A 112,309-nucleotide genomic window follows, 5' to 3' on the forward strand; every position below is an offset into this window, starting at 1 on the left:
GCTCGTGGGTGGCGCGCATGCGCACGCCGGAACCGCGCGTGGTGGCGATTCGCTCGCTGTGGACACATTCGCCCGATGAAGTGCGCGAGTATTTCGACGTGCGTGAAGATGGCTCGTTCAAGCTCGACGCGCTGATGGTGCAGGCGCACTAAAAGCGCATCGAGCGTGCCGCCGCTCCACAAACGACAAAGCCGGACGCGAACTGCTTCGCCCCCGGCTTTGTCATTGCCGCCGCTACGAGCGACCTCGAACGGGCGCCGCCTGCCTCAACGCAGGCTCAACCCGTATTACGCAACCCCGCCGCAATCCCGTTGATGCACAAATGAATCCCGCGCCGCACGCGCGCGTTGGTATCGCCCGCGCGGTGACGCTTGAGCAGTTCCACTTGCAAGTGATTCAACGGATCGAGATACGGAAAGCGATTCTTGATTGAACGCGCGAGCAGCGGATTCTCCGCGAGCCGCTCGCTCTTGCCGGTGATCTCCGACAACGCGTTCGACGTGCGCTCCCATTCCGCGACGATCCGCTCGAACACATGTTTGCGCAGCTTCTTGTCCGACACGAGTTGCGCATAGCGCGACGCGACCGCGAGGTCGGTTTTCGCCAGCACCATGTCCATGTTCGAGAGCAGCGTCGAGAAGAACGGCCACGTCTTATACATTTTCTTCAGCAGCGCGAGGCGGCGCGTGCGTTCGGCATCGCTCGGCGCGCTGTCCAGGTGCGCGGCCACCGCGCTGCCGAAGCCGTACCAGCCGGTCAGCAGCAAACGGCATTGGCCCCACGAGAAGCCCCACGGAATCGCGCGCAGGTCCTCGATCTTGCGTTGCTTCGGGTCTTGCAGCTTGCGCGACGCCGGACGGCTGCCGATGTTGAGTTCGGCGATCTCCGAGATCGGCGTCGACTCGAAGAAATACTCCTTGAAGCCAGGCGTTTCGTAGACCAGCGCGCGATAGGAGGCCATCGCCGCGTCGGACAATTGCTGCATGGTCTCCTCGAACACCGGCAGTTGCGCCGGCGCGTTGCCATGCGGCAGCAACGACGCTTCGAGCGTCGCGGCCACCACGATTTCCAGATTGCGCCGGCCGATTTCCGGATTGCCGAACTTGCTGGCGATCACTTCGCCTTGCTCGGTCAAGCGGATCTGCCCGTCGACGGTGCCCGGCGGCTGCGACAGAATCGCCTGATAGGTCGGACCGCCGCCGCGGCCGACGGTGCCGCCGCGTCCATGGAACAGGCGCAGCGTGATGCCGCGCTCGTTGAAGAGCGACACCAGCGCGAGTTCGGCGCGATACAGCTCCCAGTTCGACGTGAGGAAGCCGCCGTCCTTGTTGCTGTCCGAATAGCCGAGCATGACTTCCTGCTCGTTGCCCTGATGTTCGATCAGCGCATCGACGCCCGGCAGCGCGATCAGATCGCGCATGATGTGCGGCGCGTTGCGCAAGTCGGGGATCGTCTCGAACAGCGGAATCACCATCAGGCCCGCTTTCGCCGGAGCGTGCGCGTCGCCCAGACGCCCGCGCAGCAGGCCGGTTTCCTTTTGCAGCAGCATCACTTCGACCAGATCGCTGACGGTCTCCGTGTGCGAAATGATGTAGTTGCGCACCGCGCGCGCGCCGAATTTCTCGCGCGTGATGCGGGCTTCTTCCAGCACGCCGAGTTCGCTCTTCACGAGGTCGGAATACTCGGCATACGGCAGACGCAGCGGACGCGGCTGGGCCAGTTCGGCGAGCAGCACCTTGAGCTTGTCGTCCTCGGAAAGCGCCGCGTAGTTGCTCTCGACGCCGGCACGCTTGAACAGTTCGGCGATCACCGCTTCGTGAATGTCCGAGCTTTGACGCAGGTCGATGCTCGCCAGATGGAAGCCGAACACTTCGGCGGCGCGCGCGAGCGGCGACAGGCGCGGGGCCGCGAGCGGCGCGCCGTGATGCTCGGCGAGCGAATCGATCAGCACGTGCAGATCGCGCACGAATTCGGCGGAGTCGCCATACGGCTTGGCGCGCACCGGCGCCGCGCCGCGGCCCGCGCTGCGCAGCGGCACGCTGCCTTCGCCGAGGCGCACGCGCGCGCTCGCCGCGAGCCGCGTGTACATGCCGATCAGCGCGCGCCGATACGGCTCGTCCGTGCGATGCGGCGACTGGTCGGGCGAGGCGGCCGCGAGTTCCTTCAGCGCGTCGCTGGCGCCGGCCAGCAGGTTCGACACCGACAACTCCGCGCCCAGCTTGTGCACCTGCTCCAGATAGTGCTCGAAGATCACCGCGGCCTGGCGGTCGATGGCGTGTTCGAGCGTTTCGGCGGTGACGTTGGGATTGCCGTCGCGGTCGCCGCCGATCCAGCTACCCATCTGGAAGAACGGCGGCAGGCGCGCGGCGAGGCCGTGCTCGGTGAGCGCGTCTTCGATATCGGCGTAGAGCGCGGGGATTTCCTCGAGGAAGGTCGCGCGGTAATACGACAGCGCGTTTTCGATTTCATCGGCGACGGTCAGGCGCGAGTCGCGCAGCATGCGCGTTTGCCAGAGCGACGTGACGCGCGCGCGCAGCATCGCTTCGTTGTGCGCGCGCTCGCGGTCGGTCAACGGCTGATCGCGTTCCGCGAGCAGACGCGCGACGTCGTGCTGCGCGTCGAGAATGCTCTTGCGCTGCACTTCGGTGGGGTGCGCGGTCAGCACGGGCATGATCAGCGCTTCGTTGAAGAACTGCTGCAATACCGGCGTCGCGGCGGCGCCCGCCTCGACGAGCCGTTCCAGCGCGTGAGCGATGGTGCCCGGTTGCGAGGTGGAGCCGGCGAGTTCGTGAATCCGGTGACGGCGATTGCGGTGGCGGTCCTCGGCGATGTTCGCGAGGTGCGAGAAGTAGCTGAATGCGCGCACCACGCTGACCGTCTGCTCGGGGCTGAGCGAACGCAGCTTCTTGTCGAGCGTCTGCGCGGCGGCGCTGTCGTCCTCGCGGCGAAAGCGCACGGCGTTCTGGCGGATCGTTTCGACCACGTCGAACACCGCGTCGCCTTCCTGCTCGCGCAGCACGTCGCCGAGCAGGCGCCCGAGGTAACGGATGTCCTGGAACAGCGGGTGGTCTTTGTCGTCGCGCGTGCGGCCGTTGTTTTTCGGCGCGGGCGAGATCGTCTCGGTCGACACGGCTTCCAGCATGGGTGCTTTGTCGGCACCGTTGGCCACCGCTTTGACCTTCGGGGCTTTCGTCGTGGCCGGTTTCAGTGCGTGGGCGGCGTTCGCGGCTTGCGTCGCCTTGGCGGTCCTGGCCGTCTTCACCGCTTTCTGTGCTTTTTCCGTCTTGACGGGCACCGAGGTTTTGGCGGCCTTCGGCGTTTTAGCGGCATTGGCGGCCAGCGTGGTGTGGCGGGCGCGTTTGGCCGGTATCGACTGAGCGGCGGAAGTGGAAGAAGCGGCGGTGGCCGTGGCGGCGTCGGCCGCGCAAGCGTTGGGCGATGCAGTGTTGCGGCGGGCAGGGCGCGCCGATCCGGAAGACGTCACGATGGGTTTCCTCAGGGAAGCCAGGGTCTGTTGAGTGATGAACTGCTACTGCGGAACTGCACTATGAACTGCAACGTGAACAGCAATCTGAACTGCGCGACACGGTATGCGCCGATGGCGATACGCGGAGAGGGTGGCCGCGCGTTGCGCGACATGCGGCGCGCCTCGTTGCTTTCATGAGGCTTGCACTTGCGCGATCGGCACGTTGCGCCGCGTTGCATCATCCCGCATGCCGAGCTCCGGTGCGCGAACGACCGTGCGTGATCAGGCGGGAATGGGGCAGGCGCGCGCCGCGTGAGGCCCGTCTCCTCCATCGATACCGCGCCAGCACGGCGCCCCGCCGCGCCCCATGACATAAGGCTGGAAACAGGGGCAGAGGCCGGGGCGGACCCCAGGGCGCGTGCTAACATTGTTTGTTATTACACCCCGTCATTCGATCAGCAAGCTAATGAACACCGAGACGTTTTCCACGCCACCCCACACGCTTGTGATTGCGTCGCGAGAGAGCCGCCTGGCCATGTGGCAAGCGGAGCATGTGCGATGTGCGCTGCACAAATTATATCCATCTTGTGACGTAAAAATCCTCGGAATGACGACGCGCGGCGATCAAATTCTCGATCGCACCTTGTCGAAGGTGGGCGGCAAGGGCCTCTTCGTGAAGGAGCTGGAAGCCGCTCTCGCCGACGGCCGCGCCGACCTCGCCGTGCACTCGCTCAAGGACGTGCCGATGGAATTGCCCGCGGGCTTTGCGCTGTCCACCATCATGGAACGCGAGGACCCGCGCGACGCGCTCGTCTCCAACGATTACGGCTCGCTTGCCGCGCTGCCGGCCGGCGCGGTGGTCGGCACCTCCAGCCTGCGCCGCGAGGCGATGCTGCGCATCCGTTATCCGCACCTCGTGGTGCGGCCGCTGCGCGGCAATCTGGATACGCGTCTGTCGAAACTCGATCGCGGCGACTATGCGGCGATCATTCTGGCCGCGGCCGGTTTGAAGCGTTTGGGTCTCGAGGCGCGCATCCGCGCGCTGCTCGATCCCGAGGACAGCTTGCCCGCCGCCGGTCAGGGCGCGCTCGGCATCGAGATCCGCGCCGATCGCGCCGACCTCGCGGCCTGGCTCGCGCCGCTGCATCACGAACATACGGCGCTGGCCGTCGAAGCGGAGCGCATGGTGTCGCGCGTGCTCGGCGGCAGTTGCGAGGTGCCGCTCGCGGCCTATGCCATGTGGCACGACGGCGCGCTGCATCTGCGCGGCATCGTCGCCACGCCCGACGGGCAACGCGTGTTGAGCGCGCAGGCCTCGGCGCCCGCGCCCAACGTCGAACGCGCGATCGCGCTCGGCCAGCAAGTGGCGAGCGCGCTCGAACAGCAAGGCGCGATGGAGATCGTCCGCGCGCTGAGCACGGCGAGCGGTCCCGCGTCGGCCTCCGGTTCGACAGACAGCGCGGTGACCGGCGAGTGATGACCGCCGACACTTTCGGCAACACTTCGTCATCCGCCGCGCGCGCGGCGTTCACGGTCGTGATTACGCGGCCGGCCGGTCAGTCGAGCGAACTCGCCGCGCGGCTCGCGGCGGCCGGCATCGTCACGCTGGATTTCCCGCTGATCGACATCGCGCCCGTTGCCGACGAAGCGCCGTTGCGCGCCGCGCTGGCTTCACTCGAACGCTATGCGCTGGTGGTGTTCGTCTCGCCGAACGCCATCGATCACGCCTTTGCCAAAAGCGGCACGATCTGGCCGCATGCGCTGCCGATCGGCGTGGTCGGGCCGGGCAGCGTGCAGGCGCTGGTGCGCCACGGCGTCGCCGCGCCGGCGTACAACGTGATCAGCCCGGCCTCCGGCGCCGATGACGACAACGGGCGCTTCGATTCCGAGGGCCTGTTCGCGGCGATCGATGCCGCGCTCGGCGCGGCGAATCTCGAAGGCAAGCGCGTGCTGATCGTGCGCGGCGACGGCGGCCGAGAGTGGCTGGCCGAGCGTCTGCGTGAAGCGGGCGCCGAAGTCGAAACGGTCGCCGCGTATCGGCGACTCGTGCCGGAACCGTCGATCGGCGCATGGGCGCGCGTACACGAACTGCTCGCCGGCGCGCCGCATGCGTGGCTGCTGACCAGTTCGGAAGGCGTGCGCAATCTGCACGAACTCGCGCAGGAACATCTCACCGCCGACGAACTCGCGCAGCTCAAACACGCCGCGCTCGTCACGCCGCATCCCCGTATCGCGCAGACCGCGCGGGCATTGGGTTTTGATAGCATTACGGTGTCCGGCGCGGGCGACGAGCGCATCGCTCGCGCCTTGCTTGCAGCCGCATCGGCCGCCGCACCCGCAGCCGCACCTTCCGCAGTTAAACCGGTACCGTCCAACCCGGCTCACTCACCGGCTAAATCACGCATGACAGAAACGAACGCATCCACGAACGCTTCACCCCAGCCCGCCGCGAGCAGCGGGTTGCCGCCGAATCAACCCTTCACGCCCTATGAAGCGCAAAAGCGCCGCAGCGCGAGCGGACCGCTGCTGTGGTTTGTCGTCATGATCATTGCTTGCGCCGCGGGCGTGGGCGGCTATGCGCTCAACCGCAAGGTGGAGCGCGCCGAGCAGCAACTCGCGCAGCGCCAGCAAGCCAACGACACGCAGACCAACGAACTGCGCATCAAGACCGAACAGGCGCTCGCCACGGTTCATCAAGCGGACGCGCACGTCGCGCAGCTCGAAGGCAAGCTCGCCGATACGCAAGCCGCGCACCAGGCGTTGCAACAGCAATACGCCGATCTCGCGCGCAATCGCGACGACTGGACGCTCGCCGAAGTCGGCCAGATGCTCTCGGCCGCGAGCCAGCAGTTGCAGCTCACCGGCAACACGCAACTCGCGCTGTTCGCGCTGCAAAGCGCCGACACGCGACTCGCCGCGTCGGACAACGCGCAAGTGGTGGCGGTGCGCAAGGCGATCGCGCAAGACATCGACAAGCTGAAGGCGGCGCCCTCCACCGACTTGACCGGCCTCGCCATCAAGCTCGACAACGCGATCGACCAGGTCGACAGCTTGCCGCTTTCCGGCGAGGCGCCGATCGCCCGCGCCACGCCGAAGGCCGCCACGTGGACCGACACCGCCAAGGTGGCCGCGGCCACCGGCGAGCCGCGCTGGAAGGTGTGGTGGCGCGAAGTCTCCAGCGGCATCGGCCAGCAGTTGACGAGCCTCGTACAAGTGCGCCGCATCGACAACGCCGACGCGATGCTGGTCGCGCCCGATCAAGGCTACTTCGTGCGCGAGAATCTGAAGATGCGCTTGCTGTCCGCGCGCCTCGCGCTGCTCTCGCGCAACCAGACCACGCTGAAGTCCGACCTGCACGCGGCGGATGCCGCACTCACGCGCTACTTCGACAATTCGTCGAAGAACACGCAGACCGTGGCCGACCTGCTCAAACAGGTGGATGCCGGCTCGGCCGCGGTTGAACTGCCGAATCTGAACACGAGTTTGCAAGCCGTCAATCAATACCGGAGCCGAGGTTAATCATGGCGATCCGGGGACTTCTATGGCTCGCGTTGCTGTTCGCCGTCGCGGTGGTGCTGGCGGTGGTCGGTCGCTTCGACACGGGGCAGGTGCTGCTGATCTATCCGCCGTACCGCGTCGACATCTCGCTGAATCTGTTCGTGGTCGGGCTGGTGGTGCTGTTCATCCTGCTCTACGCGCTGCTGCGCATTGTCCGCAATATCTGGCGCATGCCGCAGCGGGTGGCCGCCTACCGTGCGCGCTCGCGGGTCGCAAAGGCGCACGCCGCGCTGCGTGACGCGATCGGCAATCTGTACGCCGGGCGTTTCTCGCGTGCCGAGAAGGCCGCGAAGGATGCGCTCGCGAACGGCGACAACAAGGGCGCGGCCGGCTTGATCGCGGCCACCGCGGCGCATCGCATGCATGAATATGCGCGGCGCGACGAATGGCTCGCGCAGATCGAGGAAGCCGACTGGCAGGACGCGCGCCTGATGGCTACCGCCGACATGCGCGCCGACGGCCGCGACGCGGACGGCGCGCTCACCGCGCTCACTGAAATGCAGTCGCAGGGCGCGCGGCGGATTCACGCGCAGCAGATCATGCTGCGCGCGCAACAGCAGTTGAAGAACTGGGGCGAGGTGCTCAAGCTCGTCAAGACGCTGGAAAAACGCGAGGCAATTCATCCGGCGGTGGCGGTGCGTTTGCGTCAACTGGCGGCGGAGAATTTGTTGCGCGACCGGCGTCATAACGCCGATGCGCTGCTGGAGTTGTGGCATTCGCTCACGCCTACCGAGCGTCATTCGCCGCGTCTCGCCGATCTCGCCGCTGAACTGCTGGTGGCGCTGAATCGTCCGCAGGAGGCGCGCAAGATCGTCGAGGAGGCGCTCGCGCAGAACTGGGACGCGCGCTTGCTGCGCCGTTATCCCGACACGGCCGGAGGCGATGCGTTGCCGTTGATCCAGAAGGCCGAGGCATGGCAGAAGGATCGCCCGGAAGATGCGGACTTGCTGTTCGCGTTGGGCCGCTTGTGTCTGCATCAGCAACTGTGGGGCAAGGCGCAATCGTTCCTCGAGCGCGCGCTGAAACTCGCCGATAACGAGACGTTGAAGATTCGTTCGCATCGCGCGTTGGCGCGCTTGCATGAACAACTCGGCGATGCGGACAAGGCGAGCCAGCATTATCGCGAGAGTGCGTTGGCGATGAATATCGTTTGACGGTTGCGTTGCGCGATGGATGTCATCTTGAATGGCCGGCGTTGCCGGCCATTGTTTTTTTCGGTCTTTTTTTACGGCAGCCGGTTACTGCACGGTGGCGGTGGCTAACGTGACGGCGGTTTTCGCGGATGGGTTTTTGCGCTGGGAAGCGGTTGCGCTTGCTTTTGCGTTGGCCTCGGTGACAGGTGCTTTTCCTCTCTGCGATGCCTCGGCCAGCAACTTCGCTGCATGATGTGCCGTGATGCGCCTATGCGGGACGCCCTTCGCGTCTAGAGCAATGACCTGGAACAGCTCACGGTCGCATTCGAGTTCCTGTTGATACTGCTCCGCCGTGTCTACGAGCAATTCGATGAGCGTTCTTTGTCGCTGTCTTTCGTCGCGCGTGATCGCGGGATTTTTCACTATCGAAGCCGCGAGCGTGATCAACGTGTCCAGTTGACCGACCTGTCGGTCGCATAGCTCGAACGCGGAAAGGGCAAGCTTTTCGTACTGAAGTGCGTCGACAGGCGGACGCGAAGCCGGTTGATTTTTGACGGACCTGGTCATGGTGCGATCTCCCTGTTGCTTCTTTGGATCGCCCGGACACTTGCCTTTTTGGCGGAAGGGGTGAGCGGGCACGTTAGCGGGGTTAGCAGACCGGGATTTCACCAAAACCGGCGAGCCTTGCGGCTCCCCCACCACGGCCCGCCCATTGAAAACAGGCGTGCGGAGGTAGACGCACGACCCGCCAAGGCGGGTGTGCGGGTGAAATCACAGGCTGCTAAACCTGGTCGCTGGGTGTTTCCCGGCGACCAGGTAATTATAAGGGAGGCGACCTTGGTTGCATTCAACCTGGTGGGCTAAATGTCTCGGGTTGGCTGAAGGGATAAGGGCGGGTAGGGCGCGAGGTGGGTGTGCGGGATTCTGGTGGTGTCGGATGCGGTTTAGGTGGTGGTTTGGTTGGCTGTTTTTGAACGATGCGGGGGACTGGGTCGACCCGTAAGCGACGACTGCCGTGACACCCCGGATGTCCGCTTTTCCATACGAACCGGACGGCAGTGGCATCTATCTTGGCAAATCGATGAGCACACACGAGTCGGACAATTCGCCTCCAGTACGCAACGAATGCCGGTCCGTCGTGCGCTACCCGCGCAGCCTCATGCGAACTGCTACGCCGCAGCGATTTCCTCAATAATCCGGAATATCACTTGGAAGTTAGCAAAATCTTCCTGCTGCCCATTCAAGCAAAGCCAATCGCACACATTGCGTTTTTCATCCTTGTTCACCGACGTGACCGCAGATTGGACGACTTCTTCGCCCCTAATTCTGCTTAAAGTCTGCGGACGTACGTCTATGAAGCGGGGATTCGCCGCTTCAAGTTTTTCGATAGTGGCAGGAGGAAATAGGTTCTCAATTCCTATTTTTACCGGATTTTCTTGGATCGTCGGCATAACCCGCCTGAAAATCTTACTGTTGTCCGCGTTTTGCTTACTTATATCGCAATCGTACATCAAGATAACCTTCCCGGGAAGAACCGTGGAAATATGATTGTTATAACTTTTCCATATTTTATCTAGGTTTCCAAAGCCGTCCCCATCTCTCACCTCAACACGAGCCAGAACATCCTCTTTACCAAGAAAATGTGCCGCACGGTTCAGATATCGAACATCATAATCACCTTCAACAAACACGATTGGCTTAGATAACCTGATCAGCTCCTCGCCTATTTGCTCTCTGTATCTCTCAGTTCTCTTAAATTCATCATGCGCAGAAACAAACTCCGAAAAATCGGATGAAACAATTTGATTGCCCTTGGGCATATCAATGATTTTGAAGCCATTTTCACCAAGAGCCCTCTCCATCCCCATAAGGAAAAGAGGGGAGTGAGTGGTGACAATAAACTGAACCCCCGGAAAAGAAGCAATTAATTCAGGAAGCACGTCGATTTGATGGCCGCTATGAAGGTGTGCATCAATCTCATCAATTACCACAATACCTTTCACATCTGCGAGCTCGTTAAAGCTTGCGTCTGACAAATCAAAATCCCGCAAAATTGATAAGAAAAGATTCAACAGCTGAACCTCTCCAGTCGACAGCTGGAAGAGATTGGGAATCCACGCCGCCTCATCCTTGATAATTGAAATTTGGCGCTGCTTTCTGTTGCCGATCCCAAAGCGAATATTACCCTCTTCCCGCAAGACAACCTTAAGAAGCCGCAAAATCGCCTCGTAGATCGCATTGCTTTGCCCCCTATAGCCCCCAAATATTCTCAACATTTGAGGCGGCTGGTTCTCGCTGGCTGGCAACATCAGGGTCGGCATTTGCAATTCGTACATTTGTCGATCAAAAAGCACGTCCAATAGCCAATCTCTGTTTTCCCGTAACGGAGAGGTGCAAATTATGTTTCTATTAGAATAGCCAGAAATCCTCTTTATATCTGTATACTTCGCTCGAGAAGTCAGATTTCCGACATTCAACCAACCCGGGTCCTCAAATCGATTCACCGGAAAATACAGATTACATTGTTGCTTCACCATTTTTTCGACGTCGTTTCTATAGTTCGCGAAATTAGACGAAAAATGCGACGCCTCGTTTTCTGGAATCTGAGGCCAACTCTGGCGTGCCGGAGTGTAAGCCAAGTTCTGCTCGAAATCGCTCCGGCTTTGCAGTAACTGCCACTCGGTGACGCTGACGGATGCGGAGAAGTTAACTTGGGAAAATGAATAATAACTTCCACTTTTTACGTACAACGGGCTTCTGTATTTATATACCTTCCCTCTCTCCACTTCTACATCCTCAAAAATTTCCTGTTTCGCTGCGATCATGCAATTAACGATATGGGAAAGCAAAATACTTTTTCCAGAACCATTCTCTCCGACGATTATTATCGGCTTCGGATTTTCATGCCCTTCGTGTAGCGTCAGGTTTATATAATCGATTGGACCGTTGTTTTCGAGCTCAATATTTTTCAGGTACATTCAAACCTCTTTTTTTGATGAAGCAAGGTAGTCAAGCTTTGCATGTTTGACCTGCTACGAGTTCAGCTACGTGTGGCGCCGCCAACTTATGCCCATGTTTTTGCGCAGCTTGTTTGGAGGGAATTTATGGAATTTTTCTGGAACGTGCAAGCAGTTCGCCCGGGACCGGCACTAACTCGTTCTCGGATGCCATTCGCGCTGGACTAGAGTTTGGTTTTTGCAGGGTACGCGACCCGGTTCACGTGAATGTCTTATTTCGAGGGCGTAGCAGACGACGCAACTTCGCGAACGAACCGTCCCTTCCCGCCGAACCGAGACAAATCGCGGCAGTCTCCGATCAACCGACCGTAATCAAATGTCGCGCTTGAGTCGGCCGATCAACCGAACGACCTCTGAAGGACTGTCGAAGTGACGACCAAGCCCCAGTCCCCAGAAACAACCACTACCAACTACGCATCAGCGCATCAGTCAGTTGCATCGCCGACTAGCCCCAACTATCTTCGCCATCCGATCGGTCTCCGCAGCCTGGCAGGCGGCAATTTCCACAGGCACGATGGAACCGCCTCCGTTTTCCGCCTCGGCGGCCTTCTTGCAACTCGCATCGCGTCGTTTCTTCCACCCGGCGATCTTCTTATCCAGACGCGCTTTGCAGCCTGGCGATTTCGCGGATTTCTCGTCAACAACGTCTTGCAGTTTCTGTTCAGCGACCACCTTGTCGCGCCATGCACAAAAGTTCAGGCTCGTCTGGTTTGCGTCACAGTTCGCCAGCATGCCTTGCACCTCGCTCGCCGGCAGACCGCTCTGCCGCGAGATAACGTCAGCGGGATCAGGTGGTGTGCCAGCAAATGCAGAAGAGCACGCGAGCGCGAGAGCCACGAAAGCGACTCTCATCGCGCCCCCTGAGCGAATGGCGCAGCCTCTTCGCGGCGGCGGTTGACAAGCCCATTTACGCGGCGCGGCGGCAGGCGGCGTCCCTGTGTATCGCGCGGATGCACATAGACGCAGAGCGCCATGTTGCTTGCAACCAGCCTATCGTTGCCACTATTGGCGGCAACAAACGTGTCACGCGATCCGGCTTCCCCTGAGTTATAGACAAAGCTCACCAATGCGTCGAACTGCGCCTGCGTGAGTTCGCGGTCTCGCACATTGCGGCGAACGATCTGCTCCGTGAGTCGGACCTTAGTGGCAAGTTGCGCATTGACCTGCGCGACTGACACCGGACGTTGGAGTTCTTCCGGCGTGCAGAAACCAAGGTGAGCAAGTGTGCCGACTCCATAGGTGCAGTTGTTCGCCACATCGTTGTAGTAGCTCATCACGGCACCTTCCCGACGGCGCAAATCCGCCCAGCCGGCAGGGCTGAGACCCAATGATTCATTCGGCATCGTTTCCTCGCGGAGACCAAGTCGACAAGACTCTATCATTCGTCAGCGGAGAAAGGGATTGCTGACTATGACTTGTCACTACTAGTGCAGATTATCGGGGCCGCAGTATCGGAGTTTCACGCTGAGGGGCCATAGCGTATGGCTAGTGTTCGCTCCTGCCGGGTCACTGTTCTTTACGATCGGCATATGCCTACCCCATCGACCGCGCTGACGCGCTTTCCCCTTCAACGACACAACGACCCATGCCGGAAAATAGCCGCCCACATCCATCCCAGCCGACTGACTCAGGTATGCTGGCGCCTTCGGGACAGCTTCCGTTCAAGGGGAGAATATGCGGCGCGTCGTATTCAATCAGAAAGGTGGCGTAGGCAAATCGACCATCGTCTGCAACCTTGCGGCCATCAGCGCCAGCGAAGGTCTGCGCACTCTGGTTATCGACCTGGATGCCCAGGCGAATTCAACTCAATACCTGCTCGGCCCGCAGGCCAGCGAGGCCCATCCCACCGTCGCTGGCTTCTTTGAAACCGCGCTAACGTTCAGCTTCCGGCCCGTAGAAGTAACGTCATTCATTCATCCGACGCCGTTTGAGAATCTGGACATCATGCCCGCTCATCCTGACCTGGACGCGTTGCACGGCAAACTGGAATCCCGCTACAAGATCTACAAGTTGCGTGACGCGCTCAACGAGCTCGACATGTATGACGCGGTTTATATCGACACGCCGCCAGCGTTGAACTTCTACACCCGCTCCGCGCTGATCGCCGTCGAGCGGTGTCTGATCCCGTTCGACTGTGATGACTTTTCCCGTCGCGCGCTTTACACGTTGCTGGAAAACGTGAAGGAGATCCAGCAGGATCACAACGTCGCACTGGAGGTGGAGGGGATTGTCATCAACCAGTTTCAGCCTCGTGCGAGCCTGCCTCAAAAGCTGGTCGACGAACTCGTCAGTGAAGGCTTGCCGGTGCTGGCTTCGCGGCTGTCTTCGTCCGTGAAGATCCGCGAATCGCATCAGCAGGCGACCCCCGTCATTCACCTCGATCCTGGACACAAACTTTCGCAGGAGTATCGGGCCTTGCATCGTGAATTGGCCGGATAGCGGGAATCGGCAGACGGCCGGGTTCGGCCGAGATGGAACGAATATCCAAACGTTGGTTTTGCTCAAATATCGGGCATGCCGAAGTCGGATTAGGGGCGCAGTTTCGGCCCCTAACCGACCGTAGTTGAGCAAAGTTGGTGAACCGCCGCTTTGTCCGTCGCCGAGCCGCTGTGCCCGACCCCCAAGGGACCGTCAGTCTTCCCGATAGCAGCCGCTCGCTGACGAATATCTCGTCTTTGATGCGACGCAGCGCATCTTCGATTCGACCTCAATAATGGCTTTGCCGGCTGGACCTTTCCAAAGTCCGCGGTGATCGCCGGGACCTGTCGAGGGTTCCGCATACCGCTTCCTGGCAATTACAAGCCATCAATTTAGATAGGCTCTTTTTGTTGATTGCGTACGGTAGTCTCCGCTATTGACGGGGCTGCAACTTCGTTCATCGCGTCACAGCAACCGCGCGGCGGGCTATTTTCAAAGCAATAAGTCAACGTCCGCGCGCATTCCAAATCAGGAGACGGACATGGATTCGAGCACTATTTCTTTCAAGGCAAGTAACGGGTTATTTGTTGGCAGGGAGGAGCCCACGAACCTGATACTGGCCACAAAGCCAGGCGTGGATTCTTTTGGCAAATTCACGGTGCAAGTCGTAGCGCCGGGTAAGATCACCTTGCTTGCGGATAATGGGCTTTATCTCTCGAGGATCAGCGGCCTATTTCCACATTCAAGCAACGACTGCATTCTGGCCACGAAAAAGACCGTCGATGAGTTTTGCGTGTTCTCATATCAGTACGCGCCCGCCTCTCCCTCTTTAGTGCTGCAGGCGGATAACGGACTCTATGTCTCCGTTGGATCAAATCAGGACGTTGATAACGCTCTCATTCCGGGAAAGAAGGACATCGACCCATCTTGCTACTTCCAGTTGATTGGATCGATTCCCAGCTCCAACGTCCGGGACGGTACCTTCAAACTTCCGCCGAATACGAGGTTTGGCGTGACCGGGCTTGTGAACTCGGCCACACCTCAGGAAATCGCCGTCTTCATCGGCGACAATCCGAAGCCCTACACCCTGACCGGCAAGCCGGGGACTCAGGATGGTCAGATGGGCACCGTGATCCTCGAATCCGACAGTACCGGCGTTGTTCGCCTTACCGTGACGGCAAATGGCAAGCAGTCGAAGGTGATGTCGCGTCAAGTCGACCTGAATCAGACAATCTACTTCGGGCTCCTCGGATCGGAGGATGGCACCGATAACGACTACAACGACTGTCTCGCGATTCTCAACTGGCCTCTTGGCTAGACGCCAGTCCGGTTGCTGGGGGAGATCTCCTTCATCCAGCCGGGGTGAACTTGTCAGAAGGCGCATAAGGTCAAGCAGGAGTGACGTGCCCAGCGCGTGAAGTTGCCGGGTAGAAGTACCCAATGTTAACTTCGGAGTGGAAAAATGACGCAACAGTCAGAGAATGGTCAAAAGCAACAAGAAACGCCTGCTGCGATCGGCAGTCAGGCCGCAGGAGTATTCGGCGGTGTTTCACTGATGTCCCAGCCAGAAGAATTGGCAAGCGGCTGGCCTAGCACGATGCAGGACTTTGGTACTCGTGACTGGATGCACTATGACTGGACCTTGTCGGAGGCTGAGTACAATTGCCGCGTGCTGTACTGGACCGGTCATGATTCGGGTAGTCCGCTCTGTACGATCCCGGTCCTTACAGGCAAGTGGCTCATCATTAACAAGTCCAATATGGACATCCGGTGCCGCAATGCAACACAGAAGAGCGGTACGTACCTGGTTGTAAAGGCAGGTACCATCGTCGATGCCTACGCGATCAACACGAATGATGAAACCGCTCAATCGATGTTCGCTGTTCCGGGCGGCGCGAATCCGGATCAGACCACCAAGCCTTATGTGCTGCCCCATGCTTCCGCAACGGTGCTTGGTGGCATCAAGGTAGGTCAAGGCCTGGAGATCTCAGCCGACGGTACGTTGTCGGTCGACCTTTCGGCTCTCCAGGCGCTGCTGTCCCCCAAAACGAACGTAGGGCCTGGGCCTGTTTCGACACCTCAGCCTCATACCCAAGTCGGGGATGGCACGTTCAAGCTTCCGCCGGGCACGAGGTTTAGCGTAACGGCGCTGGCCGAATCCACCTCCGAACAGACGGTTGAAATATATGTCGGCCAATCCGAAAAGCCGCGTCCGCTGTCAGGTCCGGGAGCGGACGGTATTCGCAGCATAGGAACGACGATCCTTGATGCAGACAGTACGGGGATAGTCCGCATCACTGTGTCGGCAAACGGCAAACCGTCGAAAATAGTATCGAGCCAGGTCGATATCCAGCCTTCTGGCGGCAAAACAATTTCCTTCGGGTTTGTTGGGTCGGACGATGGCACTCGTAACGACAACGACTACAACGCCGCTATCGTCTTTCTTAGCTGGCCGGTCCAACAGACCTAGCGATTATGCTGGTCGGCGCGACATGTATGGTTTGATTGACGCGCTAAGTCGTGGTTGATGTATCGGGTAAGGCGAGTGCGGTCACGCCGCACTCGCACGTTGCATGGCGCCGGCCTCGCGGAAACAGGATTGCACTGTGTCAGTCACGACTGCACCTGACGGTCGTTGATGCCGGAGGAGCGGTGGCCATGAGTCGCTTGGGCCGAAGCCGCGGACGATCTGTCAGAACTCGATTGGCGCGGTCGTGTCGGCAACCATTACATAAGTTAGTCCCGCATTAAAATTCGGCGGCTCCGCGAGAGCAAGCTGGGAAACACATCAGAAACAGCGCAAGCATAAACAGCCGACGCATATCAATGCTCCAGAGAGATTTTGAGCAAGAAGCTTCTCCTCGACACTTCTTTTCAAAAAGACCTCCAGAAGTTGGAATAATGCCGAACCATCGGATTACCGAACGAGAATCACGATATTCTTCCGATCCGGCGGAATCAGCTCAAGCGCATCCATCTTCTCGCGCCGCACCGTCGAACGTTTGGTTTGGCAATTAAAACAATCAATCTTCAACTAGGGGTAAAACAATCATGCTATTGGGTCGAATCGCTATCTATGGTCTCGCCGTGTCCATTCTCGCCGGATGCGCGGCAGGCCGGACAACTGTCGAGGTCTCCGCGCCTCAAGGCAAAAATCCTGCAACGGGGAAATACGTACGCATTGATTCCGTACAGGACAAACGCACGTTCACCGTCGCCCCTCCCAGCGCCGACATGGCGTCACTGGATCCGGCTGAAGATTCTAGCGATGCGTCGAAAGCTCGCGCGATCGGTCGGAAGAGAAACAGTTATGGCAAGGCGCTCGGCGACGTGGTGCTTCCCGAAGGCAAGACGGTCTCCGGCCTCGTTGAAAGCGCATTGGCTACCGGCTTTCAGGAGGCCGGCTACATCGTCGTGAAGCAGGACGACCCCAACTTTGCCGCCGCCACTCCGGTGACGGCGCAAATCATCGATTTCTGGGCATGGTTCCAGCCCGGCTTCTGGTCCATCTCAACCAACCAGAAGTCGGAACTGCAGTTGTCAGGCGATGTCGGCGCGCTTCATGGTGAGCAGACCGTCAAGACGCGCGTTAGCGAATCCAAGCAAGTCGTGGTTGCCAGCGACTGGCAGGAGATCGTGGAAAAAGGCCTGTCGGCGATTACGCTGCGGACCAAGGATCTGTTAAGCGGGAAGTAGGTCCATCGAGGAGCGAGCCGCCTCGCTCCTCATGAAGACGGCAAGCGCGTCTAGCTCGCTGGTCCAGAACCGCAACCGGTATCTGGACCAGCGAAGCGCCAGCAAAAACCGCCGCCGCCACTCACTTATTAACCATCTTCGCCGGCACACTAATCGCCAGCAACCCGCCAAGCACGAGAAACCCGGCCAGCATATACATCCCCGAATCGTTCGCCGAGGTTGCCTGCTTGAGCCACCCCACCGCATACGGACTGAGAAAGCCCGCCAGATTCCCAATCGAATTAATCATCGCAATCCCGGCCGCCGCGCCCGTACCCGCAAGAATCGCGGTCGGCAAACTCCAGAACAGCGGCAACGTGGTGAGAATCCCCATCGTGGCGAGCGTGAGCGAAGCCATCGCCAATACCGTGTTGTGCGTCCACACAACAGAAAGAATCAACCCGATCGCGCCCGCGAACGCCGGCAACGCGATATGCCAGCGCCGCTCGCGGTGGCGGTCCGCGCTACGCGACACGAGCACCATCGCCACCACGGCCGCCGCGAACGGAATCGCGGACAACAAGCCGATCGCGAACGCGTCGGTCACGCCGGTCGTCTTGATGATGGTCGGCAACCAGAAGCTCACGCCGTAAAGACCCATCACGAACGAGAAGTACGTGAGGCTCAGCATCAGCACGCGCCCGCTCGTGAGCACCTGGCGGATCGGCATGTCGTGCTTGGTGGCTTCCTCCGCGGACACATGGCGCTCGAGCAACTCCTTCTCTTCGGCGGTAAGCCACTTGGCCTTCGCGATGCGGTCGTCCAGGATGAAGAACACCAGAATGCCGACCAGCACCGACGGAATGCCTTCGAGCAGAAACAGCCACTGCCAGCCGTGCCAGCCGTTCGCGCCGTTGAAGCTCTTCATGATGTAGCCCGAGATCGGACCGCCGATCACGCCCGACAGCGCGATCGCCGTCATGAACCAGGTGGTCATGCGGCCGCGCCGGTGCGACGGATACCAGTAGGTGAGGTACAGGATGATGCCGGGGAAGAAGCCCGCTTCGGCGATGCCGAGCAGGAAGCGCATGACGTAGAACATGGTGGGCGTGGTGACGAACATCGTCAGCATCGAGATCACGCCCCACGACACCATGATCCGCGCGATCCACACGCGCGCGCCCACTTTGTGCAGGATCACGTTGCTCGGAATTTCGAAGATGAAATAGCCGAGGAAGAAAATCCCCGCGCCGAAGCCATATACGGCGTCGCTCAGACCGAGGTCCGCGCTCATTTGCAGCTTGGCGAAACCGACGTTGACGCGGTCCAGATACGCGACCACGTAGCAGAGCATCAAGAACGGCGTCAGCCGCCAGCCGACTTTGCGGTAGGTGGCCTCTTCGAAGCTGGAAGGCGGCGCACCCGCGCCGGGATGGTGAAGCGGATCTGCGGGACTGGCCATGATGTCTCCTCTTTTCTTGTGGAAATGAAGTGCCGCTGTCGCCCGATTCTATCCGCGCGGAATGGCTTGCATGACGAATAGATACCGGGGGAAAACACTGACATTGCAAGCGGGCCGCGCGTGCGACGGCCCGCGGCGGCAAGCTGGACGCCGCCTACAAGTCACCTGCGCGTCACTTGCGCGCCACCTACGCGTCACCTACACGCAGCGCCCGCCGTCGACTTCGAGACACACGCCCGTGATGAACTCCGCTTCGTCCGAAGCCAGATACAGCGCGGCGTTGGCGATATCTTGCGGCGTGGAGAACCGCCCGAGCGGAATGCCCGCGAGAAAGCGCTGGCGATTTTCCGGCGTGTCCTCGACGCCCATGAATTCGGAGAGCAGCGCCGTTTCGCCGATCACCGGGTTCACGCAGTTCACGCGAATGCGGTCAGGGCCCAGTTCGACGGCAAGCGATTTGCTCGCGATGATCACCGCGCCCTTGCTGCCGTTGTACCAGACGAGGCCCGGCCGCGGCCGCACGCCGGCCGTCGACGCGATGTTGATGAAACAGCCGCCGCCTTGCTCGCGAAAGTACGGCACGAATTCCTGCACGCTCCAGTAGAGGCTTTTGACGTTCACCGCATACACGCGGTCGAACTCGGCTTCGGTCACTTCCATCACCGGCTTGTTGCGATGCGTCGTGCCCGCATTGTTGACGACGATCTGCACGCTGCCGAAGTCTTCGAGCGCGGCTTCGCGCAGCTTGCGCCAGTCGTCCTGTTGCGCGACGTTGCCCGGCACTGCGATCGCCTTGCCGCCCGCCAGCGCGATTTCGCTCGCCACGCGTTCGGCGGCCGCGCCGTTCAGATCGTTGACCACGACGTTCGCGCCTTCGCGCGCGTAGGTCTTCGCGATGCCTTCGCCGAAACCCGATCCGCCACCTGTGACGATGGCTGTTTTACCTGTCAACCGCATGATGTCTCCGCTGTTTGTTGTGAATGGTGATGCGTTTGCGATGAACCCAGTGCCTAATCAACCCCGCCTAGCCGTGACGAATGGCGATGGTTTTCAGCACCGTGAAGCCATACAGCGCTTCGAAACCTTTTTCGCGCCCGTGGCCCGAATGCTTGACGCCGCCGAACGGCAACTCGACGCCGCCGCCCGCGCCATAGTTGTTGATGAACACCTGGCCTGAGCGCAAGCGCCGCGCGAGACGCATCTGCCGCGCGCCGTCGCGTGTCCAGATGCCGGCCACGAGGCCGAACTGCGTGCCGTTGGCGAGCGCGAGCGCTTCGTCCTCGTCGCTGAACGACATCGCGGCGAGCACCGGGCCGAACACTTCGTCGCGCGCGAGTCGGTGGCCGGCGGGCACGTCGCGCAGCAGCGTGGGCGCCTGATAGAAGCCGCTTTGCGGCGCTTCGGGGATCACTTCGCCGTGCGCCGCCATCGGAATGCCGTCGTGCTGCGCATCGGAGAGAAAGTCCCACACGCGCCGTTGCTGTTTCGCGTTGATGAGCGGCCCGCAGTCGAGATCGGCATGCGAAGGACCGACGCGCAACGCGTGAAACGCGTCGCTCAGACGGTCGAGCAAGGGTTCGTAAATGGCCCGGTCGATCAGCACGCGACTGCCCGCCGAGCAGGTTTGCCCGGCGTTCTGCACGATCGCCGCGACGAGCACGGGGAGCGCCGCGTCGAGATCCGCGTCGGCGAACACGATTTGCGGCGACTTGCCGCCCAGTTCCAGCGTGACGGGCACGTGGTTTTCGGCGGCCATTTGCGTGACCAGCTTGCCGGTTTCGGGCGAGCCGGTGAACGAGATGTGATCGATGCCCGGATGGGATGCCAAAGCCGCTCCCGCCTCGTGCCCATAACCTGTGACGACGTTCAGCGCGCCGGCCGGCAACCCTGCCTCGGCCGCCAGTTCGGCGACACGCAGAACGGACAGACACGCGTCCTCGGCCGGCTTGACGACGCACGCGTTGCCGGCGGCGAGCGCCGCGCCCACGCTGCGGCCGAAAATCTGCATCGGATAGTTCCACGGCACGATGTGGCCGGTCACGCCGTGCGGCTCGCGGATCGTCAGCACCGTGTAGCCGGCCTGATAAGGCAGCGTTTCGCCGTGCAGCTTGTCCGCCGCGCCCGCGTAGAACTCGAAGTAGCGCACGAGCGCGGCCGCATCGGCGCGCGCCTGTTTGAGCGGCTTGCCGGTGTCGCGGGCTTCGAGTTGCGCAAGTTCCTCCTGGCGGGCGGCGACCAGCATCGAGAGCCGGTAGAGCACGCGGCCGCGTTCGGCGGCGCTCGCCTCGCCCCATGCGCCTTCGAACGTGCGGCGGGCGGCCTGCACCGCCTGGTCGATATCCGCGGCGGTGCCGCGCGCGAGCTGGGTGAACGGCTGGCCGTCCGAGGGATCGAGCACGGCGATCGTCTCGCCGCCTGATCCCGCGGACCATTCGCCGCCGATGAAGTGTCGGGCTTCTTCCATGCATGCTCCTTGAGATCGCGCAGCCGGCACTGACGAGGGGCCGGATACGCAGTGTTCACAAACGAGAGGCACAATCGAGAGACGCGGGACGATTATCGCGCCGATCCGGCGACGGGTGCCACCGGCCGATTGGCTATAATGGCGCATTCCGCACTGTCCGGCCGCGGGGCCGCGGCTCCAGGCGAGCTTCTCACGATGCATGCCGCCCGGGCTCACGCACCGCACGCCGTGTTCCGAATTCCATCCTGATCAGAGAGCGCCCATGAGCTTCAATCACGTCCCCGCAGGCAAAGACCTTCCGCAAGATTTCAACGTCATCATCGAAATCCCGGCGCAGAGCGACCCGGTGAAGTACGAAGCCGACAAGGACCTGGGCCTGCTCGTCGTCGACCGCTTTATCAGCACGGGCATGCGCTATCCGGCCAACTACGGCTTCATTCCGCAAACCCTGTCGGGCGACGGCGACCCGGTCGACGTGCTGGTGATCACGCCGTTCCCGCTGCTGGCGGGCTCCGTGGTGCGCGCACGCGCGCTCGGCATGCTGCAAATGACCGACGAATCGGGCGTGGACGCGAAGCTGATCGCCGTGCCGCACGACAAGGTCTGCCCGATGACCGCGAGCCTCAAGTCGATCGACGACGTGCCCGCGTACCTGAAAGATCAGATCAAGCATTTCTTCGAGCAATACAAGGCGCTGGAGAAGGGCAAGTGGGTGAAGGTCGAGGGCTGGGCGGACGTCGAAGCCGCGCATAAGGAAATCAGCGAAGGCGTGGCGAACTACAAGAAGTAAGCTGCGTCGCCACGCTGCTGGCATGACGAAAACCGCGCGGGCCCGAAAGGGCCGCGCGGTTTTTTAATGGGCTTGCCAGGCATGCGCGTGCCGCCCGCCTGGCCTTGCGCGACGCACATAGACGTATTGCATCGCCCGCATGAACCGAAGCCATTTTTATAGTTAGGTGTAAACCCTTATGATCTGTCGCCTGTCGCAGCTTCGTTAATCGCGCGGCATCACTCCGCGCAGACGCCGCGCCAATGCGTGTTTTAGGAGCCCACTGTCCGGATGCTGAATCGCAAGTCCACCGCATCGTCGCCACGCTGGTCGAGCCGGCTGTATGCCATCGTCACCGCGATCTACCGCAAGCGTCCGGTATGGATGGTGTCGTTTTCCGCGAGCGAGGCCAATCTGTCGGAAGGGTTGAGAGCGGCTTGCGCGTCCACGGCGATGCTGGCCGTCGGCAATGTGCTGCACGATCCGACCTTCGCGTGGGCCGCGATCGGCGCCTTCTGGACCTGTCTCGCCGACGCGGCCGGCTCGAATCGCGCGCGTTTCGCGTCGATGATGGGCTTCGCGCTTCTCTCCACCGTATGCGGCGGCCTGACGGCCTTTGCTTCCGGCGCCGGGGCGATATGGGCGGCGCTCGCGGTGCTGATCTTCACGAGCCTCGGCGGATTCGGCCGCATCTGGGGCGCCGCCACCTCGCAGGTGACGATCCTCGCCGCGACCGCTTGCGTCGTGATGGTCGACAGGCCGATGCGCGACGTGCGCGAAGGCCTGGCGTTTCTCGGCGTCTATCTGATCGGCTGCCTGTTCGCGGTCGTGCTCAGCCTCACCATCTGGCGGATTCATCCATTCGCCATGAGCCGGGCGTCGTTGCGCGCTGTTTATCTGCGACTGGCCGACATCGCCCTGGACAGCGCCCGTCTGCTCGAACAGCGCGCGGCGCCCGGCGAGTGGGCCACGCATGCCGCGAAATTTCGCGCCGATGCCCGCGCCGCGCTCGAGCGCGCCCGCAAGGCGGTGGCGAACGTGCCCGCGTCGAGAACGGGCGGGCGCGAAACCTACGACACGCTTCTCAGCTTGCTCACCGAAGGCGAGGCGCTGTTCGCCTATCTGATCGCCGTTTCGGGCGCGAGCGAAAAAGTCCCCGGCGACGCCCGGCGCGCGCAACGCGCGGCGCGATTGCTCACGGGCATGGGTAACGTGCTGCGCAGAATCGGCGCCGACGCGAATGAAGGGCAGTGGCAGCGTCTCGCCGATATGCAACAACGCTTGCGGCGCCTCGCGCGGCGTCTCGAAAGCGCGCTGATCGAGCCGGTGAAGCTGAAGTCCGACTTCGAATTGGTCGATTTCGCGCCGGCGTGCGCGCCGCCCGAACGCTGGACCGACAGCGCCATCAGACTGCTGACGCGCATCGGGTCGACGCTCAAGGCCAATCTCACGACCGAGTCCGTCGGCTTGCGCCATGCGGCGCGCGTCGGCGTGACGACGACGACGGGCTTTCTCGTCATCCGCGCGCTGGGGTTGCCGTTCGGTTACTGGGCCACGATGGCGACGCTGCTGATACTGCAACCGTCGATTGCAGCGACCTGGCCGCGCAGTATCGAGCGCGCGGCGGGGAGCATCGTCGGCGGCGTGCTGGCGGCCGGCATCGGCTATGCGATTCATTCGCCGCTCGGCATTTCGCTCGCGGTCTTTCCGCTGGTGGTCGCGACGATGGCGCTGCGCCCCGTCAGCTACAGCCTCTTCGTGCTGTTTCTCACGCCGACCTTCGTGCTCGTCGCCGACTTCGCGACGCCGGGCGCGAGCGAGCTTGCCTTCGCGCTCACGCGGCTCGGCAACAACGTGCTCGGCTGCGTGCTGGCGCTCGTCGCAACCTTCTATCTGTGGCCGACGCGTGAAAAGGCCGACTACCGCGCTTATCTGAGCGGGGCGGTGCGAGCCAACGTCGAGTATCTGAGCGCGGCGCTGGAGTCGCCGCGCCGCAGCGACAAGGACATGGAGCGCTTGCGCAGAGCCGCGGGACTCGGCAGCAATAACGCGGAGGAAGCGATCGGCCGCGTTCGCCTCGAAAAACTCGAGGACTCGATGATCGACACCGTGACGCTGACGGTGCTGAGTCTGTTGCGAAGAATGGCGGGCACCGCGACGCAGTTGCGCCTGAGTACGATGCGGCGCGACAGGCACGATGAACTCGGCATGTGGATCGCCGCCGTGAGCGCCGACATCGACGCCGCGTTGGAGCGGACGCTACGGCCGATCCGCCACGAGCTTCCGGCGCGGGACAAGTTGACGTCGCTCGAGGCCGATGCGGTGGGTGAACTCGCGCTGATGCAGCGGCTGTTGACTGAGCGGATGCGTGAGGCGAGAGGGTAGCGAGCCGTCGCGAGCGGGATGCGGGGCGATCTGATGCGTGATTCGCGCGGAGCACGAAGCGCGGGCACGCATCCCGCAGCCAAGGCAAAGCGCCGTCACGAAGCGCCGGTTTCCTGTTCCGTTTCGTCATCGGCGAGCGGCTCCGGCTCGGGCAACGGCAACGCCGATTCCAGCGTGCGCAGCCCCGCGGCCAGCGCACGCTTTTCAACAGCGGACAAACGCTTGACCCAATACTCGGCGCGCGAAGCGCTCGAGCGGTCCGCCAATTCGAACGACGCCAGCACGCGCACCGGCTTGCGCGAGCGTGTATATCGCGCGCCTACGCCGCTCATGTGTTTATCGAAACGTGCCTCCACGTCGACGGCGATACCGGTATAAACGCTGCCGTCCGAGCATTCGAGCAGATAGAGAAACCACGGCATAAAAGCGCTTCAGCCTTTGAACGGATTGTGTTCGCGCAGCTCGTCCACATACGCGTGGATGCTGTTCTTTTCGTTGGCGAGAAAGTGGCCGACCGCATCCGCGAAGGCCGGATGCGCGAGCCAGTGCGCCGAGCGCGTCACCGTGGGCAGAAAGCCGCGCGCCATCTTGTGCTCGCCCTGGGCGCCGCCCTCGAATGCGCCGAGTTTTTCCTCGATGCAGAATTCGAGCGGTTGGTAGTACGCCGTTTCGAAGTGCAGGCACGGCACGTGTTCCAGCGCGCCCCAGTAGCGGCCGTACAGCGTGCCGCCGGTTTGCGCATCGCGCTGGTAGACCACGAGCGAACTGGCGATCGGCCTGCCTTCGTATTCGGCGATCACGAGCAGCAGGTTCTCCGGCATCGACGCGCCGATCATGCGAAAGAAATCCAGATTCAGATACGGACTCGAAAAGTGCTCGCGATAGGTTTGCCGATAGCACTTGCTGAAGAAGCGCCAGTCGGCGTCCTGGATGTCCTCGCCGCGAATCCGGCGCATCGTCACGCCGGCCTCGTGGACTTTGCGGCGCTCGGCGCGAATGTTCTTGCGCTTCTTCTGTTCGAGCGTCGAGAGGAAATCGTCGAAGTCGCGATAGCCGTCGTTCAGCCAGTGGAACTGCACGCCCTCGCGCTGCATCATGCCCATCTCGGTGAGCGCGTTCGCTTCCGTTTCGGTGGGAAACAGCACGTGCAGCGACGAGACGTCGCTTTGCTCGGCGAACGCCATCAAGGTCGCCGCCAGATGCCGCAACGCGTGCGTATCGGCGGCGAGCAGACGGTTGCCCTGCACCGGCGTGAAGGGCACCGCGCACAGCAGCTTCGGGTAATAGGGCAGGCCGTTGCGCTTGTAGGCGTCGGCCCAGGCCCAGTCGAACACGTACTCGCCGTACGAGTGTCCTTTCAGATAGACGGGCGCGGCCGCCGCGAGCTTGCCCGTGCGCGGATCGGTGAGCGTGACGAATTGCGGCGCCCAGCCGGTATCGGCGACCGCGCATTGGGCCGCATGCAAGGCGCTCAAGAACTCATGCCGCAGAAACGGCGTGGGCTGCTGCTGCCGCGCGAGGAGGGCATTCCATTCCGCGGCGTCCACCTCGGAGGGCGACGCCAGAATGCCCGTGCGATAATCAAAGCGTTCCTGATTCAATCTGTGTGACTGTTCCCAATGAGCGACGCGGCGCTTCAGGCGGCGCGTCGTTCGTTTATTCGATTTGTCCGTTCCGTCGAGCCGCAAGGCCGCGGTACTCGCAAGCCGCTCGTGGCTTGCCTGCCGATCCTGCCATGAAGACCCGAATCGCTCTTGCTCAAATCAATGTCACCGTCGGCGACTTCGCCGGCAACGTCGCGAAGATCGTCGCCGCCGCGCGTGTCGCGCACGAAGGCGGCGCGAAGCTGCTGATCGCACCTGAACTCGCGCTGTCCGGTTACCCGCCCGAAGATCTGCTGCTGCGCCCCGCGTTCTATACCGCGAGCGCGGCGGCGTTGGCCGACCTCGCCACGCAACTCAAACCGTTCGCCGGCTTGCATGTGATCGTCGGCCATCCGCTGCGCGAGGTGGCGCACGCCGGGTCGCACAGCGCGGGGCACGGTCATGGTAATGCAAACGCGCCGATCGAGCGCGGCGTGCCGCCGGTCGACACGTTCAACGCGGCCTCGCTGATCGTCGGCGGGGAAGTGGCGGGCACCTATCGCAAGCAGGATTTGCCCAATACCGAAGTGTTCGACGAGAAGCGCTACTTCGCGTCCGACCCGCAGCCCTTCGTGTTCGAACTGGACGGCGTGAAGTACGGCGTGGTGATCTGCGAGGACGCGTGGCATGCGTCGGCCGCGCAAATGGCGAAGGCGGCGGGCGCGCAAGTGCTGCTGATTCCCAACGGCTCGCCGTACCACCTGAACAAGGAAGCGGTGCGCTTCGACATTCTGCGCGGGCGGATTCGCGAAACCGGTTTGCCGATGGTCTACGTCAACATGGTCGGCGCGCAGGACGAACTGGTGTTCGACGGCGGCTCGTTCGTGCTCGACGACAAGGGCGAACTGGTCGCGAAGATGGCGCAGTTCGAGGAAACCACCGCGATCGTCGAGTTCGAAGGCGGCAAGCCGCTGCCGGCCGCGATCGCGCCCGAGCTGTCGCTCGAAGCGCAGGTGTACGCCGCGCTCGTGATGGGCGTGCGCGACTACATCGAGAAGAACGGCTTTCCGGGCGCGCTGATCGGCCTGTCGGGCGGCGTGGATTCGGCGCTGGTGCTGGCGGTCGCATGCGACGCGCTCGGCGCGGAGCGGGTGCGCGCGGTGATGATGCCGTCGCGCTACACCGCGGACATCTCGACCACCGACGCCGCCGACATGGCGCGCCGCGTCGGCGTGCGTTACGACGAGATCGCGATCGCGCCGATGTTCGACGCGTTCCGCAACGCGCTGGCGGATGAATTCGCGGGCCGCGCCGAAGACGCCACCGAAGAAAATATCCAGGCCCGCATTCGCGGCACCTTGCTGATGGCGCTGTCGAACAAGTTCGGCTCGATCGTGCTGACCACCGGCAACAAGAGCGAGATGGCGGTGGGCTATTGCACGCTGTACGGCGACATGGCCGGCGGCTTTGCGGTGATCAAGGACATCGCCAAGACGCTCGTCTACAGGTTGTGCCACTACCGCAACCAGGCCACCGGGTTCGGCAAGCAGAACGTGATTCCCGAGCGGATTTTGACGCGCGCGCCCTCGGCGGAACTGCGCGAGAATCAGACCGACCAGGACAGTCTGCCGCCGTACGAAGTACTCGACGCGATCATGCGCATGTACATGGAAGAGGATCGTTCCCTCGCCGAAATCATCGCCGCGGGCTATGCGGTCGACGACGTGAAGCGCGTCACGCGCCTCATCAAGATCAACGAGTACAAGCGCCGTCAGGCGCCGATCGGCATTCGCGTCACGCATCGCGCGTTCGGCCGCGACTGGCGCTATCCGATCACGTCGCGCTACACCGAGCCCGTGGAGTGAGCTTCGGGCAGAACGGCTGCCCATTACCGAAAGAGACTGAAGCGAGCCGGATTGCCGCAACGCATCCGGCGCGGCGTAGAATAAAAATCACCCAATTTCCTTTCACTCTTCCAGACACGAGACGAGGTTCGCCATGAAGCGCATCACCGCAGTCATCAAACCGTTCAAACTCGACGAAGTGCGCGAGGCGCTCGCTGAAGTCGGCCTGACGGGGCTGACCGTTACCGAAGTCAAGGGCTTCGGCCGGCAGAAAGGCCACACCGAGCTCTATCGTGGTGCAGAGTATGTCGTCGACTTTCTGCCGAAAGTGAAGATCGAAGTGGTGGTGGCCGACAGCCAATGCGACCAGGTAATCGACGCGATCATCGGCGCGGCACGCACCGGCAAGATCGGCGACGGCAAGATTTTCGTCGCGGAAGTGGAGCGTGTGATCCGCATTCGCACCGGCGAGGAAAACGAAGCGGCGGTTTGAGCGGGCCGGCTTCGCACCGAGGCGGTGCATCGCGGGCAGTTGCGGCAGTCGCCATACCGCTCTCCAGAATAAAAAACGGTGCGATACCCTTGCGGACATCGCACCGATACGCGCCTCTCGCAGCAGCGTGAAAAAGATTCTCTCGAAGAACTTCTGACTCGCCCCGAAGGAACTCCCCTCGGGGCACACCGTTCGCTTAGAACGAGTGTTGAATACCTGCGTAGACGCCGGTTTGGTTATGACCTTGCAGCGGGTTGTCCGTGCTGCTTGCCAGACCTGCGTTGTTCGCATTCAGGCCATAGTTGGCCGATTTGCTGTTTCGCACCTGTGCAACCTGCATATCCAGCAGCGTGCGCTTCGACAGGTTGTACGTGCCGCCAACCGTGTAGATCGTCGCATTGCCCGCGCCGTTGTTGCCGTTCACGTGGTAGACCGCTGCGATCAGCGCGGCAGCCGGCGTTGCTTGCCACGTCACGCCGCCCCACTCGTGGTCGAGCGTGGTCGGCTGACCCGGCAGAACGCCCCGGGCACCCGCCGAGCGGATAGCCTGGTAAGCGGCCTGGATCTTGAACTGGCCGAGGAACACGTTCACGAGCGCCGAGTATTCACGCGATGCCGAGAACACGCCGCCGCCTGCGTTGGCCGTATTGATGGTGTCGAGGTTCGCGCCGTACAGGTTGCCGTTAGCCGGATTGCGGATTTCGTCATACAGACCGCGAATCTGGAACAACGAGTTCGTGTACGTGATCTGCGCGCCGGCTTCGCGACCTTGAGCAGTCGTGCCGTTGCCGTTCCAGCTCGTTGCGTTCGACAGCGCGTATTGACCGTAGAAGTCAAAGCCCGCGATCTTCGGCGACTGGTACGCGAAGTTGTTGCTCGATTGCGGCCAGTTGCGGCCACGCACCAGCGATGCCGACGACCAGTTCGATTGACCGAACGGGTCGAAGTCCCACACGCCGTTCGAGATGAAGAGCATGCGGCCCATCGTGAACGTACCGAACTGGTCGTTCGCCAAGCCGATGGTTGCCCAACGATTGAAGAGACCGCCGCCGCCAGGGCCCGAACCCGTCATCGTGTTGAAGGAGCCTTCCAACTGGAAGAGGACCTTGTTGCCGCCACCGATGTCTTCAACACCCTTCAAGCCCCACAGGCTGGTACCCCAGTCGCCGCTTTCCGCGCGCCAACGGTTCGTGCTGCCAGTTGCCTGGCCGGCTGCGCCAGTGCCTTGCGGAACGCCCGACATGTACTCCAGGCCAGCGTCAAGACGTCCGTACAGCGTGACGCTGCTTTGGGCGTGCGCAACAACACCGGCTGTCATCAGCGCAGCGGCGAGCAAAGCTTTCTTCATCTTCTCCTCCATACCCTGTCAAAAAGTGAAACCCAGTACTGCGAGTGGTGTTCGGACGCCAGCAGCGCCGAACAGAAATCGGTACCAGGGAGATTAGCGGGTGGATTGGGTCTCCTGCCGTGACGTGTAGCCTTGGGGCTATCTGGTCGTCATGCCGATCCCTCGCCGACCGGTTCTCCTCTGTGCTTTGAAGTGAAACTACTTTTACTGGACTTTGTTTTGCTACTTTGGTTACTAATTTATCAAAAATACACTTCTGTGGGAGAAGAAATTAGTACCTCCATTGTTCGATGTCTCCAAATTGCAATAGGAATGTGCGCAATAAAGGGTTCGGGGGCTCACAAAAACACCGAAAACCCTTATGCGACAAGGGAAGCACGGTTCGGCGGGAGCAACCTTAAGGATTGCCACTATTGACGCTGCAAACGTGGCGGGGTAGGCGGGGAGTTGTAGCTGGGGAGCGGCTCGAAGGCCGTTTTCGCGGCGAAAAACGCCTGAATGCAAAGGTGAGCGAAACAAAAAAGGCGCTCGTAAGCGCCTTGTAATACTACATTCACTACAACCCAAATACCGGGTTGCGCGTGAGCCGCGCAGCGTTCATTTGAGGCTGCCGGAGAGGAACTGTTTGAGGCGTTCGCTCTTCGTATTCTTGAAGACCTCGTCGGGATGGCCTTCTTCTTCCACGCGGCCTTGATGCAGGAACATCACGTGATTCGACACGTTGCGCGCGAACGCCATTTCGTGCGTGACGACGATCATCGTGCGGCCTTCCTCGGCGAGCGTCTGCATGACCTTGAGCACTTCGCCGACCAGTTCGGGATCGAGCGCGGAAGTGGGCTCGTCGAACAGCATGACGTCCGGATGCATGGCGAGCGCGCGCGCGATCGCCACGCGCTGCTGCTGGCCGCCCGACAGATGCGATGGATACTGCTTCTCGAGACGCGGCGCGAGGCCCACTTTCTCCAGGTATTCACGCGCGCGCTCTTCGGCGTCTTTCCGCTTCATGCCCAGCACGTTGACCGGCGCCTCGATGATGTTCTCGAGCACGTTCATGTGCGACCACAGGTTGAAGTGCTGAAACACCATCGACAGCCTGGTGCGCACGCGCTGCAACTGCTTCGGGTCGGACACGCGCAACGCGCCGTTTTTCGCGATCTGCGTACGCACTTCCTCACCGTCGACGAAAATGCGCCCCGAGTTCGGCTGCTCGAGAAAGTTGATGCAGCGAAGCATCGTGCTCTTGCCCGAGCCGGACGAGCCGATCACGCTGATCACGTCGCCGGCGTTGGCCTTCAGCGACACGCCCTTGAGGACTTCGTTGTCGCCGTACTGTTTGTGAAGCTCGTCGACGAAGAGCTTTTGCTTCCTGGTGTTCATCGGAGTCCTTGGCGGGCTTCTTTGCTTGGGAGCGGGTCACGCCCCGGGTTACTTGCCTTGCGGCCGCAGGTAGGCGAGCCAGCGGCGCTCGGCGCGGCGGAACAGCCACACGAGCGCGAAGGAAATCAGCAGATAGAGAACGGCGGCGAGGCCGAACGCATTGAACGACTGGTACGTCGCGGAGTTCACGTCGCGGGCGATCTTGAGGATGTCCGGCACGGTCGCGGTGAAGGCGACCGTGGTGGCATGCAGCATCAGGATCACTTCGTTGCTGTAGTAGGGCAGCGCGCGGCGCAGCGCCGACGGCAGAATCACGCGCCGGTACAGCGTGAACGACGACATGCCATACGCGCGCGCCGCTTCGATTTCGCCGTACGGCGTGGCCTTGATCGCGCCCGCGAAAATTTCCGTGGTGTACGCGCAGGTGTTCAGCGTGAACGCGAGCAGCGTGCAATTCATGCCGTCGCGGAAGAACGCGTTGGTCAGCTCGTGATTGCGAATGATCTCGAGGCTGTACAAGCCGGTGTAGCAGAGCAGCAACTGCACGTAGAGCGGCGTGCCGCGAAAGATATACGTGTAGAGCCACACGAGGCCGGCAAGCCACTTCTTCTTCGACACGCGCGCCACCGCCAGCGGAATCGACAGGCAGAAGCCGAGTCCGATCGACACCACCAGCAGCCACAGCGTGATCGCGAGGCCGGTGAAGCGATAGCCGTCGGTATAGAGATAGTTGCGCCAGTATTCCTGCATGATCTCGATCATAGATCCGCCTTTCGCACGCCGGTCGAGTAACGCTTTTCGAGGTACATCAGCACGAAGTTGGACACTGTGGTGATGACGAGATAGATCGCCCCCGCGAACAGGGTGAAGAAGAAGAACCGCAGCGTGCCCTTGCCGGCGTCCTGCGAGGCCTTGACGACATCGGCGAGACCGATGATCGACACCAGCGCCGTGGCCTTCACCATCACCTGCCAGTTATTGCCGATGCCGGGCAGCGCGAAGCGCATCATCTGCGGGAACATCACGCGCGAGAACACCTGCCAGCCGGTCATGCCGTAGGCCGCGCCCGCCTCGAGCTGGCCGCGCGGCACCGCGAGAAACGCGCCGCGGAAGGTCTCGGTGAAGTACGCGCCGTAAATGAAGCCGAGCACCGCGACGCCGGCCACGAACGGATCGATGTCGATCTGCTCCCAGCCGAGCAGATCGGTCAGGTTATTCAGCCAGATCTGGATGCTGTAGAACAGCAGCAGCATCAGCACCAGATCGGGCACGCCGCGCACGAGCGTCGTATAGACCGTGCCGGCGCCGTATGACAAGCGGTTCTTCGACAGTTTCGCCGCCGCGCCGAGCAGGCCCAGCACGAAAGCGAACGCCAACGACAACACCGCCAGTTTGACGGTTTGCCAGGTGCCGTTGAGAAGCAGCGGGCCGTAGCCTTGAAGGAACATATGGGGGTCCTTGACGATGCGTTGCGACGCACCGGCGAAAGACGCGGCCGGCTCTGCGCCGCGTTTGCCGCGAGCTAGGGCTCGCCGTGACCTGCGGCGCACAGCGCACCGCTGTGCAAATCATGACTGCATGGCCGTTGCCGGCCGTGCGCGCTTTTCGACTCTCGTTTTGAAACTGGTCCTGAAGCTATGTCGACTGTATTCCGCAGCCGGCGGGAAGCCCCTGCGGCTCGCCGCCCGCCGCCTTCGATTCGAACGGCGGATAGCTGGCGTCCACCCCGATGCGCACGGTTTTCCATTCTGTTGCCACGGCGCTCCCGGCCGTGACGGCAAGCGCCACGCGCAGTGCGAGCTTCTTCATGTTCCTCCTGGATCAAACTGATCGTCGTGATGCGCCGATCCCGGCGACCCGCCGGCTCGTGGCTGGCCGTCGCTATTCTAGGCGGTCAAAATTGTCGCGCCGCGCTGGGGAAATCCGGCCTCCATTGCGCCGGCGTCCTTTTGACGTCACGAGGGCGTGGCCCGAAGACCGCTGCGATCCCCGGCGCGGCCGGGATGCCGGCGCCGCCCGCTTACGTCTTCCGCGTGCCCCCACGGCTTGAAAAGCGCGGTATTTTACCCGAACAGACACGCGACGCCAGTCCGCAGCGCGACAGCGGCAACCAGGCCGGCGCGGGCGTTGTGCGAGCGCGACGCCGTTTCGGTTTCGCAGACCGTGGTCCGCCGTGGCGGCCGGACATCGGAACGAGGTTCTGTCGCCCGCCGGTCCTCAGCCGGCCGTGGCGGAGGCCGCGGCAACGGGACCGCAAGCGCCACGCGCCGCGTCGGCGCCCGATTGCGCGGATTTATGGAACGCTCCAGTGCGCCCACGCCGATTGTTTAGCGGCGGCCGTGCCCATACATTCCGTGCATCGCTATTGACTCATCGGAGTACACCATGATCGAGATTCGCCGTTCCGCCGAACGCGGCCATGCCAACCACGGCTGGCTCGACTCGTATCACAGCTTCTCGTTTGCCGACTATGCCGATCCGCGGAACGTGCATTTCGGCCCGCTGCGGGTCATCAATGAAGACCGCGTCGCGGGCGGCCAGGGTTTCGGCGCGCACGGGCATCGCGACATGGAGATCGTCACCTATGTGCTCGACGGCGCGCTTGCTCACCGTGACAGCATGGGCAACGGCTCGACCATCCGTTACGGCGACGTGCAGCGCATGAGCGCCGGCACGGGCGTCATGCATAGCGAATTCAACGCGTCGCCGGACGAGCCGGTGCACCTGCTGCAGATCTGGGTGATCCCGCAACGCGCGGGCGACCCGCCCGGCTACGAGGAAAAACATTTCGACGCCGCCGACAAGCGCGGCCGTCTGCGTGTGATCGCTTCGCCCGACGGCCGCGACGGCTCCGTGACGATTCATGCGGATGCGTCGATCCACGCGGCGTTGATCGACGGCGCGGAAGAGGCCCGCTTCGCGTTGCCGCAGGGTCGCCAGGCCTATGTGCATGTGGCGCGCGGCGCGCTGACCGTGAACGGCGAAGCGCTTCAGGCCGGCGACGCGGCCAAGCTGACCGGCGTCGACACCGTGACGCTGGAGAAGGGCGAGGACGCCGAAGTACTGCTGTTCGATCTCGGCCCGCTTGACGGCTAAACGCCCAACGGGGCGCGCGGGCAAGGATCGACGCGGATCGCTCGCGAGGCATTCATCGACGGAATGGCCGGACGCGCAGCCGCGAGGCCAAACAGAAACGCCACGGAATACCTCCGTGGCGTTTCTGCATTCGCGAGACGGCCGCGCGGGCCGCCGGTCTTCCCGCCCAGTGCGCTTACTGGCTGGCGGCCGGCGCCGACGCCGCGCCCTTGCGATGCTCCCAGCGCTCGCGCATCTTCTCGTGACGCGCTTCCATCTTCGCGAAGCGCTGCTTCAGCGCCGTGCTGACGGTGGTCTTCTGCTGGTCGTTCAGGCCGTTATAGAACTTGAGCCAGGTATCCGTGGTTTGCTGGCGCAGTTGCGCGTCTTTCTGCTCGATCTGCTGGTGCGCGGCGGCCATCGCGTTCAGATCCAGGATCGGCTGTTGCTGCGCGGCCTTGAACTGGCTCTTGATCTGCTCGTGATCGGCGCGCATCGCCTCGTGGTTCTGCTTCATGGTGTCGAGCGCGGCTTGCCACTGCCGCTCCTGATCGGCGTTCAGCTTCAACTGATCGTGCAGTTGCGTGAGTTCCTTCATGAAGTGGCCATGCCAGCCGCCGGGGCCGCCGCGGGCCTCGTGAGCAGGTTGCGCGGCATAGGCGGCGCCGGCGCCGATGGCGAGCGCGGTGGCGGCAACGGCGAGAACGCGCGAGATCTTTTTGGTGGACATATGAGGCTCCTTGTAATGGAATAGCCGACGATGCAACCGGTAAAGTAGGCGGCCTGCATTCGGTAAGACACAGCGTAGAGAACTGCGCCTCGGGCTGTGTTACGCGGCTCGACGCCGCTATTACGGGCCATTACGTGCGGCTTTCACGGTAACACCCGGTAACCCTTGCGGGCCTTATCGAAACAGAAACCCTTCCTGCTGCGCGTTAAACTTCATTCCATGGCTACTCAAATACTTGTTGTCGACGACGACGTCGAATTGCGCGACCTGCTGCGCGACTATCTGGCCCGTCAGGGCATCGAGGTTTCGGTGCTGCATGACGCCGCCTCGCTCGAGCGCAGGCTCGAACGCGAGCGTCCCGACCTGATCGTGCTCGACCTGATGATGCCGGGCGTCGACGGGCTGACCGCGCTGCGCAAGCTGCGCGCCTCGGGCGACGACATTCCCGTGATCATGCTCACCGCGCGTGCGGACGACGTCGACCGTATCGTCGGGCTCGAACTCGGCGCCGACGACTACCTCGGCAAGCCGTTCAACCCGCGCGAGTTGCTGGCGCGCGTGCAGGCGGTGCTGCGGCGGCGCCGCACGCTGCCGTCGTCGGCGGCGCCGGAGCAGCGCGAGCCGTTCAGCTTCGGCCGCTTCACGCTGGATTTCCAGTCGCGCACGCTGCATATGGAAAACAAGCCGCTCACGCTGTCGGGCAGCGAATTCGCGCTGCTGAAAATTTTCGTCAATCACCCCATGCGCACGCTCACCCGCGAGCGCCTGCTCGAACTGCTGCACGGTCCGGAATACGACGGCACCGACCGCGGTATCGACGTGCAGGTGTGGCGTCTGCGCCGCATCCTCGAAACCGATCCGTCCACGCCGCGCTTCATTCAGACGGTGCGCGGCCGCGGCTACGTGTTCGTCCCCGACGGCGACCAGCATGCGCCGGCCCATTGATTCGCTGTTCGGGCGGCTGGCGCTGCTAGTCGTCGCGGTGCTGCTGCTGTCGCATTTCGCCTGGTACGCGTTGATGCGTCTGGAGCGTAGCCAGTCGCAAACGCGCTATGCCGTCGAGGAAGCCGTTTTTCTCGTCGACGCGGTGCGCCAGCACGTCGCCCGTTCGCCGGATCAGCCCTTGCCGTCGCGCGTCAAGCTGGTCGATCCGGCAAGCCCCGACGTGCCCGCGGATAACCCGGATCTGCCGCCGTCGCCCAGCCGTTTTCTCGATGACGTCCGCGATCGCATGCCCTCCGGCACCCAGGTGCGGATCGACCGGCCGGGCCACCCGCCTACGCTGTGGGTGCGCGCCCCCACGGACCGCAGCTGGATCGTCGTGCCGCTGCAGCCATTGCGTCCGCCGCGCTCGATCGACCGCATGGTGCTGTGGCTCGCCATCATTTTCTCGTTCGCCGTAATGGCGGCGCTGTTCGCCGCATGGGCGTTGCAGCAGCCGTTGCGCTCGCTCGCCCAGGCGGTGGCGCGCTTCGGTCGCGGCTTGCCGGTGCCGCCGGTGCCCGAGCGCGGTCCGCGCGAATTGCGTCAGCTCACGCATGGCTTCAACCAGATGGTGCGTGAAGTGGAGCGAACCGAGAACGACCGCGCGGTGATGCTCGCGGGCGTCGCGCACGACCTGAAAACGCCGCTGGCGCGTTTGCGCCTGCGCGCCGAAATGATGGACGAGCCGAAGATGCGCGATGGCGTGGTGCGCGACGTCGATTCGATGACGCACATCGTCGAGCAGTTCCTGGTGTTCGCGCACGACGGCGCCGATCGCAGCGAAGCGGTCGAAGTGGACGCGCAATGCGAGCGGGTCGTGCGCAGTTATCGCGCGGTGGCCGCGGGTGCGCCCACCGTGCAGACCGAACTGCACGCGGGGCCGGGATTCGTGCTGCCCGCCGCCACGCTCGACCGCATCCTCTCGAACCTGCTGGATAACGCGCACGCCTACGGCGCGCCGCCGATCGTCGTCGCCACGGCGCGTACGCCGCAAGGCTTCACGCTGTCGGTGAGCGACAACGGCGGCGGCATCGCCGCGCAAGATGTCATCAATGCCAGCCGGCCGTTCGTGCGGCTCGATCCGGCGCGCGGCGGCAACGGCCATAGCGGCCTCGGCCTTGCCATCGTCGAGCGGCTGGTGCGGCGTGCGGGCGGGGAGTGGGAAATCGGCAACCACGGCGGGCGTGGCTTGCGGGTGTCGATGAGCTTTCCGTTTCAGGCGGTGCCGCGTGCCGCGGCCGCCTCGGAAAGCGCCTGGTAGATTCGGCGCGGCGCCTGCTCCGCTGTGGCGGTATCGCAGGCGCGTTTGCGCTGCGTGCGCGTTAGTCGGAGAACAGCGTGTTCAGCGCGGTCGCCGCTTCGCTGTCCACCGTATTCCACGTCACCGTTTCGGCTTCGAAGATGTAGTGCGTGGTGTATTTGCCCAGCCTCGCGAGTATCTCTTCCTGAATCAGTTCCGGCGCGACATCCAGTTTCAGATACCACGTCGTGGATGACAGGCGCGTCTGGAACGCGCCGTATTCGGCCAGCAGATGGTCGAACGCGTCAGCATCCTGATCGCGACAGACAATGACCAGATTTCCCTTCATGCAAATCTCCCGTTAAAGCGGTAGCGGCAACCTCGATATTCAGGTCGATGATACCTGCTTCGCCACGGGACCCCGAGGCCGGGACTTGCGTTGCATCAGCGAACGCGCTCGATCGGACGCCGGCTCGGCAAGACGGCTTTACCAGACGCTGGCCACCGTGCGCGCGGGCGGCGCGGTGTCGTCGGGCGGGAGCGCTTCGGTGCGGTCGCGGCCGCCTGTTTTCGCCGCGTACAGCGCCGTGTCGGCGCGGCTCATGATCCGCTCGGGCAGATCGTCGGGCGAGAGTTCCGTGATGCCGATGCTCACGCTCAAGCCCACGGAGGGCGGCAGCTTGGGTGACGGCACCGCTTTCAGACGCAGGCGCAGTCGCTCGACCACCTCGCGCCCGCCGGCCAGATCCGTGGCCGGCAGCAGCAAGCCGAACTCCTCGCCGCCGAGCCGGCCGATCGCATCGGCGCCGCGCAGTTCGGTGCGGCACGTCTCGACGAAATGCTCGAGCGCGCGGTCGCCGGCGGCATGGCCGAAGCGGTCGTTGATCTGCTTGAAGTGGTCGAGGTCGGCGATCGCCATGCACAGTGGCTCGTTGTTCGCACGCGCGCGTTCGATCTCGTGGCGCAGCAGATCGAGGAAATAGCGCCGCGACAGCGCGCCCGTCAGCGCGTCGTGACGCGCCTCGGCCGAGAGCAAGGTATTGGCCGATTGCAGTTGCTCGGCCAGATCGCGCGTCGCGCGGTGGTGGCGCCGCTCGCGCACATACGAGACCGTGATCACCCACGCGAGCGCAACCGTGCCGGCCAGCGTCAGGAACACCAGCAGATGGTCGCGCTTATGATTGCGCAGCAGTTCGGGCCACGCCGCGAGCGGGTCGACCAGATGCGCGGACAGCCCCGAGTTCAGTCCGCCGCGAGCCTGATAGAGCGACGGCGTGGGCTGCTCGGTCATGCCGAACAGTTGCCCGGCGACGGCCGTGGGCACCCAGGGCGCCTGCTCGCGCACCTGGGCATCGACCTTGATGCGCATGTCCGGAAAGGTTTCGCGGCGATAGATGAGCCTGCGCTCTGACACGCTCATCTGCGTGACGCGCGAATTCGGCAGCGCGTGGCCTTCGAGTTCGCTGTTGTGGGCCATGATGATGACACCGTTCTCGTCGGCGACGAAGGTCCCGGCATGCGCGACCCAGTGGCGCAGCCGCGCGATCCCGACCTTCGCCGACACCACGCCGACCAGCACGCCGTCCGCGTACACCGGCGCGGCAATGAAGATGCCCGGCTCGCCGCTCGTGCGGCCGACGCCGTAGGCTTCCGAAAACGCGCCGACCAGCGCGCTCGTCAAATAGCTGCGCGAGCGCATGTCGACGCCGACGAACGAACGCTCCGCCGCTGACGCGTTATTGATCGAGTCGCTCGATGCGACGCAAATGCCGTTGGCGTTGACGAGCCAGATCTGGTCGAGTCCGGAGAAGCCTTGCGCGTCGTGCAGGAAGCCGCTCACGGCGGTGATCCGCGCGTCTTTCAACAACGCGGCGCGGCGGGCGGGTTCCGTCGCTTCGCCGTTCGCGGCATAATTCTGCGATTGCACCAGCGCGTGCTGGATCAGGTCCATTTCGGCCATGGTCGCGGGAATGGCCCGAGACATCGCGAGGTCGCTGGCGATCACCTCGGCCATGTTGTCGACGATCGAGGTGGACATTTGCCGCTGCGCGCGCAAGGCCGCGCCCAGCTCTTGCTGTACCATCCGGTCCGCGACCATGCCGGCCACGAACCAGCAAACCAGTATGACCAGCGCGAAACTGATCGGCCCGGTTGCCTGGCGCAAGGTTGTCCTGTTCATCGACCCTCTGATCCGTCTGGCTGTGGCATGCAACTAGCTCATTCGTGGCAGCGCGCCCGCGCCGTTTCGCTGCTGTTGAAGCGGTTGGCGATAGGCCGCCGCCGTGGTCCGGGATAAACCGCGATGTGGCGCCTCGCCTCCTGATTTTAACCGTCGTGGGGACAGACGCCACCCTTATTCCGGGAATGCGAAGTGCGCGCGGCGCACCGATCAGGTTCTTAACGGCCAGGCCACCGGTTTCTGAATGGCTATGCGGGTTTTCCAGATCGCTTCGGCCGCCGCGCCTTGGCTCTTATCGGACATGTTGGTGTTCGCACCGTGAGCAACGGCTCGCGGCAAGGCATGGGCGGCGTTAGTGAAAGGACCGGCGGCGGAGCGCTGCTGTTATTCGCCGCGATTTGCCATGAAAGGTTGTGCCTGAAACATAGGATGGTGTAGTGTCGTGCCGTCCAAAAGAAGGAAAGCTCGCCAGCCCACGGGCGGCGCCTGCGGCGACGGGAGTCCGGGTTGATGGTTACGGTCCTGGGCGACTCGTCCACGGACACGTCCGTCACCGGTCCACGTGTCACCCACGCTAACGATTTACCGCGCACACGCGTTTTGCCATGCCTGATTTCCGCTTTCCGGACCGATCTTCAGACCGCCGCGGCGAAGCCGCGGCCGCCTTCCCGCGTTCGAACGCCTGCATGAACGGGGAGCGCGCCTGATGGATTTCAACTTCAACCTGAAGCGCACCGCCAATGCGTCGGCATGGCGGGTGTTGCCCAATCGCTGGGACTTCGTCGCCTTTCCGTTGATCATCTGCATCATCGCGATGGCGGCGATCGGCTTTCACGAGACGCTTGCGCCGATGTCGACGCTCAAGACCCAGGCGATCTCGCTCGACCCCTCGAACCTGCCTGAATACGCGATGCGCACCACTCTGCGCATGCTGGCGGCCATGGTCGCCTCGCTGATCTTCACGCTGGCCTATGGCACGCTGGCCGCCAAGAGCCGCCGCGCGGGTCTCGTGCTGGTGCCGATTCTCGACATCCTGCAGTCGGTGCCGGTGCTCGGCTACATCTCGTTTACGGTCACGTTCTTTCTCGCGCTGTTTCCGGGCCGCGTGCTCGGCGCCGAACTCGCGGCGATCTTCGCGATCTTCACGAGCCAGGCGTGGAACATGACGTTCAGCTTCTATCAGTCGCTGCGCACCGTGCCGCGCGATCTCGACGAAGTCTCGCGCGGCTTTCACCTGACCTCGTGGCAGCGCTTCTGGAAGCTGGAAGTGCCGTTCTCGATGCCCGGCCTCATCTGGAACATGATGATGTCGATGTCGGGCGGCTGGTTCTTCGTGGTCGCCTCCGAGGCGATCACGGTCGGCAACCGTTCGATCACGTTGCCGGGGATCGGCGCCTATCTGGCGCAGGCGATCGTCGAGCAGAACCTGCACGCGATCGGCTGGGTGATCCTCGCGATGACGGTCGTGATTCTCGCCTACGACCAGTTGCTGTTCCGTCCGCTCGTCGCATGGGCCGACAAGTTCCGCATGGAAACCACCAGTTCGGGCGACGCGCCGGAATCGTGGCTGCTCGACCTGATTCGCCGCACGCGTCTGATTCACCGCCTGCTCGTGCCGCTCGGCTGGATGTTCGCGAAGGCCGCGCGCGTGCCGTTCCGCTTGCCGGCGATCCAGGGGCGGCGCTTTCAGATGCCGCGGATCCAGAAGCGCTCGCGCGTTGGCGACATCGCGTGGGCGGCGCTGGTGCTGGCCGGCACCGTGTACGTGGTGTATCGGGTGTTCATCTACGTGCGCACCGGCGTCTCGCTCGACGAAGTCGGCCATGTGCTCGTGCTGGGTCTCATCACGCTGTTGCGCGTGGTGTTGCTGATCGCGCTGGCGTCGGTGGTGTGGGTGCCGGTGGGTGTGCTGATCGGGCTGCGTCCGGCGCTTGCCGAGAAGATCCAGCCGCTCGCGCAGTTTCTGGCCGCGTTTCCAGCCAACCTGCTGTTCCCGGTGTTCGTCATCGCGATCGTGCGCTTCCATCTGAACCCGGATATCTGGCTGTCGCCGCTGATCGTGCTCGGCACCCAGTGGTATATCCTGTTCAACGTGATTGCCGGCGCGACCTCGTATCCGAACGACTATCGCGAGGCGGCCAAGAACTTCCACATTCGCGGCTGGCAATGGTGGCGCCAGGCCATTCTGCCGGGCATTTTCCCGTACTACGTGACGGGCGCGATCACGGCCTCGGGCGGTGCGTGGAACGCGAGCATCGTCGCCGAATTCGTTCAGTGGGGCGACACCCGGGTGATGGCGCACGGACTCGGCGCCTACATTGCGCGGTCCACCGAGGCGGGCGACTACCCGAAGATCATCGTGGGCATCGCCGTGATGTCCCTGTTCGTGACTCTGTTCAACCGCCTGCTGTGGCGTCCGATGTACGCCTATGCCGAAGCCAAGCTCCGGCTCGATTGAGTAATAAGGCAAAACGCGATGCAAAATCCTAAAGCTGCTATCACCGCCGCGCCGATCCAGACGCCGCCGAAGCCGCCGCGCCTCGGCGAAGAGATCCTGCGCGTCAAGGACGTGTGCCGCGGGTTCAACAAGTCGCAGGGCGAACTGCTCGTCCTCGACGACGCGAACCTGTCGCTGCGCGAAGGCGAGATCGTCGGTTTGCTGGGCCGCTCGGGCTCGGGCAAGTCGACGCTGTTGCGCATCATCGCCGGTCTGATCGAACCGACCGACGGTGAAGTGACATATATGGGCAAGCCGCTCGACGGTCCCGCGAAAGGCGTCGCAATGGTGTTTCAGACCTTCGCGCTGTTCCCGTGGCTGACCGTGCTGCAGAACGTCGAAGCCGGTCTCGAGGCGCAGGGCGTGGCCGCGCGCGAGCGCCGCGAACGCGCGCTTGCCGCGATCGACCTGATCGGTCTCGACGGCTTCGAGAATGCTTATCCGCGCGAGTTGTCGGGCGGCATGCGTCAGCGCGTCGGTTTCGCGCGCGCGCTGGTGGTCGATCCCACGCTGCTGCTGATGGACGAGCCGTTCTCCGCGCTCGACGTGCTCACGGCCGAAACGCTGCGCACCGACTTGCTCGATCTGTGGACGCAAGGCCGCATGCCGATCAAGGCGGTGCTGATCGTCACGCACAACATCGAGGAAGCGGTGTTCATGTGCGATCGGATTCTCGTGCTGTCGTCCAATCCGGGCCGCGTGATCGCCGAGATCAAGGTGCCGTTCAAGCATCCGCGCAACCGGCTGGATCCGGCGTTCCGGCGGCTCGTCGACGAGATCTACGCGAAGATGACCGCGCGTCAGACCGACGAAAAGACCAAGAAGGGGTTGGAGCTGCACAGTTGGCTGCCGCACGTGTCGACCAACCTGATGGCCGGTCTGATCGAGACGCTCGCCGCCGCGCCGTATCATGGCCGCGCCGACATGCCGGAGATCGCGCGCTCGCTGCATCTGGAAGTGGACGATCTGTTCCCGGTGGCCGAAGTGCTGCAACACCTGGGCTTCGCGGACGTGCGCGAGGGCGATATTTTCCTGACGCCGCCGGCGCGTGTGTTCGCCGAGTTCGGCACCCAGGAACGCAAGATGATGTTCGCCGAGCATCTGCTGCGGCACGTGCCGCTCGCCGCGCGGATCAAGAAGGTGCTGAACGAGCGGCCGGGGCATCGCGCGCCGCGCGTGCGCTTCGAGCAGGAGCTGGAGGATTTCCTGTCGGACAGCGCCGCGGAAGAGACGCTCGACGCGGTCATCAACTGGGGCCGTTATGGCGAGATCTTCTCGTACAACGACCAGACGGAAATCTTCAGCCTGGAAGACGTGGAGTCTTAAGGGCGTTCCGGCCGATTGATGCGTTTCAAGTAAAAACGGCAGGGTCTCCCTGCCGTTTTTTCATTGCCGCCCGAGTTTTGCCGCGCGCTTATTGCAGCGCACCCCAGCGCGCGACCGCCGGTTCCGCGGACGCCCACTTCCAGCCTTTGTCCTGCCGGCAGGCGCTCGCGGTGTACCAGTCTTCATGTGCGTTCGGGCCGTCGCCGTCCTGCACCGAGAACACGAACTCCTTGCACAGCGCGAGGGCCGAGCCGAACGCGCGCGTCACGCGCACCTGGCCGTGGCCGTTCTCGATCGGCAGCGCATGCTTGACCGCCCACGGCCGCGTCTCGCCGACCGGCATCGCGCCCGCCAATGCGGCGATCATATTCTGCTGGTCGGTGTGCATGGTGCGCATGTAGCGGCCGATCGCTTCGTCGGTCGCGGCCTGCACGGCAATGCCGACGCCAATGCCCACCGCCGGATTCGATGTGATGAGACCGGACGCGACGCCGGCCGCCGCGCCGCTCGCCGCGCCGACCGACGAACAGCCGCTCGTCAACAGGCTCGCCCCGGCACAGACCGCGCCGGCCAGCAGAAGCCGCAGCCGGTTGCCGGAAAGCGAAGCCGTGCGGAAGAGCGGACGCTGGCGCCGATCCGCCAGCGAACGCAGATGCAAGCGCGCCGTCATTGCAGCGCGCCCCAGCGTTCGGTGGCGGGTTCAGCCGATGCCCATTTCCAGTTGTCGCCGTCGCGGCAGATCGACGCGACGTAGAACGCGCTGCTTGCCGGCACATTCTTGGTGGCGGTTTGATCGACCGAGAAAACGATTTCCTTGCAGTCGAGTGCGCCCGTGCTGATCGCGCGGCTGACCGTGACGCGGCCATGTTCGTCGTCCTCGATCGGCATCGAGTGAGTGACGCTCCACGGTGCGACCGCGCCGACCTCGAGCGGCCCGGCGATTCTTGCGATGCCGTCCTGCGTGTTCTTGTGAACCACGCGCTCGGAGTACTGGACGCCGGCGCGGGCCGCGGCCACCGCGCCGAGACCGATGCCGGTGGCGACGGCCGCATTGCTGGTGACCTTCGCCGCGAGCGCGGCGCCCGCGATACCGGCGCTTGTGGTGGCGCCTTCGGAATAGAGCGAACTACAGCCGCTCAGCGCCGACGTCACCGCCACTGCCAACGCAACGAGCGCTGTTGTATTGATGCGTCCGCGCCTCGTCGTTTGTTTCACGCCCGCCGCCCACACGATACTTTTTTGCATGTCCCTGTCCGTGCTCCTGCAAGTGTCGCGCGCTCATACTCGAAACCGATGTGTGAACGAGCGGCACGCCTTTCCATCGTTGCAATATGCGCTGCCGCATTTTGCAGGATGCCATTTGTAATTGGCAGAGGGAAAGTGCAAGGAATTGCAAAAGATGATGCGAGGCAAATTGGTTTCTGCTTGCGCTGACCGCCGATTTGATTGGCGATGCGAAGGGATCGATAAGAGATTGCGTGACGCGCTGAACGCGCTCGTTGCACCTTCCGTTGCATCTAGCGTGTGAACTTCCGGCACCGGCCAACCAAAGGCGCGCTCACGCGATTGAATCACGTGAGCGTTGCAGCCGAGGCTTACGGCTCGATTTCTTCTTCAGGGCCGTCTTCGCCGCCGTAAGCGCTCAGGCGGTTGTACAGCGTCTTCAGACTCACGCCGAGCGCCTTGGCCGCGCGCCGCTTGTCGCCGCCGCAATATTTGAGCGTGCCGAGAATGATCTGCTTTTGCGCGTCGGCGAGCGGCGTGCCGATCCACACGCTCATCGCGTCGCCCTGGGTCACGGGCTTCTTCACACGCGACGCGAGGTGCGGGTGCGGCAGCTCGACCGTCTTCTCCGCGAGAATGAACGCGCGATAAACCGCGTTCTTCAACTCGCGCACGTTGCCCGGCCACGACCAGGTGCGCAGCGTTTCGATCGAGCGCTTGCTGAAGCTCTTGTTCGCACCCTCCTGGTGGTTCAACTGCGCGAGGAAATGCTGCGCGAGCAGTTCGCGATCGTTTTCGCGCTCGCGCAACGGCGGCGCGCGCAAGGGAAACACCGCGAGTCGATACATGAGATCTTCACGCAGGCCGTTTTCCTTGACGGCCACCGCGGGGTCGCGATTGGTGGCGGCGATCACGCGTACGTCGCCGCTGATCAACTGGTTGCCGCCGACCCGATAGAAGGTGCCCGTCTCGAGCGCGCGCAACAGCTTGACTTGGCGCACCGGCGCCATTTCCGTGACTTCGTCGAGAAACAGCGTGCCGCCGTTCGCGTGTTCGAAGTAGCCGATGCGGCCTTGAACCGCGCCCGTGAAGCTGCCTTTCTCGTGGCCGAACAGTTCGGCTTCGATCAGTTCGTCGGGGATCGCGCCGCAGTTCACGGCGACGAACGGTGCGTTCTTGCGGCCGCTTTGATCGTGAATCGTGCGGGCGATCAATTCCTTACCCGTGCCGGATTCGCCAATGATGAGAGCGGTCGCGTCGGTGCCGGCAACGCGCTCGATCTGCTCGTACAGATCGAGCATCACCGGCGACGAGCCGTAGAGCAGCCCATACGATTTCAGTCCCGGGACGTCCGCGACGCGTTGCTTCGCGTTTGCCGAAGCGCCGCCGCCGGCGGAGACGCTGGGCGAGTCCACATCGATTGACGTCATAAACGGGGAGTCCTGTGCCAGGGGGTTCGTTGTTGCGGCGCGCAGGCCTGGGAACGAGATGGGCCGAAGCCGTCTCTCACAAAGGTCGATTTAACCACTTGCAGGCCGCCTACGGCAATCCGTGTAACGACGAGCCGCGACATTCGTGCGAAGTCGGTCGAAACTGCCTGAAGCGCGGCCGCGCCGCGAGCGCGCGATGGTTTTACCGGGCACGCGCCTTGCGCAATGCAGCCGATAGGCATGTGTTTCCCGCGCGATGACCTGTCGCGGCTTGGTGTGCGACGAATGCGCGTCGTCATCGGCGATGACGGACCCGGAACCACCCGCAACCGCTGAACTCAGACGAGGAGTGAATGATGACTGACACCACGCAACAGCTTGCGCTCGGCGGGCAGAAGATTGTCGAGGACCTGCGAGTGCTGCTGAAGGATTCGGAGGAAATGCTGCGGCTTGCGGCCAACGTGCCGGGCGAGGGCGTCGGCGTGTTGCGCGACAAGCTGGGCACGCATGTGGAGACGCTGCAATCCGCGCTCGGCGATGCGCAACAAGGCGCGCAGCGGCGCTATCGGGTTGCCGCGGTCAACACGAAACAGTATGTGCGGCACAACCCGTGGCGCGCGGTCGGTATTGCCGCGGGCGTCGGCTTCCTGCTCGGCGTGCTGAGCGCGCGCTAACGCCCGGTTCGGCACGTATCCGCTTCACGACGACAAAGGAGTTCGCGATGACACGACCCAAAATCGGCATCTTCGGCGCGTTGATGGCGCTCGGCGGCTTTCTCGCGGTCCGCTACGTGCAGCGTAGCCGCGCCGCGCAGATTCCGGCGGCGCGTGAACTGAGCCGCTGGGAGGGCGAGGGCGGCGCGGTGGCGGAAACGCCTGCCACGCCCGCCGGTGGCACGGCGGCGGCCACGCATGGCGGCAACGGCTCGGCGCATCCGAACGGCAACGGCGGTGCGTGGCCGTTTCCACATGGCTGACCACGCCTTCACGCAGTGCTCGGCCGGCGTGCCGAGCGTCGAGCGCGCTCGGGCACGCACTGCCGGTTTGTCTCGATAAAGCCGTATAATAGGCAAATAAACAACAATGACCCATCGCGCATGCGAATTTATCTGGTCATTGTTGCGTTATTGAACTAAGTCGAAGGTTCTGCGTTTTTGCGAAACGCTGGCGTCCGGTGCTGGCGCAGCGTCGCGAGGCAACGGACCGCGACCCGTTTTTCCGGCATGCGCGTTAGCATGTTTCTTCACTCACGCTTTCAGGCTCTCGAGACGCGATGCCACATGTACTGATTGTCGATGACGATGCCGGTACCCGCGAGGCGCTTTCCGCCATCATCGGGGAAGACGGCTTGACCACCGCCACCGCGGGCGATCTGCGCGAAGCGCGCATTCAACTGGTCCGGCAAATGCCGGACGTCGTCTTTACCGACCTGAAGCTGCCCGACGGCAGCGGGGTCGATCTGTTCGAAGATCTGGATCCGCGCTCGGGCGTGGAAGTGATCGTGATCACTGGGCATGCCACGGTGGAGTCGGCGGTGAGCGCGCTGAAAATGGGCGCCACCGATTACCTCGTGAAGCCCATCAACATGCAGCGCGTGAAGGCGATTCTGTCGCGCCTGCCGCGCGCGGGCGACCTCAAGGCGGAAATCGGCACGTTGCGCGGCGAGTTGCGGCGCATGGGCCGCTTCGGCTTGATGCTCGGCAACTCGCCGGCCATGCAGGAGGTGTACGACCAGATCGGCCGCGTTGCGCCGACGGCGGCCTCCGTGATGCTGGTGGGCGAATCGGGCACCGGCAAGGAAGTCGCCGCACAGACGCTGCACGAACTGAGCTTGCGCCGCAAGCATGCGTTTCTGGCGGTGAATTGCGGCGCGATTTCGCCGAACCTGATCGAATCGGAGATGTTCGGTCATGAGCGCGGCTCGTTTACCGGCGCTGACCGTCAGCACAAGGGCTATTTCGAGCGCGCGAACGGCGGCACGCTGTTCCTCGACGAAATCACCGAGATGCCGATCGAGTTGCAGGTGAAGTTGCTGCGCGTGCTCGAAACCGGCATGTTCATGCGGGTCGGCACGACGAAGGAAATCGAAACCGACGTGCGCCTCATCGCGGCCACGAATCGCGATCCCGAGCAGGCGGTGCTCGAAGGCAAACTGCGGCTCGACTTGTACCACCGTCTGAACGTGTTTCCGATCAGCCTGCCGCCGCTGCGCGAGCGTGGCAAGGACGTGGAACTGTTGGCGCAGGCGTTCCTCGACGAACTGAACGAGCGCCACGGCACGAAGAAGCATTTCCCGGCGGCGGTGAAGGAAATGCTGCTGTCGTACCCGTGGCCGGGCAATGTGCGCGAACTGAAGAACTACGTGCAGCGCGCGCACATCATGTCGGGGACCGACTCCGATAGCACGGCGACCGTGCCGTTGCAGATCACGTTGTCGAAGCCTACCGCCGGCACGGCGATCACGATACCGTTTGGCACGTCGCTCGCCGAGGCGGATCGTCAACTGATTCTCGCGACGCTCGAGCAATGCGGTGGCGTGAAGACGCGTGCCGCGGAGATTCTCGGGATCAGTCTGAAGACGCTGTATAACCGGCTTGTCGAGTATGGGAATGATGCGCGGGAGGAAGGGGATTCGGCGGATGAGTCGCGGGCTTTGGGTGGGGCGGATGTTTGAAGGTTTTTGCCTGCTCGGCGGCTTGGGTTGTGGTTTTGTTGTTTTTGGCCTTTCCTTGATTTGTTAGTGGTCTATTGGGGTTGCCCCTGTGCGGGGCGGCACCTACTTTCTTTGCCGCCGCAAAGAAAGTAGGCAAAGAAAGCGGCTCAAACCGCCAGCTTTGAAGCGGGTCTCCTGGCTTGGAGGGGATCGTGGTGCATCTGGAATCAGTGTTCTCGCGCACTCCGCGCTCGTGACAAGGCAGTCATTCTTCCGGCGGCGCTGCGCGCGCCGTCGCGGTACTTCATCGAACCGCGGTAGCTTCGGTGTTTGCGGTACTTCATCGAACCGCGGTAGCTTCGGTGTTTGCGGTACTTCATCGAACCGCGGGTAGGTTCGGGCGTTTGCGGTACTTCATCGAAGCGCGGGTAGGTTCGGGCGTTTGCGGTACTTCATCAAACCGCAGGCAGTTTCTGCGTTCACACTACTTTCCAAACCGTTCGCGCTGCTCGCGCCAGCCGTCGTTTCGCCGAACGCCGTTGAGTTGCTGCGCGCGTCGGTGCGCCGTCCCATCGTTAGCTCGCTCCGTCCAGCGCCGCGCTGAGAACGCCGCCCGGTTGCGGCGTCTCGCCGAGGCGAAGCCGATGGCCCCCAACACGCGCAATGAAACCGCTGGTTTCCGTGCGCGCCGCTTCCGGCGAGCGCGCAGCGCGAGGCGGGAAGTATGACTGCCTTGTCACGAACGCCGAATGCGCGAGAACACGGATTCCAGATGCACCACGGCCCCCTCCAAGCCAGAAGACCCGCTTGAAAGCTGGCGGTGTGAGCCGCTTTCTTTGCCTACTTTCTTTGCGGCGGCAAAGAAAGTAGGTGCCGCCCCGCACAGCAATGCTCTCAACTTAAGCCTCAAAGAGCTTGTAAACGAGGCATTGCCCCTGTAAACTTCATCGCATAACTCACTGATAAATCAACGATATGAACTCAAATACCAGCGTCCTCGCGGCTTCTGGCTGAGTTCTCCGATTTCCTGCTCGATCCGGCGCTCGCGGATCGCGTGCGTCGTTCTCCCACTGCCTTTACCCGCAATCGCACACTGACCTTGCCGCGCATGGCCGCGCTGATGATGTCCGGCATGTGCGCCAGTGTGCAGGCCGAACTTGACGCGCTATTCGGCGCACTGGGAAGCAGCGGCGGGCGCACCCGCGCTGTCAGCGCACAGGCCTTCAGCAAGGCGCGACGGGGAGTGTCTGCCGAACTGTTCGAACTGGCCCGCGCCCGCCTGATCTCGCTGGCCCAACCCCATATCGATTCGATGCGCTGGCACGGCCTGAGGCTGGTCGCCGCTGACGGTAGCCGCCTGCGTGTGGGCACGCGTCGCGGCCATGAACTGCGCGCCGATCACTACGCGTTTGCGCTGTTCCTGCCGGGTTCCGAACTGACCCTGCACGCTGCACTTCATCCCGCCGACGGCGGCGAGCGGCAGATGCTGTTCGAAGCCCTCGATGTACTGCAACCGCATACCGACCTGCTGCTGCTCGATCGCGGCTATATCGGCAACGCGATGGTGGCGGCGCTCGCACAGCGCGAAATCCCGTTCTGCATGCGCGTCGATGCGCGTAACTGGAAATGCGTCAGCGCCTTTACCCGCAGCGGTAAAGCCGAGCATGTGGTGACACTGGAAGCGCCCAGCGAACCGGATGCCCGCGCCTATGAACTGGCGCGTACGCCCACGACTGTGCGCCTGATCCGCGACGTCACGCCGGGCGGTCGCGTGCGTGTGCTGATGACCTCGCTGCTCGATGGCGGGCGTTATCCGGCGGCATCGTTCGGCGCGCTCTATCACCAGCGCTGGCGGGTCGAGGAAGCATTCAAACGACTCAAGCACCGGCTGCGGCTGGAAGCCGTCACAGGCCTCGATTACCTGGCGTTACAGCAGGACTTCGGCGCAAAAATCCTCGCCGACAACCTGTGCACACTGCTCAGCGATCTCGATGCGCCGCACGACGACAGACATGCCAGCCGTCCTAACCGGGTGTATGCACTGGGCGCACTCAAGCCCATCCTCGGCGCGTGTCTTCTGCGCATCCAGCGCTGTCTGGACGGCCTCGCCGGTGTGCTGGAAATGATCCACCAGACCCGATGCCGGATACAGCCCTCACGCTCCTATCCAAGACCACCCAGAAAAGCCAAGCCCCACTTCCATCTCGCGTACAAACTCGCTTGATGCAGCGGGGCTTAAGTTGAGAGCATTGCCCCGCACAGGGGCAACCCCAATAGACCACTAACAAATCAAGGAAAGGCCAACAAAACCACCACCGCCGAGCAGGCAAAAAAACCGGGCGCAACCAAAACCCAACCGGCACACCCCTTGCTCCCCTCGAATACAGACCACAAAAAGACGAGGAAACCGACATGCCACACCACGCCGCCGCGTCCGCGCTCCCCCTGCATGCGCACCGCCCCGAGCCGATCGAACCGCCATCGCCGCCCAACACGCCGGGCGAGCCGGACATCATTCCGAATCCGACTCCCGAACCAGCCGAACCGGTGCCGCCGCCGATAGGCGATCCACCGCCGCAGCCCACCCAGGCGCCACAAGCCTGTCAGCGTCGGCCGCGAGGCATGCAACTCTGACACGCCCGGCGCGCCGTGCCCCATACTGGCGAGGCGAATTTATGTACTTGTTACAAAGCCGACGCATCTTTTACCGGCAATCCGGCGCCATGAAGCCCTAGACTTCAATTGATGCCGCTCATCGCGGCGGGCTTCCCTGGAGGCAGCGATCATGAGACACCCAGCACTGCGACGTTCCGCGCGCCACGCAAAGCGCGATTCCCGGCCCGACGCGGCCAAAAGCGGTCCGCCGACGTCGCCCGATCCCGCCGCGCAGAACCGCGTCGCGCCCGACGCCCCCCCGGACGGCGAGCACAATCAGGGCGGCGTGCGCCCCGAAGGGCTCGAATACCAGCGCGATCTCGGCTCCGAGCAGGACGCCTGACTTCGCGCCCCCGCAGGCGAAAACCGTCCTAACGTCGATCGTATAAGCAGAAAAAATTTCTTCGCGACGCGAACAAGTCGCGCGTTCCTGCTCGTCCGTCACATTTGCATACATTTTTATTTCGATTCCTTGCGAAAACGGCACGCGGCTTGCGTGCACGTTGCGGCACATATCCGTATGCAACGAAACAACTGAACTAGGTGGAGCGCCAATGAGCAGACTGATCGTGGTATCGAATCGTGTCGCGCCGACGCAGGAAGGCCGTCCCGCAGCGGGAGGTCTTGCGATCGGCGTGCTGGACGCGTTGAAGGAAACCGGCGGCGTCTGGTTCGGCTGGAGCGGCGAGACGGTGAGCGAGCCGTCCCCTCCGGTGATCGAAAAGCAGGGCAACGTGACCTACGCGACGGTGGGCCTCACCAAGCGCGACTACGACCAGTACTACCGCGGTTTTTCGAACGCGACGCTGTGGCCGACGTTCCACTATCGCAATGACCTGTCGCGCTATGACCGCCAGGAGTACGCGGGTTATCAGCGCGTCAACGCGACGCTCGCGAGGCAACTGAAGGAACTGCTCAGGCCCGACGACATCATCTGGGTCCACGACTATCACCTGCTGCCGTTCGCGCGCTGCCTGCGCGATCTCGGCGTGAAGAACCCGATCGGCTTCTTCCTGCATATTCCGTTTCCGGTGCCCGAGGTGCTGCGCACGATTCCGCCGCACGACGAACTCGTCAAGGCGATGTGCAGTTACGACGTGGTCGGCTTCCAGACCGAGGCGGATCGCCAGTCGTTCGTCGACTTCATCGAGCGCGGCCTGCACGGCACCTCGAGCGAGGACGGCATGGTGCACGCGTACAACCGCTTTCTCAAGGTCGCCGCGTACCCGATCGGCATCTATCCGGACGCGATCGCCAAGGCCGCCGAGCAGTTCACCGACCGCAAGCCGGTGCGCAGCCTGCGCGACGGCATGCGCGGGCGCAAGCTGATCATGAGCGTCGACCGTCTCGACTATTCGAAGGGCCTGGTGGAGCGCTTCCAGGCGTTCGAACGGCTGCTGCTGAATGCGCCGGGCTGGCACGGCCGCGTGTCGCTGGTGCAGATCGCGCCGCCGACGCGCTCGGACGTGCAGACCTATCAGCGGATTCGTCAAACGCTGGAGGGCGAAGCGGGCCGCATCAATGGCCGCTTCGCGCAACTCGACTGGACGCCGATTCAGTACCTGAACCGCAAGTACGAACGCAATCTGCTGATGGCGCTGTTCCGTCAATCGCAGGTCGGCTATGTGACGCCGCTGCGCGACGGCATGAATCTGGTGGCGAAGGAATACGTCGCGTCGCAGGACCCGGCCGATCCGGGCGTGCTGGTGCTGTCGCAATTCGCCGGCGCCGCCGAGCAACTGCCGGGCGCGCTGGTCGTCAATCCGTTCGATCTGTCGCAGATGGCCGAGGCGCTGGAGCGTGCGTTGTCGATGCCGCTCGCCGAGCGTCAGGCGCGTCACGCGGACATGATGGCGCCGATGCGCGAGAACAACCTGTCCGTCTGGCGCGATACGTTCCTCGCCGATCTGCGCAACGTCGCGACGGCATCCTCGGTGACGGCCAAAGCGGTAAAGCTCGCTGACGTGACGGCTTCGTCGTAGCTGGATCAGCGGCTGCGCGGGTATCGCCGGGAATGCGCATGCTGGTCACGTCTGAACCGCGATGTAGGGAAACGCGAAGAGAAAAGAAGGGCGCGGATCGCCGTATGCGATGCGCGCCCTTTTCGTGTCCGCGTGATTCGTGCCTATCGCGGATGCACGACGAGCGGATGTACGACGAAGTCAGGCGGCTTGCGGCTTGGCTCGCTGCGTGATCCGCATCATGCTGACCACCGCGGCGAGCGCCGAAAAGCCCGCGGCCACGTACAGCGCGACGGTTGGCCCGTGGTGAGGCGCGACGCCGAAGATCAGCGCGACCAGCGCCGCTCCGAGCGTCTGCCCGGTCAGCCGCGCGGTGCCGAGCATGCCGCTCGCGCCGCCGCTGCGCTCGCGCGGCGCGGACGCGAGGATGGTGCGGTTGTTCGGCGACTGGAAGATGCCGAAGCCCACGCCGCACAGCGCCATGCGCCACGCGATCTGCATGGGCTCGGGATGCGCGCCCAGCGTGGCGAGCAGCAACAGCCCGGCTGTCAGCGTGGCGAGCCCGACGCCGCCCAGCCAGCCTGACGACACCTTGTCCGCCAGCACGCCGGCAATCGGCGCCGCGACGATGATCACCGCCGGCCATGGCGTCATCAGCAAGCCGGTTTCCACTTGCGACAGACCCAGCGTGTCCTGCAACAAAAACGGCAGCGACACGAAGGCGAGCATCTGCGCGCAGAACGAACAAACCGAGGTGCCGATCGACAGCGCGAACACCGGAATCCTCAGCAAGTCGATCGGCAGCAGGGGCGCCGCCTGAGTCAACTGACGGCGCACGAAGAAGTAACCGATCACCACGGCCGCGAGCACTTCGAGCACCACATAGCCGCGCCGTTCGCCGTGGCCGAGGCCGTCGAGCGCGAAAATCAGCAAGCCGAACACGAACGCGTTCATCACCGCGCTCAGGTAGTCGTAGGGCGACTCATGGCCGGGATTCAACGGCAAAGCCTTGAAGCCGCCGACGATCGCCGCGATGCCGATCGGCACGTTGATCGCGAACAGCCACGGCCACGCAGCGACGGCGAGCACGCCGGAGGCGACCGTCGGCCCGACCGCCGACGACACCGCCACCACCATCGCGTTGATCGCGATGCCGCGCCCGAGCTGCGTGCGCGGATAGATCATGCGCACGAGCGCGGTGTTCACGCTCATGATGCCCGCCGCGCCGAAGCCCTGAACCACGCGAGCGAGCGCGAGCATCGGCAGCGAGGTGGACAACGCGCAACCGAGCGACGCGATCGTAAACAGCATCAGCCCGCCCAGATAGATGCGCCGATAGCCGATGCGGTCGCCGAGCGAGGCGAGCGGCAGCAGCGAAATGGTGATGGCGAGCTGGTAAGCGTTGACGATCCAGATCGAGCCGGCTGCGCTCGCGCGCAGATTTCGCGCGATGGTGGGCAGCGCGACGTTGGCGATCGCGCTGTCGAGCACAGCGAGCGTGAGGGCGAGCGCGATGACGAGCATCGCCCAGTAGCGTTGCGGGATCGGCAAGCCCGATTCGGCGCTGTCCGCGTGCGTGGCCTCGGGAAGCGTGTCGGCGGCCTCGGCCGGTGTGGGATCGTTCTGGCGCGATGGTCGTGCGTGCATCGATTATTGGATTTGTAGTGGAGCGGCTCGGCTGCGGCACGTCGAGCCGCCCGCGTTGCTTGCCGCATTCGGAAGCTCGACCGCGGCAGCGGCGATGCCGGTGCCCGCTGCCGCGCACCGGCGTCGCGTGTTCCGCGTTACTTGAGTTCGTACAGGCCGGTGTGGGTGGCGGAGTCGATTTCGTTCAGGTGCGTCATGAAGCGCGCGACCGCGTTGGTGGTCTCCGCATTGACCGGCAGATGCGGCACCTTCAGCGCATGCAGCCGGAAAATGTAGCGATGCGTTCTGTCGCCTCGCGGCGGCGCGGCTCCGCCGAAGCCGACCGTGCCGTAGTCGTTGCGCAATTGCAGCGCGCCTTGAGGAAGCAGCGAACCGTCGGCCTTGCCGGCATTGCGCGGCAGCGAGCGCGCGTCGGCCGGAATGTTGACCACGATCCAATGCCAGAAGCCGCTGCCCGTGGGCGCGTCGGGATCGTGAACGGTGAGTGCGAAGCTTTGGGTATCGGCCGGCGGCGCGTCCCACTGCAGGGCGGGCGAGATGTTCTCGCCGTCCCCGCCGAACGACTTGTCGTGGTATTCCTGGGCTTTCGACATGAAGCCGTTGGTGGGGAAATCGTCGGACCAGAGACGGAAATCAGCCATTGTGTGCCTCCCTTCCTGGTTGGTTCTGGGATGCTCGGGGCGCGAGATTTTGCTGCCGGCTCATTGACATGGCGGCGCGCGAAAGCGCCTTGCGTTAGCCAATTGAGTGTAGCACCAGCGGCCTCGGCATTCGCGTGAGCACGGCATGCCGCAGTTGGCTTTCAGCCTCGCTCCTCGAAGCCCGGCGCGTCGCTTTTCAGCCACTCGACAAGCCGTCGCAATACACCTTCGATATCACGATTGGCGCCACGCAAAGCGCATTCCCACACGACGGCGACGCGCCAGCCGTTCGCCAGCAACGCTTCACGCACCTTGTCGTCGTTGCTGCGATTGCGGCCGATTTTCTCGCGCCAGAACTCGGGCCGCGTTTGCGGCCACTTGAACAGATGGCAGTCGTGGCCGTGCCAGAAACAGCCGTGCACCAGCACGACGGCGCGGTAGCGCGGCAGCACGATGTCGGGGCGTCCGGGCAGATCGCGCGCGTCGAGGCGAAAGCGAAAGCCTTGCCGATGCAGCAGGCTGCGGATCAGGATTTCCGGCTTGGTGTTGCGGCCGCGAATGCCGGACATCATCCGGCTGCGCGTCGCGCTATCGACGATATCGACCATGGTCAGGGTTGTGGCGACGCACCGGCGCGCGCATTGGAGGTTTCACGCATGGAGCGATAGAGCCTGCCGCGAGCCATCGTGCGTCGTCCCGGCGAGCAGCGCCTGCACGTGCGGCAGCATGATGCGCGCCACTTCGTGCATCACGGGCATGACGACGCTGTTGCCGAATTGCCGATACGCCTGGGTGTCGCTGACCGGAATCCTGAAGGTATCGGGAAAGCCCATCAGCCGCGCGCACTCGCGCGGCGTGAGGCGGCGCGGGCGCAGCGCCTCGCCTTGATAAACGAGGATTTCCGAGCCGTCCTTGTGATAGCGCGCCGACAGCGTGCGCGTGACGCTGTCCGGATAGGCCATGCCGAAGCCGAAACCGTTGCCCGCCGCGCGGTGCTTGTCCGCGTAGTTTTGCAGGTAGGTCCAGAGGTTCGGTGTGAGCGTGTACTTGGGCTGCACGCGTTGGCCGGCGTGATCGAAGAAGCGGTCGTGATCCCACGGCAGCACCGGCTCGCCGCCGTCGGTGCGGTGCAGGATCGAACCGAGGCGCGGGCCGGTTGTTGGCAGCTTGAGATCGTCCCAGCAAAAGCCGGTCTTGCCGCGAAAGCCGACGATGATGATGCGCTCGCGGTGCTGCGGCGTGAAATGCCGGCCGTCGACCACGCGGTAATGCACTTCGTAGCCGAGTTCGTCGCGCAAGGTTTGCAGGATCACGTCGAAGGTGCGGCCCTTGTCGTGCGAGAGCAGATTCTTCACGTTCTCCAGCAGGAACGCGGCGGGGCGCTTGGCCGCGATGATTCGCGCGACGTCGAAAAAGAGCGTGCCTTGCGTCGTGCATTCAAAACCGTGCGGCCGGCCCAGGGCGTTTTTCTTGCTGACCCCGGCGATCGAAAACGGTTGGCAGGGGAAGCCGCCGAGCAGCACGTCGTGGCTCGGTACGTCCTCGGCGGGGAACGACACGATATCGCCGATCAGCGCGTGCGCGTCGCCGGCGGGGTAGTTCTCGCGGTACGTCCTGGTGGAAAAATCGTTCCATTCGCTGGTGAAGACGCACTCGCCGCCATGCGCCTCGAACCCCATGCGAATGCCGCCGATGCCGGCGAACAGGTCGATGAAGCGGAATCTGGCGTCGCCGGCCGTACCGTTCGGGCCACTCCTGCGCGCGCCGGTGCGCAGCAGGTCGCGCAACGCCGGCTCCAGCATGGCCGGACAAGGCGTTTCGCCTTTTTCCCAGCGACGCACCGTCTTGATGTCCTTGCCGACGTGCGCGGCGATTTCGCGTTGAGTGAAGCGGGCGCGCGCCTGCCTGAGCAGTTCGAGCGGTGCGGCGAGGGTCACGGGTGTCCTTGCTGGGAATTTTTGCGGACATTATGACCTAAGGTCGTCCCATTTTTCTCGGTTTCGGGCTGGATGGGCAGGAAATTTCGAACGCTACCGGGCGGAGATCGGCTAAACGTCTTTGTCACATTGGGTCGTGTACGCTTGCGGCGTGACGCGAAGTCCCCGCGTTGCGACGTGTTGAGGCCGCGGCGTCGTTCGCGGCCATTTTTTTAAGCGGAGGCGGGGGCGTGACCTGCGTTGTTGGGTTGGGCTGCGCACGGCTGCCGCGCGTCAGGCGAACTGGCCGGCGTCGGTCGAGTAGGGCGGGGGAAACAATGCGGCGGCCGCGGGGGCCAGCCTGTCCCATGCGGGCGGCGGACCGCTTTCGAACTGATCGAGTTGGAGCAGGAGGCTGTCAACCGCGCACAGTTGCGCGTGGGACAAGCTGCCGGTGTCGAGCAACTGGAACAGACGCTGGCGCCAGTAGGCGGCGGGGAAGATCGGTCCGCCCAGGTCGCCATGCAGGGCCGGCCGCATGATTCGCGTGATGTGCGCGATGTCCCGATCGGCCAGCGCGGCCTGCGATGACCCCGAAAGCGTGATGAGTGTGCGGTTCATGGCTCCTCCTTGACGGGTTTACGGCCGGCCGCTGCGGGACTTTAGCGGTTTTTTTGTGCGGGCCTTTCGCTGAAGGAATCGACGCGAACGCAGGCTGGTACGCCCGTTGCTGAAAATGGCTACTGGCGTAGTGTCGCGCCGACATGCGGATAGGGAGCCGAACATGAACAAGGATCAAGTGAAGGGTGCGGGCCAGCAGGTCAAGGGCAAGGTGAACGAAGCCGTGGGCAAGGCCACGGACAATCCCGGCAAGGAACTGAAGGGCGGTATGCAGCAAGGCGCCGGCAAGGTCCAGAAGGCGTACGGCGATGCAAAGGAAGACGCCAAGGACGACGCAAAACGCAATAGGCCGTAATTCACGTTGGCATGCAGCTCGACGGGAAGGCGCTTCGGCGCCTTTCTTTTTTCGAGGCCGGGCCTTGGGGGCGGGACTTCGGCGGCGCGGTCGATCTCGCCTGGGAGTAACCCGGTGTCCGCGCCGCGGACGTTTCGCGCGCCGCGCGTCGCCTTTAGACTTGGCGCATCCAACAATAAGCAGGAGACGCCCATGACACCCGAAAAAATACTCTCGATGTTCGAGCGGCAGTACCTGGAGGGCAAGGTGCCCGTCGACCTCGAACCCGTTTGCGCGAGCTTTGCGACCTGGCTTGCTTCGGCCTGGGATCAGTTCGACGGCGAGCAGAAGATGCTGATGCTGACCATCGGCGCGGCATTGTGGCGCGAAGGATATAACCTGCGCGCCGGTACGGCGACGAAAGACTTGTGGTGACGGCTGGCGTCGGTGGGTTTGGTGAGGGAACCGGCTGCGGAGCGAACTTCGAAGTCCCACGTTCGCTGATGCGCGTTTGCGCACGCGTTGCGCGGAGTCGGTTTATATTTGGCGCTCGCGCGTTCGGGGCCTTGATTCCGGTCGGTCGACCGATGGTCCCGAGTCCAATTACCCGTCGCCACTCTCGCACAAAGGTTACGTCAGCACATGAGCGATCTATCCGCCTTCCCGATCACGAAGAAATGGCCTGCCGCGCATCCCGAGCGGATTCAGCTCTATTCGCTGCCCACGCCCAACGGCGTGAAGGTGTCGATCATGCTCGAGGAGACCGGTCTGCCGTATGAGCCCCACCTCGTGCGCTTCGACACCAACGATCAGATGACGCCGGAATTTCTGTCGGTCAATCCGAACAACAAGATTCCCGCGATCATCGATCCGCACGGTCCTGACGATAAGCCGCTGCCGCTGTTCGAATCCGGCGCGATTCTGCTGTATCTCGCGGACAAGTCGGGCCAGTTGATTCCGCGCGACGCCGCCGGCCGTTATGAAGCGATTCAGTGGGTGATGTTCCAGATGGGCGGCATTGGCCCGATGTTCGGCCAGCTCGGTTTTTTCCATAAGTTCGCCGGCAAGGAGTACGAGGACAAACGTCCGCGCGATCGCTATGTCGCCGAGTCGAGGCGCCTGCTCGGCGTGCTGGACCAGCGGCTCGAAGGACGTGAGTGGCTTCTCGGCGACACCTATTCGATTGCCGATATCGCGACGTTTCCTTGGGTGCGCAATCTGATCGGTTTCTATGAGGCGGGTGAACTCGTCGGCATCCAGGATTTTGCGAACGTGAGGCGCGTGCTGGCCGCGTTCGTCGCCCGTCCGGCGGTGGTGAGGGGATTGGAGATTCCGAAGCGGCAGTGATGCATTTCTAGGGAATCTGGGTTGTGTTGGGCAATTGTGGGTAGAAAAAAGCCCCGTGGCGCAAGGCTTACGGGGCTTTCTTATGCAAACTTGGGAAGTGCTGGGAAGCTACTTGGTCCCCCTGACAGGGACATCCGGCCTACCCATCAGACTCCGGTAGAATCCACCGAAGTTTTTCAAACCCTTGCCCGGCAAGGCTTTGAGGCTGACTCGAAGATACGGATTCGATTCCTAACTCCTCCAGAATCCTCCAGCTTTCCTGTATCCTTTACGCCAAATTTACGCCAATTTTGGAAGGGATATGGCCTCATACCGGAAACGCGGCTCGACCTGGCGCGCGGAAGTCGCCAAGGGCGATATACGCGAATCGGGCACGTTCGATACCAAAGCCGAAGCCGTCGCCTGGGCGACGAAGCTCGAGGCGGAGATCGACGCCGGACGCCGTCGATCATACTCCAAGGTGCAGAAAACCCTGGCCGACACGATGGACGAATATCTCGACAAGGTGTCACCCGGCATGGGCAAACACGACTGGAACGTGACGCGCATCGCCTTTTTCAAGGAGCCGGAACAGATGGGAGGCTTCGTTGGCGATCTGGTGCGCAACATCAAGCCTGAGCAGATCACCCGCTGGCGTGATAAACGACTGAAAGTGGTCAAGTCGTCGACGGTCAACCGGGATCTCAACCTGTTATCGGCCATATTCGAGGCCGCCCATAAAGACTGGAAGTGGATCCATTCGAACCCGGTGCACGAGGTCAAGCGGCCAAAGGATCCGCCGTCGCGCAGGCGCCGTGTGCCCGATGAAGATGCGCGGCTCATGACGACGGCGCTCGGGCTGACGGACGACGGGCCCGTCAAGACGACCCAGCAGTACACCGCGCTTGCTTTCCTGATCGCGATCGAAACTGCGATGCGCCAGGGCGAGATCGTCGGTACGATGCGATCGAATCTGCATCTGTCGCAACGCTATGTGCACATTCCAAAATCGAAAAACGGCGATGCGCGCGACGTCCCGCTCTCTTCAAAAGCGATGGCGCTCTTCGAAAGACTGCCCGAGATCGAGGGCGAGCCGCGATGCTTCCCGATTGCGCAGGCGAGCGTCGACGCGCTCTGGCGGAAGGTTCGAACGAAGGTGGCGAAAGAGAAACCGCATATTGCGGATCTGAATTTTCACGACTCGCGGCACGAGGCGACGACGCGACTGTCGAGGAAGCTGAACGTGCTGGCGCTGGCCAGGATGATCGGCCACCGCGACATTCAATCGTTGATGATTTATTACGACGAGACGGCCGCTGAGTTGGCGGCCCGTCTTGATTGAGGTGGGTTGCGTGTGAAAAGTGCAAATAATGTGTGGCTGTGCGACTTCTGCGGCAAGAACCAGTACTCGGTCGAAATGATCGTGGCCGGGCGCGACGACGCTGCGATCTGCGACGAGTGTATTGACCTGTCCAAAGAGATCGTCGATGAACGACGACTGGAAAACAAGCCCTCGTCCGTCGTTGAGGCCGCCAGGGGTTGGGCTCGCAAGCTGGGTCAGAGGCGTTAGGTAACCAAAACTCTCCCGTCAATGCACTTGCTTTCGCCGCCGCCCCGGTCGGGGCGTGGGCAGTACTCCTTTGTTCATCCGTGCCCACTCGAGTACGTCGCTGGCGAACCAGCGGCGCTGCGCCTGCTTGCTGTCGACGGGGCGCAAGGCGGCGGGAAATCCCTGACGCGTGACGACGCGCAACTCGACCGTTTGTTTTGACAGGCCAAGCCATTCACCGATCTGTTCGGTACTCCAGAGAGTTTCCTCGAGCTTGCGCGGTTTTTCCAGAGCGGCGACGAGGCGCGTCAGCGCGGGCAGTAGTTCCTTCAGTTCAGTCATGTCCATAGTTCACCCCTTGCGGCGGGAATCAAAGAGTAGCGCCCGCTTTTTGCGACGCTATGTAGTCGATCACGATTTATTCACAGGCAGTGGCCGCACATGACCGGTTTTGAGGTTGACGAACGCGCCGCACCAGGTGAGCTGTCTGTGCCGGAAAAACTCCCACAGAATTCCTAGCGCTGGCGTGACGATCGCCTGATTGATAAAAAGCTCCTGACGCTCGAGCGCCTCGGCAAGTCCGCAGCTCGGCGTGTCGTCTTCGGGTACCGATGTGTCGATCAGTTCCGGCAGCACGTCATACGGCCAGCGCAGCGGGACGCCTCCGGCGTGCGGCGCGGACGGGCTGGCACCGAAAATGACCTGGCCGTCGCTGGTGCGATTGCCGAGATCCATCACATAGGCTGCGGTGCTTCGAAGCGTCCTGGCCAGCTTCGCGCGGGCCGCCGCACTGTCGACACAGACAATCGCGATGCTCGCGCCGACGTGCACCAGTTCGCTGGCGCCTGCATGTATCGGCCGCGCATGCCAGTCGAGGCCAAAGAACGCATTCAGACGATGGACCAGCACGACGCTTTTGTGCTGGCCGATGTCGGCGGGGCTGAACAACTGCCGGCCGATGTTTGCCTCGCTCACCGTGTCGCCGTCGAACGCCGTGACCTGCAGACCGGGATGCCCGAGCGCAGTGAGTGCGTGGTTCAGCCGTGCAAGGCCCGTTAGCATCTGCGAGCCATTGCCGCCGCAACCGATGAGGGCCACATTCACGCACTTTTCGAGGAAGTGCGCGGGCGTAATATGCGTCATGGCACCCTCCGCAGCACGGGTTCTTTCCTCCACCATAGCGGGCCAGAGTCACGGCCGATCAGCGCTGCACATTCAGCGATTGCGCGGCGCTGCGCGCGACGCCGTTCAGCGCAATCCAGATCGGGCAGCCTGTCGACGTTGATATCTTCGTGCGCAAAAACCAGCAGCGCACCCACGCCCGCTGACGCTGCGACATACCCATCGTGATGAGTGACGTTGACGCGTGCCGCGGCTGCCAGTTTCGCTGAGTCAGAATCGCGCCTGAGCGGATCGAACGGGCTCCACTGAGCAGAGGGATCATGGCGCGGGCGCACGTGGACGACCGCGTGATATCGGCGCGACTCCCAGTTCGCGGCGCGCGCCGCGTAGTGAATGATGTCCAGGTTGTTCATGCTGGCTCCGGAACTTTGAAAATCGCGTCGGCCGGAACCTTGAGTGGCACGAACATGCCGAGTACGCAGAGCCGGAAGGCGACGCTCGGCGTAGCGCCTTCGCCGAGTCCGCCGAGCACCGCCGAGATTTTCACCTCGCCGGCGTCGTCGGCGTTGTCCTGGTCGCTGAAGAAGGCCGCCCCGTCACCGTGGCTATGGATATCGATCGCGAGGCTCTCATGTGCGGCGAGTTGCGGTCGTTCGAATGTGATCGACCCGGGCGTAGCTTTTGAGACATGCAACGCCTTGTAGGCCAGTTCCTTCTTCTGCTGATCCCACACGACCCATGCTGCGTGTTCATTCGGCAGCGCTGCTCGCGCCTCCTCGGCGAATGCCTGCAGGAACGGGAGCGCAACGCCGAGTCGGCCAAAGGCGAGTTCGATCTTCGGCTCGATGTCGCCGTACGGCGGGCGCGGGCCGGTATCGTTGTGCTTCGCGAGTTGTTGGATGACGTGCAGCCAGGGGCGGCGCACTTCGATGAATACGCCTTGCGCCGTCATGAGAAAGCGGTGGCCGACATCGGCGAGCGGCGCGAACTTTGCGTGTTTCGGCACGGCGACGGTCGGAGCGCTGTCGAACAGCGCGGCATCGAGCGGGAGGTTTTCGTCGTCTTCGGCCGCAGCGATCGCACGTGGTTTGACGCGGGCCAGTTCGTCAGTGACGCCTTGCGAGAATTGCTCAAGCGCAGCGGCGATGGTTTTGAGGCCCTCCTGGGTGGCGTTCTGGAATGAGGCGAGCAGTTTATCCATGATTCAATCCTTGTCGGTCAGGTTATTGATGACGTCTGCGAGCGTGCGTTTGGTGTCGATTAACTGGTGGAGGGGGAATTCGGCGCCCTCGAGCAGATCGAGCCAGAGTCGCACGGCGCCGCCGCGTCTGCGGATCAGGCGAGGGGTGTTCGCGTGCGTGAAACGGCTGCGAAAGAACGCGTCTTCATACGGCTTGATGCTGTCGCTGCTGATCGTCTTCGGCGTGTCGGCGTTGCCAACGCAGATACGCCCGTCGTCCCACACGTTGAAGTAGGGCGCCTGATACAACCTGGAACCCGCGCCCGGGCGTTCGTTGTGGCGAAGCGCAAATACGGACCAGCTGCGCCTGTTGACGATGAACAGCAGCGGGGGGTGATTGCACTCGCCAGAGCGATCGGCGAGCTTGCTGGTCGTTTTGAACCAGACCCTGCGCGTGCCGGCGGGAAGCCACCATGCGAGCGTGTTAGGAGCCAGATAGACCACGCGGTCGTGCACGAAACCCCGATAGCTGGTACGTCTGGCCGCCAGTTCGACGAAATCGGCGAGGCCCTCGAGCGTCATCGGCGTGCCGGGCAGTAGTACGGGACGATCATCCACAACGCGCGCTGTGTGCTGTGTCGCATAGATGTCGCCGGCCTTTGATCTGTAAAAGAGCAGCGCGGCGTCCAGTTCAAGGTCGATGTTTCCGCGGTGATGGATCACAACGTCGTTCATGCGAACACCCTTACAAGAGTGCGTTGTTGTTCAAACTCCCTCGAGCCGAGCAGGTCGAGTACGCGCTCGGCCGCGCCGGCAAGCATTGCTGTCGCGCGCATCTGTTGCAGCCAGGTCGAAATGGAGTTATCGGAAAGGCGCAGGCCGGTGATGGCGGCGGCCTCGATGCAATCGCCCTGGGCGCATTCGTGACCGAAGTCGTCAATGACTCGTCCGATCGAGTCGTCTTCTGTCCATCGCAGGATCAGCGTGAAGTCGACGAGTTCGCCGCCGGCATCGGGTGACGAAAGATCGGCGAACGGCCCGCACCAGCGCAGCACCTGCCACAGCTCGTCCATTGCGTTCAGGACGGCTTGCGCAAAAGCATCCGGCCTCGCAGCACGTGAAAGCTGCGCGCGAGACAGGGCGCGGTTCGGGTGCCGTACCCATTTCGGCATGCGCCCATAGATCTGGCTGTGGGTTACGAAGTCGGTCTCCGAGAGAAGCTCTTTCTTCGAGGCGACGCCGTAATACATCAAGGCGTTCTTGATGGCCGCACTTTCGTCGCAGATCCCTTGCCAGTAGGTGAATTCGGCGATGCTTATTGCCGTGCGCGTGGTGCACACCAGCGGAAGCAGGTCGAGGGCGTCGTAGAGCGCTGCCAGTACCGTCTGGCCGAACCCGGCGCGCAACCCTTCGAGGTGTTCGACGGCCGGCCCTACGCAAACCTGAGCGCAACTGAACGGGCCGTGACGCGTGCCGAGCCGTGCCCATACCAGATCAGGATTGGCGTCGCGGGAGCTTGGACAATAATCGCCACCGTGCAGGCGGAATTGGTCCTGCTCAATGTGCAGGTGCCAGTCGAATCGCGTAAGGTCTCCGGTGATTTCGCGCCATCTGCGTGTCAGCGCTTTCGCGCAAAGTGCAATTTCCGACGACGGCCGGCGCGAGACGTCGGCCTCGGAGATCACGCCGTTATCGAGGAGTGACAACGCGAACGGCCGGGCGAACGCATCGCCTGTCTGAATGACGTAGCGCGGCGGAATCCCGTCGAGTGACGGCAGGGCGATGGATGAAAAGCTCATGGCAGCACCGGCATCTGTTCGCGTGGCAACTGAAGGCGCGGGCCCGTGCTGCGTCTGCTCGCTATTTCGAGCAGCGCGCAGGCAAGCTGGCCACCTAACGCCACGCCCGGTAAGGCGGGGGTGTCCGGACCACACAGCGTGCCGCGCTGCAATTCCCGGCGCAATTGATCGAGTGTCATGGCGATCAGGCGACGTAGCGGTTGAATAGCGCCCCGATAAACACGACTTCCTCGTCGAGCAGCGGGCATGCGTGGGCGGTTGCGAAACGGTCCGTTTCGTTCAGGTACGCGCGCACGGAGTGCGAAACGCGGTCGGAACGCAGAATCTCGTCGATCTGCAGGCGGACATCGGGTTCGGCAGTTCCCGATCCCTTGGTGCCGACTGCACGACGGAACGTGAAGACGTTCCTGTTGCCGACGACATCCGGCCCCTCGATCTCGGCGTTGACGATCTCCGGATAGGTGTTCGCGTAAAAATCACGAACCTGCTGGAGCGTGAATGTCGGGGAGGGATCGGTCAGTTTCGCGCCGTTGTACCTGAACTCGCGCGCAAGTGCCTGGGTCTTCATGGGCGTGCTCCTCAGAAAATGTCGACGCCGTCTGCGTTGGGTGCTGCTGCCACCGCCACTGCATCGGCGGGAGCGGGCGGCGTGTCGCCGGCGGCGGCTGCTTCGCTGTCGAGGCCGGGAATCGCGGTCTGCCGCGGGTCGACGGGCAGCGCCTCCTGCTCGACCCTGTCAGTGGCCACCGGCGGCTGGTTCGAATCGGCTGCATCGCCCGATCCGCTTCGTACCTTGCGTCCCGGCTTGCCCTTCGTTGCGGCGGGTGCCGGCGCGGACTTGCCCGTTCCGTTGGCCTCGCTCGCTGCGCGTGCCTGGTCGAGTACCGATTGCGTACTCGGCTCGTAGATCGCGACAGCCTCTGCGAAATCGCGATCGAGTTCGTCGGGAGTGGCGAGGATCGACAGCGGATAGAGTGTCTTTTCGCCTTTGACGTCATCCTTGGCGCGCGGCGTGACGTTCACGCGCAACTGGTCGCCTTCGGCCGTAATCAGCAGGGTGAGCGTCGTTTTCTGGGCAAGCGGGTACAGCGATGCAAATAGGGACATTTGCCTATCTCCGGAGAGGTTAAGAGTCAGTGCTGCTGTGAGCGCCACTCGACGAACGGGCGGCGCAAAAGGTTGTGGAAGCGTTCTGCCGCAGCCTTGTCGGTCGCTAGCGCCCGGCGACTGTCGATTCCGCAAACGGTGCGGATGATTTCTGCCGCTTCTTCGGCCGTTAGCTGTTCGACCTGTGACGCGGACGACAGCCACTCGCGAAACCTTGGATCGCGCGGCAGCATGCCGGCGAGTTGCGATATGTTTGGCATGGTTGGTCATCAGGCCGCGAGGCCGTCGTAGTTGCGATCGGCGAAGTCTGTGTCGCCGGGGAAGCGGCCGGTGCCATCGCTGCGATACCAGCAGAAAAGAGAGCCCCGGCGATGCGGAAACCAGTAGCCTTCGCAATCGCACCGCGTCTTCGTTGTATCGCGCCGGTTCATCCAGCGGTCGAGCCGGTAGGTGCGCCGGCCACAAACGGAGCAGCGCGGCAAACGGGCGAACTGGTCGGGGTGTCTGCGCAGGCAGCGACGAGTCGCGCAGTGGCAACAACGGACGTGATATCGGATCATGGTCAGTCGTCGAAATCGCCGCTGGCGCGACGCTTCACGTCGCCTCGTTCACGAAGGCGACGCTGTTCGCGGAGCTCGCGGGCGCGCGCCGACGATTCGAGCGTCTGCCGGACCTCGGGTTTCTGGATGGCCGTGTCGAAATTGCCCACCATGTGCAGCAGCTGCCATTCGACGCGAAGCAGGTGCCGGGGAAGGTGGCTCTTGTCCATGACCATCGCCTCAGATTTGCCGGGGCGCCGCAGCGCGAACGACCGGAGCACCGTCGTCCTCGGAATCGACCGCGGCGAGGGCGAACGTTACGAGTGCGGCGATTAACCAGATCTGCCAGAGCGGAAGCGGTTTTTTCATCGCGTGTCCCGCTGTCCGAACGCCAGAGAGATGCCTGCGGCGAGCACGGCGCCGGCGAACGAGCGAGTACGCTGATAGCAGTCCCGCAGGGAGTTCTCGTATTGTTCAGTTCGGCGTGGCCGCTGAATGAAGGCCGCCAGCTCGCCGTTCGTGAGGCGCTGGCCAATTGCGGGGCTGTGGCTGCTCATTGCTCAGCCCTGAACGCGAATGACGTCAATCACGCGCGCGCAGCCCGTCAGACGCATAGCGAGATGCGCCGCGTAGATTGCGTGGGTGGCTTTGAGTTGGATGAAGGGCGTGAGCGGACTCGGCTCATCGCCCTTCATAAGGTAGTAGCAGCGGTACGACGACATGTGACTCTCCAACAAACTAGGTTGGTTGGAGAATAACAAACAAAATTGGTTACATCAACAAATTTACTTTGTTGTGACGGTCGACGCCTGCTTTCCTACCGCCCGTAATTACGTGGCCGGGCCTGCCCCAGATCGATAAACGAGCTTTCCAACGATCCTGAGCAGGCCCATCTCGGTCGCGGGGATAAATCGATCCGGGAATGCCGGATTGTAGGAATGCAGGCGTACGCCGCCGCCGGATTCTTTGAAGACCTGCTTCACGAGGGCCTCGTCTTCAAAATGGACCGCGTAGATTCCCCCATCTGACACCCGCGTCTTCGCTTCGTCGATCATGAACACGTCGCGATGAAACAGGAAGGGCTCCATGCTGTCGCCGCGGACGACCAGTAACTTGCAGTCTTGTGGCTTTGAGCCGATTGAGCGGAAGAACGACATATTGAACGGTAAAGCCTTCTTTTCCCGTACTTCCCACTGAATGGCCCCGTTGCCCGCCGAAAAATGATACTCATACTTGTCAATCCACACTCTTTCGGAATCCTCGGGTAGGTCTTCGGGCGTCTCCCATACGAGTACGCCTCCTTTTTGTTCTTGACGTTCGGCTGACTCGCCGCCGTCTGCCTGCACTTCGCCGAATGTGAGCCGCGCCGACGTCACGCCTAGCACTCGGGCGATTGCGTCAAGTTCCCGAGGCCGCAGTGATTTCCCCGTTTCGATATTGTTGATGTACTGCTGGCTGATTGGCTTTTGCGAAAGCTTGGTCGCTTCTTGCGCCAGGTCGGCTTGGGAGAGTCCAAGTGCTTCGCGAGCGCGGCGGAGGTTGTGGGCGAGGTTCATGCGCTGAGAATACAAATAAATTTTGTGCCCCACAAACACACTTAATTTGTTGAATCAACAAACAAGCTTTGTTATGCTGGGCGCCTCTGAACGAGCGGGTAACAAAGTGCGAAGTCTTGGACTGGTCCGGGCAATTGGTCTTGCGGGTACGCAGGCTGCGCTGGCAAGCGCGCTACAACGAGTTGCGCCCAACGTGAAACAACAGCACGTCAGCTATTGGCTCGCCCATGGCGTCCCGCTTCGCCGCGCGCAGCAAATCGTCCAGGTACTGCCCGCGGCGGGACCGGTAGCCGACTTTTATATAGACGTCGGTGACGCCGTTGGTTGCGACTCCCTGTGCGGACCGGCTGGCTGAACCAGTCGTGCCATGAAAGTCGCAAATGCCAATTCGGATCGCCGCGACTGGATATGGGCGTAGATCACCTCTTTGGTTTTTCGAGCGAGGAACGAGCGCCTCGCCGTGCCGGGCCTTTTCCCTTGCTTGTTCATTTGCTTCACCGTTTGTTGTTGATGGACGCATCGTATGAAAACAGTGCGTGCGTAAACAGCATGAAAAACAGTTATCCACAAGGGGTTAGCGTGACCTGCCGATACAGCGATACAACATGGACCGATGTGCTCTACACCTCAGTGCTGAAAACGCCGGGAAAGGTTGAGGATGCCGCGCGCTTTCTTACCGACCGTCGCGGCATCCGCATTACTGGCGAATCGCTTCGTCTGAAACTGCGCGAAGTGGAGGGCGCCCGGATCTCGGGCGAAATGTTCGAGCTGCTCGTCGAATGGATGCTTGAGAAAAACCAGCCGCACGCGCTCGATGCCGTGCACGCGTTCAATGCGCGCTTCGGCCTGGTGGCAGCGCTGAATCAGCGGCCTGATCCGGAGGAGGGTATTACTGCGCTTGTCACCGCTGCGCTCGGCGTGAGCGACAAAACCGGCCGCCTCGCGGAGGAGGTTCGGCGCGCCGCATCCGATGGCGTAATCGATCCTCGCGAAGTTGAGGCGATCGAACGGATCGGGCGCGACGGTCAGCGTCAGATCGAGCAGACGATCACGACCGCACGCGCTGCGGCCAGCATCAATCGACAGTAAGTCGCGTTTCGCTCACCGGGGGAATACATGGGTGCACATGACCCATTGGAAGCGCACGCGCCTATCGCATCGACTGAGTCCGAGCAGGCTGTGCTGGGCGCACTCATGCTCGATAACAGCGCGTACGATCGGATCGGCCAGCTGCTGGCTGAAGACGATTTCACGGTATCCGATCATCGGCTGATTTTCCGGGCGATCACGCAGTTGATCCTCGGGCAGAAGCAGGCCGATGCCATTACGGTGTTTGAGCGTCTGCAGGCGACCGGGGCTCGGATCAAACAGCCGCTGCAGTACCTCAATGAGATCGTCCAGTCGACGCCGGGCGCGGCCAACGTGGCGCGATACGCGGAGATCGTTCGAAACCGGTCAATGCTGCGCGGCTGTCGTCGCGCGGCGATGCAGGTGATCGATATGTGTCACAACACCGCCGGACGCGAGGTATCGGAGATCGTCGATCACGCGCAGTCCGCGTTTCTGCGGCTCTCCGACACCGATCGCCGCAAGGACGACGAGTTCAAGCCGCTGGTGCCGGCGCTAACACGAGTCATTGAAAGGATCGACGAGCTTTTCCACAGGGAAAACAAGGGTGGCGTGACCGGCACGCCGACGGGCTTTGTCGATCTCGACAGCCGGCTCGACGGCATGCACGAAGGCGAGCTCATCATCGTGGGCGGCCGGCCCTCAATGGGTAAAACGTCCTTCGCCATGAACATCGGCGAATACGTGGCGATGCAGCTCGGTCTCCCCGTTGCGGTCGTATCGATGGAAATGCCCGCCGAGCAGCTTGCGATGCGCATGCTCGCGTCGACGGCCCGCGTCAATCAGCACCGCCTGCGCACCGGCACGCTCGAGGACGACGACTGGCCGCGCATCACGCACGGTGTGCAACTGATGGCAGACGCGCAGATCCACGTGCTCGAGGGCGCCTCGCTGACGCCTTCAACGCTCAAGGGCCGGCTGCGCAGGCTGCACCGCGAGTGCGGCCGGCTTGGCGTTGTAGTCGTCGACTATCTGCAACTGATGTCGGGCGATGGCGGCAATTCGGACATGCGCGCGGCCGAGGTGAGCGAGATATCACGCTCGCTCAAGCAGATCGCAACGGAACTGCGTGTGCCTGTCGTCGCGCTGTCGCAGCTGAATCGCGGCCTTGAGCAACGCCCAAACAAACGTCCTGTCATGTCCGATCTGCGCGAGTCCGGCGCAATCGAACAGGACGCCGACGTCATCCTGTTTATCTATCGCGACGAAGTCTACAACCCTGACAGCGCCGATCGCGGCACTGCGGAGATCATCATCGCGAAGCAGCGCAACGGGCCGATCGGCACCGTGCGACTCGCATTCCAGAACGCAATAACCCGGTTCGAAAACTTTGCCGACCCGGGTTCAGGATATTGATCTATGACCACCGTGTCCCCTTTCTTCACCTGGCGCCGTGCGATGACGGGCAGTGAACTGCCGTCGACCACCAAGTTGGTGCTGTTCGTGATCGCCGAGTACACCAATGCGATGGACGACACCTGCTGGCCGTCTGTCGAAACGATCGCCGAGAAGGCGAGCCTCTCGGAGCGTTGCGTCAGCAATCACCTCGACGTCGCGGAGCGCAATGGATGGCTGACGCGCTGGAAGTCGCGCAGGCCGGCGCGTCGCTGGGCGCATGCGCACTATCGACTGTCGATCCCGGAGGACGTCGCGCGCCGTCAGCGTGATGCCATCGATTTCGATCTCGCGGACGATGCTGCGATGTTGGCCAATCCGGAACCACGTTCAGGTAACCCTGTGGAGTTGGACGAACGTGGTTCCGAAGTTGCGCAGGAATCGGGCAATCAGGAACGATATTCCGGTAACCCTGCGGAACTGGCCGAACGTGGTTCCGAAGCGCCGGGCGCAGAGCCCTTGCCGGCGGCCAATCCGGAAAGTTACCGGAACCACGTTCCTACTAATAAACCAGTAAACAGAAATACAAGTAAACCCTCTCTATCTCAACCCTTAGCGGTTAACGAAGGTAAGGGCGTTCAGAGAGAAAAACCGGACGAAGGTGCGATGTCGCTCGCGCGCTGGATGCTCGAGCGCATCCGGGCACGTCTGCATGACTTTGCATTGCCCGACCTTGTCGAGTGGGCGCGAGAAGTCGAGGCGATGCAGGCAGTAGACGGTCGTGACATGCAGGACATCGCGCGGCTGTTTGCGTGGGCGGACCGTGACAGGTTCTGGGCGAAGGTCATCACATCGCCTGCGCGTTTGCGAAAGAACTGGGAGGAGTTGCGCCGTCGTCGCAATGACGCGCTGACGGCCAAGGCCGCCAATGCGGCGTCGCAACCCGCGAGTGCGGCTGACGATCGGGTCTGTGCTCACGTCGGGAACGGCTGCCGCTGCACGCATGCCGCCACGACCATCATCGGCGCCGGCTCAACGCGGCGCGGCTATTGCCGGCAGCACATCGGCCTTTACGAAGATTGACCTGGGGAAAAAGACGCATGAATCTCGAAGAACGTTTGATCAACTGGGCGCGTGCTCAGAGTTGCGGTGGTGGGGATGGTGGGCGTGATTCGCTCGTCGCGAGCATCTACTTTCCGGGCGTGTCCGGGCGCAGCGTCAGTTCGACGCTTGATCTTGCGGATGCAAACCGCGTTGAGGTGGCGATGCGCACGCTCATGCCACTGGACCGCAGACTGTTGCAGATGCACTACGTGTGGCATAAGCCGCCGTTCGTCATCTGCCGGCGGCTTGGTCTGAAGGTACGGCCGGCGACAGTGTTCGACTTAGCGCTCGCACATGCACGCCGATCTCTCGGCGAAAAGCTTCTCGAGCCGAAACGCGAGTTCGTGTCGATGCAGTCGATTATCGATCGGTTGCAGTCCGAACCTCTTGCGGAAACGAAATAGGTCGTCTAAACTCCGCTCCACAATCTGATCCGGTTTCTACCGAGTGCGCGCGGCCTTTGCCGGGCTGCACTACGTCGATAGAAAGCGACTTCAGTAGGTAGCAGGTCAAGCAAGCCCTGAGCGCGCAAGCGTCAGGGCTTTTTTGCGTTTGACCGTTGGTTTCTAACGACTCGCGTGCCATTGCCCGTGCCGGCCCGATCTTGCGGATGCTGCGCAAAAAATGCGCAGGGGACCCTATAGGCCTCAGGCACACGGGGGCTCGCACCCGCGTTTTTTCTCTACTGGTGATTCCCCAGGGGGGGTCATATTCATGCCAACCCAACAGCAGATCGCCGACCACCTGGACCTCGACCAGTCGGCAGTTTCGCGCCTCGTCGACAAGCTCGGCATCGACTACCGGCAGGCATCGATCGACGAGATCCGCGTCGAGTACATCCGGCATCTTCGTGGTATCGCGTCTGGTCGGGTCGGCGACGGCGGATACGACCTTGCCACCGAGCGCGCGATGACCGAGCGTGTGGAGCGCGAGATCAAGATCCTTACGCTCGCGGAGAAGAAGGGGCAGCTCGTCAATGCCGAGCAGCTGGAACGCGCCTATGGCCAGATGGTCGGCGCGTTCCAGTCGGACCTGCTGTCGCTGCCGGACAAGATCGCGCAGGAGATGCGCACGCTCTATGGGGTCGACGTCGATGTCGAGTTGTTGAATGAACACATCAATGGATGTCTCGAGCAGCTGGCTGGATACGACCCCGACCGTGCGCGCAGTGATCCGGCGCCTGGCGAAGCTGCTGACGCCGGCCGAGAAGATCGGGACGACGGACTGGGCGAGGCGCTATCGCCGTTTGAGCGCGAAGGCGGCAGCGAGCCCGGGTAAGTACAACCCGGACATCACGCCGTGGGTGCACGGTATGCACGCCGCGCTCGACGATCCGCGCGTGCAGAAGGTCGTATGCATGAAGTCCGCACAGGTGGCGTGGACGGACGGTGTTCTGCTGAACTACGTCGGGCGACGTATCGACATCGATCCGTGCCCGATGATCATCATGTTCGCCAAGGAGAAGTCGGCGAAGAAATTCAACCTCGAAAAATTCGAGCCGATGGTCGAGGTGACGCCGCGCCTGTCCGCGAAACTGCCGGTGCATGCGGGCCGTGACAAGAACAACCTGTGGGATCACAAGACGTTCGCCCGGGGCTTTCTCAAATTCATCACGTCGAACGCACCGGACGATGTGAAGTCGACGCCGGCGCCAGTGGTTGCAGTGGAAGAGCCGGATGACGCGAACCAGAACGTTCGCGAGCAGGGCGATTCGATCACGCTGCTCGAGGAGCGCAACAAGAGCTACTCCGACAGCCGCCGCAAGGTGATCTTTGGCGGCACGCCGACGATCGACGGGTTCTCGCGGATCGCACAGGCCTATGAGTCGTCGGACCAGCGTCGGTATCTGGTGCCGTGTCCCGATTGTGGCGAAGAGCACGAACTAGCCTGGGACAACGTCACGTGGACCGAGAATGCCGAAGCGCCGCACGAGGTGTTCGGGCTGGCCACGCCCGAGTCCGCGCGTTACGCGTGCCCGTTCTGCGGCAGTCTGTGGGACGACACAGCGCGCTTTCGCGCCGTGCGGCGCGGGCAGTGGGTTGCAACCGCCGCATTTCACGGCGTCGCCGGCTTCCGTCTGAACGAACTCGTGTCGCCGTTTCCCGGCTCGCGACTCGCGGAGCTCGTCAAGAAGCGGCTCGTCGCGGAAAAAGCACTGCGCGCGGGCGACGATACGAAGATGCGATCGTTCGTCAACAACACCGAGGGCCGCCCCTACAAGTACGAGAGCGATATTCCCGAGATCGATCTGCTCGCGGAGCGTGCGCTCGACTATGACGTCTTCACCGTGCCGGCCGGCGCACTGGTGCTCACCGCCGGCATCGACGTGCAGCATGACCGGATCGCGATCGTGCTGCGCGCGTGGGGCCGTGGCGAAGAAAGCTGGCTGGTGCTGTGGGACGAAATCTACGGCAACGTGCTCGAGCAGGGCACCGATCCGATGGTCGGCGGCGTCTGGGGCGCACTGACCGATCTGCTCACGCAGGGCTACCGGCATGCGAACGGCTGGGTGCTGCGCGCAAAGGCCGCGTCGATCGACTCGTCGGACGGCTCGACGTCAGATGCGGTCTACCGCTATGTGCGTGTCGCGCAGAAGCGTGGCATCAACATCATGGCGATCAAGGGCGCGAAGCAGATCGATGCGGAGATATTCAGCGTGCCGAAGGCGCCGGTCGACTCGGTGCGCAACAACAGCAAGGCCGCGAAGTACGGGCTGCGGCCGTACATGGTCGGTGTGAGCAAGGCCAAGGATCTGATCCTCGACAACCGGCTGAAACTCGAAGGCGACGGCCCGGGCCGCATGCACTGGTACAAGGGCGTGCGCGGCGACTATCTGCAGCAGCTCACCGCGGAAGTGAAGGTGCCGGGGCGAATCGGCAGCAAACGCATCTGGCAGAAGAAGGCCGGTGCGCGTAACGAGGCGCTCGACTGCGAGGTCTACGCCCTGCACGCGGCGCGCAGCGTCAAGATCCACCTCATGACCGAAGCGCACTGGATGCTCGAACAGCATCGCCTGTCGCAGGCTTCTCTCTTCGATACGGTGCCGGTCGCTACCGGCCTGCCGGGCGTCGCGGACATCGAGCCGCCGCCGGATCCACCGGTGCCGATCGCCGCGCCCAGCAACACACCCGAAACCCCGCCTCCAAGCGGGGTTTCGCGCATTCAGGGCCGGCGAACCGCGCGGTCAACGTATCTGAAGCGCCGATAGAAGCACATCACAGGAGCACGGTATGGCTTACACAGCGGCGGATCTCGCCCGCGTCCAGTCCGCGATTGCGAAGGGCGAGCTCGAGGTCCAGTACGCGGACCGCAAGGTCCGTTACCGGTCGATCGCGGAACTGCGTGAAGCGCAGACCGAGATCGTGCGCGCGCTCGATCGGGCGAATCCGCGCTCGCGCGTGTTCCGTCTTCGGCACGACGGCAAGGGGGTGCGATGAAGCCTTCCTATCCGTCACTCGCAAAGCGCGGTTTCGTGATGCCGACCCGTCTGAAAGCGGCGGCCTATGAAGCCGCCAGCTCCGCTGGCGCACGCGCCCGGTCGTGGCAGACGTCAGGCGCCGGACCGAATGCGGCGGCAGTGCAGAACCTGCCGCTCATCCGCAGCCGCGCGCGCGATGCGATCCGCAATGACCCGTGGGCGAAGACGGCGATCGCGCGGCTGGTGTCGAACACGATCGGCACGGGTATCCAGCCGCATCCGCAACATCCTGACCCGGCTGTCCGGCGACAGCAGAAGCAGCTGTGGGACGACTGGGTCGGCGAGTCCGACGCGGACGGCCTGCTCGATTTTTACGGACAGCAGACGCTCGCCGCGCGGGCGTTCTTCGGCGACGGCGAGGTGCTGGTGCGCCGGCGCATGCGCCACCCCGATGACGGGCTGCCGGTGCCGCTGCAGCTTCAGGTGCTCGAGGGTGACCTGCTGCCGGTCGAAAAGAATGAACTGCGGCCGGATGGCGGCGAGATCATCAACGGCGTCGAATACGACGGTGATGACCGACGGGTTGCCTATCACCTGCTGCGTCGTCACCCGGGCGAATACAGCCGGATGACGGGTGGGGGTCTCATGACCGTGCCGGTTTCCGCGGACGACGTGGCGCACGTGTTCCAGCCGTTGCGCGCCGGGCAGGTGCGCGGCGTGCCCGAACTGTCGACGGTGCTGCTGCGGTTGCACTCGCTCGACAACTTCGACGACGCGGTGCTGTTCCGGCAGGAGATCAGCAACCTGTTCGCGGGCTTTCTCGTCAAGCCGAACGCGGAGCCGGGCCTCGTGGGTGATCCGGTGACGGGCGAGGGGCTGGTTTTCGACTCGGACGGCTTCTCGCCGGTGGTGTCACTGGAACCCGGAACGGTGCAGGAACTGGCGCCCGGCGAGGACATGCGCTTTGCCACGCCACCCGGTGCCGGAGCCGATTACAGCCCGTTCATGCGGCAGCAGCTGATGGCCGCCGCTGCGTCGGTGGGCATGCCGTACGAGATTCTCACCGGCGACCTGCGTGAAGTGGGCGACCGCGTGCTGCGGGTGCTGCTCAACGAATTCCGGCGCTCGATCGAGCAGCTGCAGTGGAACATCTTCATTCACCAGTATTGCCGCCGCGCATGGGCGTGGTGGGTTGACGCGTGCGCACTGTCGGGCGCCATGCCGATGCCGGACTTCCATCGTACGCGCCGTGAATACCTGCGCGTGCGCTGGGTGCCGCAGGGCTGGCCGTATATCCACCCGGTGCAGGACGTCAATGCGCAGAAGCTCGCGATCCGCTCGGGGCTGACGAGCCGCTCGGCATCGATCCTCAAACAGGGCGAAGACCCCGAACAGGTCGATGGAGAAAACGCGGCAGACAACGCGCGGGCCGATGCGCTTGGCCTGCGTTACGACACCGATCCCCGCTCGCGCGACATCGCGGGTGATGGGGTGCCCGATACGCACATTCAAAGGCAGGAACCGTAGATGAAAAACCGCAAGTGGTGGGACATCCGGGCGATGACGAACGCGCAGGGCGCGGCCGTCGCCGAGATCCGGATCTATGACGAGATCGGATTCTGGGGCACTGATGCGAAGACCTTCATCGCGCAGCTCGACACCGCGGCGGCCAGTGCGACAGAGGTAATCGTCGCCGTGAATTCGCCGGGTGGCGATGTGTTCGACGCCTTCGCGATTTACAACGCGCTGCGAAGGTACGCCGGCAAGGTCACTGCGCGCGTCGATGGCGTGGCCGCGTCCGCCGCCGGACTGGTGGTGATGGCGGGCGATCAGGTCGTGATGCCTGAAAACGCGATGCTGATGATTCACAACCCGTGGACGATCGCGCTCGGTTCGGCGGCGGATCTTCGCAGCACGGCCGACATGATGGACAAGGCGCGCGACGGGATTCTCGCGGCGTACCGGCGCAAGAGCGGCCAGACGGACGAGGAGCTGACCGCGATGATGGATGCGGAGACGTGGCTCACGGCGCTCGAAGCGCAGTCGCTTGGCTTCTGCGACGTGATCGAGGAGCCGGTGCGACTCGCGGCGTCGACCAACGCGGCAGGCCTGCTTGCCCGTTTCAAAAACTCGCCGGAGCCGGTGCAGGCGCTGGTCGAGGCAGAGAGTGATGCGCCGTCGTCGCCGCCCGCTGACCCGCCGTCCAATGACCCACCGGTCAATGATCCGCCGGCGCCGATTTCCCCCGAACCCGCTTCGCCTGCAGAAAACCCGCCTGCGCCCGCGCCACAGGATCCGGGCCCAGTTGCCGTGCGTGAAGAACCGGGTGTACTGGCCGCGCACGTGTTCAACGCCTGCCGCGCGGCCAACCTGTCCATGTGCGCGGAAAGCATCGTAACGCTTACCGCGCTGAAGGATCGCGCAACGATCGATGCGGCGATCCGGGACGCAACCGACATCGCGGGGCTGTGCCTTGCGGCGAAGTTGCCGGAACTGACCGCGCAGTTTGTGGGCGATGGCCTGAATCCCGACCAGGTGCGCGCGCGACTGTTCGACCGTGTCACGCAGTCCCAGCCGCGTGTGAATAACCGGCAGCAGCCGGCCCCGAACGATGCAGGCCGATCCTCCACGGGTCCGAAAGCATCGTCCATCTACGCCGCCCGTCAGGGCGTCGCAAAGTCACTTTGATAACGGCGCTATTGAGGCGCAGAAAGGAGCTGCTGTATGACCATCAAGACCCAGGGCACGCTGACCGGCGAGTTTCTTCTCTCCGAAGGCGAAGGCCAGATCTCGCGTGAGCGCATCGTTGTTGCGAAGGGCGATGCGCTGCCCGCCGGGCAACTGCTCGGCACACTCGGAACCGGCGAATATGCGCCGTACAACAACACCGCGGCAGACGGTTCCGAAATCGTCACGGCGATCCTGTACGCGCCGCTGCCCGCATCCGGGGACCCGCGCCCCACGGTCGGCATTGTTCGCCTCGCAGAGGTTGCGGAAGCGCGCCTCACGGGCCTCGATGCCGCGGCCCGCAGTGACCTCGCTGCTCACTACGTGATCGTGCGCTAGACCGCGCCATCGTTTCGACCATTTCGCCGTTGTTGAATCGCGACGGCGGCGTCACAGCTATTCAGGAGAGTCTTTATGGCGGATATCGCCCTTTTCAACGACGATGCATTCTCGCTGTCGTCGCTCAGCGCTGCGATCAACGAGCAGCCATTCGTGCCGAGCCGGCTTGCGGCATTGGGCCTGTTCGAAGAGCAGGGCATCACGACGACGGTGGTCCAGATCGAGAAGGACGGCGACACGCTCGCACTGGTTCCGGCTGGCATTCGTGGCTCGTCGGCCAGCGTTGTCGTCGGCAGCAAGCGTCAGATGCTGCCGTTCAATACGGTGCACCTGCCGCAACGCGCAACCATCGGCGCCGACGAAATCCAGAACCTGCGCGCATTCGGCTCGGAGACCGAACTCGAAGCGCTGACGACGGTGGTCAATCGTCGGCTCGGCAAAATGCGCCGGCAGCTCGACGCGACGCACGAATTCCACCGGATCGGCGCGATCAAGGGGCAGATTCTGGATGCGGACGGCAAATCGGTCGTCGTGGATCTGCTCAAGGCATTCGACATCGAGCAGACCGTGATCGACTTCGAGCTCGATAAGGTGGCTGATACCGAGATCCGCACGAAGTGCCAGTTGGTGCTCGACGCGATCGAAGACGCACTCGGCAACATTCCGTTTACCGGCGCACGCGTCCTCTGCGGCCGGAAATTCTGGAACGCGCTGATCGTTCTGAAGACGGTCAAGGAAACGTACCTTGCCACAGCGATGGCAGCGTCCCTGCGCGGCGATACGCGTGACGCGTTCGATATCGGCGGCTGCACCTTCGAGCGCTATCGCGGTCGCGTCGGTGACGTGGGCTACGTTGCTGACGATGAAGCACATGCGGTGCCGGAAGGCGTGCCGGATCTCTTCATCACGCGCTTTGCGCCGGCCGACTATGTGGAGGCGGTCAACACGACCGGTCTGCCGTATTACGCGAAGCAGGAGCTGATGGACTTCGGCAAGGGCGTCGAGATCGAGGCGCAGTCGAATCCGATTCATCTCTGCACGCGTCCGAAGGCTGTTATCAGGCTGACGGCCTGAGGAGACACGTATGGCGTTCCGTGATCTGGTCGCGGATCTCGACGACGCCGTGATCCGCGACCTGGCCGACGACGACATCACCGTCGACGGCGAGCCGTTGCGCGGCATGTTCGCCGCGCCCTGGCTCGGTCCGGATCTCGGCCGGCAGCGCACGCAGCTCGAGCATCCGCAGGTGAGTGTGCGCGAGGCCGATGCCGTTGCGATCCGTGAGGGCAGCATCGCGACGGTTGGCGCCGACGAATATGTCGTGTTCGAACTGCAACCCGACGGCACGGGGTGGACCGTGCTGCTGCTAAGGCCCCGTTGATGAGGCACGCCGATGGATGCAATGAAAGTCGAGATCGACATCAGGGAAGTGACCGCCGCGCTGCAGGGACTGTCACCGTCCGCCATGCAGGGCGCGTGGCGCCGCACGCTGCGCAAGACCGCCGCGTGGATCAAGAGCCAGACCGGCAAGGAAGTCTCCCGCGGCACGCAGATCCCGCAGAAGGTGATCCGCAGCCGGCTGTACTTCTTCATGCGTTCGGCCGATACCGGCAAGGTCTGGCTGGGGCTGAATCCCGTTGAAGCCCACCGGCTGGGTTCCGTACGCGAAACGAAAAAGGGCATGCGGGCGGGGCGCTTCACCTTCGATGGCGCATGGCGGCAGACGAAGGCCAAACCGGACGGGCCGATCTACCAGCGAACCGGCAAGGCCCGCACGCCGTTCGAGGTCGTGACAGTGAACTGGTCGAAGACCGGTGACCCGGCGTTCCGTCGTGCGGCGCAGATGTGCGAGGCGCGGCTGATGGTGATACTGCGGCAGGAAGTGAACTACGAAATCCAGAAGGCGATAGGAGGAGTCCGGCGTGCCCGATAACCTGAAAACATTGCACGACGCGATGATCGCGGGCCTGCGCGCCGCACTGCCCGATATCTCACCGATCGACGCCTATCCGCGCATCGGCCGGAAGATTCCGACGCCCAGCATTGCAGTAGAAATGTCGGAAATGGAACCGGGACATGATCCCGGCACCGGACAGACGTCGCTGGTCGGGCGCTTCCAGGCGCGGGCGATCTGTGATCCGCTTGGCGCCCACGCGGATCTCGCGGTGCGCGAGCTGGCCGCGCGGATCGCGTGTGCGGTGCACGCGCAGACGTGGGGTGTGCCGGTGACGCCGGCGAGGCTGGTGCAAATCGGCGACGATCCGTTCAAGCCGGAACTCGACGCGTATCTCGTCTGGCTCGTCGAGTGGACGCACGAGTTTGATCTCGGCGATGTCGCCGCGCCGTTTCCGGCCGCGGGCTCCGCTGTGCTGTGGGGCGTCGATCCTGATACGGGCACGGCGCCTGGCGCGGAGTACCTGGATCCGGCACACGATCCGTCCGAAGGATAGCCAGATGAGCGACTACGAGATTGGCGAGATCGATCGCCTGATAGCGAGCATCGTGCAGGCGGGCTATATCGACGATGTCCAGTACGACCCGCCGCGCTGCCGGGTGCGTAACGGCGAGTGGGTCAGCGCCCTGCTGCCATGGAAGACGTTTGCGGCGGGCCGGGTCAGGACGTGGTGCCCGCCCTCGGTCGGCGAGCAGGCCATCGTGCTGGCGCCATCGGGCACGCTTGCCGGCGCATTCGTGCTGGCCGGCTTCTATAGCGACACGCATGGCGGGGCAAACGGCAATGCTGCGAACCTGACGGCGACCGACTGGCCGGACGGCGCGCATGAGCATTACGACCACGATGCGCACGAATATGTGCTGTCGGTTCCCGCTGGTGGCCGGATCGTTTTCCGCATCGGTGACACGCAGATGGAACTGACGGCGGACGGCATCACGCAGAGCGCGCCGAAGCTGCTCGTCGATGCACCGGATTCAACCTTCACCGGCAACAGCACGACACAGAAGCGGCTGACGTTCCAGGGCGGCATGACCGGCAGCAATTCGGCGGGCGGTCCTGCATCCGAGATCGACGGTGACGCCAACTTCACCGGCACCGTGACATCGAAGGGCGTTTCGCTGCCGGATCACATACACATGGTGAAGCAGGAGGGTGCGCCGACGGATCCACCCTTGAAAGAGTAGGGCGCTACGTTCGAAGCGTTCGTGAAAAGTTACTTTAGCCTCGCCTTCGCGCGAGGCCTTTTTGCTGGAGTTTCGATATGCCGCAAGATGAAGACAATCCGTTGCCTGCCCGGCTCGCCGCGGCAACCGTCGCTGCCGACAGGGTGTCCATCGCTTTCCGTGACAGGGCATTCAGGTCGCGCACGCTGGTGTTTGCCGATGGCACCACGCTTGCCGTCGAAAAGAGTCACGTAACGGCTACCACGCAGGAACACGTGTCGGCACTCGAGCGCCATCCCGATTTCGAACGCGTCGCGGACGGTTCCTGACGATGGGCGCGGGTACGGCGCTGGTCGGCATGGACCGTCAGACGGGCAAACCGGTCACCGGTATCGCGCACCTGAAGCAGAGCATCGGCGACATCCTCTCGACGCGCAAGGGCACACGACGTGAGCGGCCCGAGTACGGCTCCGAGATTCCCCGCATGGTCGATCTGCCGGTAACGCGCGGCTGGATTTCTTCGGCGCAGGCGGAAGCGGCCCGCGCGATCGGGCGCTGGGAGCCGCGCATCAGGGTCTCCCGCGTCACGGTCGCATCGATCGTTGACGGCCGGGTGACGTTCCGCATTCAGGGCGTCTACGAAGGCGACGACGCAGTTTTCGAGGTGACCACGTGACAACCATTGATCTGAGTGCGATCGATCCGCCGGATCTGGTCGACACGCTCGACTTCGAGGATATCTATCAGGAGAAGCTCGTGCATTTCAGAAGCATTTACCCCGACTGGAGCGCGGCGCTCGAGTCGGACCCCGTCGTGAAGCTGATCGAGCTTGCGGCCTACCGCGAAGTGCGGTTCCGTGCGCGGGTCAATGACGCCGCACGCGCGGTGATGCTGGCGTTTTCGACCGGTGCCGATCTCGAGCATCTCGCGGCGCTGCTCGACATCGAACGGGCGACCATCGATCCTGGCGATGCAGATGCGAATCCGCCGGTCGAGCCGACCCTCGAAGGCGACGACCGGCTGAAGCTGCGCACGCAGATGTCGATCGAACGCTCGACGGTGGCCGGTCCATCCGGCAGTTACGTTGCGCTGGCCATGAATGCCTCGGCGGACGTGCTGGACGTCAGGGTGGATCGTCCGGAGGCGGGCGTCGTGCGCCTGACGCTGCTGTCGGCGGTGGGCGATGGCGTGCCCGACCAGGCGCTGATCGGCACCGTGACGGCAGCCGTCTCACCCGAGGACGTCCGGCCGCTGAACGACGAGGTGCTGGTGACAGCCGGCGAGCGCGTCGATTTCGCCGTCGAGGCGGACGTCCATGTCGGTAGCGGTCCAGGCGGTGAGGCCGTTTTCGAAGCGCGACGCGCAGCACTGGAGAAGGCGATCGCCAGTGCCCGCAAGCTGGGCGTCGGCATGTCGCTGTCCGCGATCTACGGTGCGCTGCATCCACCGGATTCCGGCGTGATCGACGTCGATCTGCGATCGCCGTCCGCGCACGTTCTCTGTACGCCGCGGCAGTTCGCCAACTGCACGTCGATCGTGCTCAACATGAAGGTGGACGATGCGGACTATGCGTGACGCCCTGTTACCGGCCAACCAGACGCCGCTCGAAACGGCGCTCGCGATCGTGATGGCGCCGGGTGTCGATCCCGAAATCCTGCGCACGCTGTGGGATGCGGACCGGTGTCCCACCGGCTGGTTGCCGTGGCTCGCGTGGGCGCTGGCCGTCGACGGCTGGGAGCTGGCCGAATCCGAAGACGCGAAGCGGGCGCTGATCAAGGGGTCCCTTGCACTGCACCGCAGGAAGGGTACGCCGTGGGCGGTGCGGGAGGTGATCCGCCGGCTCGGCTTCGGCGAGGTCGAGCTGGTCGAAGGGCGACTCGCGCGGCGTCGCGACGGGTCGATCACCCGCAATGGCGACCACGTGCACGGACGCGCGAACGCATGGGCGGAATACATCGTGAAGCTTCAGCAGCCGGTCACGCGCGACCAGGCGGACAGCCTGAAGGCCGTGCTCGGGCGCTACGCGCCCGCGCGCAGCCTGCTCGCCCTGCTCGACTACACGGCGGTGCCGGTCCGACATAACGGCGTCGCCATGCGCAATGGACAATACAACAGAGGGAGTGTCGCCTGATGGCAGACCTTGTGGAAATCGCCCAGTGGGAAGAGGGTGTGTATCAGCTGGAAACGTCGGACCCCGTCATGGGTGGCCCGGATGGAGTCGATAACCGGCAGGCAAAGCAGCTTGCGAACCGTACGCGCTATCTGAGGGCGCAGCAGGAAGCGCACGCGGGCGCAGACAATCCGCACCCGCAATACGCGACGCTCGTCGCCATGCAGGCCGCAATCGCGGCGCTGGTGAATGCCTCGCCGGCCACGCTCGATACGCTGAAGGAACTGGCCGATGCGCTCGGCGACGATCCGGATTTCGCGACGACGGTGACGAACGCACTCGCGTTGAAGGCCGCGCTCGACTCGCCGCTTTTCACCGGTACACCCAGGGGACCGACGCCAGCGCAGTTCGACAACAGCACGAAGCTTGCGACTACGGCGTTTCTCAGTCAGTCCGGGCTTCAATACTCGCCACTTCACTCGGGCCAGGCCACCGTCGCGTCGACGACGATGGACAACAGTTACATCGGTTCGAGAGTGGTTTTCAACAACACGGCCAATCAGGCCGCGACGCTTCCGCCGATCGCCGGGTTGCCTAACGGGGCAAGCGTCCATTGCAGCAAGGTCAGTACATCGTCGAGCGGGATTGTCACGATTTCCGCGGCGGGCGCGGACCAGATCGACAGTGGCACAGGGCTGGTCACGGGCGTGACGCTTAACCCTGGCGAAGACTGCGTATTTACCGTCCTGTCCGGCGCCTGGGTCATCAGCGGATCGTTCCTGTTCCGCCGCAATGCGTTCTCGCAGTCGCTTGCCAATAACGGCTATGCGAAGCTGCCTAGCGGATTGATCCTCCAGTGGGGCACCAGCACGATCGCAACGCAATCGATGCAGACGGTCACGCTGCCGGTCGCTTACCCCAACGCGTTCATTCTGGCTGCGGGCAACACAGGAACCGTGATCTCGCCGAATGCGGCGTCCGTCTCGCTGGGTTTCCAGGGGAACGGGACGAAAACCAGTTTCAACGTGATCGCGGGCACGGCGTCTTCCGGTTCAACGGGTATTTCGTGGATCAGTATCGGGTACTGAGGGACATCATGGGACAGAAATTCGCAGCATACGACGCGCAGGGCGCGATCACCGGCTTTTACGACAGCGTCGACAGTCCGGTGCCGGAGTCCGTGAAGGCCGTCGGGATCACGGACGCGCTGTGGCAGGAACTGATCAACGGACAGGGTCAGGGCAGGCGCATCGCGCTCGACGCTGACGGCATGCCGGCGTTATTCGATCCGCTGCCACCGACGCGTGCGCAGCAGGCCGACATGATGCGCGCGAGGCGCGATGGCGCGCTCGCGGCGACCGACTGGCTCGTCGCCCGGCATCAGGACGAAAAACTGATCGGTGACGGCACGACACTCACGGCCGAGCAGTTCACGGCGCTGCTCCGGTATCGCCAGGCGCTGCGGGACCTCGCCGACGCAACCGGCTGGCCGAACGTCGAACTGCCTGATGCGCCCGGTGCGCCCGATTCCGTGACGTAAGCGCCGCTCCGGCGTGTTGCCGGAGCCCCGCGCTCCATCACCCGAAGCCGCCTGCCCAGGCGGCTTTTTGTTTGCCTGATTTTTTGCCTGATTTCTTTGGCTGAATCTTCCTGATCCCTGGAGACCTTCATGGGTGCAACCTCGTTTTTCCACGGCGTGACCGTGTCGCTGGTCGACACCGGGCCGCGCACCATCGCCGTGCCGAGTTCGTCGATCGTCGGCATGGTCAACACCTATACGCCCGGCCCGGATCGGGCCGCGCCCAATGTGCCGGTGCAGCTCACAAGCTATCGCGAGGCGGTCGCCGCGTTCGGCGAAGGCAGTGCCATTGCCAAAGCGGCCCGCGCGATCTATGCGCAGAGTACGGCCGTGATTGTCGCCACCGGCGTCGCAGCCGGTGGTGAGCCCGCAGCGCTCACCTCGGCGATCATCGGTGGCGTCAGTGCCGGCGGTGCACGCACCGGCCTGCAGTCGCTGCTCGACGCGAAGTCAAAATACAACGTGCAGCCGCGCCTGCTGCTCGCCCCCGGCTTCTCGTCGACGCAGGCGGTTGCGACCGCGATGGATTCGCTTGCCGGCAAACTGCGCGCGATCGGCATCATCGACGGACCGAATATCGATGACGAAGCGGCGATCGCCTACGCGCAGAACTTCGGCAGCAAGCGGCTGTACATGGTTGATCCCGGTGCGACGATGTGGGACACGGCCGCCAACACCGACGTCGATGCGCCGGCTTCGTCGTATGCGGCGGGCCTCTTCTGCCAGACCGACGCGAACATCGGTTTCTGGGCGTCGCCGTCGAACAGGGAAATCACCGATATCACCGGCACGAAGCGGCCGATCGAGTTCCTCGACGGCGACGAGACCTGTCGCGCGAACCTGCTCAACAACGCGAACATCGCGACGATCATCCGCGATGGCGGCTATCGCCTGTGGGGTAACCGCACGCTGTCAAGCGACGCCAAATGGAAGTTCGTCACGCGCGTGCGCACGCTCGACATCGTGATGGACGCGGTGCTCGCCGGCCACAAGTGGGCGGTCGACCGCGGCATCACGGCCACGTACGTGAAGGACGTCACCGAAGGGCTGCAGGCGTTCATGCGCGATCTGAAGAACAAAGGCGCACTGATCAATTTCGAGGTGTATGCGGACCCGGAGCTCAATACCGCGACGCAGCTCGAGGACGGCAAGGTGTACTGGAACATCCGCTTCACCGACGTGCCGCCGGCAGAGAACCCCAACTTCCGCTTCGAGGTCACCAACCAGTGGCTGACCGAAGTGCTCGATACCAATCCCTGATACCAAACACCTGAGAGGTGATGCGTGACTCCGGAAACACTTTATAACTTCAACGTATACAGCGACGGCAAGGGTTTTGCGGGCCGCGCCACGCAGTGCACGCTGCCGAAGCTGAAGATCAAGACCGATGACCATCGCGCCGGCGGCATGGATGCGCCGGTCAAGGTCGATCTCGGCATGGAGGCGCTCGAGGCGGCGTTCCAGATGTCGACGATGGAGCGCGACGTGCTGAAGTTCTTCGGCCTCGCCGATGCGACCGCATTCAACGGCGTGTTTCGCGGTGCGTTCCGCGACATCAAGGGCGCGACGAAGGCGGTCGCCGCGACGTTTCGCGGAATGCTCTCCGAGGTCGATGGCGGCGACTGGAAACCGGGCGAGAAGGTCGACGCCAAGTTCACCGTGTCGCTGACCTACTACAAGCTGGAGATCGACGGCGCGGTCGTGCACGAGATCGATGTGCTCGGCATGGTGCGCATCATCGATGGCGTCGACCAGCTCGCCGAGATCCGCAAGGCGATCGGCATGTAACCGCGCCTGCGCGGCAAAGTGACTTTTTAACCTGAACGGCGGGCCTCACGGTTCGCCGTTTCTTTTTTGGGAGGCGGCAATGATGAACAGCAATGTGGATAGCAATGTTGCGAGTGAAGATCGCGTCGACAGCGTCACCGTGAAACTGAACTATCCGGTGGCATTCGACGGCGTCGTGCGCGACACCCTGACGCTGCGGCGCCCGAAGGTGCGTGACATGCGCGCGGCGCAGAAGATCGCGCCAGGCGACGAGGAAGGGCAGGAACTGGCTATTTTCGCGGCGCTCGCGGGCGTGTCGCCCAACGACCTGGAGGGCATGGATCTCGGTGACTATCACCGCGTCCAGGATGCCTACTTTCGCCTCACATCCGCTGGCAAGAATCAGCCAGAAAACGCTCAAGGCGCTGGCAAAGCGGCTGCTTAAGGAGCACGGCGTGCAACCCGCCTCGATCGATGCGATGACGCTCGACGAGGTGATCTGGTGGCTGACCGACTAGCGGGGAAACGGGATGGAGGAATCTGATGGCTAGCGACATTGCACTCGGGATCGTGATCGGCGGCGCCGTGTCGGCGACGTTCGGCCGCGCGATCACCGAGACAAGTTCGCGGATCGTGAGTCTGCGCAAGGCCGCAAACGAAACACGGCTGTGGCAGCGCACGATCGGCGAGACGGTCAAGCTGCAGGACGAATTCCGCCGCCTGCATGCGGCGGGCGATCGTGCAGCGGACGGCATCCGCCGGAAGATTGAATCGAACCTGCGCACGCTGCGCGAGAACGGCATCGAGGTCGACCGGCTCGACCGGGCGTACACGCGCCTGGGTCGCACTGTGCGCGGACTGGAACTGAAGGCATCCGGCCAGGAGCGGATCGCCGCCGGCCGCGAAAACGGGCGGACTGCGATCGGCGACGCCGTGAAATTCTCGGCCGCGATCGCGGTGCCGGCGACGATCTCGGCGGACTATCAGGCGATCATCCGTGACATCGCGATCAAGGCGGGCATTGCCCGCACGGCGCAGGAAGCGTCGATGGGCGAGCGCGTCCGCCGCGACGCGCGTGATAACGGCATCGGCCGCAACGAGCTCGCCGACGCGGTCAACCAGATGGTGGCGGGCGGCATGGACGTGAGCCGCGCGCTCGACTTCGCACCGCTTGCCGCGAAGTTCGCGATCGGTCAGGGCGCGACCACGGTCGAGACCGCGCGGATGATCCAGGCGCTGCAGCAGAACGCGAAGATCACCGACCCGAAGCAGATGGCCAGGGCGTTCGAGGCGATCGCGTTTCTCGGCAAGGAAGGCTCGTTCGAGTCGGCGGACATGGCCCGCTGGTTTCCGGTGCTGCTCGCCGAAATGCAGAAGATCGGCATCACCGGGCAGGACTCGGTCACGCAGCTCGGCGCCATGCTGCAGGTGCAGATGAAGACAGCCGGCACTGCCGACGAAGCGGCCAACAACCTGAAAAACTGGTTCTCGAAAATCGGATCCAATGAAACCGCGAACAACTACAAAAAGGCCGGCGTCGACTACGAAGCAAAAATGCGTGAGGCGATCGGCAAGGGCTGGTCGACGCTCGAGGCTTCCTTCGTTCTCGCGCGCGCGTATATCGAGCGTACCGATCCCGCGAAGGCGAAGCAGCTTGCCGACGCCGCAACGCGCATAAACGGCGAGTCCGATCTGGACAAGCGCCGCGTGCAGATCGCCGCGTTCGAAGACACGATGAAGACGGGCGACCTCTTCAACGACATGCAGGTGAAGGCGGCGCTGACCGCGTACCTGCAGAACGCGGAGCTGTACCAGAAACTGAAAAAGGAGTCGGCGCAGGCGAGCGGCGAGATCGCCAAAGATCTCGCCGACCGGCGCGATGCATCGAAGCAGGTCTGGCGCGAGGTCGGCCAGCAGTGGAACGATGCGATGCGCAGCATCGGCGACGCATTGCGGCCCGTGACCGACGCGGTCGGGCACGCGGCGAAGACGGCGGGCGAGGGGCTCACGAAGATCACCGATGCGGCGCCCAAAACCACAATGGCGGTCGCGGGTGTCGCGGCCGGCCTGATCGCCTATCGCGGCGCAAAGTCACTTTTCCAGATCGGGCGCGGTGCGCTCGACATTGCGCGCGGATCGGTTCTCGTCGCGCGCGGCGGCGCAGGTGGTGGGAAGGCCGGAGGCGCAGCCGGTCCCGTCGGGCGTGCGATCGAGGCGCTTGGTGGCGCGGCGGCGTCGGCCGGGGTGCAGCGCGTCTTTGTCGTCAACATGCCCGGCGGTGGCTTGGGTGGCGCTGCCGGTGCCGTTGCCGACGAACTGGCTGCAGCGGGCAAAGGCAGCGCGATCGGAAACGCGGGTGGCAAAGGCGGGCGCTTTGCCCGTGTATTCGGCGCCGCGCGTGGCGTGCTTGGTCGCGTGATGCCCTATGCCGGCAAGCTGGCGATGGCGGGCACGGTGCTCAAGCTCGGGCTCGCGGCAAACAATGCGTATGCGGTCGCGACCGGCGACGACACGCGGGCGGCGAAGGCGCAGGGTTTCGCGGACATCGCCGGCAGTCTTGCCGGGGGCGTGCTGGGCGCGAAGGTCGGCGCGATGATCGGTGCGTTCGGCGGGCCGGTCGGCGCGGCGGTCGGTGGTCTCGCGGGCGGGGCGCTCGGGACGTTCGCGGGTGAGAAGGCGCTGGGTGCAGTCGCGAGGCTGGCGTTCTCGCGCAACGACGGTCAGCCGCCGGCGATGGCTGAAGCACTCGCGAAAGCAAAGGCCCTCGAAAAGCCGTCTGGCGCTGACAAGCCTGTCGCGAAGATCGACCAGCAGAACACCTTTGCGCCGGTCTTTCACGTCACGTTCCAGGGCGAGCCGGGCAGCGACGCGGCGGACCGCTTCCTCGCGAAGGTGTCGCCGCAGCTGCAGCGCCTGATGAAAGACGAACTGGCGAAGAACAACCGCTCGGCGATGTTCGACAGTCCCCATCTGTAGGAGGCAACATGGATTTCACAAGACAGATCACGCAGGCCGCAACCCAGGCGAGCATCGCGACCGAGCGCGTGCGCAACATGAGCCGCGTCTATGAACGCAACCGCGCGGCGAGCGCGAACACGGTGGCGGTGCTGCAGAAACTCGCCACCGGCAACCTGACGAGCGCGGCCGACCTGTTATCGGGCGCGGGCAGTGCGCTGTCGGTGGCGGGTGACCTCGATCCGAAGGTCGGCACGGTGGTGCGCAGCTTCAATGCCGTGCAGTCGTCGGTCAGCAGCGTGCTGAAAATCGCGACCGCATCGAATCATCCACTGGTGAAGTCGGCGGCCGATTCGGTGAACACGGCGCTCGGTGACGTGCGCACGAAGTTCAATGCGTGGGCCGGCATCAGGGAGACGCCGTCGGTGGCATCGCTCGCAACATCGACCGGCGCCGGTGCGCTGCTGTCGGGTCTGCTCGGCGGTGCGTCGGGCGCCACGCCGCACCTGATGACGCTCACGTCCGACGCCGGCGACACGTTCCACTTCAACCTGTCGACCGCTGCCTTCGACAAACTGCGGCGCACCACGAAGTACAAGGTGGCCTCGCAGGAGCGTCTGAACCGGCAGGAGGCGCTGCAGGCGGTCAGCCAGGGCGGCGAGACGATCACGCTGTCGGGCGTGGTATTCGCTGCGTCCGGACCGGGAGCCAGGCAGATCGATGCGCTGCGCGCGATCGGCGACCGCATGGTGCCCGTGCAGCTCACGACCGGCTACGGCGAGGTGCTCGGCCGCTGGTATCTGCAGGGTGTCGACGAGGAGCAGGAGGCGCTGATGTCGGATGGCGCCCCGCGCAAACAGACCTTCAGCCTGGAGTTCGGCCGCTATGGCGAAGACTATAAGAACCTCTGACGGCGACGTGCTCGACGAGCTCTGCTACGCGTTCTACGGCTCGCTCGCCGGTGTGGTCGAGGCGGTGTACGAAGCGAATCCGGGGCTCGCCGCACGCACGCAGCCGTTTGCCGCGGGAATCCTCATCGCGCTGCCCGATCTCGACGAGCAGCGCGATGAACCGGTCCAGCTCTGGACCTAGGAGGGGCAATGCAGGCCATTTTCCAGATCGTCGCGAACGGCGACGACATCACGCGCGTGATCCAGGATCGCGTGCTGCGCATCCGGACGGTGGACAGGCCCGGCCTCGAGTCGGACGAGTGCGAGATCGAGCTCGACGATCGCGACGGCAGGATCCAGTTCCCGCCCAAGGGCGCCACGCTCAAAATCTCGCTCGGCTGGAACGGCAGGGACCTGTCGTTCCTGGGTGAATACGCGGTCGACGAGGTTGCGCTCAAGGGTCCGCCCGCCTCGGTGGTGATCCGCGGCAAACCGGCGAACATGCGCGCTACCGCGAAGACGCACCGGTACGGCAGCTGGGAGAACGTGAAGCTCGCGGATATCGTCGGCGACATTGCCCGCCGCAACCGGTGGGCGGCCGCGTGCAGCGTCGACGCGCCGGTGCCGCGTGCCGACCAGTTCGGCGAAAGTGATCTGCATTTCATCACGCGGCTCGCGCGGCAGCATGGCGCCACAGCGACGGTGAAGGCGGGCAGGCTGATCGTGGCGGGTCGCGGCGCCGGCCGGAGCGCAAGTGGCAAGCCGCTGCCCATGATTACGCTCACGCCCGACATGCTGCTCGATTACGAGATCACGTTTCCGGACCGGGCGAGCTTCGTCGCCGTGCGCACGAAGGTGCATGACACGAAGACCGGCAGGAAGATCGATCTGACGATCCCGAACCCTGATGCGCCGCCCGGTGCATCCGCGGTGCACACCGAGCGGCATGCGTTCGCGAGCCCCGAGGCCGCGAAAGCCGCGGCACACGCCCGCCTGCAGAAGCTGAATCACCACACCGCGAAAAGCACGATGACGATGACCGGCCGGGCCGACTTCGCGGCCGAGAAGACGGTCACGCTCAAGGGCTTCAAGAAAGAGGCGGACGGCGACTTCCTCGTCGAGTCCGTGACGAACACCTATGCGGGGCGCAGCTGGGAAACGCAGGTCGAGCTGAACGCGGGCAACAAAGGCAAGGCGAAGGTCGGGCACGGGAAAAAGAAGGGCAGGAAGATCAGTCTCGTGGTGCCGGCGCCGCCGCACTGACGCGATCGACGGAAGATAACCGCAGCATCACCACAAACCGCCCGCGCCCGCATAGGGGACGCGAGGCGGTTTTTCTATTGAACGGACGGCCCGATGGGTGAACAGCACAACAACGATCTGGCGGTGCAGATCGCGCGTTTCGGCGAGCAGCTGCGCAGCGTCGCGGCAAGCCTCGAGGACATCAAGACATCGGTGCAGCCAGTCGCCGCGCTCGACCGTGCGCTCGCGCAGATGTCGATCCACAACCAGAACGCGCGCAAGGACATCGAGCTGCTGTGGGCGCGTGTGGATGAGGGGAAGAAGGAACGCGATGCGCTCGAGGCGCAGATCGGCGGCGTCGACGACCGGGTGGCGGCGATGAAGAACACGGCGCGGGGCGCGATGTGGGTGCTCGGGATCGTGCTCGGCATCGTCCAGACCTTCCTCGTCGGCTCGATCGTGTGGGTGTTCACCCATATCAACGAAGGCGACATCCTCAACCGCTTGCAGCAGCAGCGCCTCGAGGTGCTGGAGCAGACCATGACGCGGGAAACCAGACAGGGAACGAAACAATGACACTTGACCAAAAAATCGATGCGCTGATCGGCCGCGAGGGCGGCTACTCGAACAACGCGCTTGACGCCGGCGGCGAGACGATGTGGGGCGTCACCGCTGCGGTCGCGCGCGCGGTCGGCTATGCCGGCCCGATGCGCGACATGCCGCGCGCGACCGCCGCGCAGATCTATCGCAGCCGCTACTGGAAGCAGCCGAAGTTTGATCTCGTCGACGCGGTCTCGCCCGCGCTCGCGGAGAAGCTGTTCGACATCGGCGTGAACGCCGGGCCGGCGACCGGCGTGCGCTTCCTGCAGCGTGCGCTGAACGTGCTGAACCAGAACCAGCGCGCGTTTGCCGATATCGCCGTCGACGGTGGCATCGGCGCCATGACGATGGCGGCGCTGAAAGCCTTCCTCGCCGCGCGCGGCGCGGACGGCCACCGGGTGCTGCTGGGCATGGTGGGCGCGCAGCAGTCTGTCTATTACATCGAGTGTGCCGAAAAGCGCGTCGAGAACGAGACGTTCGAATACGGCTGGCAGCTCAATCGTGCATTGGGGGTGAGCGCATGATGGATGTCCTGAAAACGGTCGCGCCGTGGCTCGTCACGGCATTGACGGGCGGGGTGCCGGGCATTGCCGCGATGGCCGCCTCGGCGATCGCCGGCAAGCTTGGTCTGGCCGATGGTTCGGTTGACGCGGTCAAGGTGGCACTGACCGGACAGCAGATGACGCCCGAGCAGTTACTGGCGCTGAAGCAGGCCGACGATGATTTCGCGCTGAAGATGCGGCAGGCGGGGTTCACGCATGCGGAGAACATGGCGGGCGTCCAGGTGCAGGCCGACCGGGTGGCGGCTGACGATCGCGCGAGCGCACGCGACTTTGCGGTGGCGGAGCACGATCATACGGCGCGCAACCTGGCCTATATGTATACGGTCGCGCTGTTCGCGGTGATCGGGCTGGAATTCATGCTTGCGGCCAGGCAGATCCGGCTTGACGACGGCGTGATGCGCGCACTCGATACGCTGTTCGGCATTCTGATTGCGATGGTGCTCGGCTCGAAGGAGTATTTCTTCGGGTCGTCGTCGCGCGCGGACAGGCAGGCTGCGGCGATTACGCAGTTCGCGGTGTCGCCGGACACGGTGGTCTCGCGGGCGCAACTGCCCGGCGAGGGCGAAGCACGATAGGTCGCCTTCTCCACAGCACACCACTCATGTAGCCGTCCATCGCGGGCGGCCAAAGTCACTTGGACCGCGCATCACCGCGCGGGAGAAGACAGGGCGACGTCAGGCATGTTCGCGCATTCCCGACGCCACCTTTCCACTGAAGCAGCCAGTGAATTAGCCAGGGCCCTGACACCTACCGGTAGGCGGGCCGAATTCTAACTTAAAAAAGAAAAGGCAATTCCAGATATGGCAAATCCTATCGTTCCATGGATCGGCGGCAAGCGCCGCCTCGCGGACCATCTCATTCCGCGGTTTCCCGAGCACGATTGCTACGTCGAGGTCTTCGCGGGCGGGGCCGCGCTGTATTTCATGCGACCGCCGGCGAAGGTCGAGGTGATCAACGACATCAACGGCGAACTGGTGAACCTCTATCGTGTCGTGCAGCATCATCTCGAGGAGTTCGTGCGGCAATTTAAGTGGGCGCTTACCAGCAGGCAGGTGTTCAGATGGCTACAGGACACGATCCCGGAAACGCTCACCGATATCCAGCGGGCGGCCCGCTTCTACTATCTGCAGCAGAACTGTTTCGGCGGCAAGATCGAAGGGCAGTCGTTCGGCACGGCAACCACTACGCCGCCGGGGCTGAACCTGCTGCGGCTCGAGGAGACGTTGTCGGCCGCGCACCTGCGCCTGTCAAACACGTTCGTCGAGCGGCTCGACTGGAAGACGTGTATCGACAAGTACGACCGGCCTCATACGCTGTTCTATCTGGATCCGCCGTACTGGGAGACGGAAGGCTATGGCGTGCCGTTTCCGTACTCCGAATACGTGGAGATGGCGGCCCGTCTGCGGTCGCTGAAAGGCAAGGCGATCGTCAGCCTCAACGATCATCCGGACATCCGCTGGGCGTTCGAGGGTTTTCACATCGAGACGGTCGATATCAGGTACACCGTGGGCGGTGGAGGGCGCGAAGCTGTGCGCAAGGAGGTGATTATTTTCAGTTGGGATGATGCGGCACAACCGGCAGGGCTTTTCTAGCGTTGGCGATAACAGGAACCCTCGTCCAGCGTTCAACACGAGCACGTAGCCGGTTGATTGAGGGGTTCATTCGTGCAACGCGGCGCCGTTATATCCGAATCAATACGAATCCTGGCCGGCCGTTGGAATCTCGCCAATTTCCGCCTCGCTCGAGAAGTAACGGAATGGAATGGCAGTTGCATAATTCATGAATGGGCCGGCCTTGTCTTGCCGTTTCAGAAGTAGCGCATTCCGGACTGCTCCCTCGACGGTTGCACTGCATTCCGGTTCGCCGCGCGCGAGGGAGCAGTCGCTATCCGCTCGGAACATCCCGGCCGTATAACGAATCGTCACTGTTCCCAATTCCTTCAGCATGTCATCTAGTTTCAACTTTTACTCTCGGGTTCGAGTAACTACTGATTTGTCAGGGAATGAATTTTCCCGACGAGGGGAATCCAGGTCATTTTCGGGCCGCTAGCAGCAATCCTCGCGGACACGAAGAAAGCGCCCAGGCAACAAGGCTGATACGCTTTTTGTATCTGACGTCGATGCATGCATTGGCAGAGACCATCTCTGAGCGTTCTTCGAGGACTCTAGCAGCGCTTTCGCCTTGCATAGCGATCGGGCAGCCACAAATACCCCTAATTTGAAAATTTAGCTTTGCCGCGCATTGAACGCTGCGCGTAGCTCGTCGAGACGGTTCGTGGCATGCGAATCGAATCGGTCGTGAGATAGTTGAGTAAAAGCCTCATGAACTGCGGCCGCCATATCGTGTACGGCGTCTTCAGTAAGCCTCGAAAAATCGTGCCTTTGATGCCTAAGATCACGCTCTAGAAACGAGTCGACCTCTGAGCATTGCTTCTCGGACGTTTGAAAAGTGACGCCCAGCACCTCGCTTACGAATTTGATCGTCGTGCGCCAATCCGTTAGGAGCGCATCGTAAGAAACGAACACTCGCACTGCAGATCGCGTTGCCAACTCTGCATCTAGATGATTGCGGATATAGTACAGAAGCCCTTGTTCCATCGATGAACCATCGCGAGCCTGAAGCGAAGCGGCGACCTCAAGCGGATTTCTGTCAATAAAGCAAAACACGGGGTTTGCCTCAAGTTTTTTGTAGACTCGATCCCACAATGGAAGCATCCGGCACATCCGAGGCTCTTTGAGAACCGCGAGCGCAGCCTCACCGTAGTTCTGCAAAAACACTGAAGCGAGATCATCTCGGCGTCGCTCCGCATCTTTAGACCCGAACCATCCGCTTGGAAATTCGCGCCAGTCGCTCCATGTGCTGCCTACCGATGCGAGGATTTGATCATGCAACGCCGCAATGTCTTCAGGCTCGAAGTAACCTTTGGTGTTAGCCCAGTTGGCAGGCATTAAAGTTTTCGGGAGGGCGCAGCCGAGAATGCCGAGCGTTCCAGCCAGCGCGGAGGTCCCGCTCCGCGCACCGAGAACAGTCAAAATCGTCCGCCCGCGGCCAGCGTGTGCGATGTTTGTTAATCCAGATGACATGTCGTGTCCAAAAACTGCGAGTTTAGCAATATTTACTTTAGGTTCGCGCGTGCCGTCATACGGTTTTTTATGCCCAAACACCTCGGCGGCTCATCGCTTTCGACGTGGCGCTCGAAGTCGTCATGCGATGGGGGCATTCGCCAAGCGCACGGCAGTTTGGATTTGGTCCGCTACAGTGGAGCAGTATCGGCGGATTCCTTCCTCGAGCGACGTCTCAGGCTGCCAACCAAGCTCGGCTCTAGCACGACGTACATCCAGCACGATCTCGCGGACGTCGAACGACCGTTTGGGCAAATACCGAACATTGGCTTTCTTACCCATCACATCCGCTAGGATTTCCAAGATCCGGTTCAGCGAGTGGCCGACACCGCTACCGATGTTGTATACGCCCGAATGCGTCGCATGCGCAGCGCGGACCATCGCATCGATCACATCATCGATGTAGATGTAGTCGCGAACCGTCGTGCCGTCACCCCAAACCTCGATGTTCTGACCAGCAAGAATCTTGTGCGCGAACACGGAAATCACGCCCTGCGCACCGTGCGCGCGCTGCAACGGCCCGTAGGGGTTCGATAGCCGAAGCACCGTTGCGGTTATCCCGTCCACGCACGAGAACATATTCAGATATTTCTCCACCGCTACCTTGACGATGCCATAGGAGCACAGCGGATCAAGGGAATGATCTTCGGCGACGGGCAGATTGCGCGGATTGCCGTACACGGTACCGCCTGAAGACGCGTAAACGATGCGATTAACCCCGCACCGCTTCATCGTTTCCAGCAAATGAAGACTGCCGATCAGGTTGCTCTGAACATCTGCGACAGGATCGGCATTGGACGTACTTGGTATGGTGGAACTCACGAGGTGATAGACGAGGCTGGCGCCGTCCACCGCCTCTTCCAACGCCGACCCATTCGCGAAATTGCCACGCACCGCAACTACTGTTCCGTTTCGATACCGCTCGCGGGGGTTCCGACCGTATACGCGCAACCTCGCGCCTCGGCTGAGCAGTGCATTTACCAGATGTGTGCCGAGAAAGCCGTCGCCGCCCAACACGGCGATCTCGGCACCCGACTGCGACAGATCGTCCATTTTTCTCATCGTCTGCATCCCCTAACTAGCGCGTGGCGCCGCGGACATGGGTCACGGCGCGGAAGTAACCTTGCTTCTCCGCCACGAAGGGCAGAAGTCGCTCAATGGCGTGCAGCATCGAGCCATCATACGGAAGCGGCTCTTCGGGGTATGCGCCCCAGTCAAGCGCGAGGTCAAATAGAGGCTGCAGCGCCTCGGGTCTCGCCCAAAACATGGTCCCGACTGGAAAGCTGAAGTCGCCCTGCGGCAGGGAACTGATGCCCATGCGATCGGCCAGGGCCTGCCCAAACGACTGGTTGTCCGACCACCCCTGCAGATGCGGATCGTCAGCGTATACAATGCCCAACCTCGGCTGCTTGCCAAAATGCGCCAGAATCTCGTCGGCTGCTGCGTAGTGTCCGCCGATGAGGTTTTCGAGGACGAACCCTGACCACCGTTGAGCGAGCGCTGGGTCGTTCAAATCGACACTCTTCTTTGTGTGCACGTGTCCTATCACGTCGTAGCCCGAGAAGGATTCGCGAAATTCGGTGAGGAATGGGCCGATATCGCGGCCCCGGTTCGGAACCACACGGACGTCGACCTGCCCGCGTGCGACAGCACAAATTGAGGCGCTAACTTCCGCTGCGACAACTTCATTCGGCACGCTGATGAACAGATCACAAGCGAACTGGTTCGCCGCAAGTCGCTCAACGAGGTTCTGCAGGGCGTCCGGATAGAACACATGGATGTGCAATGCGGCGCGTAAAGTCTGTTTGCCAACGCCTTTTAGCCCGACGTCCCCCAGCGTAAGTGTGTGTTCAAGCCAAGGACCGGTGGGTTTGCCGGCACGGACGAAGTGTGCAAACGGATTTTGCATCCCCGTGTCACAAAGTGTCGCGTACATGCTGGTGTTGAAACCCGGGGCGGGTTTGCGGATACACAGCCGAGCTGAGCATGCCCTGACGAACGACCGAATTGCCTCTGTACGCGTGGTCAAGGGGCTCGAAGGATCAACAAAGAACTCTTCGCAGAAGTCGTCTGTTGCCTCGAGCGTTTCACAATCTTCCTTCTCCTGACACATGAGCGCGCGGGTGTCTTGCGCAATGGCGGTCAGTTTTGACACATAGGACTGCATGTCGAAGGTAGATCGCGCCAAACGTCCGACTGCGCGCCCAGTCTCAGTCAATTGGACCGGTGAATGATACAGATCAAGAATCCGCCTCGCAGCCGCGTCGGTATCTAAAAATGGCACAACACACGGCGCGGTGGTAGGGTCTTTCGCGAGTACCTCGGCGGCGCCCGTGGCTTCTGCAAAACAGACGAGCGGCATCCCAAGCGTCATGGAGTCGATTGCTACATTAGGTAGCGGATCTAGGCGCGATGAAAGGTAAAAGGTATGCGCAAGGGCATAGGCTGATTCGAGATCCTCCACCTCTTTCAGCATCCTGACTCGGTCGCCCAGTCCCGCCCGATCGATCTCATCTGCCAGATAGGCAGAGTAGGCCAGATCGTTTTCTGGATCGTAGCCGTGCCCTATCCACAGCATGAGGATATCCGCATCCGGAGCTAGCCGCTTGAGCTTCGCCGCAGTTGCTATGAACAGATCTACACCCTTGCGGTACTGCACGCTGCCAGCGCCGAGAACAATGAATGGCCGACCAGTTTCATTCGCTGGATGCAGTTTCGCCTGAAGGTCAGCGAACGGGTCGCCCAGCGCTGTGTCGTGGCTAACCGGAATGAGCGATTTCCCCTGCGGGACCACGTTGGTTAAACGGAGAGCCTTCTCTGTTTCGCGCGTCGCGGCGTTTTGCCTGACGACGTCAGCTGGGAATACCACGCCGCCTGCCCAGCGCAGTGCGGACACGAATTCGTGCCGCGGGCGACTGTACGCAAAAAACTCATGGACTAACAGCACAGCGGGCACGAAGCGTTCGGCAAGTGGCTTGACGACACAGCGCGACTCGATGCTATTGACAAGAGCGAAATCGAACTCGTAGCGCTCACAGAGCCTACCAATGATCGAGTCGATCGCAGCGGGGGTTCGCACCGCATAGTCGTATGGTCCTACTACGACATGGCAGACATCTTCAAAAAAAGGCCGAATCGCCCCTGAACCGAGCAACAGTGCGACGACGTTGTAGCGAGGTGCAAGTTCCCTGCAAATGTTCCATGCGAGAATCGGCGCGCCTGTGCGTGATGCTTCGTGGCTCACGACGAGTACGGTCTGCCGTCCGACTGCCAATGTCCTCCCACCGTCGCTAAACACAAGTTCTGGCGGGACACAAATGCGGCCTTCCTGCTTGCCATGGCTGATATAGTGGATGTACGGGTCAACACCGCTCCGTGCAACATCCGGATTGCACCGCAGATAGTAAGCGGCATCGAATGCATCGGTGCTCCCATGCACGCCCATCTCTGCAACGTCGAGATGCGGCGCGGACACCCCGTCGTCTGCGCCCGTCGCGCGAACGTCGGCGACGCTGCGCGAGACAACGTGCCGTTGCCCCGAACGACGTGCCCAACGTAGCAGGCGCTTTGCGGCCCGCAGCGGAAGCGTTATCCGCCATGAGGTGGACAGCAGAATCTCTGCATTGGCCCGTCGCAATGTTTCGTTTTCCGCTAGGGCCGCCGCCTCGGTGCGCTCCATGCGTTCCTCAAGCGATGCTTTGGCGCTGCGCATCTGTTCGACCTCGCGCGTGAGCCATTCCGCTCGCGCTCGGAAATTTGCCTCGCTGTGCGCGAGGTACCCTCTGGCGTTGCGCATCTGTTCGACCTCGCGCGTGAGCCGTTCCACTCGCGCCGGGTATGCCGAAAGCTCCGCGATGACGGTTGAATTGCGCTCAGCCTGCGCAAGCAATGTGTCAATCCTTGTCTGCCCAGCCTCGAGCTCGCGCTGCAGGTGCGCAATATGTCCATGCAGGGCTCCGAGCTCGGTTGCCTGCTTCTGGTGTTCTGCTGTCAGTGCCGCTAGTCGTTCCTCCTCTTGCGTACTGGCCAGGACGCCCACCGGGTAGTCAGGCAGGACTGCGCGATCCGATGCCACGGCGACGAAGTACAGTGGCACCAGCGCCTTTGTTGTCCGGCTACCGTCAGACCCGGCCAGCAGATAGTTACTGGCGACTACGCTGCCTGAATCGATCTTGGAAAGCGGGAACATGGACGAGCCATGATATACGCGCTGTCCATAAAGCCGCACATGGCTGAACCACTGCATCAACAGGTCGCTAAATTCCTCTTTATAGAGTTCCCGCACATGATAGGGGTTGCTGTACCCTGGTACGTCCGAGTATTCGTGCTTATCTGGCGACGAAATAATAAGTAAGCCGTCCGGTCGCAGTACCCTTTTGATCTCCCTCATCATTTCTTCGTGCTGCGTGTGATGTTCGATTGTCTCGAAGCTCACCACCGCATCTACCGAAGCGTCCGCCACCGGTATCGACGCGCACGAACCCTGTACGTACCGCAGATTTGAACGTCCGGACGCATAGTTGCGTTGTGCGAAGGAAACTGCGGCGTCGGAAATATCGACTCCTATCACCGACTTTGCCACAAGCGCGAGATGCGCGGAACCGTATCCCTCACCTGATGCAATGTCCAACACATCCAGGCCAGCGACCAGCTCCGCTGCGGCGAAGTAGCGATGACAATGTTCAATCTCGATTTCGCCTGACATCTGGTCGGGCAAGAACCGCTCTCCGGTCGCGGGCAATGAAAGACTCATATACGGTGATTCCAAAAAATGCAGTTAGAGGGAAGTCATTATCGCTTTGCTACGCAGGCTCTGCCAGTATTTAGCCGGGAGTTCATGTCGTTGGCATGCGCATTCCCATTTCATGTTAAACCGATCCAAGCATAACTTCGCTGGTATCGCGCCGATACGCTCCGCACGCTTTAACCGACAAAGTCCCGTTGAGGTTGCTTTTAGTACTGCTCTTGAAGTCATCGGCTTCGGTATTCGTTAGCGAAAATTCAAGACGAAACCGCGAATCGAACGCCCGCTTTCTCGGCTGTGAAGCGATCGGAAAATCTCTTCGCCAAGAATGCTGATCCGTGTCTCGCGGTCGAAAGCCCACTTTGGGTATACTGTGGGTGTGGTCAGAATTTTCATCGATGCTGCTAGCACCCGGAGAACATTTGATTTGCCCTCGTTGTTCTTTCCAATGGACACACCAAATCATCGACAGGAAATTTGCTAGTTCCGGTTATGCTTCGATAGTCTGAAACGGAGAAGGCTGCAAGGTTCATTTGTTATTGGGGTCGGTTCGACCGATTCGGCGTTGGCCCATATCTTACCGTTGATTTCCGGCGATGGCTGCTATTTGCGCATTCGGGAAATCGCTTCGGGTCGGGAGTGCGAGTTCGTCGATGTAGAAGCTGCCATCCGCCCGCTCGTCTCCCTCACCGTCAGCAATCGACCACAGTGCTGACGTAGAACCCAAGCCGCCTCAATGTCAGCAATGGCCGAATTTTATGGGTACGTCCTCTGTCAGGTTCCGAAGTATATTGCGGCTGTTCCAACGGCAGATTTCTCCGCTCGCTGAACGGCAGATTGTGGCCGCGTGCCGTCCGATGCGTATGGCATAAGGCGTCCCAAAAGAGCCTGTCGCTACCGTCGGACAGCTGCCGTTAGCGCCGCCCGTCTAGGAAATACTCACTCATCCCGGCTAAACGCTTTGCACGCTCTTGGAGTGCCGGGAGATGCGGGCGCTTTGCGATGGAAGATCACGCGGGCGTCGTGGAAAACGAAGTCCCAGAACCATCAAGAGTCAATTGACCCGCTTCGCTGCGGTAACCGAATATCGCTCTAAAGTTTTCCATTTATATGCCGATATTTTCGGCGTGAGCCGCCGAACTAAAGGCGATTCCAAATTATCTGTCCAATTTTATGAGGAACAAAAAGATGAGTATCGCCAGCGACGACGCCGTTCGGGGGTCCAGTGGACTGATATCACTTGGTAAGGCTTTTGGTTTTTACGTGGGAGCCGTGGTTGCGTTGATTGTTGGCGCGTTGATCGCTGGCGCAACTAAGGCACCGATCGTTTACTTTGTCGTTTACTTCGCCTGCGGTATTTTTTTGAACCGTACGGTGTTGCGAAATTTGATCACGTTCCATCCTGTCTATAATACGCTACAGAACGTATTTTCGACGAAAGTCCGCACGCTGATATTCTGGCCTATTTCCTACCTGGTTTTGATTGGCAAGATCGCCGTAGTCCGCGCTATTTGATCTCGCTGACCCGAGGAAGCGTCTCCGGCTGTCTGCTCGACAGACACGCTGGGGTCCACGGTAAGAAGGCAACGCGAGTCGCCTTCTCCTTGCCAATGTCGGCACCACGCCACGCTTGCTGACAATATTTCGCGCTAGAGTCGCGAATTTGAAGCGTGCTGTCGAATGAGTGAAACTGGCCCGGTTGTCGCCGGACGGGGCGCGCGGAACTGGGGCTGCGAACAGTTGGCTCATACGCTAAGAAGAGGTTTTTTTGTTTGCTACAGGATTGCTACCAACGGTAGCAATCCATGTCTGACAGGCCTTGCGCCTGTCATTCCACCTGAACTATCGCCGGCAGGGAAATACCCAGCAAAGTAACTTGAACGGCTCGGTGCGACCCACAACGGCCGGTCGCACTACGCAAGTTGGATGGCTGCTTCCAACGGAGGGCAACAACTCCATATCTCCGACGGATACAATAATTGAGGTTGCAAAATACTAACGGTCGACGGGGATTTCTGATGGACGAAACGTTTCACGCGTTTGTAGCAGATCCGAGGCTGCGAAAGGCTCTGGAAGGATTAAAGCGGTCGAACGATATTTTCAACATCATCGAACCGAACGAAAATCAACATTCTGAAATACTGAAATGGTTGTTTGATCCCCGAGAGGGACACGGGCAAGGCGATGCAATTCTGAAGGATTTCCTAACTGCTGCTTACGGGAATTCCTACGATAACGTCCTATGTAATAGAGAGTTCTTCGCTGTCTGGACGCCGGGAAGGATTGCGCGAACCGGCTTCCATTCGATGATCGCGATTCGAGAGTATATGTTGCCGAGCAAGTCTCGGCTGGATCTGCTGATGATCGACCCTGTGAATCAACTACTAGTTGTTGTTGAGAACAAGCACGGTGCCCGACTCGGCCCGGATCAGCTCGAGACGTACTACGACGAGGTAGCAGGGCTCCGCGCCCGTCCGGCATTCAAAGGTTACAAAACAGCGCACATTGTCCTGGATCGGAACTACGGCGGGGCCAGGGAGGAGGACGAAAATCGATCCGCGCCGCGTAACCGGTGGGCATTTCTCGATTACCAATGGCTTGAGGCTGGCGCCGATCGCGCGGAGCTTCAGCTCAAACGAGGAAACCAATCCGCTGCGCTCGTGATTGCATACTGCCAGAAGCAAACGGACTACGTTCCGCCGGAGCAGGAGGAACTCGACGATGTTCTCGCAGACGTAGCGATGGAATATAGGGCGGTCATAGAGGATCTCGAGAGCGCATTGACTCTCGATGTGAGTGACCTCACCCCAAAAACATTGGATGGCGATTTGGGCGAAAAGTGGATTTTCGCCAATCACTATCCGCAATTGATCGAGCGCCTTGGTTCAAAGGCAAAGCTTTCGTTTATCGAAAGACGCATCAAGGAGAATCTTCCAAATCGCAAGCTTTTAACAGACTACGGAAAGAGGCATTTTTGGCTGTTTGACGAGGCGTGGAACCCACTGGTCGACGCGGATGCTGCATCGTGGCCGGTCTGCGTTGTCGCATGGGAAATGCGAGAATCTGTTCACGGGCCAGACAAGTACGCAGTCGGCATTCAGTATCGGCCCCTCAATCTCGTAGATAATTACAGAGTGAAAGTCCAAGTCGCGCTCGAGGATGAATTCCCAGAACTCAAGAAAGGCCGAAGATCAGCCTCATTCAGAATGCTTGGCAAGGTAGCCAACGTGAATGAGTCCGGGTTGGCGGTCAAGGCTCAAGCCGTGTACGCACGTCTAAAAAACTCCCTCGGGCCCGTGGTTGACGACCCAAACTGAAGCAAGTTGTCAGCGTCTGGTCGCCCACAAGGTTGACCGGACGCTCGATTGATCAAAGGCGCTTGGCTAAGGTACACCTTTGCGGATGCTGCGCATATTGCTGCCCGTCGAATCCGAGCCGCCGGTTGTCCGAAGCAGTCGCACAAGCGTCCGATGGCCGAGCGCGCCGAACGGCGGTTCCTGGCCGCGTGCCGCCTCATGCAAAGGGCATGCGCACCTGAACCGCGCAACTCTGCGATCGGCAGCACGCGACCCGATTGAGCCATTCAGTACTTCCGGAAGCGGTCGCTCATGAGCTAACAACAGCATGACCTTACTGCGGATCGAGTCTAATTTACTGTCAATGGACCGCTGAGCTGAGGCTCCGTAACTTCACCCTATTTCACGCATGTGTTTTTTTTCTGTATTTTTTTTAAAACGTGCATTAGTCTAATGATTGTGGACTCTACCGAACTTCACAGAAAGGAGTGTCAGGCTCGATGCAACCCAAGAAAAAACAATCTAAACGCGGTATCACCCTGATTGAAACATCCCTTTGGATGATCATCCTCATCATTGTTGTGGCTGCGGTCATTATGTTGTATGGAGTTGTTTCGAAAAAAAGGCAGATTGCAAAAGCGCAACAAGAAATTGCTTTAGTGGTTCCCGCCATCGTCCAGCAGTTCACTAACAACCCGAACTTTGACGGGCTCACACCTGATGCCGTCAATAGTTTCGGCATCTTCACAGAAGAACAATTCAACGCAGGATTTTTCACTTCGCCCTTTGGCTCAACCAGCCAAATCGGCTTTTATGCAGTTCCCTCCACGAATTCTACAGCGGGAGCTATCGTCATCAGTTTTGTGCCGGAGGCAGCCTGCTTGGCTCTTGCGGCCATGTCCTGGCCAGACAATATCATTGGTATGGATACAGTTAAGACGCCGACGGTTCCAACGGCACCTGGTGCCGTTATTACCGACGGTGATAGCAATCTCCTCTACGGCACTGGTCATGCAACACAATCTGTCGCGAATCAGACATCAGGTTGTACTCCTACTGCGAATGGAGCTGTCAACTTGAATATTTACTTTGTACAACATTAGAGCTTGAAGGCCTTTGTTTGAAGTCTTTGGGAAAAGTGGGACAGATTTATTTTAGGCAAAAAATAAATCTGTTACGAATGGCACTTACTTAAGCTATTGAGTGGAACAAAGCTTATTGATAATTTAATGCCGTCGGTTTAGATAGGGCCTTACTGTTGATCGATGCGATAGTCTTTTGACGGTCGGGGAAGTTGCAACTTGACTCATGGAGATGGAAATGGCCGCCACAATAGATGGAGCTCTGTTTAAGGAAATTATGGCCGAGATGCGTGAACACTCGCTCAAACGCCTCACCAGTCCCCACGCCGTCGCTGAGAGCGAAGAGGAAAATCATCTTGGGGACTACATTCCGTCGCAACGTCTTCACGAGGACTACTCGCGTCTTCGGTCCGTGCCGTTGCCCGTTTCCAATGACGACGAGCTTGACGACGCGATCCAGCAAATCAAAGCGATAGGGAATTCTGGGGCAACTAAAACTGCAAATAACAGCCAGACCGGCATTAAAGTCGCTACTAACGCATTTAAAAGCGATCAAAACGCGAGCGAGTTCGAGAACAAGATGGGGTCGACTCGCGGAAGTGCCCATAGTGATCTTGCCGACGCGATCAACGCCACTTATGACAAGGCGGTCGAACTCGCGCAGAACTTGAGCCCAAGCCAAGCGAATGCCATTTGTTCCCTGATGGAAAACAACTTAGGTCCCGCTTTTAACGAGATTTGGGACCAAATTTCCAGTTTTATCGTGGATGCAGTCCGGAACGTAGGCAAATTTACCCAGGAAGCGCCGAGCAACATTGACGACTTCTTTGCGGGAATTGCCTATTCCATTAAGGAAAATTTCTAGCCCTCACTCACCATCCAACGCGGGATCAGGGCGACAGTTCGACCGTGGGCTTCCGCTTATGGCCGGTTGTCGCCGACCCGCTTCCTCGTAGATGAGAAAGCCAATGCGTAAGAATGCGCATACACGATCTCTGATTGATTCCCATTGTCGATGGGTGTCAACGATCTATATACCGACGTCCAGTGACCGAAACTGGCCGATAGCGGGCGGACAGGAAATCAGTAGGCGTAGCAGATGGCGTAACTCATTGCTAAGAGCCTTGTCTGGCAGGGCGCAGGTACTGCTGGATCAACAGTACGTGAGGCGGGCGACTTCGATTGTTATCAGCAGTCGGCCGGCGTCGAAGAGTTGGCGCGATTACGCCAAATTTACGCCAAAATCACTATGAACCCGTTTAAATAAAGGCTTCCAAGCCTTTCGTTGGTCCCCCTGACAGGAATCGAACCTGTATCTAGCGCTTAGGAGGCACTTGTTCTATCCATTGAACTACAGGGAGATGGATATTGGCGATGCGAAAACCGTAGCCTTGCTGCTATTGGCTTCGGCCTTATCCCGTGGGCTTTCCGGCTTTTCTGCTTCTTCCTAAATGAAGCGCCGCGACAGCCTGTGAACCCCAGTTTATAGCAGTCTTCGCTACACTTTTTGCTGCAGGTCGATCCTGTAGACCGGAAAATGATCTGGCACTGCGTCAGTTTCCAAACGGGTTAAGCACATGGCTTCGATCCTGCCGGTGGGCAGTCGCTGGCGTGCCCAGGTACGCAAGCGAGGGCAGAGTATAGCAAAAACGTTCAAAACTGAATCCGCTGCGGAGGCTTGGGTGCGGGAGAGAAAAGCCGAGATCGACAAGGGGCACAACGCGGTCGACGCGGCCACCGTGACCGTGGGCGAACTCGTCAGGAAATACCGACAGGCGCGCGCCGATTCAAAGCGCGCAGAGGTGCCGAAATCGAACGAGCACCACATACTGCAGCGGCATCGACCAGAAGTGGCCGCCGTGACCGGGCACAAGGGCTGGCGCAATCTGAAGCGATACACCACAATCTGGACCCGGCTCAGGTCACGAAGAAAGGACGGTTGAAGCTGGTGAAAGCGGCCTGATTATCAAGGTCGAAGCGGCGGCTGTCGTTGCTGTAATCCAGCCCGCATAACTTCGCGGGCGCGGACCGATTTCGAATCATTTCTGACGATTTCAGCGCCTCTCGTGTGGTAGCGTTCCACCGCGCTTCCTTTCCTCACAGGAGACAGAATGCCATTCGATAAATCCGTCGCCGCTAGCTACGCAGACGATCACGCGCAATCCCACAGCACCGGCAACTGTGCAAGGTACGTGCGCAAGGCGATAGAAGCCGGCGGCCTCTCGCTGCACCACGCGCACTTCGCCAAGGACTACGGCCCGCTTTTGCAAGCGGTTGGCTTTCGGGAAACAACCGGATCGCCGCAGAAAGGCGACGTGGTCGTGATACAACCGGCGCCCGGACACCCCGCCGGGCACATGGCAATTTTTGACGGCTCGATCTGGGTATCTGATTTCAAACAAACGCATTCCGGTGCGCAAGGCTTCTATCCGGGGCCTGCCTATCGACAGGCACAGCCACCACACAAGACCTACCGGTACAACTAGGGCCCACCATGAAGAAGATATTCACATTCTCTGTGTCGGTATGGCTGCTCGTGTGCGGAATGTTTTTGCAGCAGGCCGCGCTCGCGGATAGCGTCACGCCTGATGCAAGCACGAAAGCGTTCTACGCCTGGTACATCAAGCGGCAATCGAATGATGTCTATCCGTTGATGGACAAAGGGATTTATACGTACGTAGCCAAAGCGACGGCCGACAAGCTGCGCAACGCTTATCACCATAATCGGCTGCCGGGCGATAGCGACTATTTCACCAAGGTGCAGGACTACGACGAGCACGATTGGGCCGCCAATATCGCAACGCGCCCCGCTGTGATGCTCGACGATGTTGCGGTCGTGCCCGTTACCTTTGGATCGACGGACAAGGTCAGTGTGTTGGTGTTTCTCCGCAAACAGGGGGATGCCTGGAAAATCACAAAGGTCGATGACACCCGCGACCTTCAATAGAGCAATCATTTCCAGTGCTGCGCGGCCGCAGGCGATCGAGCGGCGCAGGCTAGATCGCGGTCCCTGTAGCACCGCTAGACTGCTTTCTGGCGAGCCGATATCCGGCCATTCAGGTGCAGGCCGACAGGGTCGCGGCCGATGATCGCGCGAGCGCACGCAACTTCGCGGCGCCGGAGCGCGACCATACGGCGTGCAACCTGGCCTATATCTACACGGTCGCGCGCTTCGCGGTGATTCGTCTCGAGTTCCTGCTGGCGGTCAGACAAATCAGGCTCGACGACGGTGTGAACCGCGCGGGAACCCTTGCCAAAAGTTCCTAGACCTCTTGTCATCAACTTGCAAGTTATCAACTCGAATAGGCTCATATTGTTGTGCGAATACGCTAGTCTCGGCAATCGAAGGGGTTCATTCCTGGCGTCACAGAAATTGCACGGCGGACCCTTTTAAATTCAGAAAATCAGTCGGATTATTTTAAAAGAGCCTTCTTCGGATTTAAGCTGGCGATCAAACTAAATTTCTTGGATTGGACGAAATGGACCAAACAAAATTCAATCAAATTTGCAACGAATTTACACAAATTAAGGATAAAAGCGAATTCTCATTGGTTATTAAACTAATATCGGACCACGTGCAAGAGTCTCTGACGGAAAAGCAAGGATTTGTGTTACGGACATCTCAACAGGGTGCGGATTCGACGGTGATATACCATTGCTCAGGGAACAGCACGCAATTCTCGTGGACGGGGACTCTCGCGAATACCCCGGCTGCGCTGGAACTGTTAGTTCTTTCGTAATAACACGCACAAGTTCAGCCTCGATGTCAGTGGTGCGAACTCCATCCTGCGATAGCCGCGCGCCAGGTCTGAACCTGGCGATGCGGCGATTTCGGCAGGATAAGTTCAATGACAAACAGGAGGGCTGACATGAAGATTAAATGCGTGAAAATTTATATGCGCGCATGCGGACTGTAGGCATCTCTCCTATTCCGTCACTGGACCGACACCAAATTAATGAATTTGTGCGTCAACTCCTCCCTATTGAACTGTCGCCGCCGGGGAAAAACCGGCAAGGTGACTTTCAACGGCTCGGTTCGACCCATTTCTGTCGTTTGACGCCGCGTTAGCCGAACGGCAGCTTTCAAAGTTCTGCCGTCGCTCAGGGCTCGTTGGTCGCCAGCGCGTTTCCGGCCTTTACGGCCACTCGCGCAGCGTCGCCAAGTGTTCTCTGTAAAAATCCGCTCTCATGTGGCGCGAACGGGTACGGAGATCCGAAATTCCGGATACCGATCACCCGGCGTGGATGCAGACGCTCAAGTTGGCGTGGATGGTTCCGTTATTATCGAATAATCGGGACCGCAAACCGTGGCTATGGAGACGACGGCATCCGTCGCAGGGAAACAGTCAATGATCGAATCGATCAATATCGCCGATGTCGCGACCTACGCGACGGCACCGCAATCGATGGTAGGGCTTTCGACGATAAACTTCGTTTTCGGCTCCAATGGGTCCGGTAAGACGACTATCTCCCGCGCGATAGCTTGCAGCCCAGGGCATGAGCGATGCTCGGTCGGTTGGAAGACCGGCGTGCCGTTGAAGGCGCTGGTCTACAACCGAGATTTCGTGGAGACGAATTTCGACGCCTCGAAAGAGCTCAAAGGCATCTTCACGCTAGGCGAAGAGAACGTTGATTCTATCGCCAAGCTCGCCGATGCCAAGGTTGCCGTCGAGACCCTGACCAAACGCGTGATCGAGCGGACCGAATCGCTGCAAGGAGCGGACGGTGCGGGCGGTGCGGGCGGATTCCGGGGAAAGCTGGCGGCCTTGGAGAAGTCTTTCCGGGAGACGTGCTGGAAGCAAAAAGTCAAGCACGATGGCAACTTCGCCATGGCGTTCCAGGGCGTTCGTGACGCCGCAGAGAAGTTCAAAACCCGATTGCTGAACGAACGTGAAACCAACAAGGCGACGTTGGCCCCGCTCGAAGAATTACTGAAGAGAGCCGAGACTGTCTTTGGCGACGAGCCTGCGTCCGAGACCACGGTGTCGGCGGTCTCTGGGGTCGCACTGCTCGCGTTTCAAGCCAATACCGTGATGAAAAAGCGCGTCATGGGCAAGCAGGATGTCGACATCGCCGCGATGATAAAGAAGTTGGGAAACAGCGACTGGGTAAAACAAGGCCTGCCGTTCTACGACGCCAATGATTCCGTCTGCCCTTTCTGCCAGCAGGAGATCGAGTCATCGTTCGCGACGAGCTTGGCCGAATACTTCGACGAGAGTTACCTTGCCGAAACGAAAGCCATCAACGATCTCAACGCGGGATACGCCGCCCAGGCGGCTGCTTACATAAACGGCTTGCGCGGGATCTTAGAGAAGCCGTCTAAGTTCATAGACGAGCCTCGCCTGCGCGCGGAAGTCGCTTCGTTGGAAACGCGGTTGCAAACCAACTTGCAGCGACTAGCAGACAAGCAGCGGGAGCCGAGCCTGTCGCTCGAACTCGAAAGCATCTCAACGTCCGTCGAAGCAATCGACCACCTGATCGGCGCCGCAAACAACGAGATTAGCAAGCGAAACGCCCTCGTCGCAAATATTAAGAGCGAGAAGACAGCATTAAGCGCGCAGATTTGGCGCCACTTGATCGACGTAGAACTCAAGGAAGATCTCGCTGCTTACCTAAAGGAGAAGTCGAGCATCAACAAGGCGATTGGGTCGATGGAAGCAGAAATCAAGAAGTCCATCGACGAACGGCGCGACAAGGAGGCCGAGATCGTCGAGCTAGAGAAGGCATCGACGAGTATCCAGCCCACTATCGACGAGATCAACGGGCTGCTCGCCAAGTTCGGCTTCCACGGTTTCAGGCTCGCGCGGGCGACTACCGGGGAACACTACGCCCTCAACCGGGGGAACGGCGCGAATGCCAAACACACTCTCAGCGAGGGCGAACGCACGTTCGTCACCTTCCTGTATTTTTACCATTTGATTAAGGGAAGCAACACAGACACCGGCATTACAGACAATCGAATCGTTGTGTTCGACGACCCCGTGTCGAGTCTCGATAGCGAGATCCTTTTCATCGTCGCGAGCTTGGTCAAATCTATCTTCGACGAGGTGCGTTCGGGCAAATCGCGTATCAAACAGGTTTTCGTGCTCACGCACAACGCGCACTTCCACAAGGAGGTCACGTTCCGCCGAGGCATCAACAGGAAGAATCCGACTGTGGACGAGACGTTTTGGGTTGTTCGAAAATCAGGGCAGGCCTCGCAAGTCGTTCAGCACGCAACGAATCCGATCAAGACGTCGTATGACTTGCTATGGAACGAAGTACGGCAGCCCGATCGCAATAACCTATCGATCCAGAACACACTGCGCAGGATTTTGGAAAGCTATTTCAAAATCCTCGGAGGAGTCGAACTCCATGAACTACCGGATCGGTTCGACGGCGCGGACAAGGTCGCTTGCGCTTCTTTGGTGTCTTGGGTGAACGACGGCTCACACTTCACGCCCGACGACATCAGCTTTGCGCTGGATCAACCCGCCGTCGAGAACTACCTGCGCGTCTTCCGCGCGATTTTTGAAAAGTGGGATCACAGTGCGCACTACCGAATGATGATGGGAAGCGCCTACGTTGAAGATCCGATAGTCCAAGCCTCCGAGCACGATGGCACACACTGATCTCTAGCCTGTCGTCCCACCAAGCCTGCCGCCTCGGCTGTGGGACCCAATTGGCGGTTCCACGATGGCTGGGAGGTGGTATTGCGGTCGTCGTGGCGCCGAAGCGGGCGTTACGCTTGCCGTCCTTGCGGCAGCCCGAAGCGAGCTGTCGTCCACGACTGCTGCCGAATTCCTGCCTTGATTGCCGCAATGCTTATATGCAGGAATTCCGCGCCGTAGCCGTGCCTCCTCGATCTTCCGCTTAGGCCCGGTCGACGATGCGAGGTGCGGTCGACATGTGAATGACAGTTGTCTGGGT

Annotated in this window: 113 protein-coding genes, 1 tRNA gene and 1 pseudogene (1 of these 115 cut by a window edge); 70 read left to right on the top strand and 45 right to left on the bottom strand. The window is 62.0% G+C overall.

The genetic code is table 11. The features are described from left to right. Window positions 1–152, top strand: the 3' end of a protein-coding gene (locus tag CUJ90_RS03995; protein ID WP_114162034.1) for a class I SAM-dependent methyltransferase. 601 nt of this gene lie to the left of the window's left edge; 152 of the gene's 753 nt are visible here — the last part of the coding sequence; its start codon lies off the left edge, out of view; it ends in the stop codon at window positions 150–152. 125 nt (window positions 153–277) lie between these two features. Here the strand turns inward: CUJ90_RS03995 and ppc are convergent, their stop codons facing one another. After that, window positions 278–3,484 carry a phosphoenolpyruvate carboxylase gene (gene ppc, locus CUJ90_RS04000; protein ID WP_114162035.1) on the bottom strand — a complete coding sequence of 1,069 codons (3,207 nt, stop codon included), beginning with the start codon at window positions 3,482–3,484 and terminating at the stop codon, window positions 278–280. 448 nt (window positions 3,485–3,932) lie between these two features. On the opposite strand from ppc, the gene hemC reads away from it, so the two are divergent. The 3 genes from hemC to CUJ90_RS04015 are packed head-to-tail and all read left to right on the top strand — an operon-like array spanning window position 3,933 to window position 8,178. Next, window positions 3,933–4,943 carry a hydroxymethylbilane synthase gene (hemC, locus tag CUJ90_RS04005; protein ID WP_083085452.1) on the top strand — a complete coding sequence of 337 codons (1,011 nt, stop codon included), beginning with the start codon at window positions 3,933–3,935 and terminating at the stop codon, window positions 4,941–4,943. Beyond that, window positions 4,943–6,985 carry a fused uroporphyrinogen-III synthase HemD/membrane protein HemX gene (gene hemDX, locus CUJ90_RS04010; protein WP_114162036.1) on the top strand — a complete coding sequence of 681 codons (2,043 nt, stop codon included), beginning with the start codon at window positions 4,943–4,945 and terminating at the stop codon, window positions 6,983–6,985. Before hemC ends, hemDX begins: the two co-directional genes overlap by 1 nt. 2 nt (window positions 6,986–6,987) lie before the next feature. After that, on the top strand, window positions 6,988–8,178 hold the full coding sequence (locus tag CUJ90_RS04015; protein ID WP_114162037.1) for a heme biosynthesis protein HemY: 1,191 nt from the start codon (window positions 6,988–6,990) through the stop codon (window positions 8,176–8,178). 84 nt (window positions 8,179–8,262) lie between these two features. Here the strand turns inward: CUJ90_RS04015 and CUJ90_RS04020 are convergent, their stop codons facing one another. The 4 genes from CUJ90_RS04020 to CUJ90_RS04035 form a co-directional block, all read right to left on the bottom strand. Further along, window positions 8,263–8,724 (bottom strand): hypothetical protein, encoded by a 462-nt coding sequence (locus CUJ90_RS04020; RefSeq protein WP_114162038.1) that lies wholly within the window; start codon window positions 8,722–8,724, stop codon window positions 8,263–8,265. Window positions 8,725–9,326: 602 nt separating this feature from the next. Beyond that, the gene (locus tag CUJ90_RS32985) at window positions 9,327–11,135 is read right to left on the bottom strand and encodes an AAA family ATPase (protein WP_244219968.1); all 1,809 of its coding nucleotides are present in this window, start codon (window positions 11,133–11,135) and stop codon (window positions 9,327–9,329) included. A 468-nt stretch (window positions 11,136–11,603) separates the two neighbouring features. Then, the gene (locus tag CUJ90_RS04030) at window positions 11,604–12,026 is read right to left on the bottom strand and encodes a lysozyme inhibitor LprI family protein (protein WP_114162039.1); all 423 of its coding nucleotides are present in this window, start codon (window positions 12,024–12,026) and stop codon (window positions 11,604–11,606) included. Continuing rightward, window positions 12,023–12,517, bottom strand: a complete 495-nt coding sequence (locus CUJ90_RS04035; protein ID WP_114162040.1) for a lysozyme — start codon at window positions 12,515–12,517, stop codon at window positions 12,023–12,025. Before CUJ90_RS04035 ends, CUJ90_RS04030 begins: the two co-directional genes overlap by 4 nt. Window positions 12,518–12,848: 331 nt before the next feature. Between CUJ90_RS04035 and CUJ90_RS04040 the strand changes: the two genes are divergently transcribed. The 4 genes from CUJ90_RS04040 to CUJ90_RS04055 all read left to right on the top strand — a co-directional run bounded on the left by CUJ90_RS04040 (window position 12,849) and on the right by CUJ90_RS04055 (window position 17,288). Continuing rightward, window positions 12,849–13,613 (top strand): ParA family protein, encoded by a 765-nt coding sequence (locus CUJ90_RS04040; protein WP_083085441.1) that lies wholly within the window; start codon window positions 12,849–12,851, stop codon window positions 13,611–13,613. 520 nt (window positions 13,614–14,133) lie between these two features. Further along, window positions 14,134–14,910 carry a fucose-binding lectin II gene (locus tag CUJ90_RS04045; protein WP_114162041.1) on the top strand — a complete coding sequence of 259 codons (777 nt, stop codon included), beginning with the start codon at window positions 14,134–14,136 and terminating at the stop codon, window positions 14,908–14,910. A 144-nt stretch (window positions 14,911–15,054) separates the two neighbouring features. Beyond that, the gene (locus CUJ90_RS32595) at window positions 15,055–16,062 is read left to right on the top strand and encodes a fucose-binding lectin II (RefSeq protein ID WP_161553681.1); all 1,008 of its coding nucleotides are present in this window, start codon (window positions 15,055–15,057) and stop codon (window positions 16,060–16,062) included. A 581-nt stretch (window positions 16,063–16,643) separates the two neighbouring features. Then, complete coding sequence (locus tag CUJ90_RS04055) at window positions 16,644–17,288, top strand: YajG family lipoprotein (protein WP_114162042.1); 645 nt, start codon at window positions 16,644–16,646, stop codon at window positions 17,286–17,288. Window positions 17,289–17,409: 121 nt separating this feature from the next. Here CUJ90_RS04055 and CUJ90_RS04060 read toward each other — a convergent pair whose 3' ends face one another. From CUJ90_RS04060 to CUJ90_RS04070, 3 genes are all read right to left on the bottom strand, one after another. Then, complete coding sequence (locus CUJ90_RS04060) at window positions 17,410–18,729, bottom strand: MFS transporter (RefSeq protein ID WP_073430753.1); 1,320 nt, start codon at window positions 18,727–18,729, stop codon at window positions 17,410–17,412. A gap of 198 nt (window positions 18,730–18,927) precedes the next feature. Next, on the bottom strand, window positions 18,928–19,686 hold the full coding sequence (locus CUJ90_RS04065; protein WP_114162043.1) for an SDR family oxidoreductase: 759 nt from the start codon (window positions 19,684–19,686) through the stop codon (window positions 18,928–18,930). A gap of 67 nt (window positions 19,687–19,753) precedes the next feature. Continuing rightward, window positions 19,754–21,193 carry an aldehyde dehydrogenase family protein gene (locus CUJ90_RS04070; protein ID WP_114162044.1) on the bottom strand — a complete coding sequence of 480 codons (1,440 nt, stop codon included), beginning with the start codon at window positions 21,191–21,193 and terminating at the stop codon, window positions 19,754–19,756. A gap of 262 nt (window positions 21,194–21,455) precedes the next feature. Between CUJ90_RS04070 and ppa the strand changes: the two genes are divergently transcribed. Both ppa and CUJ90_RS04080 read left to right on the top strand, forming a co-directional pair. Further along, entirely contained in the window at window positions 21,456–21,983 is a 528-nt protein-coding gene (gene ppa, locus CUJ90_RS04075; RefSeq protein ID WP_083085425.1) for an inorganic diphosphatase, read from the top strand. A 270-nt stretch (window positions 21,984–22,253) separates the two neighbouring features. After that, window positions 22,254–24,347, top strand: a complete 2,094-nt coding sequence (locus tag CUJ90_RS04080; RefSeq protein ID WP_114162045.1) for an FUSC family protein — start codon at window positions 22,254–22,256, stop codon at window positions 24,345–24,347. 95 nt (window positions 24,348–24,442) lie between these two features. Here CUJ90_RS04080 and CUJ90_RS04085 read toward each other — a convergent pair whose 3' ends face one another. Both CUJ90_RS04085 and CUJ90_RS04090 read right to left on the bottom strand, forming a co-directional pair. After that, complete coding sequence (locus CUJ90_RS04085) at window positions 24,443–24,769, bottom strand: GIY-YIG nuclease family protein (RefSeq protein ID WP_114162046.1); 327 nt, start codon at window positions 24,767–24,769, stop codon at window positions 24,443–24,445. A 9-nt stretch (window positions 24,770–24,778) separates the two neighbouring features. Continuing rightward, window positions 24,779–25,948: a GNAT family N-acetyltransferase gene (locus tag CUJ90_RS04090; RefSeq protein WP_114163429.1), complete on the bottom strand. Its 1,170-nt coding sequence runs from the start codon at window positions 25,946–25,948 to the stop codon at window positions 24,779–24,781. 134 nt (window positions 25,949–26,082) lie between these two features. On the opposite strand from CUJ90_RS04090, the gene CUJ90_RS04095 reads away from it, so the two are divergent. Next, window positions 26,083–27,795, top strand: a complete 1,713-nt coding sequence (locus CUJ90_RS04095) for an NAD+ synthase (RefSeq protein ID WP_114162047.1) — start codon at window positions 26,083–26,085, stop codon at window positions 27,793–27,795. 133 nt (window positions 27,796–27,928) lie between these two features. After that, window positions 27,929–28,267 (top strand): P-II family nitrogen regulator, encoded by a 339-nt coding sequence (glnK, locus tag CUJ90_RS04100; RefSeq protein ID WP_062126765.1) that lies wholly within the window; start codon window positions 27,929–27,931, stop codon window positions 28,265–28,267. A 196-nt stretch (window positions 28,268–28,463) separates the two neighbouring features. Here glnK and CUJ90_RS04105 read toward each other — a convergent pair whose 3' ends face one another. The 5 genes and pseudogenes from CUJ90_RS04105 to CUJ90_RS04125 form a co-directional block, all read right to left on the bottom strand. Further along, window positions 28,464–29,615, bottom strand: a complete 1,152-nt coding sequence (locus CUJ90_RS04105; protein ID WP_073430746.1) for a porin — start codon at window positions 29,613–29,615, stop codon at window positions 28,464–28,466. A 597-nt stretch (window positions 29,616–30,212) separates the two neighbouring features. Further along, on the bottom strand, window positions 30,213–30,992 hold the full coding sequence (locus CUJ90_RS04110; protein ID WP_073430745.1) for an ABC transporter ATP-binding protein: 780 nt from the start codon (window positions 30,990–30,992) through the stop codon (window positions 30,213–30,215). 48 nt (window positions 30,993–31,040) lie between these two features. Beyond that, window positions 31,041–31,754 (bottom strand): ABC transporter permease, encoded by a 714-nt coding sequence (locus CUJ90_RS04115; RefSeq protein ID WP_114162048.1) that lies wholly within the window; start codon window positions 31,752–31,754, stop codon window positions 31,041–31,043. Then, window positions 31,751–32,440: an ABC transporter permease gene (locus CUJ90_RS04120; protein ID WP_073430743.1), complete on the bottom strand. Its 690-nt coding sequence runs from the start codon at window positions 32,438–32,440 to the stop codon at window positions 31,751–31,753. Before CUJ90_RS04120 ends, CUJ90_RS04115 begins: the two co-directional genes overlap by 4 nt. A gap of 220 nt (window positions 32,441–32,660) precedes the next feature. Next, window positions 32,661–32,801: pseudogene (locus tag CUJ90_RS04125) on the bottom strand (ABC transporter substrate-binding protein); the annotation flags it as partial. Window positions 32,802–33,377: 576 nt separating this feature from the next. On the opposite strand from CUJ90_RS04125, the gene CUJ90_RS04130 reads away from it, so the two are divergent. Next, window positions 33,378–34,088: a pirin family protein gene (locus tag CUJ90_RS04130; RefSeq protein ID WP_114162049.1), complete on the top strand. Its 711-nt coding sequence runs from the start codon at window positions 33,378–33,380 to the stop codon at window positions 34,086–34,088. Window positions 34,089–34,263: 175 nt separating this feature from the next. Here the strand turns inward: CUJ90_RS04130 and CUJ90_RS04135 are convergent, their stop codons facing one another. Then, window positions 34,264–34,797 carry a Spy/CpxP family protein refolding chaperone gene (locus tag CUJ90_RS04135; RefSeq protein WP_073430741.1) on the bottom strand — a complete coding sequence of 178 codons (534 nt, stop codon included), beginning with the start codon at window positions 34,795–34,797 and terminating at the stop codon, window positions 34,264–34,266. A 219-nt stretch (window positions 34,798–35,016) separates the two neighbouring features. Between CUJ90_RS04135 and CUJ90_RS04140 the strand changes: the two genes are divergently transcribed. Together CUJ90_RS04140 and CUJ90_RS04145 are read left to right on the top strand one after the other, a co-directional pair. After that, window positions 35,017–35,742, top strand: a complete 726-nt coding sequence (locus tag CUJ90_RS04140) for a response regulator (RefSeq protein ID WP_073430740.1) — start codon at window positions 35,017–35,019, stop codon at window positions 35,740–35,742. Further along, window positions 35,726–37,042, top strand: a complete 1,317-nt coding sequence (locus tag CUJ90_RS04145) for an ATP-binding protein (RefSeq protein WP_073430739.1) — start codon at window positions 35,726–35,728, stop codon at window positions 37,040–37,042. Before CUJ90_RS04140 ends, CUJ90_RS04145 begins: the two co-directional genes overlap by 17 nt. A gap of 61 nt (window positions 37,043–37,103) precedes the next feature. Here CUJ90_RS04145 and CUJ90_RS04150 read toward each other — a convergent pair whose 3' ends face one another. Both CUJ90_RS04150 and CUJ90_RS04155 read right to left on the bottom strand, forming a co-directional pair. Next, on the bottom strand, window positions 37,104–37,370 hold the full coding sequence (locus CUJ90_RS04150; protein ID WP_073430738.1) for a hypothetical protein: 267 nt from the start codon (window positions 37,368–37,370) through the stop codon (window positions 37,104–37,106). A gap of 138 nt (window positions 37,371–37,508) precedes the next feature. Beyond that, complete coding sequence (locus tag CUJ90_RS04155; RefSeq protein ID WP_073430737.1) at window positions 37,509–39,200, bottom strand: sensor domain-containing diguanylate cyclase; 1,692 nt, start codon at window positions 39,198–39,200, stop codon at window positions 37,509–37,511. A gap of 706 nt (window positions 39,201–39,906) precedes the next feature. On the opposite strand from CUJ90_RS04155, the gene CUJ90_RS04160 reads away from it, so the two are divergent. Both CUJ90_RS04160 and CUJ90_RS04165 read left to right on the top strand, forming a co-directional pair. Then, a complete protein-coding gene (locus CUJ90_RS04160) occupies window positions 39,907–41,658 on the top strand; it encodes an ABC transporter permease (RefSeq protein WP_114162050.1) in 1,752 nt (583 codons plus the stop codon). Window positions 41,659–41,676: 18 nt separating this feature from the next. Beyond that, the gene (locus CUJ90_RS04165) at window positions 41,677–43,023 is read left to right on the top strand and encodes an ABC transporter ATP-binding protein (RefSeq protein ID WP_114162051.1); all 1,347 of its coding nucleotides are present in this window, start codon (window positions 41,677–41,679) and stop codon (window positions 43,021–43,023) included. A gap of 88 nt (window positions 43,024–43,111) precedes the next feature. Here CUJ90_RS04165 and CUJ90_RS04170 read toward each other — a convergent pair whose 3' ends face one another. The 3 genes from CUJ90_RS04170 to CUJ90_RS04180 all read right to left on the bottom strand — a co-directional run bounded on the left by CUJ90_RS04170 (window position 43,112) and on the right by CUJ90_RS04180 (window position 45,677). Next, on the bottom strand, window positions 43,112–43,681 hold the full coding sequence (locus CUJ90_RS04170) for a hypothetical protein (protein WP_479724645.1): 570 nt from the start codon (window positions 43,679–43,681) through the stop codon (window positions 43,112–43,114). Between the two features lie 8 nt (window positions 43,682–43,689). Beyond that, a complete protein-coding gene (locus CUJ90_RS04175) occupies window positions 43,690–44,268 on the bottom strand; it encodes a hypothetical protein (RefSeq protein ID WP_114162052.1) in 579 nt (192 codons plus the stop codon). Between the two features lie 350 nt (window positions 44,269–44,618). After that, on the bottom strand, window positions 44,619–45,677 hold the full coding sequence (locus CUJ90_RS04180) for a sigma-54 interaction domain-containing protein (protein WP_073430732.1): 1,059 nt from the start codon (window positions 45,675–45,677) through the stop codon (window positions 44,619–44,621). Between the two features lie 356 nt (window positions 45,678–46,033). Here CUJ90_RS04180 and CUJ90_RS04185 point away from each other — a divergent pair, with 356 nt between their 5' ends. The 7 genes from CUJ90_RS04185 (at window position 46,034) to otsA (ending at window position 52,966) form a co-directional block, all read left to right on the top strand. Beyond that, window positions 46,034–46,351, top strand: coding sequence for an ElaB/YgaM/YqjD family protein (locus CUJ90_RS04185; protein ID WP_114163431.1), 318 nt, complete (start codon window positions 46,034–46,036; stop codon window positions 46,349–46,351). A gap of 47 nt (window positions 46,352–46,398) precedes the next feature. After that, window positions 46,399–46,653, top strand: coding sequence for a hypothetical protein (locus CUJ90_RS04190; protein ID WP_114162053.1), 255 nt, complete (start codon window positions 46,399–46,401; stop codon window positions 46,651–46,653). A gap of 296 nt (window positions 46,654–46,949) precedes the next feature. Further along, window positions 46,950–48,350 (top strand): sigma-54-dependent transcriptional regulator, encoded by a 1,401-nt coding sequence (locus CUJ90_RS04195; protein WP_073430729.1) that lies wholly within the window; start codon window positions 46,950–46,952, stop codon window positions 48,348–48,350. 1,006 nt (window positions 48,351–49,356) lie between these two features. Further along, on the top strand, window positions 49,357–50,553 hold the full coding sequence (locus CUJ90_RS04200; protein WP_114161999.1) for an IS4 family transposase: 1,197 nt from the start codon (window positions 49,357–49,359) through the stop codon (window positions 50,551–50,553). Between the two features lie 188 nt (window positions 50,554–50,741). Then, entirely contained in the window at window positions 50,742–50,963 is a 222-nt protein-coding gene (locus CUJ90_RS04205) for a hypothetical protein (RefSeq protein WP_114162054.1), read from the top strand. Between the two features lie 151 nt (window positions 50,964–51,114). Next, window positions 51,115–51,327 (top strand): hypothetical protein, encoded by a 213-nt coding sequence (locus CUJ90_RS04210; RefSeq protein ID WP_073432707.1) that lies wholly within the window; start codon window positions 51,115–51,117, stop codon window positions 51,325–51,327. Window positions 51,328–51,538: 211 nt separating this feature from the next. Continuing rightward, complete coding sequence (otsA, locus tag CUJ90_RS04215) at window positions 51,539–52,966, top strand: alpha,alpha-trehalose-phosphate synthase (UDP-forming) (RefSeq protein WP_073432709.1); 1,428 nt, start codon at window positions 51,539–51,541, stop codon at window positions 52,964–52,966. A 180-nt stretch (window positions 52,967–53,146) separates the two neighbouring features. Here otsA and CUJ90_RS04220 read toward each other — a convergent pair whose 3' ends face one another. From CUJ90_RS04220 to CUJ90_RS04240, 5 genes are all read right to left on the bottom strand, one after another. Next, window positions 53,147–54,592: an MFS transporter gene (locus tag CUJ90_RS04220; protein WP_114162055.1), complete on the bottom strand. Its 1,446-nt coding sequence runs from the start codon at window positions 54,590–54,592 to the stop codon at window positions 53,147–53,149. Window positions 54,593–54,729: 137 nt separating this feature from the next. Then, the gene (locus CUJ90_RS04225) at window positions 54,730–55,233 is read right to left on the bottom strand and encodes a YbhB/YbcL family Raf kinase inhibitor-like protein (protein WP_073432713.1); all 504 of its coding nucleotides are present in this window, start codon (window positions 55,231–55,233) and stop codon (window positions 54,730–54,732) included. Window positions 55,234–55,394: 161 nt separating this feature from the next. Further along, on the bottom strand, window positions 55,395–55,841 hold the full coding sequence (locus tag CUJ90_RS04230; RefSeq protein WP_114162056.1) for a very short patch repair endonuclease: 447 nt from the start codon (window positions 55,839–55,841) through the stop codon (window positions 55,395–55,397). 42 nt (window positions 55,842–55,883) lie between these two features. Then, complete coding sequence (gene dcm, locus CUJ90_RS04235; protein ID WP_114162057.1) at window positions 55,884–57,170, bottom strand: DNA (cytosine-5-)-methyltransferase; 1,287 nt, start codon at window positions 57,168–57,170, stop codon at window positions 55,884–55,886. A 273-nt stretch (window positions 57,171–57,443) separates the two neighbouring features. Continuing rightward, window positions 57,444–57,770, bottom strand: a complete 327-nt coding sequence (locus CUJ90_RS04240) for a hypothetical protein (RefSeq protein WP_114162058.1) — start codon at window positions 57,768–57,770, stop codon at window positions 57,444–57,446. 163 nt (window positions 57,771–57,933) lie between these two features. Here CUJ90_RS04240 and CUJ90_RS04245 point away from each other — a divergent pair, with 163 nt between their 5' ends. From CUJ90_RS04245 to CUJ90_RS04265, 5 genes are all read left to right on the top strand, one after another. Continuing rightward, window positions 57,934–58,125 (top strand): CsbD family protein, encoded by a 192-nt coding sequence (locus tag CUJ90_RS04245; protein ID WP_073432721.1) that lies wholly within the window; start codon window positions 57,934–57,936, stop codon window positions 58,123–58,125. 192 nt (window positions 58,126–58,317) lie between these two features. Then, on the top strand, window positions 58,318–58,539 hold the full coding sequence (locus CUJ90_RS04250; protein ID WP_114162059.1) for a hypothetical protein: 222 nt from the start codon (window positions 58,318–58,320) through the stop codon (window positions 58,537–58,539). Between the two features lie 207 nt (window positions 58,540–58,746). Then, window positions 58,747–59,451, top strand: a complete 705-nt coding sequence (locus CUJ90_RS04255; protein ID WP_114162060.1) for a glutathione S-transferase N-terminal domain-containing protein — start codon at window positions 58,747–58,749, stop codon at window positions 59,449–59,451. Between the two features lie 301 nt (window positions 59,452–59,752). Continuing rightward, the gene (locus CUJ90_RS04260) at window positions 59,753–60,772 is read left to right on the top strand and encodes a tyrosine-type recombinase/integrase (RefSeq protein WP_073432726.1); all 1,020 of its coding nucleotides are present in this window, start codon (window positions 59,753–59,755) and stop codon (window positions 60,770–60,772) included. 12 nt (window positions 60,773–60,784) lie between these two features. Beyond that, a complete protein-coding gene (locus tag CUJ90_RS04265; RefSeq protein WP_200799535.1) occupies window positions 60,785–61,000 on the top strand; it encodes a ClpX C4-type zinc finger protein in 216 nt (71 codons plus the stop codon). A gap of 18 nt (window positions 61,001–61,018) precedes the next feature. Here CUJ90_RS04265 and CUJ90_RS04270 read toward each other — a convergent pair whose 3' ends face one another. The 14 genes from CUJ90_RS04270 to CUJ90_RS04325 all read right to left on the bottom strand — a co-directional run bounded on the left by CUJ90_RS04270 (window position 61,019) and on the right by CUJ90_RS04325 (window position 68,282). Beyond that, window positions 61,019–61,321, bottom strand: coding sequence for a hypothetical protein (locus tag CUJ90_RS04270; RefSeq protein WP_073432747.1), 303 nt, complete (start codon window positions 61,319–61,321; stop codon window positions 61,019–61,021). A gap of 69 nt (window positions 61,322–61,390) precedes the next feature. Continuing rightward, window positions 61,391–62,158 carry a PRTRC system ThiF family protein gene (locus CUJ90_RS04275; protein WP_084561533.1) on the bottom strand — a complete coding sequence of 256 codons (768 nt, stop codon included), beginning with the start codon at window positions 62,156–62,158 and terminating at the stop codon, window positions 61,391–61,393. Continuing rightward, the gene (locus CUJ90_RS32295; protein ID WP_143032040.1) at window positions 62,119–62,514 is read right to left on the bottom strand and encodes a hypothetical protein; all 396 of its coding nucleotides are present in this window, start codon (window positions 62,512–62,514) and stop codon (window positions 62,119–62,121) included. Before CUJ90_RS32295 ends, CUJ90_RS04275 begins: the two co-directional genes overlap by 40 nt. Continuing rightward, window positions 62,511–63,302, bottom strand: a complete 792-nt coding sequence (locus tag CUJ90_RS04280; RefSeq protein WP_073432732.1) for a PRTRC system protein A — start codon at window positions 63,300–63,302, stop codon at window positions 62,511–62,513. Before CUJ90_RS04280 ends, CUJ90_RS32295 begins: the two co-directional genes overlap by 4 nt. Window positions 63,303–63,305: 3 nt before the next feature. Continuing rightward, window positions 63,306–64,016, bottom strand: coding sequence for a PRTRC system protein B (locus CUJ90_RS04285; RefSeq protein WP_073432734.1), 711 nt, complete (start codon window positions 64,014–64,016; stop codon window positions 63,306–63,308). Then, window positions 64,013–65,080, bottom strand: a complete 1,068-nt coding sequence (locus tag CUJ90_RS04290) for a PRTRC system protein F (protein ID WP_073432736.1) — start codon at window positions 65,078–65,080, stop codon at window positions 64,013–64,015. Before CUJ90_RS04290 ends, CUJ90_RS04285 begins: the two co-directional genes overlap by 4 nt. Next, window positions 65,077–65,259 (bottom strand): hypothetical protein, encoded by a 183-nt coding sequence (locus CUJ90_RS32300; RefSeq protein WP_152035328.1) that lies wholly within the window; start codon window positions 65,257–65,259, stop codon window positions 65,077–65,079. Before CUJ90_RS32300 ends, CUJ90_RS04290 begins: the two co-directional genes overlap by 4 nt. A gap of 5 nt (window positions 65,260–65,264) precedes the next feature. Continuing rightward, window positions 65,265–65,648 carry a PRTRC system protein C gene (locus CUJ90_RS04295; protein WP_084561534.1) on the bottom strand — a complete coding sequence of 128 codons (384 nt, stop codon included), beginning with the start codon at window positions 65,646–65,648 and terminating at the stop codon, window positions 65,265–65,267. Window positions 65,649–65,659: 11 nt separating this feature from the next. After that, window positions 65,660–66,187, bottom strand: coding sequence for a PRTRC system protein E (locus CUJ90_RS04300; protein ID WP_114162061.1), 528 nt, complete (start codon window positions 66,185–66,187; stop codon window positions 65,660–65,662). Window positions 66,188–66,213: 26 nt separating this feature from the next. Further along, window positions 66,214–66,420 carry a hypothetical protein gene (locus CUJ90_RS04305; protein ID WP_235005014.1) on the bottom strand — a complete coding sequence of 69 codons (207 nt, stop codon included), beginning with the start codon at window positions 66,418–66,420 and terminating at the stop codon, window positions 66,214–66,216. A 36-nt stretch (window positions 66,421–66,456) separates the two neighbouring features. Beyond that, entirely contained in the window at window positions 66,457–66,747 is a 291-nt protein-coding gene (locus CUJ90_RS04310) for a hypothetical protein (protein WP_073432741.1), read from the bottom strand. A 2-nt stretch (window positions 66,748–66,749) separates the two neighbouring features. Beyond that, a complete protein-coding gene (locus CUJ90_RS04315) occupies window positions 66,750–66,956 on the bottom strand; it encodes a hypothetical protein (RefSeq protein ID WP_073432743.1) in 207 nt (68 codons plus the stop codon). Window positions 66,957–67,286: 330 nt separating this feature from the next. Further along, the gene (locus CUJ90_RS32600) at window positions 67,287–67,448 is read right to left on the bottom strand and encodes a hypothetical protein (protein ID WP_161553682.1); all 162 of its coding nucleotides are present in this window, start codon (window positions 67,446–67,448) and stop codon (window positions 67,287–67,289) included. Between the two features lie 108 nt (window positions 67,449–67,556). Then, window positions 67,557–68,282 carry an XRE family transcriptional regulator gene (locus tag CUJ90_RS04325; RefSeq protein WP_073432749.1) on the bottom strand — a complete coding sequence of 242 codons (726 nt, stop codon included), beginning with the start codon at window positions 68,280–68,282 and terminating at the stop codon, window positions 67,557–67,559. A gap of 408 nt (window positions 68,283–68,690) precedes the next feature. On the opposite strand from CUJ90_RS04325, the gene CUJ90_RS04330 reads away from it, so the two are divergent. From CUJ90_RS04330 to CUJ90_RS04485, 32 genes are all read left to right on the top strand, one after another. Then, window positions 68,691–69,371: a phage regulatory CII family protein gene (locus tag CUJ90_RS04330; protein ID WP_340638534.1), complete on the top strand. Its 681-nt coding sequence runs from the start codon at window positions 68,691–68,693 to the stop codon at window positions 69,369–69,371. A 27-nt stretch (window positions 69,372–69,398) separates the two neighbouring features. Continuing rightward, complete coding sequence (gene dnaB / locus CUJ90_RS04335) at window positions 69,399–70,766, top strand: replicative DNA helicase (protein WP_090518743.1); 1,368 nt, start codon at window positions 69,399–69,401, stop codon at window positions 70,764–70,766. A gap of 3 nt (window positions 70,767–70,769) precedes the next feature. Further along, window positions 70,770–71,828, top strand: coding sequence for a helix-turn-helix domain-containing protein (locus CUJ90_RS04340; protein WP_208645234.1), 1,059 nt, complete (start codon window positions 70,770–70,772; stop codon window positions 71,826–71,828). 17 nt (window positions 71,829–71,845) lie between these two features. Then, window positions 71,846–72,253: a hypothetical protein gene (locus tag CUJ90_RS04345; protein ID WP_073432782.1), complete on the top strand. Its 408-nt coding sequence runs from the start codon at window positions 71,846–71,848 to the stop codon at window positions 72,251–72,253. 310 nt (window positions 72,254–72,563) lie between these two features. Then, window positions 72,564–73,127, top strand: a complete 564-nt coding sequence (locus CUJ90_RS04350; protein ID WP_208645235.1) for a MarR family transcriptional regulator — start codon at window positions 72,564–72,566, stop codon at window positions 73,125–73,127. After that, the gene (locus CUJ90_RS04355; RefSeq protein ID WP_340638535.1) at window positions 73,009–75,057 is read left to right on the top strand and encodes a phage terminase large subunit family protein; all 2,049 of its coding nucleotides are present in this window, start codon (window positions 73,009–73,011) and stop codon (window positions 75,055–75,057) included. Before CUJ90_RS04350 ends, CUJ90_RS04355 begins: the two co-directional genes overlap by 119 nt. A gap of 22 nt (window positions 75,058–75,079) precedes the next feature. Beyond that, window positions 75,080–75,286: a phage head-tail joining protein gene (locus CUJ90_RS04360; RefSeq protein ID WP_083085362.1), complete on the top strand. Its 207-nt coding sequence runs from the start codon at window positions 75,080–75,082 to the stop codon at window positions 75,284–75,286. Further along, window positions 75,283–76,794, top strand: a complete 1,512-nt coding sequence (locus CUJ90_RS04365) for a phage portal protein (protein WP_083085361.1) — start codon at window positions 75,283–75,285, stop codon at window positions 76,792–76,794. Before CUJ90_RS04360 ends, CUJ90_RS04365 begins: the two co-directional genes overlap by 4 nt. Continuing rightward, the gene (locus CUJ90_RS04370) at window positions 76,795–77,955 is read left to right on the top strand and encodes a head maturation protease, ClpP-related (protein ID WP_114162063.1); all 1,161 of its coding nucleotides are present in this window, start codon (window positions 76,795–76,797) and stop codon (window positions 77,953–77,955) included. A gap of 36 nt (window positions 77,956–77,991) precedes the next feature. Further along, entirely contained in the window at window positions 77,992–78,333 is a 342-nt protein-coding gene (locus tag CUJ90_RS04375; RefSeq protein ID WP_073432774.1) for a head decoration protein, read from the top strand. A 75-nt stretch (window positions 78,334–78,408) separates the two neighbouring features. Further along, a complete protein-coding gene (locus tag CUJ90_RS04380) occupies window positions 78,409–79,407 on the top strand; it encodes a major capsid protein (protein ID WP_073432268.1) in 999 nt (332 codons plus the stop codon). Window positions 79,408–79,417: 10 nt separating this feature from the next. Beyond that, on the top strand, window positions 79,418–79,714 hold the full coding sequence (locus CUJ90_RS04385; RefSeq protein WP_083085351.1) for a head-tail joining protein: 297 nt from the start codon (window positions 79,418–79,420) through the stop codon (window positions 79,712–79,714). Window positions 79,715–79,726: 12 nt separating this feature from the next. Next, on the top strand, window positions 79,727–80,266 hold the full coding sequence (locus CUJ90_RS04390; protein WP_083085349.1) for a phage tail protein: 540 nt from the start codon (window positions 79,727–79,729) through the stop codon (window positions 80,264–80,266). Then, window positions 80,256–80,783, top strand: coding sequence for a hypothetical protein (locus CUJ90_RS04395; RefSeq protein ID WP_114162064.1), 528 nt, complete (start codon window positions 80,256–80,258; stop codon window positions 80,781–80,783). The genes CUJ90_RS04390 and CUJ90_RS04395 overlap by 11 nt, the downstream gene beginning before the upstream one ends. A gap of 4 nt (window positions 80,784–80,787) precedes the next feature. Further along, complete coding sequence (locus CUJ90_RS04400; RefSeq protein ID WP_114162065.1) at window positions 80,788–81,471, top strand: phage baseplate assembly protein V; 684 nt, start codon at window positions 80,788–80,790, stop codon at window positions 81,469–81,471. Window positions 81,472–81,548: 77 nt separating this feature from the next. Next, window positions 81,549–81,779, top strand: coding sequence for a hypothetical protein (locus CUJ90_RS04405; protein ID WP_083085345.1), 231 nt, complete (start codon window positions 81,549–81,551; stop codon window positions 81,777–81,779). Between the two features lie 2 nt (window positions 81,780–81,781). Then, the gene (locus tag CUJ90_RS04410; RefSeq protein WP_114162066.1) at window positions 81,782–82,126 is read left to right on the top strand and encodes a GPW/gp25 family protein; all 345 of its coding nucleotides are present in this window, start codon (window positions 81,782–81,784) and stop codon (window positions 82,124–82,126) included. Continuing rightward, window positions 82,123–83,025: a baseplate assembly protein gene (locus tag CUJ90_RS04415; protein WP_114162067.1), complete on the top strand. Its 903-nt coding sequence runs from the start codon at window positions 82,123–82,125 to the stop codon at window positions 83,023–83,025. Before CUJ90_RS04410 ends, CUJ90_RS04415 begins: the two co-directional genes overlap by 4 nt. Continuing rightward, a complete protein-coding gene (locus tag CUJ90_RS04420) occupies window positions 83,018–83,581 on the top strand; it encodes a phage tail protein I (RefSeq protein WP_114162068.1) in 564 nt (187 codons plus the stop codon). Before CUJ90_RS04415 ends, CUJ90_RS04420 begins: the two co-directional genes overlap by 8 nt. Next, on the top strand, window positions 83,581–84,648 hold the full coding sequence (locus CUJ90_RS04425; protein ID WP_152035329.1) for a gp53-like domain-containing protein: 1,068 nt from the start codon (window positions 83,581–83,583) through the stop codon (window positions 84,646–84,648). Before CUJ90_RS04420 ends, CUJ90_RS04425 begins: the two co-directional genes overlap by 1 nt. Before the next feature lie 8 nt (window positions 84,649–84,656). Beyond that, window positions 84,657–85,100, top strand: a complete 444-nt coding sequence (locus CUJ90_RS04430; protein WP_114162070.1) for a phage tail assembly chaperone — start codon at window positions 84,657–84,659, stop codon at window positions 85,098–85,100. Window positions 85,101–85,229: 129 nt separating this feature from the next. Beyond that, window positions 85,230–86,399: a phage tail sheath subtilisin-like domain-containing protein gene (locus CUJ90_RS04435; RefSeq protein ID WP_114162071.1), complete on the top strand. Its 1,170-nt coding sequence runs from the start codon at window positions 85,230–85,232 to the stop codon at window positions 86,397–86,399. A 24-nt stretch (window positions 86,400–86,423) separates the two neighbouring features. After that, window positions 86,424–86,927, top strand: a complete 504-nt coding sequence (locus tag CUJ90_RS04440; protein WP_114162072.1) for a phage major tail tube protein — start codon at window positions 86,424–86,426, stop codon at window positions 86,925–86,927. Window positions 86,928–87,009: 82 nt separating this feature from the next. Then, the gene (locus CUJ90_RS04445; RefSeq protein ID WP_114163433.1) at window positions 87,010–87,351 is read left to right on the top strand and encodes a phage tail assembly protein; all 342 of its coding nucleotides are present in this window, start codon (window positions 87,010–87,012) and stop codon (window positions 87,349–87,351) included. 98 nt (window positions 87,352–87,449) lie between these two features. Continuing rightward, complete coding sequence (locus CUJ90_RS04450; RefSeq protein WP_114162073.1) at window positions 87,450–89,882, top strand: phage tail tape measure protein; 2,433 nt, start codon at window positions 87,450–87,452, stop codon at window positions 89,880–89,882. 8 nt (window positions 89,883–89,890) lie between these two features. Further along, on the top strand, window positions 89,891–90,772 hold the full coding sequence (locus tag CUJ90_RS04455; protein ID WP_114162074.1) for a phage tail protein: 882 nt from the start codon (window positions 89,891–89,893) through the stop codon (window positions 90,770–90,772). After that, a complete protein-coding gene (locus CUJ90_RS04460) occupies window positions 90,747–90,953 on the top strand; it encodes a tail protein X (protein WP_114163434.1) in 207 nt (68 codons plus the stop codon). The genes CUJ90_RS04455 and CUJ90_RS04460 overlap by 26 nt, the downstream gene beginning before the upstream one ends. Before the next feature lie 8 nt (window positions 90,954–90,961). After that, on the top strand, window positions 90,962–92,014 hold the full coding sequence (locus CUJ90_RS04465; protein WP_114162075.1) for a phage late control D family protein: 1,053 nt from the start codon (window positions 90,962–90,964) through the stop codon (window positions 92,012–92,014). Between the two features lie 93 nt (window positions 92,015–92,107). Continuing rightward, entirely contained in the window at window positions 92,108–92,569 is a 462-nt protein-coding gene (locus CUJ90_RS04470) for a hypothetical protein (RefSeq protein ID WP_073429456.1), read from the top strand. Beyond that, a complete protein-coding gene (locus CUJ90_RS04475; RefSeq protein ID WP_114162076.1) occupies window positions 92,566–93,117 on the top strand; it encodes a glycoside hydrolase family 108 protein in 552 nt (183 codons plus the stop codon). Before CUJ90_RS04470 ends, CUJ90_RS04475 begins: the two co-directional genes overlap by 4 nt. Beyond that, window positions 93,114–93,731, top strand: coding sequence for a hypothetical protein (locus CUJ90_RS04480; RefSeq protein WP_114162077.1), 618 nt, complete (start codon window positions 93,114–93,116; stop codon window positions 93,729–93,731). The genes CUJ90_RS04475 and CUJ90_RS04480 overlap by 4 nt, the downstream gene beginning before the upstream one ends. A gap of 225 nt (window positions 93,732–93,956) precedes the next feature. Next, entirely contained in the window at window positions 93,957–94,748 is a 792-nt protein-coding gene (locus CUJ90_RS04485; protein WP_083085321.1) for a DNA adenine methylase, read from the top strand. 99 nt (window positions 94,749–94,847) lie between these two features. Here the strand turns inward: CUJ90_RS04485 and CUJ90_RS04490 are convergent, their stop codons facing one another. The 4 genes from CUJ90_RS04490 to CUJ90_RS04505 all read right to left on the bottom strand — a co-directional run bounded on the left by CUJ90_RS04490 (window position 94,848) and on the right by CUJ90_RS04505 (window position 100,995). After that, window positions 94,848–95,117, bottom strand: coding sequence for a hypothetical protein (locus CUJ90_RS04490; RefSeq protein ID WP_143326677.1), 270 nt, complete (start codon window positions 95,115–95,117; stop codon window positions 94,848–94,850). Between the two features lie 264 nt (window positions 95,118–95,381). Further along, the gene (locus tag CUJ90_RS04495) at window positions 95,382–96,320 is read right to left on the bottom strand and encodes a sulfotransferase family protein (RefSeq protein WP_143326676.1); all 939 of its coding nucleotides are present in this window, start codon (window positions 96,318–96,320) and stop codon (window positions 95,382–95,384) included. Window positions 96,321–96,359: 39 nt separating this feature from the next. Further along, window positions 96,360–97,331 carry an NAD-dependent epimerase/dehydratase family protein gene (locus tag CUJ90_RS04500; RefSeq protein WP_083085569.1) on the bottom strand — a complete coding sequence of 324 codons (972 nt, stop codon included), beginning with the start codon at window positions 97,329–97,331 and terminating at the stop codon, window positions 96,360–96,362. A gap of 25 nt (window positions 97,332–97,356) precedes the next feature. After that, complete coding sequence (locus CUJ90_RS04505) at window positions 97,357–100,995, bottom strand: rhamnan synthesis F family protein (RefSeq protein ID WP_244219971.1); 3,639 nt, start codon at window positions 100,993–100,995, stop codon at window positions 97,357–97,359. Between the two features lie 1,215 nt (window positions 100,996–102,210). Between CUJ90_RS04505 and CUJ90_RS04510 the strand changes: the two genes are divergently transcribed. The 4 genes from CUJ90_RS04510 to CUJ90_RS04520 all read left to right on the top strand — a co-directional run bounded on the left by CUJ90_RS04510 (window position 102,211) and on the right by CUJ90_RS04520 (window position 106,265). Next, on the top strand, window positions 102,211–102,537 hold the full coding sequence (locus CUJ90_RS04510) for a hypothetical protein (protein ID WP_083085567.1): 327 nt from the start codon (window positions 102,211–102,213) through the stop codon (window positions 102,535–102,537). Between the two features lie 503 nt (window positions 102,538–103,040). Continuing rightward, window positions 103,041–104,339 carry a PDDEXK-like family protein gene (locus tag CUJ90_RS04515; RefSeq protein WP_083085314.1) on the top strand — a complete coding sequence of 433 codons (1,299 nt, stop codon included), beginning with the start codon at window positions 103,041–103,043 and terminating at the stop codon, window positions 104,337–104,339. A gap of 479 nt (window positions 104,340–104,818) precedes the next feature. Continuing rightward, window positions 104,819–105,421 carry a type II secretion system protein gene (locus CUJ90_RS32305; protein ID WP_143326675.1) on the top strand — a complete coding sequence of 201 codons (603 nt, stop codon included), beginning with the start codon at window positions 104,819–104,821 and terminating at the stop codon, window positions 105,419–105,421. A gap of 217 nt (window positions 105,422–105,638) precedes the next feature. Beyond that, window positions 105,639–106,265: a hypothetical protein gene (locus CUJ90_RS04520; protein ID WP_083085313.1), complete on the top strand. Its 627-nt coding sequence runs from the start codon at window positions 105,639–105,641 to the stop codon at window positions 106,263–106,265. A gap of 421 nt (window positions 106,266–106,686) precedes the next feature. Here CUJ90_RS04520 and CUJ90_RS04525 read toward each other — a convergent pair. After that, window positions 106,687–106,761: transfer RNA gene (locus tag CUJ90_RS04525), tRNA-Arg, on the bottom strand. A 216-nt stretch (window positions 106,762–106,977) separates the two neighbouring features. Here CUJ90_RS04525 and CUJ90_RS04530 point away from each other — a divergent pair. The 5 genes from CUJ90_RS04530 (at window position 106,978) to CUJ90_RS04550 (ending at window position 112,011) form a co-directional block, all read left to right on the top strand. Continuing rightward, complete coding sequence (locus CUJ90_RS04530; RefSeq protein ID WP_208645236.1) at window positions 106,978–107,343, top strand: hypothetical protein; 366 nt, start codon at window positions 106,978–106,980, stop codon at window positions 107,341–107,343. A gap of 168 nt (window positions 107,344–107,511) precedes the next feature. Continuing rightward, window positions 107,512–107,886 (top strand): CHAP domain-containing protein, encoded by a 375-nt coding sequence (locus CUJ90_RS04535; RefSeq protein ID WP_114162078.1) that lies wholly within the window; start codon window positions 107,512–107,514, stop codon window positions 107,884–107,886. An 8-nt stretch (window positions 107,887–107,894) separates the two neighbouring features. Next, window positions 107,895–108,347, top strand: coding sequence for a DUF3828 domain-containing protein (locus CUJ90_RS04540; RefSeq protein WP_073429470.1), 453 nt, complete (start codon window positions 107,895–107,897; stop codon window positions 108,345–108,347). A gap of 113 nt (window positions 108,348–108,460) precedes the next feature. After that, window positions 108,461–108,667 carry a hypothetical protein gene (locus CUJ90_RS04545; protein WP_244219972.1) on the top strand — a complete coding sequence of 69 codons (207 nt, stop codon included), beginning with the start codon at window positions 108,461–108,463 and terminating at the stop codon, window positions 108,665–108,667. Window positions 108,668–109,749: 1,082 nt separating this feature from the next. Beyond that, window positions 109,750–112,011, top strand: a complete 2,262-nt coding sequence (locus tag CUJ90_RS04550; RefSeq protein ID WP_114163435.1) for an AAA family ATPase — start codon at window positions 109,750–109,752, stop codon at window positions 112,009–112,011. Window positions 112,012–112,309: the final 298 nt, after the last annotated feature.

Origin of the sequence: Paraburkholderia terricola (assembly GCF_003330825.1) — a bacterium.
Taxonomy (GTDB): Bacteria; Pseudomonadota; Gammaproteobacteria; order Burkholderiales; family Burkholderiaceae; genus Paraburkholderia; species Paraburkholderia terricola.

Bases quoted from the DNA above. Each gene is read 5' to 3' on its own strand.
- hemC (WP_083085452.1), top strand. From the start codon at position 3,933: ATGAACACCGAGACGTTTTCCACGCCACCCCACACGCTTGTGATTGCG.
- hemDX (WP_114162036.1), top strand. From the start codon at position 4,943: ATGACCGCCGACACTTTCGGCAACACTTCGTCATCCGCCGCGCGCGCG.
- CUJ90_RS04015 (WP_114162037.1), top strand. From the start codon at position 6,988: ATGGCGATCCGGGGACTTCTATGGCTCGCGTTGCTGTTCGCCGTCGCG.
- CUJ90_RS04020 (WP_114162038.1), bottom strand. From the start codon at position 8,724: ATGACCAGGTCCGTCAAAAATCAACCGGCTTCGCGTCCGCCTGTCGAC.
- CUJ90_RS32985 (WP_244219968.1), bottom strand. From the start codon at position 11,135: ATGTACCTGAAAAATATTGAGCTCGAAAACAACGGTCCAATCGATTAT.
- CUJ90_RS04030 (WP_114162039.1), bottom strand. From the start codon at position 12,026: ATGAGAGTCGCTTTCGTGGCTCTCGCGCTCGCGTGCTCTTCTGCATTT.
- CUJ90_RS04035 (WP_114162040.1), bottom strand. From the start codon at position 12,517: ATGCCGAATGAATCATTGGGTCTCAGCCCTGCCGGCTGGGCGGATTTG.
- CUJ90_RS04040 (WP_083085441.1), top strand. From the start codon at position 12,849: ATGCGGCGCGTCGTATTCAATCAGAAAGGTGGCGTAGGCAAATCGACC.
- CUJ90_RS04045 (WP_114162041.1), top strand. From the start codon at position 14,134: ATGGATTCGAGCACTATTTCTTTCAAGGCAAGTAACGGGTTATTTGTT.
- CUJ90_RS32595 (WP_161553681.1), top strand. From the start codon at position 15,055: ATGACGCAACAGTCAGAGAATGGTCAAAAGCAACAAGAAACGCCTGCT.
- CUJ90_RS04055 (WP_114162042.1), top strand. From the start codon at position 16,644: ATGCTATTGGGTCGAATCGCTATCTATGGTCTCGCCGTGTCCATTCTC.
- CUJ90_RS04060 (WP_073430753.1), bottom strand. From the start codon at position 18,729: ATGGCCAGTCCCGCAGATCCGCTTCACCATCCCGGCGCGGGTGCGCCG.
- CUJ90_RS04065 (WP_114162043.1), bottom strand. From the start codon at position 19,686: ATGCGGTTGACAGGTAAAACAGCCATCGTCACAGGTGGCGGATCGGGT.
- CUJ90_RS04070 (WP_114162044.1), bottom strand. From the start codon at position 21,193: ATGGAAGAAGCCCGACACTTCATCGGCGGCGAATGGTCCGCGGGATCA.
- ppa (WP_083085425.1), top strand. From the start codon at position 21,456: ATGAGCTTCAATCACGTCCCCGCAGGCAAAGACCTTCCGCAAGATTTC.
- CUJ90_RS04080 (WP_114162045.1), top strand. From the start codon at position 22,254: ATGCTGAATCGCAAGTCCACCGCATCGTCGCCACGCTGGTCGAGCCGG.
- CUJ90_RS04085 (WP_114162046.1), bottom strand. From the start codon at position 24,769: ATGCCGTGGTTTCTCTATCTGCTCGAATGCTCGGACGGCAGCGTTTAT.
- CUJ90_RS04095 (WP_114162047.1), top strand. From the start codon at position 26,083: ATGAAGACCCGAATCGCTCTTGCTCAAATCAATGTCACCGTCGGCGAC.
- glnK (WP_062126765.1), top strand. From the start codon at position 27,929: ATGAAGCGCATCACCGCAGTCATCAAACCGTTCAAACTCGACGAAGTG.
- CUJ90_RS04105 (WP_073430746.1), bottom strand. From the start codon at position 29,615: ATGAAGAAAGCTTTGCTCGCCGCTGCGCTGATGACAGCCGGTGTTGTT.
- CUJ90_RS04110 (WP_073430745.1), bottom strand. From the start codon at position 30,992: ATGAACACCAGGAAGCAAAAGCTCTTCGTCGACGAGCTTCACAAACAG.
- CUJ90_RS04115 (WP_114162048.1), bottom strand. From the start codon at position 31,754: ATGATCGAGATCATGCAGGAATACTGGCGCAACTATCTCTATACCGAC.
- CUJ90_RS04120 (WP_073430743.1), bottom strand. From the start codon at position 32,440: ATGTTCCTTCAAGGCTACGGCCCGCTGCTTCTCAACGGCACCTGGCAA.
- CUJ90_RS04130 (WP_114162049.1), top strand. From the start codon at position 33,378: ATGATCGAGATTCGCCGTTCCGCCGAACGCGGCCATGCCAACCACGGC.
- CUJ90_RS04135 (WP_073430741.1), bottom strand. From the start codon at position 34,797: ATGTCCACCAAAAAGATCTCGCGCGTTCTCGCCGTTGCCGCCACCGCG.
- CUJ90_RS04140 (WP_073430740.1), top strand. From the start codon at position 35,017: ATGGCTACTCAAATACTTGTTGTCGACGACGACGTCGAATTGCGCGAC.
- CUJ90_RS04145 (WP_073430739.1), top strand. From the start codon at position 35,726: ATGCGCCGGCCCATTGATTCGCTGTTCGGGCGGCTGGCGCTGCTAGTC.
- CUJ90_RS04150 (WP_073430738.1), bottom strand. From the start codon at position 37,370: ATGAAGGGAAATCTGGTCATTGTCTGTCGCGATCAGGATGCTGACGCG.
- CUJ90_RS04155 (WP_073430737.1), bottom strand. From the start codon at position 39,200: ATGAACAGGACAACCTTGCGCCAGGCAACCGGGCCGATCAGTTTCGCG.
- CUJ90_RS04160 (WP_114162050.1), top strand. From the start codon at position 39,907: ATGGATTTCAACTTCAACCTGAAGCGCACCGCCAATGCGTCGGCATGG.
- CUJ90_RS04165 (WP_114162051.1), top strand. From the start codon at position 41,677: ATGCAAAATCCTAAAGCTGCTATCACCGCCGCGCCGATCCAGACGCCG.
- CUJ90_RS04175 (WP_114162052.1), bottom strand. From the start codon at position 44,268: ATGCAAAAAAGTATCGTGTGGGCGGCGGGCGTGAAACAAACGACGAGG.
- CUJ90_RS04180 (WP_073430732.1), bottom strand. From the start codon at position 45,677: ATGACGTCAATCGATGTGGACTCGCCCAGCGTCTCCGCCGGCGGCGGC.
- CUJ90_RS04185 (WP_114163431.1), top strand. From the start codon at position 46,034: ATGACTGACACCACGCAACAGCTTGCGCTCGGCGGGCAGAAGATTGTC.
- CUJ90_RS04190 (WP_114162053.1), top strand. From the start codon at position 46,399: ATGACACGACCCAAAATCGGCATCTTCGGCGCGTTGATGGCGCTCGGC.
- CUJ90_RS04195 (WP_073430729.1), top strand. From the start codon at position 46,950: ATGCCACATGTACTGATTGTCGATGACGATGCCGGTACCCGCGAGGCG.
- CUJ90_RS04205 (WP_114162054.1), top strand. From the start codon at position 50,742: ATGCCACACCACGCCGCCGCGTCCGCGCTCCCCCTGCATGCGCACCGC.
- CUJ90_RS04210 (WP_073432707.1), top strand. From the start codon at position 51,115: ATGAGACACCCAGCACTGCGACGTTCCGCGCGCCACGCAAAGCGCGAT.
- otsA (WP_073432709.1), top strand. From the start codon at position 51,539: ATGAGCAGACTGATCGTGGTATCGAATCGTGTCGCGCCGACGCAGGAA.
- CUJ90_RS04220 (WP_114162055.1), bottom strand. From the start codon at position 54,592: ATGCACGCACGACCATCGCGCCAGAACGATCCCACACCGGCCGAGGCC.
- CUJ90_RS04225 (WP_073432713.1), bottom strand. From the start codon at position 55,233: ATGGCTGATTTCCGTCTCTGGTCCGACGATTTCCCCACCAACGGCTTC.
- CUJ90_RS04230 (WP_114162056.1), bottom strand. From the start codon at position 55,841: ATGGTCGATATCGTCGATAGCGCGACGCGCAGCCGGATGATGTCCGGC.
- CUJ90_RS04240 (WP_114162058.1), bottom strand. From the start codon at position 57,770: ATGAACCGCACACTCATCACGCTTTCGGGGTCATCGCAGGCCGCGCTG.
- CUJ90_RS04245 (WP_073432721.1), top strand. From the start codon at position 57,934: ATGAACAAGGATCAAGTGAAGGGTGCGGGCCAGCAGGTCAAGGGCAAG.
- CUJ90_RS04250 (WP_114162059.1), top strand. From the start codon at position 58,318: ATGACACCCGAAAAAATACTCTCGATGTTCGAGCGGCAGTACCTGGAG.
- CUJ90_RS04255 (WP_114162060.1), top strand. From the start codon at position 58,747: ATGAGCGATCTATCCGCCTTCCCGATCACGAAGAAATGGCCTGCCGCG.
- CUJ90_RS04260 (WP_073432726.1), top strand. From the start codon at position 59,753: ATGGCCTCATACCGGAAACGCGGCTCGACCTGGCGCGCGGAAGTCGCC.
- CUJ90_RS04270 (WP_073432747.1), bottom strand. From the start codon at position 61,321: ATGACTGAACTGAAGGAACTACTGCCCGCGCTGACGCGCCTCGTCGCC.
- CUJ90_RS04275 (WP_084561533.1), bottom strand. From the start codon at position 62,158: ATGGTGGAGGAAAGAACCCGTGCTGCGGAGGGTGCCATGACGCATATT.
- CUJ90_RS32295 (WP_143032040.1), bottom strand. From the start codon at position 62,514: ATGAACAACCTGGACATCATTCACTACGCGGCGCGCGCCGCGAACTGG.
- CUJ90_RS04280 (WP_073432732.1), bottom strand. From the start codon at position 63,302: ATGGATAAACTGCTCGCCTCATTCCAGAACGCCACCCAGGAGGGCCTC.
- CUJ90_RS04285 (WP_073432734.1), bottom strand. From the start codon at position 64,016: ATGAACGACGTTGTGATCCATCACCGCGGAAACATCGACCTTGAACTG.
- CUJ90_RS04290 (WP_073432736.1), bottom strand. From the start codon at position 65,080: ATGAGCTTTTCATCCATCGCCCTGCCGTCACTCGACGGGATTCCGCCG.
- CUJ90_RS32300 (WP_152035328.1), bottom strand. From the start codon at position 65,259: ATGACACTCGATCAATTGCGCCGGGAATTGCAGCGCGGCACGCTGTGT.
- CUJ90_RS04295 (WP_084561534.1), bottom strand. From the start codon at position 65,648: ATGAAGACCCAGGCACTTGCGCGCGAGTTCAGGTACAACGGCGCGAAA.
- CUJ90_RS04300 (WP_114162061.1), bottom strand. From the start codon at position 66,187: ATGTCCCTATTTGCATCGCTGTACCCGCTTGCCCAGAAAACGACGCTC.
- CUJ90_RS04305 (WP_235005014.1), bottom strand. From the start codon at position 66,420: ATGCTGCCGCGCGATCCAAGGTTTCGCGAGTGGCTGTCGTCCGCGTCA.
- CUJ90_RS04310 (WP_073432741.1), bottom strand. From the start codon at position 66,747: ATGATCCGATATCACGTCCGTTGTTGCCACTGCGCGACTCGTCGCTGC.
- CUJ90_RS04315 (WP_073432743.1), bottom strand. From the start codon at position 66,956: ATGGACAAGAGCCACCTTCCCCGGCACCTGCTTCGCGTCGAATGGCAG.
- CUJ90_RS32600 (WP_161553682.1), bottom strand. From the start codon at position 67,448: ATGTCGTCGTACCGCTGCTACTACCTTATGAAGGGCGATGAGCCGAGT.
- CUJ90_RS04325 (WP_073432749.1), bottom strand. From the start codon at position 68,282: ATGAACCTCGCCCACAACCTCCGCCGCGCTCGCGAAGCACTTGGACTC.
- CUJ90_RS04330 (WP_340638534.1), top strand. From the start codon at position 68,691: ATGGGCGTAGATCACCTCTTTGGTTTTTCGAGCGAGGAACGAGCGCCT.
- dnaB (WP_090518743.1), top strand. From the start codon at position 69,399: ATGGGTGCACATGACCCATTGGAAGCGCACGCGCCTATCGCATCGACT.
- CUJ90_RS04340 (WP_208645234.1), top strand. From the start codon at position 70,770: ATGACCACCGTGTCCCCTTTCTTCACCTGGCGCCGTGCGATGACGGGC.
- CUJ90_RS04345 (WP_073432782.1), top strand. From the start codon at position 71,846: ATGAATCTCGAAGAACGTTTGATCAACTGGGCGCGTGCTCAGAGTTGC.
- CUJ90_RS04350 (WP_208645235.1), top strand. From the start codon at position 72,564: ATGCCAACCCAACAGCAGATCGCCGACCACCTGGACCTCGACCAGTCG.
- CUJ90_RS04360 (WP_083085362.1), top strand. From the start codon at position 75,080: ATGGCTTACACAGCGGCGGATCTCGCCCGCGTCCAGTCCGCGATTGCG.
- CUJ90_RS04365 (WP_083085361.1), top strand. From the start codon at position 75,283: ATGAAGCCTTCCTATCCGTCACTCGCAAAGCGCGGTTTCGTGATGCCG.
- CUJ90_RS04370 (WP_114162063.1), top strand. From the start codon at position 76,795: ATGAAAAACCGCAAGTGGTGGGACATCCGGGCGATGACGAACGCGCAG.
- CUJ90_RS04375 (WP_073432774.1), top strand. From the start codon at position 77,992: ATGACCATCAAGACCCAGGGCACGCTGACCGGCGAGTTTCTTCTCTCC.
- CUJ90_RS04380 (WP_073432268.1), top strand. From the start codon at position 78,409: ATGGCGGATATCGCCCTTTTCAACGACGATGCATTCTCGCTGTCGTCG.
- CUJ90_RS04385 (WP_083085351.1), top strand. From the start codon at position 79,418: ATGGCGTTCCGTGATCTGGTCGCGGATCTCGACGACGCCGTGATCCGC.
- CUJ90_RS04390 (WP_083085349.1), top strand. From the start codon at position 79,727: ATGGATGCAATGAAAGTCGAGATCGACATCAGGGAAGTGACCGCCGCG.
- CUJ90_RS04400 (WP_114162065.1), top strand. From the start codon at position 80,788: ATGAGCGACTACGAGATTGGCGAGATCGATCGCCTGATAGCGAGCATC.
- CUJ90_RS04405 (WP_083085345.1), top strand. From the start codon at position 81,549: ATGCCGCAAGATGAAGACAATCCGTTGCCTGCCCGGCTCGCCGCGGCA.
- CUJ90_RS04410 (WP_114162066.1), top strand. From the start codon at position 81,782: ATGGGCGCGGGTACGGCGCTGGTCGGCATGGACCGTCAGACGGGCAAA.
- CUJ90_RS04420 (WP_114162068.1), top strand. From the start codon at position 83,018: ATGCGTGACGCCCTGTTACCGGCCAACCAGACGCCGCTCGAAACGGCG.
- CUJ90_RS04425 (WP_152035329.1), top strand. From the start codon at position 83,581: ATGGCAGACCTTGTGGAAATCGCCCAGTGGGAAGAGGGTGTGTATCAG.
- CUJ90_RS04430 (WP_114162070.1), top strand. From the start codon at position 84,657: ATGGGACAGAAATTCGCAGCATACGACGCGCAGGGCGCGATCACCGGC.
- CUJ90_RS04435 (WP_114162071.1), top strand. From the start codon at position 85,230: ATGGGTGCAACCTCGTTTTTCCACGGCGTGACCGTGTCGCTGGTCGAC.
- CUJ90_RS04445 (WP_114163433.1), top strand. From the start codon at position 87,010: ATGAACAGCAATGTGGATAGCAATGTTGCGAGTGAAGATCGCGTCGAC.
- CUJ90_RS04450 (WP_114162073.1), top strand. From the start codon at position 87,450: ATGGCTAGCGACATTGCACTCGGGATCGTGATCGGCGGCGCCGTGTCG.
- CUJ90_RS04455 (WP_114162074.1), top strand. From the start codon at position 89,891: ATGGATTTCACAAGACAGATCACGCAGGCCGCAACCCAGGCGAGCATC.
- CUJ90_RS04460 (WP_114163434.1), top strand. From the start codon at position 90,747: ATGGCGAAGACTATAAGAACCTCTGACGGCGACGTGCTCGACGAGCTC.
- CUJ90_RS04465 (WP_114162075.1), top strand. From the start codon at position 90,962: ATGCAGGCCATTTTCCAGATCGTCGCGAACGGCGACGACATCACGCGC.
- CUJ90_RS04470 (WP_073429456.1), top strand. From the start codon at position 92,108: ATGGGTGAACAGCACAACAACGATCTGGCGGTGCAGATCGCGCGTTTC.
- CUJ90_RS04475 (WP_114162076.1), top strand. From the start codon at position 92,566: ATGACACTTGACCAAAAAATCGATGCGCTGATCGGCCGCGAGGGCGGC.
- CUJ90_RS04480 (WP_114162077.1), top strand. From the start codon at position 93,114: ATGATGGATGTCCTGAAAACGGTCGCGCCGTGGCTCGTCACGGCATTG.
- CUJ90_RS04485 (WP_083085321.1), top strand. From the start codon at position 93,957: ATGGCAAATCCTATCGTTCCATGGATCGGCGGCAAGCGCCGCCTCGCG.
- CUJ90_RS04500 (WP_083085569.1), bottom strand. From the start codon at position 97,331: ATGGACGATCTGTCGCAGTCGGGTGCCGAGATCGCCGTGTTGGGCGGC.
- CUJ90_RS04510 (WP_083085567.1), top strand. From the start codon at position 102,211: ATGAGTATCGCCAGCGACGACGCCGTTCGGGGGTCCAGTGGACTGATA.
- CUJ90_RS04515 (WP_083085314.1), top strand. From the start codon at position 103,041: ATGGACGAAACGTTTCACGCGTTTGTAGCAGATCCGAGGCTGCGAAAG.
- CUJ90_RS32305 (WP_143326675.1), top strand. From the start codon at position 104,819: ATGCAACCCAAGAAAAAACAATCTAAACGCGGTATCACCCTGATTGAA.
- CUJ90_RS04520 (WP_083085313.1), top strand. From the start codon at position 105,639: ATGGCCGCCACAATAGATGGAGCTCTGTTTAAGGAAATTATGGCCGAG.
- CUJ90_RS04530 (WP_208645236.1), top strand. From the start codon at position 106,978: ATGGCTTCGATCCTGCCGGTGGGCAGTCGCTGGCGTGCCCAGGTACGC.
- CUJ90_RS04535 (WP_114162078.1), top strand. From the start codon at position 107,512: ATGCCATTCGATAAATCCGTCGCCGCTAGCTACGCAGACGATCACGCG.
- CUJ90_RS04540 (WP_073429470.1), top strand. From the start codon at position 107,895: ATGAAGAAGATATTCACATTCTCTGTGTCGGTATGGCTGCTCGTGTGC.
- CUJ90_RS04550 (WP_114163435.1), top strand. From the start codon at position 109,750: ATGATCGAATCGATCAATATCGCCGATGTCGCGACCTACGCGACGGCA.